A 115,343-nucleotide genomic window follows, 5' to 3' on the forward strand; every position below is an offset into this window, starting at 1 on the left:
CCGCCTCAGCCAGGCGAACCACCGTGTCGCTGGAAAGCGCTTCCTGATGACGCAGGTGATACCAATCGTGGCTGCCAGGCGAACGTTCAAGATAAGGCAGGTCAGTTTTGTTGCGATCGCCAACATAAAACAGATAGCCGAGTACCGTGACGGCATCGCGCTGCTTGCCCGGCCCGAGCAGTTCACAAACCGGTACATTCAGCGTTTTGCCGAGCAAATCGAGCAATGCCGCTTCCAGCGCGGCGACCGCGTTGACGCGCAGCTCAAAGGTCCATGCTCCTTTGCCGAACGTGTCGAAATCAGCCGACTGGTTGCCTTTGTGCACCCGCTGAACCACTTTGTTCAGCCGGGCGACCTCCTGGCCTGTGACTTGCGGAATGGCGTCTACCAGCGTCTGGTAGATAACCTCTCCGCCGGGGGCTTCTCCCACGCCAGTATTACCGGCGCTGTCAGTGAGCACCACGATATTACGGGTAAACCAGGCATTATGAGCGCCGCCAATATTGAGCAGCATGCTGTCCTGCCCCGCCACCGGGATAACCTTCATCTCCGTTACGACAGGGCTTGATTGTGTAGTCATTATACGTGTCCTCCGACAGGTTTAAGCTCAATACGCTTGATATCCCCAACCAGCACCAGGTAGCTCAATACCGCCACCAGAGCATGCACACCGACGTAAATCAGCGCACCGCTGAAAGAACCGGTCGTTCCTACGATGTAGCCGATGGCAATGGGGGTCACAATTCCGGAAATGTTGCCGAACATGTTGAACAGACCGCCGCTCAGGCCACTGATCTCTTTCGGCGCGGTATCCGCCATCACCGCCCAACCCAGCGCACCAATCCCTTTGCCGAAGAACGCCATCGCCATAAAGCCGATAATCATCCACTCCGCGCTCACATAGTTACAGAACACCATAGTCATCGAGAGCAGCATACCCAGCACGATAGGTGTTTTGCGGGCAATATTGAGCGAACCGGTACGGCGCATCAGCCAGTCGGAAATCACGCCTCCCAACACTCCGCCCACGAAGCCGCAGATGGCCGGGATCGAGGCAACAAAGCCCGCTTTCAGAATCGACATTCCGCGCGCCTGCACCAGATAAACCGGGAACCAGGTGATGAAGAAGTAAGTTAACGCGTTGATACAGTACTGACCCAGATAGATGCCGATCATCATGCGTGACCCAACGAGCTGTTTGATCTGCGCCCATTTCTGGCTGAACGGCACTTTCTCTTTGGCAATCTTCTGATCCATGTTGATCAGCGCCCCGCCTTCCGCAATGTACTCCAGCTCTTTCTTGTTCACGCCCGGATGTTGGTTCGGTTCATGGATCACTTTCAGCCAGATGAAGCTAATGACGATCCCAAGCCCGCCCATAAAGAAGAAGACGTGCGACCAGCCCACTTCGTGGGTCAGCCAGCCCATGATCGGGGCGAAGATAACGGTGGCGAAATATTGCGCCGAGTTAAAAATTGCCACCGCGGTTCCCCTCTCCTGCGCCGGGAACCAGGCCGCCACAATACGGCTGTTACCAGGGAAGGAAGGCGCTTCCGCCAGGCCTACCAGGAAACGCAGGGTGAACAGCGCAACGATAATGCCAAAGCCGTTAAAGATATCGACGAAGCCCTGCAGCAGGGTAAACATCGACCAGATAAAGATGGACCAGAAGTAGACGCGTTTAGAACCGAAACGGTCAAGCAACCAGCCGCCTGGGATTTGGCCGATCACGTAGGCCCATGAAAATGCGGAGAAAACGTAACCCATGCCAACCGGGTCGAGTCCAATGTCTTTCGCCATTTCAGACCCGGCAATCGACAACGTAGCGCGGTCACCATAGTTAAAGGATGTGACGATAAACAGCATCACCACTATCCAGTAGCGAGCATTGGTGCGCTTTTCAGCGCTGCTCGCCGCGTGGCTTAATGTACTCATTGTTGCACTCCTGAATCTTGGCTCTCGCCAGGTTCATTCTGTACAGCACCTGTAGGGTAATCAGAATGAGAGGTTAGTGTTGGGCAGTTTTGGTACGGCGACATGCCGTTTTATAGTGACGCACTGCCTTTTGGTAACTGACGGGAAAAGTATATGAAGGAGTGATGCGTTCCCTCACCGTGCAGGAACACAACATTAAAGGGTGTGTGGAACGTGGATTGGGGCATAAGCCCAAAGCAGTGGAAGATGGTTCACGGAATTAAGGTTTTGGTGCGGCTTCGTTGCCGGGTGGCGGCTTCCCCTGACCCGGCCTACGACTCGTACAGTGCGGGTTATTTCAGTAGCGTCGCCCAGTGCTCAACCCACGGGTTCGATTCACTTTCTGGTTCCGGGTGTTCACCGGCATCAATCAGCAGCATTTCGCCTACGCGCTGCGCGCTTTGCTCCTGTAAAAGCGCATCGAACTGCTTACCACCGCCGCAGAAATTGGCATACGAACTGTCACCTAACGCAATGATGCCGTAGTGAACGTCAGGCTGGTAACCAAGCTGATCTTTAATCCCCTGGAAAAGCGGCACGATGCTGTCCGGCAGATCGCCCTGCCCGGTGGTGGAGGTGACGACCAGGATGTATTTATCTTTATACTTTTCCCAGTCCGCCAGTTCCGGGTCTTCATAGACGGTGGCTTTATGGCCCTGGTTCGCGAGGATCGCCTCGGCCTCTTCCGCCACCAGTAATGAGTTGCCGTACATTGTGCCGACAAAAATGCCTACTTCAGCCATGCTTTGCTCCCTTAATTATTGCGCTTGCTGTTCATCCTGAACGTTGCCTGATACAAACTCAACCCTTTCATTTTCGGGGAGTTGCCCCAGCCAGCCAAACTGTGACAACGCCTGCATCCACACGTCGTCCAGTCCTGCGCGGATCGTCAGCGGTTCGCCAGTAAACGGGTGCGTCAGGCTCAACTCGCTCGCGTGCAACATCAGGCGATTACAGCCAAAGTGTTCCGCTGCGCTGCGATTCTGGCGCAAATCGCCGTGCTTACTGTCTCCGATGATCGGATGGCGCAGGTGCTTCAGGTGACGGCGAAGCTGATGTTTACGCCCGGTTTGGGGCAAAAGCTCAACCAGGCTGTAGCGGGTAGTAGGAAATTTACTGATTGCCACCGGCAACTCTGTGGTCGCCATACCGCGATAGTCGGTCACCGCAGGCTGCGGGCCTTTGTCGTCGCGGGCAAATTTATCAGCGATTTTATCCAGCTCTTCCACCAGCGGGTAATCAAGCCGGGCGGACTCCGTCAGCCATCCGCGTACAATCGCGTGGTAGCGTTTCTGGATAAGATGCTGTTCAAACTGCTGTGCCAGCAGACGGCCAGCTTCGCTGGAAAGCCCCATCAGCAATACGCCGGAGGTCGGTCTGTCGAGACGATGCGCGGTAAAAACATGCTGACCAATCTGATCGCGCACGGTTTGCATCACCACCACTTTTTCGTCGCGATCGAGCCAGCTGCGATGCACCAGCCAGCCCGACGGTTTATTGACCGCCACCAGCCACTCATCCTGATAAAGGATCTCAAGCGTCATGCATTATCACCAGAAAACAGCGCATCCAGCCTTTCTAACTCAGCCAGCATGACATCGCGCGCAGGGTGCGTCGCATCAAGCGCCATTTCATAATAAGGCGACACGGCAAACGCCTGCGGCAACGGGTGGCCCCCCTCAAGCAGGGCGTGCATACGGGGAATTAAAACCCACTGGAGCCATTCAAAGGGTGCCAGCGTATCCAGGCAGAAAGGTTGTGTACTGGCGAACGCCTCTGGCTGTGGCGCAGTGTCCTGCCACAGCTGATGCTGGCGCAAAAGAGTTTCGATGGTGTGCAACTGAGCACGAACGCTATCGTGATGCGTCATAGTGACCTCAACTGAAAAACTGAACGGCGCGCAGCATAGCATTGCGTGATGCAGAAATAAAAAAAGGGAGCACTGTAAAAACAGTGCTCCCGGTTCGTTCCGCAGCATTCCAGCTACAATTCGTGCTCCCTGCTCATCCATGACAACTTTTCCTGATGCCCGAAGGCCTGGTCATCCTTAGACCGCTGCATCCTGCTCACATCATCCTGATGTGTTTGTTTCATCCTGAAACATCCCGGTCATCCTGACCCGCCGACCATCCTGACCGGCTCACGTTCTCCTTCCTGGAGGTGTCCCTTACGCGTCCTGCGTTATCCACTTCGCTTCATCCTGAAGCCTTCCTGTCGCGCCATCCTGACGTGTCCTTTGCGAGAAACGTCATCATCCTGATGTTCGTCTCTCGTGTCGGCATCCTGTCGACAGAGATAGAATCCGCTATTCCGCTTCGTCTTACAACCCATCCTGTGAGCGTTGTAAGCCACGGGAAAGATGCGTCGCCAGTTAAGAAAAGGATTAACAAACTGAAAAACATGAGGAAATTATTATAAGACAAATAAGACATTGCTTAATGCGACGGCGATCTCTCACAAACCTTGTAAGAGATCTCTCACACGTGCAATAGCATGATGGATTACAGAAGTGGCTCAAGTCGGGTAAGGAAATCCGCAAGTGAAGGGGCCAGTACGTCGCGATTGCGGGTGCCGATAGTCTCTTTAATGACTTCGCCAGACAGGTTGCAGACTGAGATGACGTCCAGTTCACTGTCGAGTGTCGCAATAAAGAGCGTCGGAGAAAGTTTAAGGCGTTTCTGCGTGACCAGGTGACCTATCAGGTTCTCCTGAACGCGTTGCAGATCGTCTTCACTCCAGGTCTGCAGTAATGTCAACGCCACGCCATTAAAATGCGCGGCCATATCCCCTGCGAATTGCGTGGTGTAAAACGCGTGAAGCGCAGGTTGTACCACAAGGTCCATTGCGCGTTCAACCGCATTTACATTTTGCTCGCCAGTGTTGGGTTTAGGTTGCCAGATAACGCTCTCGTTCAGCGAAGAGATGATGCAGGGCGAAGGTACGCCATACAGTTCGGCACTTTGCGGCCAGGTGCCGTGCTTTTCCTGCCATGCGTCGCAATAACGGGTCGTGAACGTAGTCAGGGCATTTGCTGTTTCGATATCCACCGGTTTCTCTCTTCTGGTAAGACAGGATAAACTCAGCCTGTAAGTTTACCTGCAAAGTGGCTATGAAACATGTCCTACGAAAATCATCAGGCGTTAACGGGCTTAACGCTGGGGAAATCGACCGATTACCGCGACACCTACGACGCAAGCCTGCTTCAGGGTGTGCCGCGTAGCCTGAACCGCGATCCGCTTGGCCTGCATGCCGATTCACTGCCGTTTGTTGGCGGAGATATCTGGACGCTGTACGAACTCTCCTGGCTGAACGCGCGCGGCCTGCCGCAGGTGGCGGTGGGCCACGTTGAGCTGGATTACGCCAGCGTTAACCTGGTGGAGTCCAAGAGTTTCAAACTGTATCTCAACAGCTTTAACCAGACGAAATTCAACAGCTGGGATGATGTCCAGCATACGCTGGAGCAGGATTTACGCGCCTGTGCGCAGGGTAACGTCACCGTTTCACTGTATCGTCTGCATGAACTTGAAGGGCAACCTATCGCCCACTTCAACGGCACCTGCATAGACGATCAGGATATTGAGGTGGATAACTACGCTTTCAGCACCGATTACCTCGAAAACGCGGCAGGTGAAAAAGTGGTCGAAGAGACGCTGGTAAGCCATCTGCTGAAGTCCAACTGCCTGATCACCCATCAGCCAGACTGGGGCTCCGTGCAGATCCAGTACCGCGGTCCGAAGATTGACCGGGAAAAACTGCTGCGCTATCTGGTGTCGTTCCGTCATCACAACGAATTCCACGAACAGTGCGTGGAGCGCATCTTCAATGATATCCAGCGCTTCTGTCAGCCGGAAAAGCTGAGCGTGTACGCCCGCTATACCCGTCGTGGAGGCCTGGATATCAATCCGTGGCGCACCAACACCGATTTTGTCCCTGCAACGGGCCGGCTGGTGCGTCAGTAATATAAATATTTTCACAATATGCGGGCGGTATTCCGCCCGAGGTGTTGTGAAACGTCATAAGCCAGGGCTATTGTAATCAACAGGGAAAGACGATAATCGTCCCGTAAGGAGCTCACTTGATTACACATATTAGCCCGCTTGGCTCAATGGATATGTTGTCGCAGCTGGAAGTGGACATGCTTAAACGCACGGCCAGTAGCGACCTCTATCAACTGTTTCGTAACTGTTCACTTGCCGTACTGAACTCCGGAAGTCTGACAGATAACAGCAAAGAGCTGCTGTCCCGCTTTGAAAGTTTTGATATCAACGTGCTGCGCCGGGAGCGTGGTGTAAAACTCGAAGTCATCAACCCGCCGGAAGAGGCTTTTGTCGACGGGCGAATTATCCGTTCGCTGCAGGCCAACCTGTTTGCGGTGTTGCGTGACATTCTGTTCGTTAACGGACAGATCCATAACGCTGGCCGTTTCCAGCATCTTGACCTCGAAAGCTCCGTTCATATCACCAACCTGGTGTTCTCCATTCTGCGTAACGCCCGCGCCCTGCATGTTGGCGAGGCACCGAATATGGTCGTCTGCTGGGGTGGTCACTCGATTAACGAAACCGAATATCTCTACGCACGCCGTGTGGGAACGCAGCTCGGCCTGCGTGAGCTGAACATTTGCACCGGTTGTGGGCCCGGCGCGATGGAAGCGCCAATGAAAGGCGCGGCGGTGGGACACGCTCAGCAGCGTTACAAAGAGGGGCGCTTTATCGGCATGACCGAGCCGTCCATTATCGCCGCTGAGCCGCCTAACCCGCTGGTTAACGAACTGATTATTATGCCGGATATCGAAAAACGCCTTGAGGCGTTTGTCCGTATCGCCCACGGCATCATCATCTTCCCTGGCGGTGTCGGTACGGCGGAAGAGTTGCTCTATCTGCTCGGCATTCTGATGAATCCGGCCAACAAAGATCAGGTTCTGCCGCTCATCCTGACCGGGCCAAAAGAGAGCGCTGACTACTTCCGCGTGCTGGACGAATTTATCGTGCATACGCTGGGTGAAGCCGCGCGTCGTCACTACCGCATTATCATTGATGACGCGGCAGAAGTGGCACGTCAGATGAAGAAAGCGATGCCGCTGGTGAAAGAGAACCGTCGTGATACCGGCGATGCCTACAGCTTTAACTGGTCAATCCGCATTGCACCGGATCTGCAGATCCCGTTCGAGCCATCGCACGAAAACATGGCCAACCTGAAACTCTATCCGGACCAGCCGGTTGAAGTGCTGGCAGCCGACCTGCGACGCGCCTTCTCCGGTATCGTAGCGGGTAACGTAAAAGAGGTGGGTATCAGGGCTATTGAGGAGTTTGGTCCGTACAAAATTCACGGTGACCGCGACATGATGCGCCGGATGGATGACATGCTGCAGGGCTTTGTTGCCCAGCACCGTATGAAACTGCCGGGTTCAGCTTACATTCCTTGCTACGAAATCTGCACATAACCGTCTTAAAGCAGACCTCCAGGCCGGGTAGGGATTCATCGTGACCCGGCTTTTTTATTACCGATACAATTCATAACCTTCCCTTATATCATTTATACACATATCCCAAACGCAATCGATTACTTTGTTTTTTGAGCCGCAAATTATCAGCCTTAATCCAAATTAATCGTCAGAAAATACCAAAAACTCCATTTTTTACAGAGAAAGACGCCTATCTACTGGCCTGGTCTTTCAGGCCATATGTTGTTAATGGTAGCCTTCGCGCCCGTAAATTCTCTTTGATGTTTTTTTAACAGATAAATGGTCTAAAGATATCCATATCAAAAGTGGATTATTGCATTTGGGATCGGGATCACTGATAGATTCATCACCAGAATGTATCTTTCCGCCCGCCAATAGTTACGGGCAAAAATTATTAAAAAACCGTCACTGAACGAATTTCATATTACCGTCAGGCACTTTTTCATCGGATTTGACTAAAAACCTGACAATTTGCTTCCTCCAGGAGATACAGATGGAAACCACTCAAACCAGCACCGTTGCTTCGATTGAATCCCGAAGCGGTTGGCGCAAAACGGATACCATGTGGATGCTTGGCCTTTACGGCACAGCAATCGGCGCTGGTGTACTGTTCCTTCCTATTAACGCAGGTGTCGGCGGTCTGATCCCGCTGATCATCATGGCCATCATCGCGTTCCCGATGACCTTCTTCGCACACCGCGGCCTGACCCGCTTCGTGCTGTCCGGTAAAAATCCAGGCGAAGATATCACTGAAGTGGTTGAAGAACACTTTGGCGTAGGCGCAGGTAAGCTGATTACCCTGCTCTACTTCTTCGCGATTTACCCCATCCTGCTGGTGTACAGCGTGGCTATCACCAACACCGTTGAAAGTTTCATGATGCACCAGTTGCAGATGACGCCGCCTCCGCGTGCCATTCTGTCGCTGATCCTGATTGTGGGCATGATGACGATTGTGCGCTTCGGTGAGCAGATGATCGTTAAAGCAATGAGCGTACTGGTGTTCCCGTTTGTTGCCGCTCTGATGGTGCTGGCGCTGTACCTGATCCCACAGTGGAACGGTGCCGCGCTGGAAACCCTGTCCCTGAGCAGCGCATCCGCAACCGGTAACGGCCTGATGCTGACCCTGTGGCTGGCAATTCCTGTGATGGTGTTCTCCTTCAACCACTCACCAATCATCTCCTCCTTCGCAGTTGCGAAGCGTGAAGAGTACGGCAATGGTGCAGAGAAGAAGTGCTCCAGCATCCTGGCACGTGCACACATCATGATGGTACTGACCGTGATGTTCTTCGTGTTCAGCTGCGTGCTGAGCCTCTCCCCGGCGGATCTGGCTGCAGCGAAAGAACAGAACATCTCTATTCTCTCTTACCTGGCGAACCACTTTAACGCGCCGCTGATTGCGTGGATGGCACCTATCATCGCGATTATCGCTATCACCAAATCCTTCCTGGGCCACTATCTGGGCGCACGTGAAGGCTTCAACGGTATGGTGATTAAATCTCTGCGCGGTAAAGGCAAGAGCATTGAAATCAACAAACTGAACAAAATCACTGCACTGTTCATGCTGGTCACCACCTGGGCGGTCGCGACCCTGAACCCAAGCATCTTGGGTATGATTGAAACCCTGGGCGGCCCGGTTATCGCAATGATTCTGTTCCTGATGCCAATGTACGCGATTCAGAAAGTGCCTGCGATGCGTAAATACAGCGGCCATATCAGCAACGTATTCGTTGTAGTTATGGGTCTGATTGCCATCTCTGCCATTTTCTACTCGCTGTTCAGCTAATACCTCCTGCGCCGTTTTCGGACGGCGCACTCCTCCCCTCTGACTGATAGCAATGGACGCATCATGATTAGCGTATTCGATATCTTCAAAATCGGTATTGGTCCTTCCAGCTCTCACACCGTCGGACCAATGAAAGCCGGTAAACAATTCACGGATGACTTGATTGCACGCGGCATTTTGCACGACATCACCCGCGTGGTTGTCGATGTATACGGTTCCCTTTCCCTGACTGGTAAAGGCCACCATACCGATATCGCCATTATCATGGGCCTGGCAGGAAACCTGCCGGACACCGTTGATATTGATGCGATCCCTGGTTTCATCCAGGACGTGAATACCCACGGTCGTTTGCTGCTGGCAAACGGCGAGCACGAAGTTGAATTTCCGGTTGATCACTGCATGAATTTCCATGCCGACAACCTGTCGCTGCACGAAAACGGCATGCGTATTACCGCGCTGGCTGGCGACAAAGCGGTTTATAGCCAGACGTATTACTCCATCGGCGGCGGTTTTATCGTCGACGAAGACCATTTTGGTCAGACCAACAATTCTGCAGTTGAAGTGCCTTATCCGTACAAAAACGCGGCGGATTTGCAGCGTCACTGCCAGGAGACGGGGCTTTCCCTCTCCGGCCTGATGATGAAAAACGAGCTGGCCCTGCACAGCAAAGAAGAGCTTGAGCAGCACTTTGCTAACGTCTGGGATGTGATGCGCGGCGGTATTGAACGCGGGATCACCACCGAAGGCGTTCTGCCGGGCAAGCTGCGCGTACCGCGTCGTGCGGCAGCGCTACGCCGTATGCTGGTCAGCACTGACAAAACCACGACTGACCCGATGGCGGTCGTGGACTGGATCAACATGTTTGCACTGGCAGTAAACGAAGAGAATGCTGCGGGCGGCCGCGTGGTGACTGCGCCGACCAACGGTGCCTGCGGTATCGTGCCCGCCGTGCTGGCGTACTACGACAAGTTTATCCGCGAAGTAAATGCGAACTCACTGGCGCGCTACCTGCTGGTCGCCAGCGCGATTGGTTCGCTGTACAAAATGAATGCCTCCATTTCGGGCGCGGAAGTGGGTTGCCAGGGTGAAGTCGGCGTGGCCTGCTCCATGGCTGCGGCGGGTCTGGCAGAGCTGTTGGGCGCAAGCCCAGCTCAGGTGTGCATTGCGGCGGAAATCGGCATGGAACACAACCTGGGATTGACCTGCGACCCGGTCGCCGGACAGGTGCAGGTGCCATGCATCGAGCGTAACGCTATCGCCTCCGTCAAAGCGGTGAACGCGGCGCGTATGGCGCTGCGTCGCACCAGCGAACCACGCGTCTGTCTCGATAAGGTTATCGAAACCATGTACGAAACCGGCAAAGATATGAACGCCAAATACCGCGAAACCTCTCGCGGCGGCCTGGCGATGAAGATCGTTACCTGCGATTAAGCCTCTCAGGAAGCCTCGTTTTGCGAGGCTTCTTCCTGTTTTCCCCACCACGCATAGTTTCATACTTCTGACAGTGTTACCCTTCACCCATTAAACAGAAGGGAGATTATCTGTGGCTGTTCATTTGCTAATCGTCGACGCGCTCAACCTGATCCGCCGTATCCATGCGGTACAGGGCACGCCCTGTAAGGACACATGTCTGCACGCGCTTGAGCAGCTTATCCGCCATAGCGAGCCCACGCATGCCGTTGCTGTGTTTGACGACGAAGCACGAAATACGGGCTGGCGGCACCAGCGCCTGCCCGACTACAAAGCCGGACGCGCGCCAATGCCCGACGACCTTCATGCCGAAATGCCCGCTATCCGCGCAGCCTTTGAACAGCGCGGTGTCCCCTGCTGGGGCGCACAGGGTAATGAAGCAGACGATCTGGCGGCAACACTGGCCGTAAAGGTGGCGGGGGCGGGGCATCAGGCCACTATCGTTTCAACCGACAAAGGCTACTGCCAGCTTCTCTCTCCAACGATCCGCATTCGCGACTACTTTCAAAAGCGCTGGCTGGATGCGCCGTTTATTGCCAGTGAGTTTGGCGTCTCGCCGAAGCAGCTCCCCGACTACTGGGGGCTGGCAGGAGTCAGTAGCTCTAAAGTGCCTGGCGTCGCCGGTATTGGGCCAAAAAGTGCCGCACAATTGCTGACCGATTTTGACGATCTTGAAGGGATCTACGCCCGGCTGGATGAAGTACCGGAAAAATGGCGCAAGAAGCTGGAGGCACATAAAGAGATGGCATTTATTTGCCGGGAAATCGCAACGCTACAGACGGATTTACAGCTGGACGGGAATTTGCAGCAGTTAAGGTTGGTCTTGTAGGCCCGGTAAGCGCAGCGCCACCGGGCAAAACAAAGCTCGGACTATCGCTCGTCGCGACGTCCGCCCACAGCCGCCCACCAGCGACGAATGTGCACCGTCACCTCTTCGCGGTCGTGATACAACTGGCGCGCCTGGATCTCCACGTTAATGCCGTGCTCATCCATCTGCTCCTGAATGTACGCCAGATTCTGTGACACTTCCTCGTAGCGCTTTTTCATTGGCAGTTTGAGATTGAAGATCGTCTCACGGCACCAGCCATTGACCAGCCAGGAGGCCATAAGCGCGGCCACTTTTGCGGGTTTCTCAACCATATCGCACACCATCCAGGAGATGTTGTTGCGGTTAGGTCGATAGCGGAAACCATCTTCACGTAGCCAGGTGACTTGTCCGGTATCCATCAGGCTTTGCGCCATCGGGCCGTTATCCACTGAAGCAACCCACATGTTGCGTTTCACCAGCTGATAGGTCCAGCCGCCAGGACACGCCCCGAGATCAACTGCGTACATGCCGTTTGCCAGACGCTCGTCCCACTCATCCGCCGGGATAAAGACGTGGAACGCCTCTTCCAGCTTCAGCGTTGAACGGCTCGGTGCATCCGCCGGGAATCGCAGACGCGGGATGCCCATAAAGAACGGAGAGTTGTTAGTGGTGTAGGAGTAACCGGCGTAGCAGCAGCCTGGTGCAATGAAGAAGATGTGCACCACCGGGCGTTTCGGCGTTTCATAGTTCGTCAGCACGCCCGCATCACGCAACGCAGCGCGTAGCGGTACGGTGAACTTACGGCAGAACTTCATCAGCTCTTTGCTTTCGTTGGTATCAGCCACCTCGACGCGCAGATCGCCGCCCTTCTCCACCACACCCTGCAGCATACCTACAATCGGCGTAATCCGGTCTTCCGGCGGAAGATCCTTCAGCAGTTCACCCGCAACAAACATCTGACGGGCGAAAATCAGTGAACTGAACGGCAGTTCACGCGCCAGCTTGTCGGCATCATCAGCCTGATAACATTCGAACACCACATAGCCCGCGTTTTCTTTAACGCGCGCAAAACCGAACACTTCGCGCTTCGCCGCTTTATCGGTAATTTCCGCGGCGCACTCTTTCTCAAACCCTGGGCGACAATATAAAACAACCTTATTCATGAACAACGCCCTTGCGTTTCAGACGGATAGCTCCGATAAACATTAATACCCATCCTGCCAGGAAGCTGACGCCGCCGACAGGTGTAACAAACGCCCACAGGCGTAAATGCGAGAGTGCGAGACAATACAGACTACCGCTAAACAGTACCGTGCCCAGTGCCAGAAACACGCTGCTCCAGTAAAACCAGATGCTGATACGGCGCTGCATCGCCACCGCCAGCCCAAAGATGGCCAGGGTATGGAACGCCTGATATTCGAGGCCGGTCTGGAGCCAGCCCATTTCTACCACCCCTAAAGACTTACTTAACACATGCGCGCCAAAGGCACCCAGTGCGACAAAAATAAAGCCACTCACCGCGGCAAAAATCAGCATGAATCGGCTGGTCATGTTTCGGTCCTAAAGTGATGCGTGCTCAGCACACAAAAGTTATTGTTCATACCTGAAGCGGAATTTTTCTTGCTCATTTGCCGCTTTGGACAGTATCCACTGTCGGAAGGCGGCTATTTTACCCAGTTCTGCCTGACTGTCATGACAAACCAGATAAAACGCATTCTTGCTGACCAGAACATCATTAAACGGGCAAACCAGACGGCCAGCCTCAATTTCGGACTGCGCCATCACGTTGTTCGCCAACGCAACGCCCTGCCCGTGAATAGCAGCCTGTAACACCATTGCACTGTGGCTAAAAATGGGGCCCTGCTGCACATTTATATGACTAAGACCTAATTGGCGGGTATAAGTTTGCCAGTCACGGCGAGAAGCATCATGTAAAAGCGTATGTTGTGCCAAATCAGCGGGCGTCTTTAGCGCCTTGTCGCCCGTCAGCAATAAAGGTGAGCAGACCGGCAACAAATATTCTGCGTATAATTTCTCGACACGCAAGCCCGGCCAGTTACCGCGACCATAAAAAATGGCGACGTCCACATCATCCGCCAGTTTATCTTCCTGGCGATCCACCGCCTGGATGCGGACATCAATTCCCGGATAAGCTGAGTTAAAGCTGGAGAGTCTTGGCACCAGCCACTGAATGGCAAAACTGGGTAATAAACTGACCGTCAGCGCGCCTTTAGCACTGCGCGCCTGCAGCTTACGCGTCGCTTCCGTGAGCTGGGAAAAAATCTCTTTAATATCCTGAAAATAGCTCTGACCTTCTTCGGTCAGGAGCAAGGAGCGGTTGCGGCGGCGAAACAGCTTAAGCCCCAGGAAATCCTCCAGTGACTTGATTTGATGACTTACTGCGGCCTGTGTCACAAAAAGCTCATCTGCTGCGCGGGTGAAACTCAGGTGACGTGCTGCGGCATCAAAAACACGTAATGCATTAAGAGGTGGCAATCGCTTCGACATGGTTATCTGGCTTAGATGTTAACGAGATTTAACATATAGGAAACAACGTTTAACCTATTAGTTTTTTTTATCTGAGCCATTATAATTTGTCCGTTGAGGAACTACCAGCAAATACCTATAGTGGCGGCACTTCCTGAGCCGGAACGAAAAGTTTTTTTGGAATGCGTGTTCTGAAGAACTTTTGGCTTACGGTTGTGATGTTGTGTTGTTGTGTTTGCAATTGGTCTGCGATTCAGACCACGGTAGCAACGCTACCAATTTTTCACTTCCTGTACATTTACCCTGTCTGTCCATAGTGATTAATGTAGCACCGCCAATTTGCGGTGCTTTTTTTTGCCTGTCTGACTGTTAATGCTCGATTTCTTTCATCTCTTTCACGTCCGTGCGGTTGATCTGCTGCTTGTTCCCGTTAGCATCTTTGTATGAAATCATCCCGGTATCGTTATCGGTTGTCGGTTTCCCTTCCGAAACGATAGAACGACCATCGTTGGTGTGCATCACATAGTTGTTACCAGAACAGGCGCTCAGGGCAAAGGTAAACGCACAGGCAGAAATGATTGCAGCTGTCTTATTCATGATTATTCTCCTTTAGCAATTAATGCTATTCAAACCTCGATTTATAACAGGCTAAAACATCCACCTAACACTATTTAGCATAACCTGCTTTTTCGAGGTCGCCAGGATATGCAGACGAATCTGATAGATATCAACTTCCTTGCCCTGCCGCTGAAATTGCGCGACGATCTCTCTATCGACATGAGGAATTCCATGAACGCTTTCAGTCCTGCGCAGTTTCGCGCACAGTTTCCGGCGCTGGCTGATGCCGGTATATACCTTGACAGCGCCGCTACGGCATTAAAACCACAAGCGGTTATCGAGGCAACGCAACAGTTTTACAGCCTGAGTGCAGGCAATGTGCATCGCAGCCAGTTTGCCGAGGCGCAACGCCTGACCGCACGCTACGAAGCCGCACGCGATCAGGTTGCACGCCTGATCAATGCCAAAAGCGGGAAAAATATCGTCTGGACGCGGGGCACCACCGAGGCTATCAATATGGTGGCTCAGTGCTATGCACGACCGCTCTTGCAGCCGGGTGATGAAATCATCGTGAGTGAGGCCGAACACCACGCTAACCTGGTACCCTGGCTGATGGTTGCCGGGCAAACGGAGGCTCGCATCATCAAACTGCCGCTGGCGGCAGACTGCCTGCCAGACGTGGCGCGATTACCTGAACTGATTACGCCCCGCAGCCGTATTCTGGCGCTGGGGCAGATGTCCAACGTGACCGGAGGCTGCCCGGATCTGGCCCGCGCCATTGATATCGCCCATGCCAGCGGCATGGTGGTGATGGTCGACGGTGCGCAGGGAGTCGTGCATTTCCCGGCAGATGTGCAGAAGCTGGATATCGATTTCTACGCTTTCTCAGGGCACAAACTGTACGGGCCAACCGGCATCGGGGCGCTGTACGGTAAGCCGGAACTGCTGGCAAAAATGACGCCATGGCTGGGTGGCGGCAAAATGATCACCGAAGTGACCTTCGACGGTTTCAAAACCCAGGACGTGCCCTACCGTCTGGAAGCGGGCACGCCGAACGTGGCGGGCGTAATCGGCCTTAGCGCTGCGCTGGAGTGGCTGGCTGAGACAGACATTGTTCAGGCCGAAAGCTGGAGCCGGGGTCTGGCAACGCTGGCAGAGGAAGAACTCAGAAAACGCCCTGGTTTTCGTTCATTCCGGGTGCAGGATTCCAGCCTGTTAGCCTTTGATTTTGCAGGCGTTCATCATAGCGATATGGTGACACTCCTCGCCGAATACGGTATCGCCCTGCGTGCCGGACAACACTGTGCCCAGCCGTTGCTGGCAGCCCTGGGCGTAAGCGGTACGCTGCGTGCTTCATTTGCGCCGTACAATACGAAAAGCGACGTTGACGCGCTGGTTGCCGCTGTTGACCGCGCCCTTGAATTACTGGTGGATTAATGACGAGTTCAGCGTTAGCCGGACACCCGTTCGGCACCGTTATTACGGAAGAGACGTTAAAACAGACCTTCGGCCCTTTGAGTCAATGGGAAGATAAATACCGTCAGCTGATTTTACTCGGCAAACAATTGCCTGCCCTGTCAGACGATCTTAAAGCTCAGGCAAAAGAGATCGCGGGCTGCGAGAATCGCGTCTGGCTTGGGTTTAGCGTCTCCGGTGAGAAGCTGCATTTCTTTGGCGACAGCGAAGGGCGGATTGTGCGTGGCCTGCTGGCGGTGCTGTTAACCGCCGTGGAGGGTAAAAGCGCCGCAGAACTGTTGGCACACTCGCCGCTGGCGCTGTTTGATGAGCTTGGACTCCGCGCACAGCTGAGCACCTCGCGCGGTCAGGGATTGATCGCGCTCAACGAGGCCGTGCTGGACGCGGCGCGTCAGGCTCAGGCCTGACGTTCCGCCTTCGCCATCATCTTCTTCAGGGCGTGAGACACCGCCACAAAACCGAAGGACGCGGTCACCATAGTGGCCGCTCCGAAACCGGAGGCGCAATCCATTCTTTTTGGCCCTTCCGCCGTGCTTTTCATTGCACACACCGAACCGTCTGCCTGCGGGTAGACCAGCGCTTCAGTAGAGAATACGCAGTCCACGCCCAGCTTGCCTTTACTGTTTTTCACCACGTTGAAGTCATTTTTTAGCCGTTCGCGCAGCTTGGCCGCCAGCGGGTCCTGAATGGTTTTCGCCAGATCGGCCACCTGGATCTGCGTCGGATCGATTTGCCCGCCCGCTCCACCAGTGGTGACCAGTGGAACCTTATAACGGCGACAATATGCGATTAACGCCGCTTTTGGACGCACGCTGTCAATGGCGTCAATCACATAGCTGTAGCCTTTGCTCATGTACTCTGCAACGTTATCTGCCGTTACAAAGTCATCAATCACCGTGACGCGGCACTCCGGGTTTATCAGGCGAATACGCTCCGCCATCACCTCGGATTTCGCCAGCCCGACGCTATCCCGCAGGGCGTGAATTTGACGGTTGGTGTTGGTCACGCAGACGTCATCCATATCAATCAGCGTGATCGCGCCAATCCCGGTTCTCGCCAGCGCTTCCGCCGCCCAGGAGCCAACGCCGCCGATGCCCACAACGCAGACATGCGCATCCGCAAACAGCTGCAGGGCTTTTTCACCATATAAACGTGCCGTGCCGCCAAAACGCTGACGCCAGGCATCGCTGATTACTACAGACATAGAACCTCAGATGTAAAAAGGGTGAGGTTAATCCTCACCCCTGCTCAGTTATCTTTATACTGCTCAGAATACCACAATCAACCGCTGAATACGTTTCCGGCACCAGGGGCGGCTTTCAGCACCCAGACGCGTCCGTAGTGGTTATACCAGCCCGCACGGTGGCCCGCATCCGGGCCGATGCCCTGATAAATATCGAAGTGCTGGCCTTTAATCGCGCCACCCACATCCAGCGCAACCATCAGACGCAGCTCATACTGGCCGTTGAATTTGCCGTTGTTGTCCAGCAGAGGAACTTCCGCCAGCAGCGTGGTGCCCGCCGGAATAATAGAGCGATCCGACGCGACAGACGCGCGGCCAATCAGCGGCACCGCACTCGCCCCTTTCACCGGCGCAAAGTTTTGCGGTTTAAAGAAGACGAACGACGGGTTCTGCTCCAGCAGCTCACGCACTTCGGCTTCGCTGTGCTTTTCGCCCCACTCGCGGATCGCCTGCATCGACATATCTTCTTTCTTCACTTCACCACGGTCGATCAGCACTTTCCCGATACTGCGGTAGGCATGGCCGTTTTTACCGGAGTAGCTGAAGAAGTTAAGCGGAGAACCATCACCAAAATCAATATAACCGCTGCCCTGAACGTCCATGATGAAGTTATCCATCAAAGAGTTACTGTAGGCCAGGACATAGTTTTCGCTAAGCGCACCGGCGTAGATCTCGGCACGAGACGGCAAACGGCCACGTTTTGGCGGCATACGATAGATGGGATACTGAAACTCCCCCTGACGCGTGTGGCGCGCCTGAATAACCGGCGTGTAATAGCCGGTGAACTGGACGTTACCGTAGTTATCCGCCCCTTCCATCTGCCAGGCGTCGATACCAAACTGGCGCATATTGCGCGTATCACCGCCCGCGCGCAGCCAGTCCTGTACCGCACTATAAATGTTGCTCTGTGAGCCATAGAGGCGCGGCGACGCATTGCGGATCTGGTAGACCTGTTCGGAAAAATCTCCGGCGTTAATCGGTGCGCCGACGGCATCGGGCTGGTTAACTAAAGAGAAAGGCTGGGATAATTTCCCGTCTTTATACTGTTGACCACGATCGGTCGGTTTAGAAGAGCAGGCCGCAAGAATGGCTACCATTGCGCCCGTCATCAGATACTTCGCCCAACGTCCTTTCATTATGTCTCGTCTTTTAGTTGCCCATTTCCGCGTGATGAAGATAACAAACCGCCCGTTTTAATGAAATGCAATCACATGCCCTTTGGCAAATTTTGCGCAAAAAATAGTCCAAACGTCGCAATGTCGTTCAATTTACATACAAAATAATGAATTATGTGAAAAAGGGGTTGCATCACAAACCTATCCGAGTATAGTGCGCTTCCACGGACGCGGGGTGGAGCAGCCTGGTAGCTCGTCGGGCTCATAACCCGAAGGTCGTCGGTTCAAATCCGGCCCCCGCAACCAATACAATGTGATGAAGTACAAGCAGTACGGTGACGCGGGGTGGAGCAGCCTGGTAGCTCGTCGGGCTCATAACCCGAAGGTCGTCGGTTCAAATCCGGCCCCCGCAACCAACACAATGTGATGAAGTAAAAGCAGTACGGTGACGCGGGGTGGAGCAGCCTGGTAGCTCGTCGGGCTCATAACCCGAAGGTCGTCGGTTCAAATCCGGCCCCCGCAACCAATACTTCTTAAACAATAAACACCCTTAAGGGTGTTTTTTTGTATCTGCGGTTTGTGAATTTGCCGGGCGTTTACCCGGCTTAAGAAACTACCCGCGTCGCGCCAGCGTCGCCCCGTCCGAGAAATACGCCCGTATCCCTGCCAGAATCGACTCGGCCACTTCCTGCTGGAATTTCGCTGTCTTGAGCTTACGCTCCTCTTCCACATTACTGATAAACGCGGTTTCGACCAGAATCGACGGGATATCCGGCGCTTTCAGTACCGCGAAGCCGGCCTGTTCTACGCTGTTTTTATGCAACTTGTTGATATTGCCCAGCTTACCGAGCACCGCTTTACCAAACTTCAGGCTATCGGTGATGGTCAGTGATTGCACCATATCAAACATGGTGTGGTCGACATAACGATCGCCGCTTTTACTCACGCCACCGATCAAGTCAGAGGCGTTCTGCGTGTCCGCCAGATATCTCGCTGCGGTACTGGTCGCCCCTTTCGTTGACAGCGCAAACACCGACGAGCCGCTCGGCTGACGGCTGGTAAACGCATCCGCATGAATCGAGACGAACAGGTCTGCGCGTTGCTTTTGTGCTTTCGCCACGCGGACTTTCAGCGGAATAAAGACATCTTCGTTGCGCGTCATGTAGGCACGCATATTGCCTTCTTTGTCGATTAAAGCCTTCAGGCGGCGCGCAATTTGCAGCACCACATCTTTTTCCCGCGTGTGATATTTGCCGACAGCACCGGAGTCCTCCCCGCCGTGACCAGGATCGAGCATGATCACAATCGGTCGATCGCGCCCGGCTTTTCCCGGCTGTGGACCGCTTTGCGCCGGGGGAACCTGACGCTGGAGATCGCCTTTGTTGTAGTCTTCCAGCAACGCCAGCAGCGGGTCCTGAATGTCCGTCGCATTGGCCGGATAGAGATCCATCACCAGGCGTTCTTTAAAGGCCGCAACAGGCGCAAGCGCAAACAGTTGCGGTTTAACGTTCTGTTTCAGCTCAAATACCATGCGCACGGTTTGAGGATCAAACTGCCCGACACGCGCCGACTTAATAAATGGATCGTCGCCACGGATCTGCGCCGCCATTCCTTTCAGCACGGAGTTCAGGTTTACGCCTTCGAGATCCACCACGACACGCTCAGGGTTGCTGAGGGCAAATTGCTTATATTTCAGCACGCGATTGGATTCTACCGTCACGCGCGTATAGGTCGACGACGGCCAGACGCGCACCGCCACGACCTGGCTTGTGGCGGCAAGACCCACCTGACTGACGCTAAGCAACCACATCGCCCCGGCCCCTTTTAACAAGCGGCGGCGGCTTATTGCTGAATTGGCTCCCGACATGCTTCTCCCGAGCAAGAAATCTCATTAATAAACAAAACGTCCAAATTGACCGAAAACTTTAACGAATGACGCATAAACTGTCATCTATAAAAGGGTAAACATTCCTATGCTAACGCACGGATTACTTATTCATTTCTGTGGGTCGCAGAAAATTTAGGCTTGCGCGCACGGCCACAATCGAATAAAAATACATAAATTACGAATAAACATTCATTAAGGGTTGTGCCATGGTGAAGGAACGTAGAACCGAACTGGTCCAGGGATTCCGCCATTCTGTTCCCTATATCAACGCCCATCGGGGAAAAACGTTTGTCATCATGCTTGGCGGCGAAGCCATTGAGCATGAAAACTTTTCCAGCATCGTCAATGATATTGGCCTGTTGCACAGCCTCGGTATCCGGCTGGTTGTGGTGTATGGCGCACGTCCGCAGATTGACGCCAACCTGGCGGCACACCACCATGAGCCGATTTACCACAAGCACACCCGCGTAACCGATGCCAAAACGCTGGAACTGGTTAAGCAGGCTGCGGGGCTGCTGCAGCTGGATATCACTGCGCGCCTCTCGATGAGCCTGAACAATACGCCGCTGCAGGGCGCGCATATCAACGTGGTGAGCGGCAACTTCATCATCGCTCAGCCTCTTGGCGTGGACGACGGTGTGGATTATTGCCACAGCGGTCGCATTCGCCGCATCGATGAAGACGCCATTCATCGCCAGCTGGACAGCGGTGCCATCGTGCTGATGGGGCCCGTGGCGGTCTCCGTGACGGGTGAAAGTTTTAACCTGACGTCTGAAGAGATCGCCACCCAGTTGGCCATCAAACTGAAGGCGGAAAAAATGATTGGGTTTTGCTCCTCGCAGGGCGTCGTAAACGATGAAGGGGTGATTGTGCCGGAGCTTTTCCCTAACGAAGCCCAGGCCCGCGTGGAAGCGCTGGAAGCCGAGGGGGATTATCACTCCGGCACCGTGCGTTTTTTGCGTGGCGCAGTAAAAGCCTGCCGTAGCGGTGTGCGGCGTAGCCACCTGATTAGCTATCAGGAAGATGGAGCCCTGCTGCAAGAACTGTTCTCCCGTGATGGTATCGGGACGCAGATCGTGATGGAGAGTGCCGAGCAGATCCGTCGCGCTACCATCAATGATATCGGCGGTATCCTGGAGCTGATCCGCCCGCTGGAGCAACAGGGGATTCTGGTTCGTCGCTCCCGCGAACAACTGGAGATGGAGATCGACAAATTTACCATTATCCAGCGCGATAACCTGACCATTGCCTGCGCTGCGCTCTACCCGTTCCCGGAAGAGAAGATCGGCGAAATGGCCTGCGTGGCGGTGCATCCGGACTATCGCAGCTCATCGCGGGGCGAAATGTTGCTGGAGCGGGTGGCGGCCCAGGCGCGCCAGATTGGACTCAGTAAGCTGTTTGTCCTGACGACACGCAGCATTCACTGGTTCCAGGAGCGCGGCTTTACGCCGGTAGATATTGATTCCCTGCCGGAAAGTAAGAAAGAGATGTACAACTACCAGCGCCGGTCAAAGGTACTGATGGCCGACCTGGGGTAATATAACGCCCTCTCCGTCCGGCGAGGGCTTTGATTACACAGACTCGAATATCGCGCTTAAACCGCTCCGGCGTTCTGTGCGGGTGGCTATCGCCTGTACCAGCACGCGGTCATCGGCATAAAGAGACAAACGCTGACGCGCGCGGGTAATGGCGGTGTAAATCAATTCGCGTGTAACCACCGGCGACAGCTGCGTTGGCAGGATCAGCGCCGCATGGTTGAACTCAGACCCCTGCGATTTATGAACCGTCATCGCCCACGCGGTTTCATGTTCAGGCAGGCGGCTGGGCTGCACCGACTTCACGCTACCGTCCGGCATCTGGAACCAGACGCGCAGCCCTTGTCCGCGGTCGAGCGCAATGCCGATATCACCGTTAAACAGGCCCAGCGCACTATCATTACGGGAGATCATCACTGGCCGCCCCTCATACCAGCGCGAGTGCGGCAAGCGGGTAATTTTGCGCTTCTGCGCCAGCAGTTGTTCCAGCCTCTCGTTAAGCCCCGTTACGCCGAATGGCCCTTCTCTCAAGGCGCACAGCAACTGGAATTCAGTAAACGCGGCGATGACCTCTTCTGGCGTGCTTTTCTGCTGTACGCAGGCCAGGAAATGCTGGTAGCCCTGCCGGGCATCCTCAAGCATGGCCTGATACTCTTCCCCACTCTGCAGGGATTTTTTCTCGATATCCGTAAACGTACCGTCAAAGACAGCGCGCGTGGTATGCCGATCGCCCCGATTTACCGCCGCCGCCAGTTGACCAATGCCGGAATCACTCCCGAAGCGGTAACTTTTTTGCAGCAGACACAAGCTATCGCGCAGCGCGCTTGCCAGCGGGGAGCTATCCCCTTCAAGCGTGCAGCCGGTCAGACGCGCCAGTTCCTGAGCGCGCGAAGCCGTATAGCCAAAGCTGGCATAGGTGCAAATATCACCCAGTACCGCTCCGGCTTCAACGGAGGCGAGCTGATCGCGATCGCCCAGGAAAATAACGCGCGCATGAGGAGGCAGGGCATCAATCAACCGTGACATCATGGTCAGGTCAATCATAGAGGCTTCATCCACCACCAGCACATCCAGATGCAGCGGGTTTCCGGCATGGTAGCGCAGCCGCTGGCTTCCCGGCTGTGCACCGAGCAAGCGGTGTAATGTACTGGCCTCGTCAGGAAACAGTGCAAGCTGATCCTCAGTGAGCGGCAATTTTTGCAGTGCGCCACCTAACGATTCTGTCAGTCGCGCCGCAGCCTTGCCCGTAGGTGCAGCCAGGCGAATACGACACTTTTGCTCACCCGCAAGCTGGATCAGCGCAGCAAGCAGCTTCGCCACGGTGGTTGTTTTTCCGGTTCCCGGCCCTCCGGAAATCACCGAAATCCGCCGCGTTAAGGCGACGGCTGCCGCCACCTTCTGCCAGTCGGTAGCCTCGTCAGAAGTAAACAAGGCATCCAGCGTTTGCCGGAGTTGCGCTTCATCGCAGGGAAGAGGCGCATTTGACTCGCAGAAGAAACGAGCGACAGTCAGCTCGTTGCGCCACAGGCGATTAAGGTATAAACGATCGCCGATAAATATTATGGGTGTTTGTCTCTCTCCGCCGCTCACGGCAGCTGAATTCAAAAGTACGTCCTGCCAGTCCACCCGTTCACCAAGCAAGGAAAAACAGGATTGCAGCCCCGGAGGCGTTTTCTCATCAACCGCCAGGCGCGAAAGCGGCAGGCAGACATGCCCCTCGCCCGCGTCTTTACTGAGGATGGCAGCCGCGAGCATGACGGCGGGATGCTCACCTGCGACCATCATGGCGAACTGCACATCCAGTTGACGCAGCAAGCGTTGTTCTACCGCTTCCAGCAATAATTCCTGCATCGTCATGCGACTTCCTCCGTACCTGCCGCAAACAGGTAATCCATCTTTTCAATCAATGCCGCGTCCGGGCGCGTATTAAAAATGCCCGACCGCGCGTCCGTCGCGTCCACGCCGCGCAGGAACAGGTAGATAACGCCGCCAAAGTGGTCGTCGTAACGGTAATCCGCAATGCGATGGCGCAGGTAGCGATGGAGCGCCAGCGTATACAACTGGTACTGCAGATCGTAGCGATGCATTTGCATGGCCGAAGCCATCGCCTGCTGCGTATACGCTTCGCTGTTTTCGCCAAGCCAGTTCGATTTGTAATCCAGCAGGTAGTAACGCCCTTCATGGCGGAACACCAGGTCGATAAACCCTTTCAACATCCCCTGAACCTGACGGAAGTTCAGTGGCGGAGAGCCAGCGGATAACGGATCGTACTCGCGTATCAGCGCATCCAGCGCATCCGCCTTGAGCGGGCTGGCGATAGGGAGGTAAAACTCCATCTCCACCTGTTTATCTCTGGCAGTCAACTGGCTGAGGGAGAGGCCCTGCTCCGTGAGCGGCACCTGCAAAATGGTATTTACCCAGTCAGTCAGTACCGATTGCCATTGCGCGTCATAGCCTCCGCTTTGCAGCATCTTCAGCACCCACTCCGCCGATACGGGCTGGGTGAAATCCAGCTCCTCAAACAGGCTATGCAAAAATGTCCCCGGTGACGCGCCACGAGGGAACTGGTGAGGCGTTAAGGTTGGCTCGACATTAACCTCCCCCACGCCTGCGGCATCCACGTCCAGTTTTGGCATCAGATCCTGCGCGATACTCTGGCCGTGTTGCTGTAAGCCTGAATAGCTGGTGACACGCCAGTCATCGACAAGGGTTCGCACAATCTTACGGGTATGCAGTTCCGGTTCACGCTGTTCAGGCATCTGCCAGCGGCTGTTATCGGGTGACGTGGGGATTTGCAGCGCAATATGCTCACAGCACAGGGATTCAAGACACAGTCGCAGCCCTGCGGCATCTTTTGGCTCACCAAGCTGGATAAGCCGCCCCAGAGCGCTTAAATGAAAATCGGTCTCGCCGGACTTTTCACCACGGCGGCGGAAAAGCGGTGCGACGCCCAGGCTGCAGTGCCAGACAGACCGGGTCAGCGCTACATACAGCAGACGTAAATCCTCCGCCAGACGTTCTGCTTCCGCCAGTTCAACGCTGGTTTCAGCCTTGCTAAGATCGAGGACCGCTTCGAAAGATTCGCGATCGTGATAAAACGCCTGATCCTGAACGCGGTAATTAGCGATAAACGGCAGCCAGACCAGCGGATATTCCAGCCCTTTCGATTTATGGATGGTGACGATTTGCACCAGATGTTTATCGCTTTCCAGGCGCATTTGTTGGCTGGACGCGTTGCTGTTTGGGTCAGCAATTTGCTGCGCCAGCCAGCGTACCAGAGCATGTTCACTCTCCAGTTGGGTGCCAGCTTCCTGCAACAGCTCGCTGATATGCAAAATATCAGTAAGGCGGCGTTCACCGCCAGATGTCGCAAGCAGGTTCTCCGCAATATGACGCTGAGCCATCAATTCGCGTAGCATCGCCATCACACCGCGTTTTTGCCAGCGCTCCCGGTAATGGACAAACTCTTCCACCACCGCATCCCAGGCGGTTTCGTCGTTATTCAGAGTATCAATATCGCGCGCGTTCAACCCCAGCATGGAACTTGCCAGTGCGCTGCGAAGCGTATTTTCACGCTCTGGCGACAGTACGGCCTGGAGCAGCCACAGCATCTCCTGAGCTTCCAGGGTTTCGAATACGCTGTCACGGTTCGAGAGATAGACTGAAGGAATATTCAGCAACGTCAGTGCATCGCGGATCAGCGATGCCTCCTGACGGCTGCGTACCAGCACCGTGATATCCGACGCCTTAACGGGACTCGCATGCTCCCCTCTCCACAAACGCGCCTCACCGCGAGCACCTGCGCTTAACCAGTCACGAATTTGTGCAGCACAATGCTGCGCCATCGCATTTTGATAATCCGCCACGCCACAGCCTTCGCCGTCCAGCAACCAGAAATTCATGGCTGGCTGCATCGCCCCCTTGTATTCAAAGCGCAGGGTAGAATTTTTCGGTGCTGATTTCACCGGCAGGAAAGGAATTTCCCTGAACATGAACGCCGTATCCATCCGGCTGAACAGCGTATTAACGCTTTCAACCATACCGGGGGAAGAGCGCCAGTTAGTCTCCAGGGTATAGTGCGCAGAAACCTCGCTACGGGCTTTCATGTAGGTGAAAATATCTGCGCCGCGGAAAGCGTAAATGGCCTGCTTAGGGTCACCAATCAGTAACAGCGCGGTCTCCGGCTGCTGTCGCCAGATACGGCGAAAAATGCGGTACTGCTGAGGGTCGGTATCCTGAAATTCGTCAATCATCGCCACCGGGAAACGGGTTCGAATGGCGGCAGCAAGGGCTTCACCATTTTCACTGCACAGCGCGGCGTCCAGGCGGCTTAGCATATCGTCAAACCCAAGCTCGCCCCGGCGACGCTTTTCACGCGCCACGGCTTCACGAATCTCCGCCATGGCTCGGGTGATCATCAGGTCATTGAGCGTTAATGGCTCCGCAAGGAGTGTCTCAATGGCAACAAACAGGGGATGCTCCGGGACGATGCCATCGGCTTTGGTCCGCTCAATCAGAAAGCGTTGGGAGAATTTTTCCAGCGCATCCGGGAGCTGATAACCACGCGTCTCTTCCTGCGCCCAGGCACTGATCTTTTCGATCCATTTCCCCTGGTTGCCACGGTTAAACTTGCGTCTGTCGATCCCGGAATTTTCTATGATCGCGTCAATCTCGCTGACTGACTCATTCCATTTTTGCTTTATGGTCGCGATTTGCGCGACGATCTTTTCATGGCGAGAGGCCAGCGTTTCATCGGCTGGCGGCGGGGACTTTATTACCGGTGCTTCGCCCTGCAGATAGCGATCGATAGCGCGCAGAAGCTCTTCCGGCCCTTTCCACAACGCATGTACAGCTTCAGCGATATCACGCTGCAAAGGATAACAGTGACGACGCCAGAAATCCGCGCAGGCCTGATAGCGAAGCTCAGACTCATCTTCAATAAGCTGCTGTTCAAACAGCATGCCGGATTCAAACGCATTCAGGCTCAGCATACGCTGACAAAAACCATGAATGGTGAAGACTGACGCCTCGTCCATCTGCCTTTCTGCTAACAACAGCCACCGGGCTGCCTGTTGCTTATCGGCAATCTCTTCCAGAAGGCTTGCGTAGAGAGGATTATCCGTGCTCTGGCGCAGACAGGCGATGCGCAGCTCATGGATATTGGCACGGATACGGCCGCGTAGCTCGGCGGTGGCAGCTTCCGTGAAGGTAACCACCAGCAGCTCCTCCACGCTTAGCGGGCGTGGAAAAGCCGCGTTACCACCCAGCCCCAGCAGCAGGCGCAGATAGAGCGCGGCAATGGTGTAGGTTTTTCCCGTTCCCGCTGAGGCTTCAATCAATCGTTCACCTTGTAGCGGTAAACGTAAGGGATCAAGGGACTCAGCGGTATCGGTCATTCTTTCTTACTCCAGGGCATAGATTGCTGCAGTGCGCTGACGCTCTTCCAGACGGTCCAGCCTTTCGGGTTAACGTACTCTGCTTTCCCATTCTGGCTGCCGGAAACCTGAGACAAAATGGCCATTCCCTGCGGTTTTACCACCGCCTGATGGAAGAAGTCGGCCACCTTCTGAGGCGTCAGCTGTTTTATCTCGGCCACTACTTTATCACGCGAATCAAACTTCATATTACCGCGATCAAAATCTTTGCTCAGTTGCGAGGCTTCTTCACCCAGAGTCTGCGGCGGCTGCATGATCTGGGCGATAACCGCCTGCTGAATTTGGGCAAACTCGTCCGGCTTCATGGCTCGCAGTTTTGCTTCCGCCTGCGGGAAGAAAGCCTGATAACGCTGCCAGAGATACGCTGGCTGCTTGTCGCTGCTCTGCAACAGGAAACCGAGCCCCCACTGACGACCCACGTTCATCGAAAACGCAAAGACCGCGTAGCCAAGCTGCTCTTCAGTACGAAGCTGGTTATAGAACCACGGCTGAATAATTTGTCCGAGCACCGCACTCTGCGCGGAGCTGGAAAATTCGTCATAACCTGTTGGGACAAATACGGCAGCCAGCGCGGAGTCGGTACTGCTCCCCGCTTTTTCGAAAATCACATTCTGCTTTTTCTCAACCAGCACATCCTGGTTACGGCACCATTCGTCACCTTTTGAGCCCAGTTGCGTTCGCACATTTTGTGCCAGGGTTTTAGCCTGATCCTCGCTCATATTTCCGACAATAAGGAATTCCGGACGAGTATTGGTTTTGAGCTTTTCGCGGTAAGCCAGTACATCTTCCAGTGAGATGGATGGCAGCAGTGCGCGGCGATCTTCACGCTGGAAGTACGGAATTTGCGACAGCATCTGCGCAGGCATGATCGCCTGATCGTAGGCTTTGCCTTTCTCCGCAGAATCCATCATCTGCGCGTACCAGGATTTGGCCTGCTCAAGCTGCTCGTCCGTTGGGGTATAGCTGAAATAGCCTTCCAGCAGCGCCTGGAACAGCTGTGGCAAACGCTGGGTATAGCCGTTTGCATTCACCATCAGACCATTATTGGCATTGGTCGAGAAGCTAATCCCGCCCACTGCCGCCTGGTTACTGAGCTGATCCAGCGCAATACCGGCCAGATAATCATTAAGCGCAAACATCACCTGATTTTTAGCGCTGTCCATCGCTTTTGGATTACGCAAAACCACGCTGACATCGGCTTTTGGCTCGCTTGTAAAATAACGGCCTGGGGTGTAAACCACGCGCAGCGTTGGCTCATCAACAATCAGCGCCGGGTGCGGGTAATCCTTCGTGGTTTTAATCAGTGAGAAATCATCCGGGATGTACGGGTTCAGTTCCGGCATCTGCAGCGCAATCTCTCCGGCCTTTTTCTGCCAGCCTGCAAAGGTTTGTTCGCTGATTTTATCGACCTGGTAAGGTGCATCGACAAAATAGGCAGTTTTGTTATGCGGCTCGTTCGGGCTGATGTACCAGATACGGGCGTTTTGCGGCGTCATCATCGCCAGACGGGCTTTTACTGCCTCCGCATCATACTGGTCAGCAATATTGACGGCGTCCAGCGTGTGCGCCACCGGCACGCGGATCATAGTATCCGCCAGCCATTCAACGTAATCCATATCGCGCGTAATTGACGGGTAACGGAAATCGAGATCCAGCACATGCGCCAGTTCGTCAAAATAGCGTTTATCGATGCCTTTTTCGCGTAGCAGAGAAAGGTAGCTGAAAATAGCGGCAACCACGTCGTCACGGTTCGCGAGACCTTTATCAGTCAGGGTCGCAGAAATCGCCAGCACACCGCTGTTACCGTTCACAACAGGATCGGAATCAGCACGAATACCTTCCACCAGCCCCTGCTTTTGCAGCCAGTCAGAGAGCGTGCCTGGGCTACGGTTGCCAATCAGATAGGTCACCAGCTCGTCCGTTTTACTGCGGAACTGCGCCGTGTTGTTATCAATACGAAACTCGACGCGTAACACTTTGCGCGGCAGTGCCGGCACGTAGTGGATCACGATCCCTTTTTGTGCGTCAGTCACCACCGGGACGTTAATTTTCGGCAGGCCGATATTTTTATTCGGCACCCGGCCAAATGTCTGCGCAGCCATATCTGCCAGTTCTGGCAATGGTTTATTGCTGTAGATGACCGCTTTCATCAGGTTGGCGGAGTAGTATTTATCACGAAACGCATGCAGGGCATCCAGCACCGGGCTGTTCGGCTTGTCGCTCAGCGTCTCGAAATTTCCCCCGGAGAAACGCGAACCAGGATGCGCGGGGTTGATGGTTTCAGCACTGACCTGCGCCATGCGCATACCGTCTCGGGTACGCGCCATGGTCAATTCGGCATTCACGGCATTACGCTCGCGATCGGCGTATTTTTTATCCAGAAGCGGCGCGGCAATAGCATCCGCCAGACGGTCTACCGCCCCTTGCAACGCATCATTTTCCACTTCGAGGTAAAACGCTGTGCGATACGGCGCGGTGCTGGCGTTGTGGCTGCCGCCGTGCATTTTCAGGAATTCAGACAGGCTATCCGGCTGCGGATACTTTTTCGACCCCATCAGCGTCATGTGTTCAAGATAGTGCGCCAGCCCTGGATGGGCGTCAGGATCTTCCAGCGACCCCACCGGCACAACCAGCGCAGAGAGAGATTTCACCGCTTGCGGATCGGAAACCAGCAGCACGGTCATTCCGTTATCAAGGCGAATAGCCTGATACTGGCGGGTATCTTTTTCGCTCTTACGGATAGTTTCCTGAACAGGTTGCCAACCGGAATTTGCCTGAGTGACGGGAGCCCAAAGGGCGATAAACAAAACAAACGCTTTGAACAAGGTGCTGCCTGGCATTACGACCTCTTTATCACGGCTACATCATTAACAAAGTGCGTGCTGGACGTGCCAGCATCTCTTTCTTTTGGTACATCAGTCCGTGATAAGGGATGCATCATAAATGAACGCCCAAATCTGTGCAATTTTTATACAGCACTCAGGACTGATTAAATTTGAACAACGGTAACAGGTAGCGTTGCGCCTCTTCCGTAATAGCGTCGAAGTATTCTGGTTCGAGCGTTCGCCATAAACGTTGATACCAGACATCTTCGCCCTCACCGCGCACCATCATGTTTCCTTCGTAAGCCTGCATAAACTTAGTGCGGGCTTTTTGCAGCGAGGCGTCATCCGTTAACATGGCATCATTCTGCGCGTCGTAACAGGCTTTTATCCACGCGCCACCACTTTCTGGCAGCAACAACAGCGGTTTATTCATGCCCTGCCGGTAGCCTTCAATGTACAGCGACAAATACGCCAACGCCTGATCGGTAGCCACTGGCGGGAAGCGCCATTCACCGTCTTTACGCACAAACAACCGGCTTTCACCTTCATTACCGCAAGCACTGTAGACAAGATGTTCGAGCCAGAGTTGCAAGCCTTGTGAAACACTGAGCATCGATGGACGCCAGCGCAGCAACCCATCAGGCTGAACCTGGGTCAGCCAGCCTGTCAGATGGACACCGTTGCAGTTAAGATCGATTTCGATGCTTTCCCCAGGGTGTCGGCACGCTATAACGCGATCGGCAAGCGCCTTCATCTCCTGACACTGGGCATCCCACACAATTTCCCCAAATGCACCATAAGGTAACTGGCCCGCAGCACGGTAGCGGCGAAAGAGTTTGTCGGCGTCTTCCTGTTCAACCAGTGCATTCAGAAGCTGGAGATTAAGTTTATAGCGTTCCAGCCCATCAAGAATAAACGGTTCGGCATCAGGAATTTCGCTCTCTTCCGCGCGGAAGTTAACCTGTAATCGTTGCTGGAAGAATGCTCTCACCGGATGCGCCCAGAAGCGCTGAAGCTGCTCGAAGGTCAGAGATGGAAGAGGGCGAGCGTCAAGCTCCTGAATGAAGTCGGAATGCGCCGTTCCCTCTTTCTTCGCGGCGGGGAGCCATTCGTGGGCGTAACTTTGGTGCTCATTCGCAATGAAGTTAACAGGGTCAAACGGCATACGACTATGACAACAGGTAATATGTGCCTTAACTCGCTGTTCGCTTTCATCACAGTTTCGCGCTTCATCGCCAGGCAGATAGTGGCTCTGCCCGATATAGTCCACCAGTTCCTGCACCAGCACAGAAGGGAAACGCTCGCTGTTATCCTGAATCGATCGCCCGATATAGCTAATGTACAGCTGACTTTGCGCTGAAATGAGCGCCTCCAGGAAGAGGTAGCGGTCATCATCACGACGGCTACGATCCCCCCGCTTTGGCTGAGCACTCATCAGGTCAAAGCCCAGCGGCGGTAGCGCCCGTGGATAGACACCGTCGTTCATACCGAGCAGGCAAACCACTTTGAACGGGATCGAACGCATCGGCATCAGGGTGCAGATATTAATTGGACCAGCAAGGAAACGCTGACTGATACGCTCCTGATCGAGCCTTTGCGTCAGCTCATCACGCAGCAGCGAAAGCGGAACCGCCTCTGCGTAGTGCGAACTGACGCCCTCTTCGACAATGGCCTGCCACTGTTTTTCAATAAGCGCCATTGCCGCTTCCGTTTCGCTGTCCGGCAGGAAGAAATCGTTGAGCATTTCGCGACAAACCGGCAACCACTCTTCAAGCGGACGTGGCTGCATCAGTTGGCGTCTCCAGCGGTTAAGCTGCATCAGCAGTGAGGCTAAATGGCCGACCAGTTCAGCAATTAGCCCGCTGGATTCATCATAAGGCAGCACCTCATTCCACTCGCCCTGGTTACTTTCCATCGCGTAGCCCAGCAGCATACGTGTCAGGCCAAACTGCCATGTGTGCTGGCCCGTCGCCGGAAGTTCAAACTCCTGAACGTTATCGTCATCAATGCCCCAGCGCACGCCGGATTCATTAACCCACTGACGAAGGTAGCGCAGTCCCTCTTCGTTGATATCGAAACGTGCGGCAAGGACAGGCACATCCAGCAATGCCAGTACATCCTCAGAGATAAACCGGCTGTCGGGCAACGAAAGCAGGCTGAGAAATGCCTGCAGCGCCGGGTGAGACTGACGCGCCCGACGGTCAGAAATAGCGTACGGCAGATACCGCTCGCCCATTGCGCTCCCAAAAACGGCCTGAATAAACGGGCTGTAGCTGTCGATATCCGCCACCATCACCACAATATCGCGCGGCGTCAGGGTTGGATCGTCCTGAAGCATTGCCAGCAATCGATCATGGAGGATCTCCACTTCCCGCTGCGGGCTATGGCAAACGTGGACAGTGATGCTGCGGTCGTCAGGTGCCAGTTTTCGCTTCTTATCGCTGCGGGCAAACTCGTCGGCAGTGATCCCGGCAATAGCGCAGTTTTCAAGATTCAGAATATCCAGCTGAATATTATGCAGCAGGCTGTCCGGCGTAATATCTGCAAACGCATCCACATCACCTTCCCCTGATGATGTGATATCAGAGAGCATATGAATATAGTCGCGCCCAAGTTTGCCCCAGGAGGCGAGCAGTGGATTTGGCAGATCCTGAATGCCATCCTCATCAAAAAGCTGCGCGGCCGTTGCGCTGTCTTTAAACAGAGGTACGGTGCGTTCTTCAAAAAGACGTCGCCTCTGCCGGGTTACCAGCCGTGAAAGCCAGCGAGCATCCTGAATATCGCCCCAATAGTGCCGACATGGATTGGTGAACAGAATATGGATATCTATATGTTTACCCAACGCTTTTAGTGCATTGAGATAGACCGGCGGTAACGCCGAAATCCCGCAGATAAACACTCTGGACGGCAGCCGGGCGGGACGTTCGGCGGCATTTTCCAGCATCGAGATAAAGCGTTGATAGAGATTGGCACGGTGCCACTTCGGCTGACCAAGTTCCTCCGTATGTTCGACCAGCGCTTTCCACAGTGGGGCCTGCCAGGTTTGCGCCTCCGGTAATCCTTCAACCCGCTCGCCAGCTTCCCAGCGTGTCAGCCATTCTGGGCGATAAACCAGATACTGGTCGTAGAGATCGGCAGTGCGCGATGCCAGCTGGAACAGTTTGCGCTTATCGGTATCGTCATGGAGGTAGTGACGTAACATGGCGAAGTCATCGTGCGCCAGCATGTCCGGTAGCAGCGCCATCAGCTTCCAGCTCATGCTCTGTTTATTAAAGGCGCTCTGCTCAGGAATATCCGGCAATACCCGCACAAACATCTCCCAGATAAAACTCGCCGGGAGCGGGAAGTCGATGTTCGCTGCAATCCCAAACTTCTGCGAAAGGGACATTTGCAGCCACTGCGCCATACCGGTGCTCTGTACTAGCACCATTTCCGGCTCAAAAGGATCGTCAAGCCGTTCTTGCTCAACGATAAATTCCATCAGCGCTTCCAGCACATCCAGACGATTTGAGTGGTAGACCCTTAACATAGACACTCCCGACTACTGGCTAACCGGGCAATGCAGCTGTGACATCTCGCCGCGCCGCCCCAGAGGAGAAATAATGGTAACCGTGATGCTGACACATCCGGACTGCGTTGTCTGCCCCCGACTGACTCGCCAGCCTGCTGGTTGCGCAATTGTTGAGAGCTGAGACAAATTCCAGGCATGGTGCCAAAGCTGGCGATACTGATTCAGCAGTGCAAACCGGGAGGCCAGTGCGCGGTGATAGCCGGATAATGCCGTCACAACCACAACAAGAAGCATCATCGCCAGCAGCACTTCAACCATGCTAAATCCTTTTTGTCTGTTCAGGGCAACTGGCATAGTGAATTTTCCTTAAGCGGGCAGAAATCGCTCCAGCCATGGGCTGAGAAGCGTATATGGCCGTCGCTAACTTCTCCTGCGCGCCACAATAATTGATCGTGCCCCCCGGCTATCAGCAAAACGCGCGACTCATTCAGCAACCGCAAACAGACTCGCCACGCAGTCGTCTTTTTGCACTGAACCGCTGGCTGTAGCGACCAGTGTTGAACGCGTCCCCACTCCAGCGCGGACTGGATGGCGGCTTGCTGTCGAATGGAAAGGCTTTCACCGCCCACCAGCGTACTGAAGGTTTCAAGCTGCTGGTTAAGGCCGGTGAGGATCAACGTGCCGAGCACCAACAAAAGCAAGACTAACGCCAGCGACGACATTCCTTTCTGACGGTTCACAGATTAAATCCCCTGACCGAGTAGTCAGCCCAAAAGGGTGCGGTTAATTGTCCTTTGCGAAGGGCTGCTATCTTAATATTCAACTCTGGCGCGAAACCTGTGTGCTCGGTTTTACGTACCACAAACTGCTGGATCACAAGCCTGTCCGGGTCGGTGAGTTTTTCCCACCCTTTGCCTTCGCAGGATGTCGCTCCCCGCAGCGCCTCCAGCGCCCCGGACTCCAGGCGAAATCCCGTGCTGTCGTTTTCGGACGCAGAGACGTCCCAGTAGCCGTTACTGTTAGCATCCCACTGCACTATCACGCACTCTCCTTTCCTGCCAATGACCAGCCCCTGCCCCTGGCAATCGCCTGCGCAGTATCCCGCTCGCTGGAGCTGCTTACCGATTGCAAACAGGCTCTGCCAGACCTCCTCTTCAAGCTCCTGTTGGCCGGATTGCAGCAAAACAGCCTGCTGTAAACCCGGTAAAAACCGCGATGTGCTTAACAACAAAATACTGCTTATCGCCATAGCGATAAGCACCTCAGTGAGTGAAAAACCTCGCTGGTTCAACGACATGAATTTTCTCCTGTGCTATTGCACACCCTGATACGGCCGCCGCTGGAGACAATAACGAACCACTTCCCCGCCCGACTTTGCAGGCCGATCCTTCCAGCCCATGCCGTATCCCTTAAGCCGTAGAAGCCCAGTGAAGGCGTTATCTCGCTCAGTGTGACCTCCGGCCAGAGCATCCTGAGGACGAAGGGGCTCCTGTTTTCACAGGCCATGGCTGGCGTGCTCGACAGGCAACTCTGCTGCCCATCTTGTTGTAGCGTGATTAGGTGATCCCGGTTATACCGGTTCGCGTCGTTACGCAAAAACACCAGGTAATCACGCACCTGCATAGCGGTTTGCCACAACCTCTGTTGTCGTTGCCAGCTGTCCCAGCCATATAGCCCTGTGGCACTGAGGATCACGACCAGCGCAATGGCGACAAGCGTTTCGATAAGCGTAAAACCGTTCTTTTTGTTCATGGCAGGAGTGTGGCGAAGTGCGGGAAAAGCAGCGAGCGTTAAAACTGGACTTTACGAGCCGCTATCCAGAGAAAATCGCCTGTTGCATGACGTTGCATAATCCCTGGATAGAGGCTCGAAAAACAGAACGAGGGCGAAAAAAAACCGGCGCTAAAGAGCACCGGTTGTGACAGGATGTGCCGTATCAGATCGCGACAGGCGCTTTGATGCCCGGATGCGGGTCGTAACCTTCAATCTCGAAATCTTCAAAGCGGTAATCGAAGATGGATTCCGGTTTACGTTTAATCACCAGTTTCGGTAATGCACGCGGTTCACGGGTCAACTGAAGATGAGTCTGTTCCATATGGTTGCTGTAAAGGTGGGTATCACCGCCAGTCCAGACAAAATCACCCACGTCAAGATCACACTGCTGCGCCATCATATGCACCAGCAGTGCGTAGCTCGCAATGTTAAACGGCAGGCCGAGGAACACATCGCAGGAGCGCTGATACAGCTGGCAAGAGAGCTTTCCGTCCGCCACGTAGAACTGGAAAAACGCATGGCACGGTGCCAGCGCCATTTTGTCCAGCTCACCCACGTTCCAGGCGGAAACGATAATCCGGCGCGAGTCCGGGTCGTTTTTCAGCTGGTTAAGCACAGTGGTGATCTGATCAATATGACGACCGTCTGGCGTTGGCCATGCGCGCCACTGTTTGCCATATACCGGGCCGAGGTTGCCGTTTTCATCTGCCCATTCGTCCCAGATAGAGACGTTGTTTTCATGCAGATACGCAACGTTGGTATCGCCTTGCAGGAACCAGAGCAGTTCATGAATGATCGAGCGCAGATGGCAGCGCTTTGTCGTCACCAGAGGAAAGCCTTCTTGCAGATTGAAGCGCATCTGGTGGCCAAAAATGGAGAGCGTCCCGGTGCCGGTGCGGTCGTTTTTCGGCGTGCCCTCATCGAGCACTTTTTTCATCAATTCAAGATACTGTTTCATGATTCCTCAGGAAAGTTGTTGCTGTGGACGACGACGATACGCCCAAATCATCATAATGGCACCCGCGACAATCATCGGAATGGAGAGGATCTGCCCCATACTGATGTACTGCACCCACTCGCCGGTAAACTGTGCATCCGGCTGGCGGAAGAACTCGACGATGATACGGAACGCGCCGTAGCCGATCAGGAACAGGCCAGAAACAGCCCCCATCGGGCGCGGTTTACGGATAAACAGATTCAGGATGATAAACAGTACCACGCCTTCCAGCGCCAGCTCATAAAGCTGAGACATGTGACGCGGCAGAACGCCGTAAGTGTCGAAAAGGGATTGCCATTCCGGGTGTGACGGCAGCAGCGCGATATCTTCTGCACGAGAGCCAGGGAATAGCATGGTAAAGGAAACGCTCGGATCGACACGTCCCCACAACTCACCGTTAATGAAGTTGCCCAGTCGACCCGCGCCCAGCCCGAACGGGATCAGCGGTGCAATAAAATCAGCCACCTGGAAGAAGTTACGTTTGGTGCGTTTGGCAAAGATCACCATCACCAGGATCACGCCAATCAGCCCGCCGTGGAAGGACATACCGCCGTCCCAGACGCGGAACAGATAGAGTGGATCGCTCAGGAATACCGGGAAGTTGTAGAACAGCACGTAACCGATACGGCCGCCCAGGAACACGCCGAGGAAGCCCGCATACAGCAGGTTTTCCACTTCGTTCTTCGTCCAGCCACTGCCGGGACGGCTGGCGCGACGGCCTGCAAGCCACATGGCAAAAACGAAGCCCACCAGGTACATTAACCCGTACCAGTGAAGCGCTACAGGTCCAACTGAGAAAATAACCGGATCGAATTCCGGAAAATGCAGATAACCACTGTTCATCTGTCACCACAAGATGTTGTTATTCCGCTGAAAGTGGACAGCGGTAGAATTGCGTTCCCGCCGTTGGCAGGTGCTCCAAAGTTGCGAATCATAGCATAAGGCAGGCGCAGGGGATGCGCCTGAGATGTAAAAGATGTGTATAGAATCGGGAGCAGAATAACTAGCGGCCACCGCGGATCAGGCCACCCATACCGCGCCGCTCCATAAACGCAGCGACCTGATGCCGCACTTCGGTTGCCAGCTGTGCGTCCAGGCTGCGTGCAGCCAGTTCCTGAGCGTCTTCAATTTCAATATGACGTAACAGGTATTTCACACGAGCAACAGAACGACCGTTCATTGACAGGTGACGGAACCCCAGGCCAATCAGAATAGCAACACACATTGAATCCCCGGCCATTTCACCACACAGACGCAAATCAAGGCCGTGCTGTTCAGCTTCACGGGCGATCATCGCCAGTGCGCGGAGCATGGCCGGATGCAGGCTGTCGTAAATACTGGCTACACGCGTGTTATTACGATCGACAGCCAGAATATATTGCGTCAAATCGTTGGTACCAACAGAGATAAAATCGACGCGGTTTGCCAGTTGCGGCAGCATAAAGACCATTGACGGCACTTCGAGCATCACGCCGATACGTGGTTTTGGGATCGCATAGCCGATCATCTCCTCGACTTCGCGACCCGCACGCTCGATCAGGCGTCGTGCTTCGTCGATCTCGTCAATGCTGGTGACCATCGGCAGTAAAATGCTGAGGTTGCCGGTCGCCGCATTGGCGCGCAGCATAGCGCGCACCTGGATCAGGAAGATCTCAGGCTGATCGAGCGTAATGCGTATCCCCCGCCAGCCGAGACACGGGTTCTCTTCGCTGATCGGCATGTACGGCAGTTGTTTATCCGCCCCGACGTCCAGTGTACGCAGGGTGACAGGTTTGTCGTTAAACATCTGCAACATACCCTGATACTGCGCGACCTGCTCCTCTTCAGACGGGAAGCCGCTTTGCAGCATGAACGGAATTTCGGTGCGGTAAAGACCGATGCCGTCGATTCGACTGCCGAGCTTCTCTTCGTGTTCGGGGCTTAAACCGGCATTGAGCATCACCTTGATCCGCTCGCCGCTTTTCAGCTGTGCGGGCAGGTTAACGTCATCTTCCGCCAGCTTGCTTAATTCATTCTCTTCGCTGATAAGGCGCTGGTATTCCTGCAGCAGTACCGGCTCAGGATCGACCAGAAGCTCACCGCGATACCCGTCCACGACCAGAGTACGCCGGTGCAGAACCGAAGGCTGAATATCCGCGCCCATAACGGTCGGGATACCGAGTGCGCGTACCATAATGGCCGCATGGGAGTTAGCGGCACCGTCTCGCACCACCACGCCCGCAAGCCTGTCCTGAGGCAGTTCAGCAAGCGTTGTAGCAGAAAGCTCATCGGCAACCAGCACAAACCGTTTAGGCCAGGCATTTGCCCCCTGAATGGTATCGTCGAGATGGAACAGCAACCGCTGCCCCAGGGTGCGGAGATCGCCCGCACGCTCTTTCAGATAGCCGTCGGTCAGCGCCGCAAACTGCTCAGCAAATTTCTCGATGACTTTTTTAACGGCCCATTCCGCGACCGAGCCTTTATCCACCTCAGCAAACAGTTCCCGACGCAGGCGTGCGTCGGAAAGCAGGTGCGAGTAAAGGTCAAAAATGGCCGCCGTCTCTTTTTGCGCACCTGCCGCAAAGCGTTTGCTGTAACGGCGAAACTCGTTCGCCGCCTCTTCCAGCGCGGCGGTCAGGCGTTCACGCTCAAGTGCTGCATCAAGCGTGGAAGCCTCGTAAACCTGCTCCATCAACGGCAGCGTGGCGTCCATCCAGCCTTCAGCAATCGCCACGCCCGGCGAGGCCGGAAGTGCACGAATACGCGTATGGCGATACTGGCCAAAGAGCGCAGCCAGCTGAGACTGGGATAGGATCGCCGCCATCTGGGTTGCCAGCGTCACGAGGAAGGACTCTTCGCTTTCGTCGTACTGACGTAGTTCACGTTGCTGAACAACAAGCACGCCAAGTAGCTGGCGACGCTGAATTATGGGCACGCCCAGGAAAGCACGGAAGCGCTCTTCTTTTACGGAAGGGATATATTTAAAGCTGGGGTGTTTTTGCGCATCAGCGAGGTTGATGGGTTCCGCCAAGCGCCCGACCAGGCCCACAATGCCTTCATCAAACGCGAGCGTAACGGTACGCCCCCGTGGTTTTTTCAAACCACGGGTCGCCATCAGGTAATAGCAGCGCCGATCGTGGTCGGCCAGATATACCGAACAAACTTCGGTTTCCATCGCAAGACAGATGTCGGTCACCAGAATGTTCAGCGCCTCGTTCAGGCGAGGCGCACTGGCGACCTTCTCGACTATTTCTCGCAAGCGGGTGAGCATGATTTGCGTAGCTTAACCTCTTTTACGTCGCCAGGCAGGTGCGCTCTGCGGCTTAGGAGGGGCCTCCTGAAGCTGCATAACAACACTTGCAAACTCTTTCATCACCCTACGGTAAACATCGCGCTTAAATGACACGACCTGACGAACAGGATACCAGTAGCTTACCCAGCGCCAGCCATCAAACTCCGGCGTACTGCTGGTTTGCATATTGATATCTGAATCGTTGCCCACCAACTGCAGCAGAAACCATTTTTGTTTCTGGCCGATACAAACCGGCTTTGTGTCCCAACGCACCAAACGTTTCGGTAACTTGTAACGCAACCAGTTGCGGGTCGAAGCCAGGATGCGAACATCTTTTCGGCTTAAACCGACCTCTTCAAACAGCTCCCGGTACATCGCTTGTTCTGGGGACTCCCCTGGATTGATCCCGCCTTGCGGGAACTGCCAGGAGTGCTGACCATATCGTCGGGCCCACATCACCTGGCCCTGACGATTACAAATTACTATCCCGACGTTCGGGCGGTAGCCATCGTCATCAATCACCGGACTACCCCAAACTAAACCTTATATATGAATGATTGTTTCACACTACAGGGAGGCGGTAAACCACTCTCTTACGGGCCTGTAACCTAATAACATTTGAATAACTCACAAATAAAGGGCGAGTTATAAACAGATGAGGCACCGCAAAGGCAATTTTATTCACCTTTTCTGTGGATATAGTTGTGAAGAAGTACGGAATTACCGATGAACAACCTGAAAACCATGCAATATCACCACTGTGACATCAAAAAATAATTTTATTATTTTCATCCAGTTAATGACGTTTTGATTGTGCAAATGGTGAATAACGTGATGATCGTCACATCAGCGATCCTCGTGCTGATGAAAGATCGAACAGTGTCGGTTTTATCCACAGATTGTGCCAATAAGTTAGGCACAATCTGTGTGAAAATTCGATTTTCGTCGCACGTCAAGGCTGTAAATTGAAACAGTAGTGAGGGTTATTCCCAGTTATCCCACTTTTCTGTGGATAACATGGTGTAAGATCCTGTTTATTGTCAGTGACCAGATTTGAACAACCTGCTTTTTGCGCACAGACCCTTTTCCCAGAAAAGATAAAAAAACATATAAATCATAGAGATGTGATATTTACGCAGAAAAAGTTAAACTCTGTCCACAGAGGGTAAATTATCAGTTCATTTTTTAATCAAAGGGTTAACTTCATGCTTTCGCTTGCGCCGCTCCTTTCTCCCCCTGCCAGTGAGGCTCAACTATTGCACCAGGCACAGCGTCTGGCCGGTTTTTCGCTGGGGGAACTGGCTTCGATGGCAGGTTTACCCATTCCAGAGGATCTCAAGCGCGATAAAGGCTGGATCGGTATGCTGCTGGAGCTTTGGCTGGGAGCGAGCGCAGGCAGTAAGCCGGAACAAGATTTCGCTGCACTGGGCGTTGAACTGAAAACGATCCCGGTAGACAGCCAGGGCAGGCCGCTGGAAACCACCTTTGTCTGCGTTGCGCCGTTAACGGGCAATAGCGGTGTGACCTGGGAAACCAGCCATGTTCGCCATAAGCTGAAACGGGTGCTATGGGTGCCCGTTGAAGGTGACAGACAAATCCCGCTGGCAGAGCGTCGCGTCGGCGCGCCTTTGCTCTGGAGCCCTGATGAAGAGGAAGAGAGGCAGCTTTGCCAGGACTGGGAAGAGCTGATGGATATGATTGTGCTGGGGCAGGTGGAGCGCATCACCGCCCGTCACGGCGAAGTGTTACAGCTGCGTCCGAAAGCCGCCAACAGCAAGGCGTTAACAGAAGCCGTCGGGGCGCGCGGCGAACCGATCCTGACGTTGCCACGCGGCTTCTACCTTAAAAAAAATTTCACCGGCGCACTGCTGGCACGCCATTTTTTACTAAAAACGTAGTTTTTTAACGGAAATTGAGCGCTATCAATCATATTTACGTTGTTTTTAAGATTTTACTACTTTTACCTGTCGTAATATCGGGTTATTACTACACTATGATTTGATACGAGCCAGTGAGGATGATAACGATGAAAAAATGGGCAGTGATAATCTCGGCGGTAGGTTTAGCGTTTGCGGTATCGGGTTGTAGCAGTGATTACGTTATGGCAACAAAAGACGGACGTATGATTTTGACCGATGGCAAACCTGAAGTCGACGACGACACCGGCCTGGTGAGCTACCGCGATCAGGAAGGTAATAAGATGCAGATCAATCGCGACGAAGTATCCCAGATCATCGAGCGATAAACGGATTAAGGTCAGTGGCTTGCTGGCCTCCTTGAATTTTTTCTTCCCCTTTTGCTTCCCCTCTGCCATGTTTATATTCCTTTGTCGGGAAGTTCCTGACGCGGTCTGTCTTTTAATGAAGGAAGCCGGCTATGCATTATCACCGTATCCCCCACAGCGCTCTGGAGATAAGCCAACTGGGGTTGGGCACGATGACATTTGGTGAACAAAACAGCGAAGCCGATGCCCATGCACAACTCGACTATGCCGTCAGCCAGGGGATTAACCTGATTGATGTTGCAGAGATGTACCCTGTGCCACCACGCCCGGAAACGCAAGGGCTAACCGAAACCTACGTCGGTAACTGGCTGGCAAAACGCGGCAATCGCGAAAAGCTGATTGTTGCCTCCAAAGTCAGCGGACCCTCCCGCAATAACGATGCCGGGATACGTCCGAACCAGATCCTCGATCGCAAGAATATCCACGCCGCGCTGGATGCCAGCCTTAAGCGGCTGCAAACCGACTATCTCGACCTTTACCAGGTGCACTGGCCGCAACGTCCCACTAACTGCTTTGGTAAGCTCGGCTACAGCTGGAACGAGAGCGCACCGGCCGTTACGCTGCTTGAAACGCTGGAAGCCCTGACTGAATGCCAGCGCGCGGGCAAGATCCGCTACATTGGTGTCTCAAACGAAACGGCGTTTGGTGTAATGCGTTACCTGCACCTGGCGGATAAACATGATTTGCCACGCATCGTTACCATCCAGAATCCCTATAGCCTGCTGAACCGCAGTTACGAAGTGGGCCTGGCAGAAGTCACGCAGTATGAAGAGGTGGAGTTGCTCGCCTACTCATGTCTGGGCTTTGGTACGCTGACCGGCAAATACCTGAACGGTGCGAAGCCTGCCGGAGCGCGTAATACCCTTTTCAGCCGTTTTACCCGTTACAGCGGCGAGCAGACGCAGAAAGCCGTTGCGGCCTATGTTGATATCGCGAAACGTCACGGCCTTGATCCCGCCCAGATGGCGCTGGCCTTCGTGCGTCGTCAACCGTTTGTCGCCAGCACCCTGCTGGGCGCGACGACAATGGAACAGTTGAAAACCAACATTGAAAGTTTCCATCTGAACCTGAGTGAAGAGGTATTAGCGGAGATTGAAGCGGTGCATCAGTTTTATACCTATCCGGCACCGTAAGTGGACGCTTTTGCCGGGTGGCGGATTCGCCTGACCCGGCCTACGTTTCGTGATGTTGGCGGATTTTGTAGGCCCGGTAAGGCAACGCCGCCACCGGGCACTGATATCAACGACGACGCTGCCAGATCCACAACCCGGCAATCGCCAGCGCGAACAGCGCGCCAAACCCGACGCCAATCCCCACCACTGGCGCACCCGCTTTTACTGCCAGCGAATAAAGCCCCAGCATTAACAGCATCGCCATGTTTTCACCAAGGTTTTGCACTGCAATAGCATTACCCGCCCCGACGGTCTGCTTGCCACGTTCCTGCAGTAGCGCATTCAGTGGCACGACAAAGAAACCACCCAGAATACCAATCAGGATCAGAAGCACATACGCTGGCAGCAACGCATGCTGGAGCGAGAAGAACAACACGCCGACGCCGATTAAAATCCCCGCAGGCATACAGCGTGCGACGGTCTCAAGCGTTACCAGTTTTGCCGCTGCCCCGGCACCGACGACAATCCCGACAGCGACCATCGCGTTCAGATAAGTTGGCGTGGCGTTGTCAGCAATACCCAGCGCGACTGGCACCCACAGCACCAGCAGGAAGCGGAGCGTCACGCCCGCGCCCCAGAACATGCTGGTGCCCATCAGCGAGAATCGCGTTTCACCGTTACGCCACAGTACGCGGCAGGCGTTAAAGAAACTGCCCGTCATCGGGGTAAAACGCCAGGATTGCCCCGGACGCGCCACCGGCAACGTCGGGATAAACAGGTTTGCGATAACCGCGCCGCCATACACCGCCGCACATACGCCAAGCGCGGCGAGCACATGCCAGTCCGCCAGCACCCCCCCCGCCACGGACCCCACCAGGATCGCCGCAATGGTGGAGGACTCCATCAGGCCATTGGCTTTCACCAGCTTGTCACCGGTCGTCAGTTCGCCCAGGATGCCATACTTCGCCGGAGAGTAGGCCGCCGCGCCTATCCCCACCAGCGTATAGCCGATAAACGGGTTGATACCCAAACAGATACTCGCCGCCCCCAACAGCTTAAGGCCGTTGGCAAACATCATTACCCGGCCTTTCGGGAAACTGTCCGCCACCTGCCCCACGAACGGCGCAAAGATAATGTAAGCACCCACAAACACCATCTGGAGGATCGGTTGGCTCCAGTCGGGATAAAATTCAGCTTTCAGCAGTGCCAGAGTGGCAAACAGCAGGGCGTTGTCGCCGAACGCAGAGAGAAACTGCGCGGCGATCACCGCCATCATGCCCTTCGACCAGAGTGAGGTGTTAGTGTGTACTGACTCACGCATTGTGCTGTTCCGCCTCTTCGACCATACCTTTCAGGGTCACGAAATCGGGTTTACCACTCCCCAACACCGGAAGCTGTTTGAGGTAGCGAATATCACGCGGCACCGCCAGTTCAGGAATGCCGTGTTCGCGGGCATACTTAAGCAGCTGCTCACGCTTAAGCTCGCTGTCGGTGGTAAAGAGCACCAGCGCTTCACCTTTGCTGGCATCGTTCTTCACCACCGTTGCATGCATCTTGTCGGCTGATACCGCCGTCGCCAGCAGTTCCACCATTTCGAGAGAGACCATTTCACCCGCAATTTTAGCAAAGCGTTTTGCACGTCCCTGAATCTGCACAAAACCCTGCTCATCGAAGCGAACGATATCGCCTGTGTCGTACCAGCCTGTCTCAACCTCGCCGTTGACGTTTTCCGCCGTCGGCGCTTCAAGCACGCCTGGGTTTTCCACGCGCAGGTAGCCATTCATCACATTCGGCCCTTTCAGCTGCAGACGCCCCCCCTCTTCAATCCCCGGTACCGCCAGCAGACGTGCATCCATCCCCGGCAGTATCCGCCCAACCGTACCCGGTTTCGCCGCCATCGGCACGTTGATAGAGACCACTGGCGCGCACTCTGTCACGCCATAGCCTTCCAGAATGCGCAGGCCAAACTTGTCCTGCCAGATCTGGCGCGTGCTGTCCTGCAGTTTTTCCGCACCCGCAACCACATAACGCACGCGGAAGAAATCATACGGATTGGCAAAGCGGGCGTAATTGCCGAGAAACGTTGAGGTACCGAACAGCACGGTGCAGTTACGGTCATACACCAGCTCCGGCACAACGCGGTAGTGCAGCGGGCTTGGATAGAGGAACACTTCAGCCCCGGTCAGCAGCGGCGTAAAGAGGCCGACGGTCAGGCCAAAGGAGTGAAACAGCGGCAGCGCCGACATAAAGCGGTCGTTTGCCGTAAAATCAGCGATGGTTTTGATCTGCTCGACGTTCGCCAGAATGCTTTTATGACTGTGCACAACGCCTTTCGGATTTCCTTCGGAACCCGAAGTAAAGAGGATAATCGCGTCATCTTCCGGCCGCTGTTTAACCTGCGCCAGGCGCGGCACAAGCAGGTGAGCAAATATCCACAGCTTATCACTCGTCGTCACGTCCGCTTTCAGATCTTCGAGGAAGACCCAGCGAACCTGAGTAAGTTGCTCCGGCAGATGCCACAGCTTGCCCTTGTCGAGAAACTGACGGGAAGTAAAGATAGTATTGATTTGCGCCGCGGTGATGGCGCTGGTCAGCCCTTTCACGCCCGCGGTGTAGTTCATCATCGCGGGAATACGGCCACGAGAAACGGCCCCGAAGATCACCGCTGCGCTGATCCCCGCGTTAGGCAGCATCAGGCCAATCTTTTCGCCCTGTTTGCTGTATTTCTCAAGAATACGCCCCACAAACAAGGTCTTGGTCAGCAGCTTACGGTACGTATCCGGCGTGAAGTTAATGTCCTCAATGCAGTTTTTCTTCGCGCCATAACGGTACTGTGCCGCCAGCAAAGATTCATACAGCGTTTCACGGGGACGAATTGCCATGCGCGCTTCCATCATTTTCTGATGCAGCATTTCACCGGCGATTTTACGGCGATCGCGCGCCCGCGGAGCCTCTGGCATCGGCAGTGATGTCGGCGGCAGAATATGCAGGGTGATTTTCGGGAACAGGCGTTGCTTCACCAGCCCTTTCAGGCGGCTGAAATGGGTAAGCTCCGCCCCTTCAATGCGCAGCGGCACAACGGTGGCTTTTGACTTCGCCGCAACAAAACCTGCGCCGTCATAAATTTTCATCAGCGAACCCGTTACCGAGATACGCCCTTCCGGGAAAATAACCACCGGACGCCCCTGCTCAACCAGGCGCACCAGATGCTTAATCATCATCGGTTTGGTCGGGTCGAGCGGCACAAAATCAATCAGCGGTGACAGCCAGCGCATGTACCATTTTTGGCTAATGGAGCTGTAAACCGCAAACACCGGACGCACAGGTAAAAACAGCGCCAGCAAAATGCCGTCAATAAAAGAAACGTGGTTTGGTGTGATAAGAACGCGTTCGCCGTGAAGCGCCTGGGTATCACCAGTTACGCGAATGCGAAAAAGAACACGAAACAGAGTACGGAAGAACCCAAATAGCATCTCAACTCCCTTTGCCAGCCGGTATGAAGGGTTATTAAATGGTGGCAGATTACACGAGAAGTGGTAAGGGAGCGACAGCAAAAATAGAGGCAAAAAAAAACCTGCGCATCCGCGCAGGTTGGTGCAAGAGATGAGTACGAAATCGTACTAAGAATTCTCACCAATCAATACCTCTGGGATCTTGATTGTGGCTGCTCGCCCTACGCTTCGCCAGCGAGAAAACGCAAGGGAATGAGCCTAAGTGCAACCAGGTGTGAATATTCTCAGTTGCTGTTACAGGTTGAACTTACAGGCAAAAAAAACCTGCGTAAAAACGCAGGTTGGTGTAAATCGTGTTAATCAACCGGAGTTGATTCCACCTATCAATACCTCTGGGATCTCGACTCTACCAATCCCCCGCTCTTCTTTGCTATCGGACAATCGCAACAGCCTGAGGCAAAGTGTAACTAAAGGTTCGAATTGACATTATTTTGACATGACTGGCCGTGTAACGATTACACCACGGCGGTTGGGTCTGCATCACGTTTGTCGATTGCGGAACCGCGCTCCCCTTGAATGCGCGCCACTTTTCCGCAACACTAGTTGGTGTGTAAACGCTTACCCCTAATAAGAAGGTATTTAATGGCGACAATTAAGGATGTGGCTCGTCTGGCCGGAGTTTCCGTCGCGACCGTCTCACGCGTGATCAACGACTCCCCAAAAGCCAGTGACGCATCACGCCAGGCAGTGCAGAACGCCATGGAAACCCTGAACTACCATCCCAACGCCAACGCGCGCGCGCTTGCGCAGCAGTCAACGGAAACCATCGGGCTGGTAGTGGGCGACGTGTCTGATCCCTTTTTCGGTGCCATGGTCAAAGCGGTGGAGCAGGTCTCCTATCAGACAGGCAATTTTTTGCTGATCGGGAATGGCTATCACAACGAACAAAAAGAACGCCAGGCCATCGAACAGCTAATCCGCCACCGCTGTGCGGCGCTGGTGGTGCATGCAAAAATGATCCCCGATGCCGAGCTGATTCACCTGATGAAGCAGATGCCCGGTATGGTGATCATCAACCGTATTATTCCCGGATTCGAAAAACGCTGTGTGGCCCTTGATGATCGCTACGGAGCCTGGCTTGCAACGCGCCACCTGATCCAACAAGGCCATACCCGCATTGGTTATCTCTGTTCCAATCACCCCATTTCCGATGCGGAAGATCGCCTGCAGGGCTATTACGACGCGCTGCGCGAAAATGGTTTGCCGTGCAATGACCGGCTGGTGGCCTATGGTGAACCGGACGAAAGCGGCGGTGAGCAGGCGATGACGGAGCTGTTAGGACGCGGGCGGAATTTCACCGCAATTGCCAGCTATAACGACTCTATGGCCGCAGGTGCAATGGGTGTGTTAAATGACAACGGTATTGAAGTTCCGGCAGAAATTTCCCTGATTGGCTTTGATGACGTGCTGGTTTCCCGCTACGTGCGCCCACGCCTGACCACCGTGCGCTACCCGATTATCACCATGGCAACGCAGGCGGCAGAGCTGGCGCTGGCGCTGGCCGAACAGCGTCAGCCGCCAGACATTACGCATCTGTTCAGCCCGACGCTCGTTCGCCGTCACTCCGTTGTATCGCCTGCCGAGGCGCAAAGCGAATAGCGATAAAGATGTACCGTTTTGTCCGGGTATTCCAGCGCATCGCCAATGTACTGCCAGCCGTAGCGTTCGTAAAAGTCACGGCAGGCAGACCACAGATGCAGTTCGCTATACCCGGCCTGTGCGGCATACGCGATGACATGCTGCTGAAGTTGCCCCGCCAGCCCCTGGCCACGCGCCGCTTCATCAACGTACAGCGCCGCCAGCCACGGACAGAGATCCTGACGGGTGATCAAATCGCAGCGCCACAGTCCCACGGTTCCCCGCAACTGCTCGCCTTCAACGGCAATAAACGTCAGCGGCAACGCGCCCGGCAGCTGGCTGTGCTCAACGATGCTGTGGAAAAACTCACGCGGAAGCCCCTCACCAAAGGCCTGCCAGATCCAGTCCGTAACCTGCTCCGCATACTGAGGCGCAGCATGGAGAGGAACAATATTCACACCAGCTTCCCCTGAAAAATCGGCACGGATTCAAAAAGATAGCCATCAAAATCAGGCGCATCTTCGTCAGACAACTCCAGCAGGCTCTTTTTCACGTTTTCCAGATGCTGGAACATCGCCTGCCAGGCTCCCGTCACATCGCGTCGACGTAGCGCGGCAAGGATCGTTTGCCTGTCGCCCAGCCATTTGAGGCGGTACGCGCGGCTGGCAATGTGGACATTAAACTGCTGCCACAGCGGGCTGCTGTCCATGTGGTGCCAGACGCTCTCAACGGTCGCCAGCAGCATCTGGTTCTGCGTCGCGCCCGCCAGCACCAGATGGAACATCTTATTATTGTCCTGACTGCGATCGTCGGCAGCAATCGCCCGCTGCTCCTGCTCGATAATCCGGCGCAGGTTGTCGATATCGGCACGCGTCGCCATTTTCGCGGCGAACGCGGCAATATTGCTTTCAAGCAGCTGGCGCGCCTGTAAAATCTCAAACGGCCCTACGTCACTGTTGAGAAAGCGCTCTTCTTCGTTTTCGTGTTCTTCAGGGATGCGCATCACGTAAACACCCGAGCCCTGACGGATATCCACCGTGCCCTGCAGCTCAAGCATCAACAGCGCCTCTCGCACGATAGTGCGGCTTACGCCATAGGTTTCGGCAATGTTGCGCTCCGGCGGCAGGCGCGACCCAACGGGATAATGCCCCTGGATAATTTGCGCCCGTAAATCCTCGCCAATTTCCTGGTACTGTTTTTTTTCCGGCAGGATGACAGCCTTATCCACGTTACCACCTGTGTTTTTCAGTGAATGCGCAGGCCGGGCGTCCTCCCGGCCAGTTTGTGTACTATTTTATCAGAACGCTTACTTCCATTCATCGTCAACGGTGAGCGTCAGCACGCGCGCATCGCGCAGTTGCCGGAACCAGGCGGCCGATTTCTTTGCGCGTCGGGCACGGTTATCGCCCAGATCGATCTCAATCAGCCCGTAGCGGTTTTTAAAGGCATTCATCGGTGACACATTATCAGTGAACGCCCAGAGCATATAGCCGTGACAGTTTGCCCCCTCCTCCCGCGCCAGCAGCGTGTAGTAAAGGTGCTCGCTGATAAAGTCGATGCGGTACGTGTCGTCGATAATGCCATCACGGTTGCGGAACTGTGCTTCGTTTTCCACCCCCATCCCGCTCTCCGCCACGAACCAGTCGATGTTGCGGTAATCCTTTTTAATCCGCATCGCCATGTCGTAGATAATGCGCGGATAAATCTCCCAGCCGCGAGAGGTGTTCATTCGCCGCCCCGGTAGCTCAAACGTTTCGTAATAGTATGCCGGGTGGAACGGTGTCTCCGGGTGCCAGGCGCGGGAAGGTGCTTTCACCCGGTGCGGGTAATAGAGGTTGATCCCCAGCTCGTCGACGGTGTTACCGGCAATCAGCGCCAGCTCCTCTGCCGTGTAGTCCCACTGAACGTGGTGCTGCGCAAGCAGGGCAAAGAGTTCCTGTGGATAGTGACCATGTACCAGCGGGTCGAGAAAGACGCGATTGTAGAAGAGATCGTAGATCTCCGCCGCCCGCACATCATGCGGCGCACGTGAGCGCGGATAAGTCACTTCAGGGTTCAGAATGCAGCCCACCGAGCCACGATAACCTTTCTCACGAAACAGCTTCACCACTTTTGCCGTCGCCAGCACTTTATGGTGATTCCACTGCATCCACGTACTGGTGTTCTGCTCGTAAGGCCAGCGCAGTGCATCAAGGTAAACGCGGGTCTGCACCACGATCGGCTCATTGAACGTAAACCAGCGGGCGACTCTGGTGTGGTAGCGTTCGAACACTTTTTCCGCATAGCGAACGAACAGCTCAACCACATGCTTCGACGCCCAGCCGCCGTAGGTTTCCAGCAGCACGCCCGGTAATTCGTAATGTTCCAGGCAGATCATCGGTTCGATGCCCTGACGATGCATCTCATCGAACAGCGCGTCATAGTATGCGGCGTATTCTTCATCCACCGTCACGTTTTCATAATCGGTCAAAAAACGCGACCAGTTGATCGAGGTACGGTAATGCGTCAGCCCGGCCTGCTTCATCAGGGCGACATCTTCCCGGAAGCGGTTGATAAAATCGGTCGCCACCGCCGGACCGTAGCCGTTGTGCCAGACGTGGCGGTCGTTCTTGTACCAGAGATCGATCCACGAATCCTGCCCCGCCTTCTTGCCGCTCCAGCCTTCCGTTTGCCAGGCTGACGCCGCCGCGCCCAGAATGAAATCCTGCGGTATTGTTATCTGTTTTGTGCTCATCACATCCTCACGCATTGTCGGTGGCTTGTTGCAGCGCAGCCTGCTCTGCGCGACGCGATGCGATCTTCACAAACGGCAGATAGATAATGACCGCCGTCACAATGCAGATCAGTTGGGTGATCACCGCCCCCATCGAGCCTGCAGTGGAGAGCCAGGCATTAACCAGCGGCGGCGTGGTCCACGGCACCATCACCACCGCTTTACCGGCAAAACCGGTTACGGTAGCAAAATAGCCAATAGAGCCGGTCACCAGCGGCGTGATGATAAACGGAATGGCGAGGATCGGATTGAGCATGATTGGCATGCCGAAGATCACCGGCTCGTTGATATTAAAAATGCCCGGTCCGATGGAAAGTTTGGCGATCTCTTTCATCTCTTTGCGTTTGGTGGCAATCATGACGGCGATCAGCAGGCCAATAGTCAGGCCGGAACCGCCAATACTCATGTACACGTCCCAGAACGGCATGGTGATGATGTTCGGCACCTCTTTGCCCTGCTCAAAGGCGCTCATATTGACGGTGATCGCCCCCAGCAGCAACGGCTCGCGGATCGGCTTGATCATCTGATTACCGTGAATGCCAATCACCCAGAACAGCTGGGCGACAAACATCAGCAGCAGAATACCCGGCAGGCTTTGCACCACACGCTCCAGCGGCTGTTGCACCACCTGGTAAACCGCGTCGTACAGATACATGCCGGTCATTTGATGGAAAACGAAGCCAAAGGTGGCAATGGCGGTGGTGGTAATAATCGCCGGAATAAGAGCGGAAAATGACGCGGCCACGTTAGGCGGCACGGTGTCCGGCATTCTGATTTTCAGCCCGTTGCGGTTTTCCAGCCAGCAGTAAATCTCCACGGATAAAATGGCGATAAACATACCGAGGAACAGGCTTCGGGTATCTGAGAACTGGCGCAGGAGCACGTCTTTCACCACGTGCATCTCGCCGTCCACCAGCATCTCTACGGTGGTCGGCGTCACGCAGATAAAACAGATCACCGCCAGCAGGCCAGGGAACAGCGACTTGATGCCGTTAATCCGCCCCAGCTCAATGCCGATTAAAAACACCGCGCCGATGTTGAGGAAGTTAAGCGTGGCGTAGTTCAGCGCGCTGGTGATCGGCTTTAGCGCCGCCAGGAATGACAGCGACTGAAAGCTCGCCAGGCCATTTTTAGGGTCCAGCACCATGTTGGAGATCAGCACGGAGAATGCGCCAACGATGATGACCGGCATTAAGGTAATAAAAGCAGACTTAATCGCCATGATATAGCGATAGCTGTTGAATTTGGTGGCAAAACTGCCCAGAGCGTCGATCAGTTTTTCCTGTAATGCCATAGGGTAATACCTCAGTAAAAGGGCTTTTATTGAATAAGGTGTACAGCCGGATACTATTGGCATACCAAAAATAGCTTCCGGGCAAATATTGTTCTGTGATTAAGCTCTCAATGCCGCCAGAGGTATTCCAGATTACGATTTACAATCAATTTGGCATACCACTTGCCGACATTTATTCCGGCCTGACGGATCGTTACCGAAAAGCGTGATCGTGATGGGGATTTTGCCCTGCCCGCGTCGCTTATGCGCCGGATGGTCTGTGTTAAACTGCAGACCATTATGTGGAAGCAGGAATTTCTAATGGCAACAATGCTGGATGTCTCATTACGTGCGGGTGTGTCGAAGGCCACCGTCTCGCGCGTGCTGAACGGCACAGGTCAGGTTAAAGAGAGTACGCGTCAGCAGGTGTTCACTGCGATGGAAGAGCTGGGCTACCGCCCGAACTTTCTCGCGCGTTCCCTTGCCAACCAGACCAGCAACAGCATTGGTCTGGTGGTCTCTACTTTCGACGGTTTTTACTTCGGTCGCCTGTTGCAACAGGCCTCACGCCAGACGGAAACCCACGGAAAGCAGCTGATCGTCACCGACGGCCACGACGCGCCCGAGCAGGAAGAACAGGCGGTGCAGATGCTAGCCGATCGCAAATGTGACGCCATTGTGCTCTACACGCGCTACATGAGCGAAAAGACGATCATGAAGTTGATCAACAGCGTGCAAACGCCGCTGGTAATCATCAACCGTGAAGTCAGCCAGGCGGCGGATCGCTGCGTCTTTTTCGAACAGCAGGATGCCGCTTTCAAAGCGGTGGATTACCTGATAAGCCAGGGCCATCGGGAGATCGCCTGTATGACGGTGCCTATCCATACGCCAACCGGTAAAGCGCGCCTGATGGGCTACCGTAAAGCGCTGGAAAAGCATGGCATTCGCCTGGACGAACGGCGAATTAAATACGGTGATGCCGGGATGACGCGGGGATATGAACTGTGCAGGGAGCTGATTGCCGAAAAAGTTCCGTTTACCGCCCTGTTTGCCTGTAACGATGATATGGCGCTCGGCGCGTCCAAAGCATTACACCAGGCCGGGCTTAAGATCCCGCAGGATATTTCGCTGTTTGGATTTGACGATGCACCCAGCGCAAAATGGCTGGAGCCTGCGCTGTCTTCGGTGTATCTGCCGATCGACAACATGATCGTCACGGCGATCGACCAGGCGATCCGGCTGGCTAAAAACCAGCCTGTCGAAGCGATCCCGCCGTTTACCGGCACGCTGGTGTTACGCGATTCGGTGACAACGGGACCGTATTTTAATCAGAAGAGTTCCAGCGCAAGCAGTTCCTGAATGGTCTGGCGTCGGCGGATCAGTCGCGCCACGCCGCGATCAAACAGCACCTCCGGCAGCAGCGGGCGGCTATTGTAGTTAGACGACATAGACGCCCCGTATGCGCCGGTATCGTGCAATACCAGATAGTCTCCCGGCTGCACTTCAGGCAGCGCGCGGGTCTCCACTTTGCCGCCTTCCTGCTGGGTAAACACATCGCCAGATTCACACAGCGGGCCTGCGACGACCGTCTCAACGCGGGGAGCCTGGGTTAAATCACGACCATCGGCAGCGAGCGCCGTGATGTGGTGATAGCTGCCGTACATGGACGGACGCATCAGGTCGTTGAAGCCTGCATCAATCAGCACGAAGTGACGGCTGCCCATCTCTTTCACGCTACGCACCTGCGCCACCAGCACGCCGGACTCCGCCACCAGGAAACGTCCCGGTTCGATTTCCAGTTTCACCGGGTGGCCCAGATGCGCGGCGATTTTATCGCGTGCAGCGTTCCACAGGCCGTAATAGTGAGCGGTATCGATCGCCTCTTCCCCTTCGCGGTAAGGAATGGACAGACCACCACCGGCAGAGATCGCCTCCAGATCCTGGCCGAAGTCGACGACCTGGCGCACCATCGCGCCGCACACCTGCTCAAGATGACCGTAGTCCACACCGGAGCCGATATGCATATGAATGCCCACCAGCGTGAGGTTATAGCGCTGCAACACCTCCAGCGCCGCAGGCAGATCGGCATACCAGATACCGTGCTTGCTGTTCTCACCGCCGGTATTGGTTTTTTGGCTATGACCGTGACCAAAGCCAGGGTTTACGCGCAGCCAGACGCGATGACCGGGGGAGACCCGTCCAAGCTGTTCCAGCATATCCACAGAACCCGCATTTACCGGGATCTGCAGTTCATGTACGCGCGCAAGCGTGGCATCGTCAATCAGGTCAGCGGTAAAGACAATCGCATCGCTGTCGGTTTTCGGGTCGAACCCGGCCACCAGCGCACGCTCGATTTCGCCCAGCGATACGGAGTCAACTTTCACCCCCTGCTCGCGCATCAGGCGCAGGATGTGAACGTTGGAGCAGGCCTTCTGCGCAAAACGCACCACGTCAAACTGATGTAAGGCGGCAATCTTCTCGCGGACGATCTCCGCGTCATACACCCACACCGGGCAGCCAAATTCTGCAGGCAGGCGCAGCAGGTTATCGGCGTTCAAATCGGTATCAGTCTGGTTGAGCGGGCGTGGCATGGTCTTCTCCGGGCGGTCACATTTTTTTATGATTACGCCACAGCGCGAAGAGAATAAAAAATATCGTTTTATCGTGAGTCTATGCAAAAATGATATGGATTACGTTCAGACATCAGGTGTTCTATGCCCGCCGTTAACCTTCGCCATATCGAGATTTTTCATGCCGTGATGACCACCGGTAATCTCACCGAAGCCGCGCAAATGCTGCACACCTCGCAGCCAACGGTCAGCCGCGAACTGGCGCGTTTTGAGAAGGTGCTGGGGCTGAAGCTGTTTGAGCGCACGCGCGGCAGACTCCATCCCACGGTTCAGGGCTTACGGTTGTTCGAGGAAGTTCAGCGCTCGTGGTACGGGCTGGACAGGATTGTTAGCGCAGCAGAAAGCCTGCGCGAGTTTCGTCAGGGCGAGCTGTCCATCGTCTGCCTGCCGGTATTTTCCCAGTCGTTCCTGCCGATGCTGCTGCAGCCTTTTCTCGCCCGTTACCCTGAGGTCAGTCTCACTATTGTGCCGCAGGAGTCGCCGCTGCTCGAAGAGTGGCTCTCGGCACAGCGTCACGATCTGGGGCTGACGGAAACCCTTGCCACGCCAGCAGGAACAGAACGCACGGAGTTGCTCTCTTTAGATGAAGTGTGCGTGTTACCCGCCGGGCATCCGCTTGCCAGTAAAGAGGTGCTCACGCCTGCGGATTTCCACGGTGAAAACTACATTAGCCTGTCGCAAACCGACAGCTACCGACAATTGCTGGATGCATTATTTGCCGAGCATCAGGTGAAGCGGCGGATGGTGGTCGAAACGCACAGCGCCGCGTCGATTTGCGCCATGGTGCGAGCGGGGGTTGGCGTCTCGGTGGTTAACCCGCTCACGGCGCTGGACTACGCCGGGAGCGAGATTGTCATCCGCCCGTTTAGTGTATCGGTTCCGTTCACCGTAAGCCTGATTCGCCCGGTACACCGTCCGGCATCCGCACTGGTGGAGGCTTTTACCGGGCATCTGATTGAGCACGCACGTCAGGTGGCGCTTCGCTTACCTGACCGACAAAACCCATTATGACAGCATAAACTCGACGGCATCGGCAGCGTGAATGGCGGCGGTATCAAATACCGGGATCGGGCTTTGCTCGACCGGTACAAGCAGGCCGATTTCCGTGCAGCCGAAGATCACCCCTTCCGCCCCCTGCTGCGCCAGTTTCTCAATCACGCTGACATAATACGTGCGGGAGGGTTCGCTGAAGGTGCCCAGGCAGAGTTCGTCGAAGATAATCTGATTAATGCGCGCCCGATCGGCGTCATCCGGGACGATGCTTTCAATCCCAAACTCACTGTGCAAACGGCCGCGATAAAAATCCTGCTCCATGGTGTAGCGTGTGCCTAACAGCGCCACACGCGACATACCGGATGCGGTAATAGCACGTCCGGTCGCATCGGCGATATGCAGGAACGGCAGCGAACAGCGATCTTCAATATGTGATGCCACCTTATGCATGGTGTTGGTGCAGAGTAAAATGCCCTGCGCCCCCGCCTGCTGCAGCCCAAGCGCGGCGTCAGCCAGTATTTCTCCCGCCTTGTCCCAGTCGCCGCTCGACTGGCAGGCTTCGATTTCATGGAAATCCACACTGTGCAGCAGCAGGCTCGCCGAATGCAGACCACCCAGACGCTGCTTCACCCCTTCATTAATCAGGCGGTAGTAAGGGATCGTTGATTCCCAGCTCATGCCACCTAACAGACCGATCGTTTTCATTATCTCTCCTTTGCGTTTCTTCCAGTGAAGCAAACTTGTGATCGCCTTTCCAGTTCTTTGGCGAATCGTTTCCTTTTAACCGCGAGTGAGATAAATTAAATGAAACAATGTTTCATAACATAATAAGGCGGAGAGATGTTTATTTTCCATAAAGAGACGACGCTTGAAGATCTGGGCAATGGCGTTACGCGTCGCATTCTGGCGCATGACGGTAAAATGATGGCGGTAGAGGTCAATTTTGAGCAAGGTGCCATTGGCCCGATGCACAACCATCCGCATGAGCAATTAACCTACGTGCTCTCAGGCGAATTCGAATTCACGATTGGTGAAGAAAAGCATGTCGTGACGGCGGGCGATACGCTTTATAAAGAACCGCACATTATGCACGGCTGCGTTTGCCTGAAGCCCGGCACCCTGCTGGATACCTTCACCCCGGTGCGCGAAGATTTTCTTAAATAAAAAAGGGCGCTGCAGAGCGCCCCTTTTTTATCTGGTTAATTTATTCTGTTACCGGCTCAGGCAGTGGGTTGCGGGCAAGCATCGCTTCGCGTAACAGTACGCTGCCGCAGGCAATAAGCCCTCCCAGGAGGCTGGCCAGAATAACGATAAGCGCTTTACCTGGACCGTCTTTTTTCACCGGCATTGACGGCGTGAGCTGGTATTTAAACGGCTCAAGCTCCACATCTTTAAAGGAGAGTTTTTGCAACTGAGCCAGGTAGTATTCACGGTTCTGGAAGTCTGCGTTCAGCTCGGCCACATCCTTCATGCTTTTTTCAATTTGCAGTTTCTGCGCGATACCATCGGCACCCAGCGCGACGGAGTAATCCGGATCATCTTTTACTGCCTGTCCATTGCTGTAGACCGGCTTTTTAATGCCCGCCGCATTTGCCACTTCCAGCGAGTAATTGAGGCGCTGCAGGTTCGTTTTATGAATATTCGTCAGGCGCACACGATCGAGATCCAGTTGCTCTTTTACCACTTTCGCCTTTAGCGTCACCTGATTACGGATATTCTGCATGACTTCCTGCTCAACGATGCGGGAGATATAGGTGATATAGCCATCCAGCACCGTCTGGGCATCTTCTGCTGTCGGGGCGGTGAAACTCAATGTCCAGGAGACATATGGCACTTTGTACGCCTCTTTCACCTGAGTGTTATCTATCGCTTTCATTCTCTCCGCGATGTTAACCACCGCGCGGTGCAGCTCCATCGGGTCCACATTTGCGCTTTCCAGTTGAGACATCACGTAAGGCGAGCTTTTCATATACTCTTCGAGCAACGATTGCGACTGAAACTTTTTGATAAACAGGTTAAACACGTCCGGGCGGGTAATTTTAACATCCACATCCAGCACCTCCAGTGAAACCAACATCTGGCGCAGGGGATTCCATTGCGTCTGTTCCGCCGGGGTAATCACCGCTTTACTGGTCCACTTCTGTGGCAGCAGGAAGGCTATCGCCAGACCGGCTAACGCAAAGGCCAGCATCGTCACCACGATGCGTTTTTTGGCGGCGTACAACACCATCAGCAGTCCTGAAAGGTCAATCTCGTTGTGCGCATGTACCGGGGAGGCATGGCGGGAGAAATCCACATCCGTATTTTTTTTGAAATCCATGACTGACATAACAATTCTTCTGTTGTGATAGCGCAGTTAAAACTGCTCTGAGATCCCTGAAAGCCGATAATACAAGAAAGTAAGATTTATCTGAAATCCGTTTAACAAAACACGAGACCTGGCTATCAAAATTAGTAGGGAGACTCAGCGTATTAACACTGTTATTCATCCTCAGCCTGCCCCTTCCCACTTCCTTTTTTTCGTACCGGATTGTGCATATCAACGTTAAAAATGCCACCCCACTCACTTTATTGAAACAGCGTTTCGACCGTGATCACATTTCCATCATTAAGCGAATGACGCGGAAATAAATAGCAATAAAATAAAATAAAACGATGTTTTAGTATTCAAAAACGGCGGTTCGCATGTTTTGAAACTCAACGAGTATGAAACAAGGATAAATCAAAAAAAGCGTGAAAAAACAAAGTTAAATGGAGCAGAACTCGCAAACATCATCCTGAACACTCCCCCTCATGCGAGCATGAGGCGTTGTAACAAAAGCAGATTCCGTTTTAAACCATTGATTGCCAGGTAGGTATGTATGAATGAAAACAAACTGCTGGGGCTCGCGTGGATATCACCTTACATAATTGGGTTGATACTCTTTACGGCTTTCCCCTTTGTCTCATCGTTCTTCCTCAGTTTTACGGAGTACGATTTGATGAGCCCGCCGGTGTTTAACGGCGTTGAGAACTATCGCTACATGTTTACCGAAGACACCCTCTTCTGGAAATCAATGGGTGTGACGTTTGCCTATGTATTTTTGACCATTCCTTTAAAGCTCGCCTTTGCATTGGGCATTGCGTTTGTTCTGAACTTTAAATTACGCGGCATCGGCTTCTTCCGTACTGCCTACTATATTCCGTCGATCCTCGGCAGCTCCGTCGCCATTGCCGTTCTGTGGCGCGCGCTGTTTGCTATCGATGGCCTGCTGAACAGCTTTATCGGCGTGTTTGGTTTCGATCCGGTGAACTGGCTCGGTGAGCCTTCTCTGGCGCTGATGTCCGTCACGTTGCTGCGCGTCTGGCAGTTTGGTTCCGCGATGGTCATCTTCCTCGCGGCACTGCAAAACGTGCCGCAGTCGCAGTATGAAGCGGCGATGATTGACGGAGCCTCTAAGTGGCAGATGTTCATGAAAGTGACCGTTCCACTGATTACACCGGTGATCTTCTTCAACTTCATTATGCAGACCACGCAGGCGTTCCAGGAATTTACCGGGCCGTATGTGATTACCGGAGGGGGACCAACCTACTCGACCTACCTGTTCTCGCTCTACATCTACGACACGGCGTTCAAATATTTCGATATGGGCTACGGCGCGGCGCTGGCCTGGGTTCTGTTCCTGGTCGTGGCCGTCTTTGCCGGTATCGCCTTTAAGTCGTCGAAATACTGGGTGTTCTATTCCGCCGATAAAGGAGGCAAAAATGGCTGATATCCAACAACTCTCCACGGCGAGAAGCATTGCGGAACGCGAAGTGGCCCGCACGCTGCGCAGAGAAAAAATTAACGCCAGCATTCGCTATGTGATCCTGCTGATTGTCGGCCTGCTGATGCTCTACCCGCTGGTGTGGATGTTCTCGGCGTCGTTCAAACCGAACCACGAGATCTTCACCACCCTGAGCCTGTGGCCTGCCCACGCCACCTGGGACGGCTTTGTGAATGGCTGGAAAACCGGCACCGAGTACAACTTCGGCCATTACATGCTGAACACCTTTAAGTATGTGATCCCGAAAGTGATCCTGACCATTATCTCCTCCACCATCGTGGCCTATGGCTTTGCCCGCTTCGAGATCCCGTGGAAGAAATTCTGGTTCGCCACGCTCATCACCACCATGCTGCTGCCAAGCACTGTGCTGCTGATCCCGCAGTACCTGATGTTCCGTGAAATGGGCATGCTGAACAGCTACATGCCGCTGTACCTGCCGCTGGCCTTCGCCACACAGGGGTTCTTCGTCTTTATGCTGATCCAGTTCCTGCGCGGCGTGCCGCGTGACATGGAAGAGGCCGCGCAAATTGACGGCTGCAACTCTATCCAGGTGCTGTGGTACGTGGTGGTGCCGATCCTGAAACCGGCCATTATCTCCGTCGCCCTGTTCCAGTTCATGTGGTCAATGAACGATTTCATCGGGCCGCTGATTTACGTCTACAGCGTGGATAAATACCCGATTGCACTGGCTCTGAAAATGTCCATCGACGTCACCGAAGGTGCGCCGTGGAACGAAATTCTGGCAATGGCGAGCATCTCCATTCTGCCATCCATCATTGTCTTCTTCCTGGCACAGCGCTACTTCGTACAGGGCGTTACCAGCAGCGGAATTAAAGGTTAAGAGGGAAATATCATGGCTGAAGTTATCTTCAACAAACTGGAAAAGGTCTACTCCAACGGCTTCAAAGCGGTACATGCTATCGACCTTAAAATCGCTGAGGGGGAATTTATGGTGATTGTCGGGCCGTCCGGCTGCGCCAAATCCACCACCCTGCGTATGCTGGCCGGGCTGGAAACCATCAGCGGCGGTGAAGTCCGTATCGGCGACAAGATCGTGAATAACCTCGCGCCGAAAGAGCGCGGGATTGCGATGGTGTTCCAGAACTATGCGCTCTACCCACACATGACCGTGCGCGAGAACCTGGCTTTCGGCCTGAAGCTGAGCAAGCTGCCGAAAGATCAGATTGAATCGCAGGTGAACGAAGCGGCCAAAATCCTCGAACTGGAAGAGCTGCTCGACCGCCTGCCTCGCCAGCTCTCCGGCGGCCAGGCCCAGCGTGTGGCTGTAGGCCGTGCAATTGTGAAAAAGCCAGACGTGTTCCTGTTCGATGAACCGTTGTCAAACCTCGACGCCAAGCTGCGCGCCTCGATGCGTATTCGTATTTCTGACCTGCACAAACAGCTGAAGAAATCGGGTAAACCGGCGACCACCGTCTACGTCACCCACGACCAGACAGAAGCGATGACCATGGGCGACCGCATCTGCGTGATGAAGCTCGGTCACATCATGCAGGTGGACACGCCCGATAACCTCTACCACAAGCCGAAAAACATGTTCGTGGCGGGCTTTATCGGCGCGCCGGAAATGAACATTCGTAAAAGCCTTCTGGTGGAAAAAGAGGGGCAACTGCACATCGCTATCGGCCATGAAACCATGCCGTTAAATGCGGAAAAGCAGGAGAAAGTCTCTGCTTATGCAGGCCAGGAGATCTTCTACGGCGTGCGCCCGGAATTCGTTGCTCTCTCCGATGAACCGTTCGCAGAGGGCAGTTGCAGCGGCGAAATGGTGCGCGTGGAGAACATGGGCCACGAATTCTTTGTGTATCTGAAAGTTGCGGATTATGAACTGACCGCCCGAATTCCTTCCGATGAAGCTAAGCCGATGATTGATAAAGGTCTTCATCGTAAGGTGTATTTCAAGTTCGATATGAATAAATGTCATATTTTTGACGCAAAAACTGAACAGAACCTCTCTCTCTGATGGAGTAATAAAAATGAAAAAAGTGCTTTTAAGCGCAGCAATCTCCGCTACCCTGGGCCTGACTGCTTTGCCATCGATGGCGCAAAATGTTGATTTACGTATGTCCTGGTGGGGCGGTAATGGCCGCCACCAGGTCACGTTGAAAGCCCTGGAGGAGTTCCATAAACAGAACCCGGACATCAACGTAAAAGCGGAGTACACCGGCTGGGACGGTCACCTCTCCCGTCTGACCACCCAGATTGCGGGCGGCACCGAGCCGGACGTGATGCAGACCAACTGGAACTGGCTGCCGATCTTCTCTAAAAACGGCGACGGCTTCTACGATCTGAACAAAATGAAGGACGTGATCGACTTAACGCAATTCGATCCAAAAGAGCTGCAGTCCACCACCGTCAACGGCAAGCTGAACGGCATTCCGATCTCCGTGACGGCGCGCGTCTTCTATTTCAATGACGAAACCTGGAAAAAAGCGGGCGTTGAATACCCGAAAACCTGGGACGAACTGATGGCGGCCGGTAAAGCGTTCGAGAGCAAGCTCGGCAAACAGTATTACCCGGTGGTACTGGAGCACCAGGACACGCTGGCGCTGCTGAACTCTTACATGATTCAGAAATACAACATCCCTGCCGTGGACGAGAAAACCAAAAAATTCTCTTACAGCAAAGAACAGTGGGTTGAATTCTTCCAGACCTATAAAAAGCTGGTGGACAGCCACGTGATGCCGGACACCAAATACTATGCGTCGTTTGGTAAGAGCAACATGTACGAGATGAAGCCGTGGATACAGGGCGAATGGGGCGGCACTTACATGTGGAACTCCACTATCAACAAATATTCCGACAACCTGAAGCCACCGGCAAAACTGGAGTTGGGCAACTACCCGATGCTGCCAGGTGCGACCGACGCGGGTCTGTTCTTTAAACCAGCACAAATGTTGTCGATTGGTAAATCCACGAAAAACCCGGAAGCGGCGGCGAAGCTGATTAACTTCCTGCTGAACAGCAAAGAGGGTGTCGATACGCTGGGTCTGGAGCGCGGCGTACCGCTGAGCAAAGCAGCGGTGCAGTTCCTGACAGAAGATGGCACCATCAAAGAGAGCGATCCTTCTGTCGCAGGTCTGCGTCTGGCCCAGTCTCTGCCCGCGAAACTCTCTGTGTCACCTTATTTTGACGATCCGCAAATTGTGGCGCAGTTCGGCACATCTCTGCAGTACATCGACTACGGACAGAAAACCGTGGAAGAGACTGCCACTGACTTCCAGCGTCAGGCTGAACGCATTCTGAAACGCGCCATGCGTTAATCCATTGTCACTGTGAATACCCTGCCGTCCACGCGGCGGGGTATTTTTTTATCTCAAGGAGAGAACAATGAAAGGCAAAATCATCCCGTTACGTTTCTGCACGCGTCAGGACAGTGAAACCGGGCACGAGGTGATACGGATGACGCCCCCGCATATTATTTGCCACCGTAATTACTTCTACCAAAAATGCTTTACCCGCGATGGCAATAAACTGATTTTTGGCGGCGCGTTCGAAGGACACTGGAACTACTATCTGCTGGATATTACGCAGCAGCAGGCGACTCAGTTGACGGAAGGCGCTGGTGATAACACGTTCGGTGGCTTTTTATCGGACGATGATAAATCGCTGTGGTATGTCAAAAATAACCGTGAACTACGGTGCGTCGATCTCTCTTCTTTTGCAGAGCGCATCGTCTATAAGGTGGATGACGAATGGGTGGCCTACGGCACCTGGGTCGCGAATTCAGACTGCACAAAACTGGTCGGCATTGAAATCAACAAGCGCGACTGGCAGCCACTGACCGACTGGGGCAAGTTCCGCGCGTTTTACTTCACTAACCCGGAATGCCGGTTGATTAATATTGATTTACGCACCGGCGAGCGTCGGGTGATGTTGCAGGAAAACCGCTGGCTTGGGCATCCGATCTATCGCCCGTTTGATGACAACACCGTGGCGTTTTGCCACGAAGGCCCGCGCGATGCCATCGACGCCCGTATGTGGCTTATCAACGAAGACGGCAGCAACGTGCGCAAAGTTCGCCAGCATGCCACGGGTGAAAGTTTTACCCATGAGTTTTGGGTGCCGGACGGCTCGGCGCTGTACTACGTTGAACATAAAGAGAACGATTCTAATCGCTATTTGTGCAGCGCTCATCCGCAAACGCTGGAAAACCGCCAGCTAATGGCGATTCCGCCCTGCTCGCACCTGATGAGTAACCATGATGGTTCGCTGATTGTCGGCGACGGTGCGCCGCATAATACGGGGGATATCAGCCTGAACGACCCGTTTATCTGGGTATTTGATATTCATGCCGGAACGCAGAAAGCCATTTGCCAGCACAACACCAGCTGGAAAGTGCTGGATGGCGACCGCCAGGTCACGCATCCGCATCCGTCATTTTCGCCGGATAATAAGTGGGTGCTGTATACGTCGGATGAGGAAGGGATGCCCGCGCTTTACCTGGCGCGGGTGTAAAAAAGCCGGGTGGCGGCTCCGCCTTACCCGGCCTGTTCAAACTTGTCGGCCCGGTAAGCGTAGCGCCGCCGGGCAATAACATTACACGCCGATGTCGCGTAACTTCTCCCCTGCCATCAGCTTGCGTTCAATGTGTTCCAGCGTCACGCCTTTGGTTTCAGGAATAAGCCAGAACGTTATCCCGATAAACGCCACGTTCAGCACCGTATAGAGCCAGAAGGTGCCCGCTGCGCCAATCGCATCCAGCAACGTCAGGAAGGTCGCGCCGATGATCATGTTCGACACCCAGTTAGTGGTGGTGGAACAGGTGATGCCGAAGTCGCGGCATTTCAGCGGCTGGATTTCGGAGCACAAGATCCACACCACCGGTGCGGCGCTCATCGCATAACCGGCGATACACATCATCGTCATACCGACTGAGAGCCACGAAAGCCCGCTGGAGGCCGTGCCGTTGTCAAACTGCATCAGGCAGTAGCCGAGGATCAGCGTGCCGAGCGCCATGACGCTAAAGCCAATCTTCAGCGCTGGTTTACGCCCGGCTTTATCCACGGTGAACACTGCAATAAAAGTGGCGAACATAAAGGTCAGCCCCACCACCAGCGTGGCGATCATCTGCTGCTCGGTGGTGGTAAACCCGGCCATTTTGAAGATGCGCGGTGCGTAGTACATGATGATGTTCATCCCGGTAAACTGCTGCATCGCCTGCAGCAACATCCCGAGAAACACCGCGCGGCGCACGTTGCGGTTCACTTTGAACAGCGACCAGCCGCCCTGCTTCAGCTTCAGGCTTTCACGGATTTCATTCAGCTCTTCACGCGCTTTTTCCGAGGTATCACGCAGCATACGCAGTACCTCTTCGGCCTCTACATGGCGGCCTTTTTGTGCCAGCCAGCGCGGACTGTTTGGCAGGAAGATGACTAAAATAATCAGCAACACTGCAGGCAGCGCCAGCACGCCGAGCATCGCACGCCAGTTACCGCTATAGCTGAAATACGTATCGGACAAAAATGCCAGCACAATGCCGAGCGTGACCATCAGCTGATACATACTGATCATCTTGCCGCGCACGTTCTCGCTCGCCATTTCGGAGAGATAAAGCGGCGCGGTGTAAGAGGCAATCCCCACCGCCACCCCCAGCAGCACGCGGGAGAGCAGCAGCACTTCGACGTTAGTGGCAAACGCGGAGCCCATAGAGCCTGCAACGAACAGAATCGCCCCGACCATCAGGCTGTATTTTCGCCCAAGCCGGAACGACAGCCAGCCGTTAAACAGTGCGCCGATGGCCGCGCCGAGCATCATGCTGCTCACCACCCACTCCTGCAGGCGGTTGCTCAGCGTGAAGTGATCGGTAATGAAGGGTAACGCTCCGGCAATCACGCCGATATCCAGTCCGAACAACAGGCCCGCCACGGCCGCCGCGATGGAGACAAACTGGTTCATGCGTCGGGTATCCCGCAGTGCAGCGGGCATAAGGGTAGAATCATTTACAGATGTCATAGTTTCCTGCCTGAACAGCGAAATTCGTTAACTGAAATTACGAGATAGCGAGAAAAAGTGTCAGGCCGGAAAGGGTGAAGATATGGATTATTTCGCTACGACATAGTGAACTGTGATGGACATTACAATTTAAACTTCTGGCGAATTATCACCGTATTTTGTTAACCAGCTAATTTTTAAGAAATTAAAGTGTGATGCGCATCATTCATGATTTTTTAGTATGGATTTTTCATCTTTGAGGATATGGATAATGACAATTTTTGAGCAAAAAAAACCTCCGCCCGAGGGCAGAGGTTGTTTCGCAAAGCCGGATTAACGCGCCAGCCAGCCACCGTCAACCGCCACGGTGTAGCCGTTGATATAGTCAGATGCCGGGGAGGCCAGGAACACCACCGGCCCCATCAGGTCGCTCGGCAGACCCCAGCGGCCCGCCGGAATACGGTCGAGGATTTCCGCGCTGCGCTGTTCGTCCGCACGTAACTGCTGGGTGTTATTGGTTGCCATGTAGCCGGGAGCGATCGCGTTGACGTTGATGTTGTGCTTCGCCCACTCGTTCGCCAGCAGACGCGTCACACCCATTACGGCGCTTTTTGACGCGGTGTAAGACGGCACGCGGATGCCGCCCTGGAAGGAGAGCATGGAGGCGATGTTGATGATCTTGCCGCCTTTACCCTGGGCGATAAAGTGTTTCGCTGCCGCCTGAGACATGAAGAACACGCTCTTAATGTTCAGGTTCATTACGTCGTCCCAGTCACGCTCGCTGAAGTTGATCGCGTCTTCACGACGGATCAGACCGGCGTTGTTCACCAGAATGTCGATATGACCAAATTCTGCCACCGCGCGATCCAGCAGCTCAGGAATAGCGTCGATTTTACGCAGATCGGCAGTCAGGCTCAGGAAGCGGCGGCCCAGCGCGGTGACGCGTTCAATCGTTTCTGTAGGCTCAACAATGTTGATACCGACGATATCGCAGCCCGCTTCCGCCAGACCTAACGCCATGCCCTGGCCCAGCCCGGTGTCACAACCGGAAACGACCGCCACTTTACCCTGCAGAGAAAATGCATCCAGAATCATGTTTGTTCCTTACTCTTTCAGCGCCTGTCACGAACAGGCAGGTTTATGCTTAACTACCCGCGACTAGCGCAGATCTTTTACAGCAACGTGGTCCATGTCATCAAAGACCTGGTTTTCACCGACCATACCCCAGATAAAGGTATACGCGCGGGTGCCCACGCCAGAGTGAATGGACCAGCTCGGAGAGATTACGGCCTGCTCGTTATGCATCACGATATGACGCGTTTCCTGCGGTTGCCCCATCATGTGGAACACGCACGCGTCTTCTTCCATGTTGAAGTAGAAATAGACCTCCATGCGGCGTTCGTGAGTGTGGCACGGCATGGTGTTCCACAGGTTGCCCGGCTCAAGCTCGGTCAGCCCCATGCTGAGCTGGCAGGTTTCCAGCACATCCGGCACGAAGTATTTGTTAATGGTGCGACGGTTGCTGGTGAGGTTATCGCCAAGCGTCACGGGCGCTACGTCCGCAGGAGTGACTTTTTTGGTTGGCCAGGTGGTATGTGCTGGCGCGCAGTTGTAGTAAAACTTCGCAGGCTTGCTGCTGTCGACGCTGGCAAAGATCACTTCTTTTGCACCTTTGCCGACGTACAGCGCGTCGCGGTGGCCGATCTCATAACACTGCCCGTCTACGGTAATGGTGCCCGGCCCACCGATATTAATCACGCCCAGCTCGCGACGCTCCAGAAAATAACTCACGCCCAGTTGTTTACCCACTTCACTGCCAACGGAAACCGTGTTCGCCACCGGCATAATCCCGCCCACAATGATGCGGTCAATATGGCTGTAGACCATGGTGTACTGGTCGGCTTCAAAAACCTTCTCAATTAAAAACTCATTGCGCAGCCCCTGAGTATCCAGCGTTTTCGCATGCGCACTGTGGATGCTTTGTCTGACGTCCACGTTAACCTCCAGATTGATCGTGCCCGAAGGCAAAGATAATTAACGAAACAATGTTCCGTTTTCATGATAGGCACATAGTATCCGCACAGATTTGGGTTTTCAATTACATTTAAAACAACGTTTCACTTTTTCTGCAAATTTATGCCGAAAATGATGTTTTGATCACGATTGTTGGGGAATTGACAGAGACAAGAGCGAAGCACTCATGGATATTAATCATAATAAACAATCAATTACAAAACCTTTGAAATACGACGGTGTAAAAAACATTCGGTGTTAAAAATCAAAGATGGGATCGCCAGGCTGAATTAATCTTGCGAATTGCGCCACCAGTCACACATATTGAAACGATGTTTTGATAATTTGACACTCAGTTTTTAAACTTATCATTCATCGTAATAAAGGAGCGCATTATGGCTAAAGGTATGCGGGTCAAGCTGAACTATGAAGTCAGCCACGATCCGGATACAGGCGTGGAAGTCACCCGCCTGACCCCACCCGAAGTAACCTGTCATCGCAACTACTTTTACCAGAAGTGCTTCTTTAATGATGGCAGCCATTTGCTGTTTGCCGGGGAGTTCGACGGCCACTGGAACTACTACCTGCTGGATCTGAAAAAAGCCGAGGCGGTGCAGCTGACAGAAGGTGCGGGTGATAACACCTTTGGCGGGTTCCTCTCGCCGGATGACAAATCGTTCTACTATGTGAAGAACGATCGCACGCTGCTGGAAGTGAATTTGCAGACGCTGACAGAACGCGAAGTGTATCGCGTCGCGGACGAGTGGGTCGGTTACGGCACATGGGTAGCCAACAGTGACTGCACCAAACTGGTCGGCATCGAGATTGCCAAAAGCGACTGGACGCCGCTCAACGACTGGAAAATCTTCCACGACTTTTTCCACAAAGGGCCACACTGCCGCCTGCTGCGCGTGGATCTGAAAACCGGCGAAAGCACGACCATCCACGAAGAGAAGAGCTGGCTCGGCCATCCTATTTACCGCCCGTTCGATGACCATACCGTGGCCTTCTGCCATGAAGGGCCGCACGATCTGGTAGATGCCCGTATGTGGCTGGTCAATGAGGACGGCAGTAACGTGCGCAAAGTGAAAGCACATGCGGAAGGTGAAAGCTGTACTCATGAATTCTGGGTACCAAACGGCTCTGCGCTGGTGTATGTCTCCTACCTGAAAGGTCAGCAGGGGCGCACCATTTACAGCTACAACCCGGATACCGGCGTTAACGAGGCAGTGATGCCAATGCCAGCCTGCTCGCATCTGATGAGCAATTTTGACGGTACGCTGCTGGTGGGTGACGGTTCAGGCACACCGGTGGACGTGAAGGACACCAGCGGTTACACCATTGACAACGATCCTTATCTCTATGCCTTTGACGTGGCGAAAAAAGCATACTTCCGTATTGCCCGTCACGACACCTCCTGGGCGACGGTGGCCAACAGCCGCCAGGTCACCCACCCGCATCCATCCTTTACACCGGATGACCGTGCGGTGCTGTACAGTTCCGATAAAGACGGCAAACCGGCTCTCTATATCGCGAAACTCCCCGAGCAACCTGAAATGTTGCATGCATGATTTGAGTTAATGTTTCTGTAACTGGCCTTGCCCTCCGTTTCGGGGGGCTTTTTTTTGCTCAATGCGCGCTTTTTGCCCGGTGGCGCTGCGCTTACCGGGCCTACAAAATCCGCTTTATCCTGCACATCGCCACCCGGCGTTTTCTGGGCGCAAAAAAAACCGGCTCAAACGAGCCGGTTTTTTCCCGGAGGTACTGTTTATTATTTTAGAAAGAGTACGCCACGCCTAAACGGAAACGGGTCTGACGTTCGTCGGTCTCTTTCACGCCCACGTTACCCACTTCAACATACGGTGCCCAGTTTTTATCCCATTTGTAGGCCAGCTTGGCGTTATATTCGTTAGAGTAATCTTTATTATTGTTACGGATCATCCCTTCAGAGCTTTTCGCATAAACATAATTCAGCTCGGTACGCCAGTCTCCCAGTACCCAACCGATCCACGCATCGCCACGGTTAACTTTATCATCGTCTTTATTCGCGCTTGACGGATAACGGGTATATTCATAACGGTAGCGCGCCGCCACGTAGAAACCATTATCGAAGCTATATTGCAAATGCAGATTCGGCTTATAAATGGTACGACTGTCATTACTCTCAATCGTGAACGCTGGCGTCAGCGCGATATTGTCTGTCGCTTTCCAGCGCCAGCTAATCTGGTCTTCATGACCGTTGCCGACGACATCCGCAAAAGGCTGGTCAGCCTTGTCACCACCTGATTTCCATTTCGCTTCTACAGAAAAACCTAAGCCGTTCGCAAAGCGATGCGAAACCGAAACACGATCGGCATTCGAACCACTGTCGATATATTCATGACGCAGATCGACGGTAACGGCCTGAGCCGCAAAAGATGCACCAATAAGAGAAGCAAGGACCAGAGATTTCTTAAACATGAAAAAACCCTCAATTAAAATAACGTTTCGTTTTTATGGAACTGCAGTTTATTTTTTAAATAACGTTATTTTAGTGACCAGGATCGAAATTATTTGTTTCATTTTTTTTGGCAAAGATGGACGTGACACCCATCAACAAAACGCGGGTATTAGCCTTAAATTTCAGGAGAGAGATCACACTAAAACGTTAGCGAGGAGAATAATTAGGAGTGCAAGCACCGGAGAGAACTTAAGAAAGAGCTGATAAGAGTAAAAATATAATTCTGACTGTCAAAAAAAACCTCCCGAAAGGAGGTTTTAATGTAGGCCGGGCACGGATAACTACCGCTCAATGGCCAATGCAACCCCTTGCCCACCGCCGATACAGAGCGTTGCCAGCCCTTTGCGGGCGTCACGCTTCATCATTTCGTGAACCAGCGATACCAGGATGCGGCAACCGGAAGCGCCGATAGGATGGCCGAGCGCGATGGCTCCGCCGTTGACGTTGACCCGCAACGGGTCCCACTCCAGCATTTTACCGACCGAGATTGCCTGCGCAGCAAAGGCCTCGTTGACTTCAATCAGATCCACATCGCTGAGCTGCCAGCCCGCACGCTCAAGACAGCGCCGGGTCGCATACACAGGGGCAATCCCCATCAGCGCAGGGTCAACGCCCACGCTGGCGAAGGCTTTGATTCGCGCCAGCACCGGGAGATCAAGCTCCAGCGCTTTGCTTTCACTCATCATCATAACAGCGGCGGCACCGTCATTTATGGAAGAGGCGTTCCCCGCCGTCACCGAGCCGAGAGTTTCAAACTCAGGGTTGAGTTTTGCCAGCCCTTCAGCGCTGGCATCGGTACGCGGTTGTTCATCGGTATCGACCGTCACGGCTTCGCCGTTCTGGCGCAGAGTGCTGACCGGAACGATCTCAGCCCGGAAGCGCCCGGAATCAATCGCGGCGCGGGCTTTTTGTTGCGAGCTAAGCGCATACGCATCCTGCAGCTCACGGCTAATCCCATACTCGCGCGCCAGGTTTTCCGCCGTCACGCCCATATGGTAGTCATTGAAGGCATCCCACAGTCCGTCATGAACCAGGCTGTCGAGCAGTTGGCTATTACCCAGCTGCGCGCCGGTGCGGCTGTCGGTCAGTACGTGCGGAGCGCGGCTCATGTTCTCCTGCCCACCGGCAATTACCACGTCTGCTTCGCCACACTGAATAGCCTGCGTCGCAAGATGCAGTGCTTTTAAACCGGAACCACAGACGTCGTTGATGGTTATTGCAGACACGGTGTTCGGCAGGCCGCCTTTCAGCGCCGCCTGCCGCGCAGGGTTCTGCCCCGCGCCAGCGGTCAGCACCTGGCCCAGGATCACCTCGTCAATTTCGTGTGCGGCGATCCCACTGCGTTCCACCAGTGCCTTGACCACCACGCTGCCGAGATCAACAGCAGAATGGCGCGCAAGCGCTCCCTGAAAACAGCCGATAGCCGTACGTAACGCACCCACTATAACGACATCTTTCATCACGACCTCTGTGCAAAATGACAGGACGATAGTAGAGGATTGTTATCAAAAATTATCGCAATTGTTTAAAATTAGTGAGTTTAATCACAAGGATTAGCGTGCTTCCTGCAAATACTGCCGCAGCCAGCTACCGGCGACGCCGGGCGGGGTTCGTTTGTTCCAGAGCAGATCGATAGCGATCGTGCGTGGCCAGCCGGGAACATTCAGTTGCACGAGCGATTTCGCCGCAGCAAATTCATCCACCAGCGCACAGGGTAACGCACACCAGCCAAAGCCCTGCACCGCCATACTCAAGAGTAACAGGTAATTCGGTGCCGACCAGACCGGCCCGCGCGCCAGCGTCGGCTCGCGTTCGAGATAGGTATTCAGCCGTAGCTCACGCCAGCCGTGCAGCTCATCAGCCTGAGTCTCAGGCTGCCCGGCAAGGGGATGCGTTGTCGAAACATAAATCGCCATTCGGGTTTGCATCGGAAGCCGGGTGACGCCAATACCGGTCGGGTAGCTGTCGCGCGCTTCCGTCAGACCAATCTGTGCCCGCTCCTTTTGCAGCAGATCGATAACGTCCTCATCCTCACCGATCAGGCACTCAAATTCCGTGTGCGGAAAGCGGTGATCGAACTGACTCAGCAAATCTTCCAGCACGTCCGGGTTGAGCGTATCGGAGAGCACAAACGTCAGGCGCGCCTCTGTTTGCGCGGTTAACGACACTGCCAGCTCATCCAGACGCGCACTGGCCGCCAGGATCGATTGTACATAGCCAAGCACCTGCTCCCCCTGGGCGGTTAACACCGGCTGGCGCGCCGAGCGATCAAAAAGCTCAAACCCTAAATCAGCTTCAAGGTTCGCAATGGAGGTACTGATGGTGGACTGGCTTTTACGCAAACGACGGGCAGCGCCGGAAAACGATCCCGCCGCAACCGTTTCAACGAACGCCGTCAGGGCTTCGGGTGAATAACGCATGAAGTATCTACTTTTACGATGGATACTATCTTTTATATATCATCTTTAACGATAAGAATAGGCCGCATCAACGCCCCTACCGGCGAATCATGAGATCACTATGCAACATCAGGATACACTCCAACGAAAACTGCCGGAGCGGATCTTCCACGCCGTCTGCTTCGAAGGGATCGCCACGGCTATTCTCGCTCCCACCGCCGCATGGTTAATGCAGCGCTCAGTGGTTGAAATGGGCGGGCTTACCATCATCCTGGCGACGACCGCGATGCTCTGGAACATTATTTATAACTTCGGCTTCGACCGTTTCTGGCCCGTACAGCGCGTTAAACGCACGGCCAAAGTACGTGCGCTGCATGCGCTGGGATTTGAGTGCGGGTTTATTGTGATCGGCGTGTCTATTGTCGCCGCCGTTCTGGGCGTAACACTTTTGCAGGCCTTCACGCTTGAAATCGGGTTCTTCCTGTTCTTCCTGCCGTACACCATGTTTTATAACTGGGCGTATGACACCCTGCGTGAGAAATTCATCAAACGCCGCCAGCAGCGTCGCGCCCTGGCAAGCTAACGTCCCACTGGCCGGACACCCGCTCCGGCCAGCCCCTCCGAAGCAACTGCGACCTCGCCACAGAATTATGGTAAATTGCACTCCTTTTTGTTGGTTTTATAGTTGATACGTTGCTCTAATGTCGAAAATTTGGTCAAAAGAAGAGACTCTCTGGAGTTTCGCCCTCTATGGCACAGCCGTAGGCGCAGGAACGCTCTTTCTGCCCATTCAGCTCGGCTCCGCAGGCGCGATTGTCCTGCTCATTACCGCCCTTGTGGCCTATCCCTTAACCTACTGGCCGCACAAAGCGCTGGCACAGTTTATCCTCTCATCGAAAACAAACGGGAATGAAGGGATCACCGGAGCCGTCACGCATTACTACGGCAAGAAGATCGGCAATCTCATCACAACTCTCTATTTCGTTGCCTTCTTTGTGGTGGTGCTGATTTATGCGGTAGCGATCACCAACTCGTTAACGGAACAACTGGCGAAGCATATGACGGTGGATACTGCCCTGCGAATGCTGGTGAGTTTTGGTGTCGTGCTGGTCCTGAATGCCATCTTCCTGATGGGACGACACATCACCATCAGGGTGATGGGCTTTCTGGTGTTCCCGCTGATCGCCTACTTCCTGTTTGTCTCGCTGTATCTGACCGGAAGCTGGCAGCCGTCGCTGCTTACCAGCCAGATGGCGTTCGATAACCATACGCTGCACCAGGTGTGGATTTCGATCCCGGTGATGGTTTTCGCGTTTAGCCATACCCCGATTATCTCGACCTTCGCCGTTGACCGTCGGGAGAAGTACGGTGACGAGGCCATGGGTAAATGCAAAAAAATCATGAAGGTGGCCTATCTGATCATCTGCCTGAGCGTGCTGTTCTTTGTGTTCAGTTGCCTGCTTTCTATTCCACGGTCATATATCGTGGCGGCGAAGGAGGAAGGGGTGACGATCTTGTCGGCGCTGTCGATGATGCCCTCTTCTCCGGCGTGGCTCGGCATCTCCGGGATTATTGTGGCAATCGTTGCAATGTCGAAATCGTTCCTTGGTACTTATTTTGGCGTGATTGAAGGGGCGACCGAGATTGTGAAATCGTCACTGAATCAGGTCGGCATGAAGAAAAGCCGCGCTTTTAACCGCGCGATTTCGATTCTGGGCGTGTCGTTGATTACCTTTGCGGTGTGCTGCATTAACCCGAATGCCATCTCGATGATTTACGCCATCAGCGGCCCGCTTATCGCCCTGATCCTGTTCATTATGCCAACGCTTTCAACGTACCTGATCCCGTCGCTGAAACAGTACCGCTCCACCGGCAACCTGCTGACATTTATCGTCGGCGTGCTGTGTGTGTCGGTAATGTTTGTGGGTTAATCCGTCTATGCCCGGCGCGATGCCGGGCACACGGTTCAGGCACGAATATCGTCATACTCCCGCGTGTTGTCGAACTCGTGCTTAGCAAACGGGCACAGCGGGATAATTTTACGCTTCTCACCGCGCATCTTCTCCACCACCTTTGCCACCAGTTGCTTACCTACCCCCTGCCCTTTAAGGCTTGGGTCCACATCGGTATGCTCAATAATGCTCAGATGCTCTCCGGTCGGGACAAAAACAATCTCAGCTACCTGATTACCGTCTGCATCGTTAACATAAAATTTGTTATGGCCTTCCAGAATCTCCATGGTTCCTCGCTTATTTCTGGCGATACTTCAACGCACCGCTTGGGCAGGTATCAATCACACGTATGACAGTTTCAACGTCAACTTCATCCGGCATGATCCACGGTTTACGTTTCAGATTGAAGAGCTGCGCGCTGCCGCGCACGCAATTACCTGAATGTTTGCAGATGCTGGTGTTGAAGTAGACATCAATGTTTTCCCCGGTGTAGGCCCGGTAACCCGCGTCCAGTAGCTCTTTATCCACGACATTACCTCGTTTTTATTTTTCCGTTGCGAATGAAGCATAGTCCCCCAGCCCCCCGCTGGCTATGCTTCATTCGTTCTAAAAACGGTTGCGCACTGCCTCGCCTCACCAGGCATTGTCCGCTCCGTTAACGGCGTCAACGAATCACGATCTGCAATATAACCATGACGATCAGCTAAGAATAATCCTAATATTTATTTTCTCACTGCGACGGAATATATTTTCCCGCTTGTAAACTCGTGTAATTATTACCGCCGCGCTGACAAATAAGAATATTAGCCAGGCGTTAAAGGTATGATTTATTAAATTCTAAGCCTAACCAATGGATTTCCCTTACCTTTCCATACACCGTCCTCAAGTGAAAACGAAGCGGCATATTTTGCAATATTTCAAAATATTACAGTTACGAGCCAAACGACAAATTTGACTCTTTGGATATAACGACTAATGTTAATTCCTGAACGACAACTGATACGAATGACAACTCGTATCTCCTGACATAAACGCAACATGAGGGTTGATATATGGCAGAGCATCGTGGTGGTTCCGGTAATTTCGCTGAAGACCGTGAAAAAGCATCTGACGCTGGACGTAAAGGTGGCCAGCATAGCGGCGGTAATTTTAAAAACGATCCGCAACGCGCCTCTGAAGCAGGCAAAAAAGGGGGACAAAATAGTCATGGCGGAGGCCGTAAATCTGACAACTCCTGAGTATATTTAAGTCCCTTATAAATAATCAGAGAGAATGCTGCGGGCCGGGTGGCTCGCAGTATACGAACTTATTTAATCGGAGCACTGGTATGAATATGAAAAGCATCGAAGATGTCTTTATCCACCTGTTATCAGATACCTATAGCGCCGAAAAGCAGCTAGCCCGCGCGCTCGGTAAGCTCTCTCGTGCCGCATCCAGCGAGCAGCTAAGCACAGCCTTTACTGCGCACCAGGAAGAGACGCAGGGTCAGATTGAGCGAATCGATCAGATCATTGAGCAGGAATCGGGTATTAAACTTAAACGCATGAAATGCGTTGCAATGGAAGGTTTAATAGAAGAAGCGAATGAAGTCATTGAGAGCACAGAGAAAAATGAAGTGCGTGATGCCGCATTAATTGCCGCCGCACAAAAAGTCGAACACTATGAAATTGCAAGTTACGGTACTCTGGCGACTTTAGCTGAGCAATTAGGCTATAAAAAAGCAGTAAAACTTCTTGCCGAAACACTGGAAGAAGAAAAAGCAACCGATCTTAAACTCACCGACCTGGCTGTAGGAAATATTAACCAAAAAGCGCAAAAATAACGCTATTCTACAGGTTAAATAAAAATGAGCATCAGTCCCAGGACAATTAAACGGTGCCATTTAACGGCAGCCATAATATGGTTCATTCTTGCAATACCTTCCGTTATATGGTGGAAGAATAGCGTGCTTTGGGTCATTATCATCAGTATATATGCCAATATTGTCGGCCACTTATCCGGCTATAGCGCCGCACGTGCCGACCAGGCTGCTGAAAGTGAAACCAAATAACCGGCCAAATGTAGAGGTAAATAAAATGAATCACGTTGAACACTACCATGACTGGCTACGCGATGCCCATGCGATGGAAAAGCAGGCAGAATCAATGCTGGAATCCATGGCCAGCCGTATTGAAAATTACCCTGATTTACGTACCCGAATTGAACAACATATTAATGAGACAAAACGCCAAATCACATTGCTGGAAGAAATTCTCGATCGCAATGATATTTCACGTTCGGTTTTAAAAGACTCCATGAGCAAGATGGCCGCATTGGGTCAGTCCATTGGCGGTATGTTCCCGTCAGATGAAATCGTCAAAGGCTCGATCAGCGGGTATGTTTTCGAACAGTTCGAAATTGCCTGTTATACCTCGCTGCTGGCAGCTGCAAAAAAAGCGGGTGACACGGCCTCGATCCCGGCCATTGAAACTATTCTGGCGGAAGAGCGCGAAATGGCCGACTGGCTGATTCGCCATATTCCGCAAACCACAGAAGAATTCCTGCTGCGCTCTGACGCATCCGGCGTCGAAGCGAAAAAATAGCGCTCTTCGGGGGGGCGGGCTATGTTCGAACTCGATGCGTTTCATCTGGCCAGGATTCAGTTCGCCTTTACCGTCTCCTTTCACATCCTTTTTCCGGCGATCACCATTGGGCTGGCCAGCTATCTGGTGGTGCTGGAGGGGATGTGGCTGCGCACCAAAAATGACGTCTGGCGCTCGTTGTACCATTTCTGGCTAAAGATCTTCGCCGTCAATTTTGGCATGGGCGTGGTTTCAGGGCTGGTAATGGCATACCAGTTCGGCACTAACTGGAGCGGGTTCTCTCAGTTTGCGGGAAGTATTACCGGCCCGCTACTCACCTATGAAGTGCTCACCGCCTTCTTCCTCGAAGCGGGTTTCCTGGGCGTGATGCTGTTCGGCTGGAACAAGGTTGGCCCTGGACTCCATTTCTTCTCCACCTGCATGGTCGCCCTCGGCACGCTGATGTCGACCTTCTGGATACTGGCCTCTAACAGCTGGATGCATACGCCTCAGGGCTTTAGTATTCAGAACGGCCAGGTGATCCCGGAGGACTGGCTGGCCGTTATCTTTAATCCCTCCTTCCCTTACCGCCTGATTCACATGTCTATTGCCGCGTTCCTCAGCAGCGCGCTGTTTGTGGGGGCGTCGGGTGCGTGGCATCTGCTGCGCGGCAACGATACGCCGGCGGTGCGGAAAATGTTCTCGATGGCGATGTGGATGGCGCTGCTGGTTGCCCCCATCCAGGCCGTCGTGGGCGATATGCACGGTCTGAATACGCTTGAGCATCAGCCCGCTAAAATTGCCGCAATCGAAGGCCACTGGGAGAATCCGCCTGGCGAGGCCACGCCACTGCTGCTGTTTGGCGTGCCGGATATGGAAGAAGAGCGCACGAAATATGGGCTGGCGATCCCCGCGCTCGGCAGCCTGATCCTGACGCATAGCCTTGATAAACAGGTTCCCGCCCTGAAAGATTTTCCAAAAGAGGATCGCCCGAATTCGTTAATCGTCTTCTGGTCGTTCCGGATTATGGTCGGGATGGGGCTTTTAATGATTGCCCTCGGCGCGCTGAGCGTCTGGCTACGCTATCGCCACCGGCTCTATCACTCGCGGCCGTTTCACTGGTTTGCTCTCTGCATGGGCCCCGCCGGACTGCTTGCGTTACTTGCAGGCTGGGTCACCACCGAAGTAGGCCGTCAGCCGTGGGTGGTCTATGGTTATCTGCGTACCATTGATGCGGTGTCACTGCACAGCACGCTGCAGATGAGCATTAGCCTGCTGGCCTTCATCGTAGTCTACTGCTCGGTGTTTGGCGTGGGCTACGTTTACCTTGTCCGGCTGATCAAGAAAGGGCCGCAGCCTGTCGGCACGCTGACGTCGAATACATCGGGCACGCCTGCTCGTCCGCTGTCTGCCGCAGAGTCGGTTCCGGAACAGGAGAGAACCTGATGGGCGTTGATATCTCGGTTATCTGGTTTGCCATCATCGTCTTCGCCACGCTGATGTATATCATCATGGATGGCTTTGACTTAGGTATTGGGATGTTGTTCAGCTTCGTGGGCGACGCAAAGGAACGGGACGTCATGGTCAACAGCGTCGCTCCGGTCTGGGACGGGAATGAAACCTGGCTGGTGCTCGGCGGCGCAGGGCTATTCGGCGCGTTTCCGCTGGCCTATGCGGTGATTATCGACGCGCTGACCATTCCCCTCACCGCCATGCTGATTGGCCTTATCTTTCGCGGCGTAGCCTTTGAGTTCCGCTTTAAGGCCACGCCTTCACACCGTAAATTCTGGGATTACTCTTTTGCCGGCGGATCGCTGCTCGCCACCTTCAGCCAGGGGATTGTCGTCGGTGCGATGATCAACGGTTTTAAGGTTGAGGGGCGGCGCTTCGTAGGGTCAGCACTCGACTGGCTCACGCCGTTTAACCTGTTTTGTGGATTAGGGCTGGTTGTCGCCTACACCCTGCTGGCGACCACGTGGCTGATCATGAAAAGTGAAGGCGCACTGCAAAACCGCATGCGCGACCTGACCCGACACGTACTGCTCGCACTGATGGCGGTGATTGCCGTGGTAAGCATCTGGACGCCGCTCGGCTGGCAGTACGTGGCCGAGCGCTGGTTTACGTTGCCCAACTTCTTCTGGTTCCTGCCGGTTCCGTTGCTGGTCGGCGTGTTCAGTCTGTGGATCTGGCGGCTAACCCGTAATCCGGACAGCCATGCCCGCCCGTTCCTGCTGACGCTTGGGCTGATATTTCTCGGCTTTAGCGGGCTGGGGATTAGCCTGTGGCCTCACATTATTCCCCCGCATATCACCCTGTGGGACGCTGCGGCCCCTCCTGCCAGTCAGCTGTTTATGCTGGTCGGTACACTGCTCATTATTCCGGTGATTCTGGTCTACACCGCATGGAGCTACTACGTCTTCCGGGGCAAGGTTTCCGGAACGGAAGGTTATCACTGAGGTACGCTATGGCAGGCTGGCATACTCGAGCCATTATTTATCAGATTGATACTGCACTGTTTTACGATCTTAACGGCGATGGCTGTGGAGATATCGCCGGAATAGGGGCGAAGTTACGCTACATTCGCCGGATGGGGGCAACGGTTATCTGGATCACCCCTTTTTACCTTACGCCCTTTCTGGACGAGGGGTATGACGTAAGCGACCATCTTCAGGTCGATCCCCGTTTCGGTAAACTGGCGGACATTATCGCGTTTATCGAGCTGGCCCGCGAGCTGGGGATGCAGGTCATCATTGAGCTGCTGATCCAGCATACCTCTGACGCGCATCCCTGGTTTCAGAAAGCGCGTCGCAACCCGCACTCACCGTTTCGTGACTATTACCTGTGGTCTGATAATGACGACGACGACACGCCGCCCATGTTCCCCGGCGTGGAAAAGAGTATCTGGTCATGGGATGACGAAGCTGGCCAATACTACCGGCATATGTTTTATCACCATGAGCCGGACCTGAATCTGGCCTCGCCTGCCGTCCTCAAAGAGATCGAGAACATCATCATCTTCTGGCTCAAACTCGGCGTGTCGGGCTTTCGTCTGGATGCAGCGACACATCTGACAAAACAAGCCGGACGCGGTGATGAAAAAAAGGGGCTATGGATTCTGGAGCATATGCGCAACCTCGTTGAACAACACAATCCGGATGCGATCCTGCTCGGCGAAGTCGATGTTGAGGTTGAGGCGTATAAAGACTACTTCGGTAATAACGACCGCCTGAATCTGGTGCTGAACTTCTGGCTCAATAAATTCTTCTACGTCAGCCTTGCAGAGAAAAGCGCGCGGCCGCTGCGTAATGCGGTTAAAAAGATGATTGTGCCGCCTGACGCCTGCTGTTTCGCCAACTGGCTGCGCAATCATGACGAGCTGGACCTGGAAGGGATCGGTAAAAAAGCAATGCAGACCGTTCTCGACGCCTTTGCGCCGGAAGAAGAGATGTACGTTTACCAGCGAGGTATCCGCCGCCGTCTGGCTCCCATGCTGAACGGCAATCAAAAGCGGCTGGCGTTCTGCCACGCAGTTTTGTTTTCGCTACCTGGCGTACCCGTGATGCGCTACGGGGATGAGATTGGGATGGGTGACGACCTGGCGCTTGAGGAGCGTTATGCCGTCCGCACGCCGATGCAGTGGGCAGGATCGCAAGGCGGTGGCTTCTCCGACGCCGATCCAGAGACCTTTATCGCGCCCATCATCGACCACGGCCCGTTTCGTTATCAGAAAATCAACGTGGCGGATTCGCTATTGCACCGCAACTCGCTGCTGCACAGAATCATTGATATCGCCAATACGCGCTCGGAGTTTCCGGAGATCGGCATTGCGCCGTTTCGTATCATTAATATCAATCAGGATGCGGTTCTGGGGATCTGTTACGAGACCGACGAGCGCAGCATCCTGACCTTCGTGAACTTCAGCGACAAGCCCGTACAGTTCACCGCCAGAGGCATCCGGAACACGACATGGACCGCCTGTCTGGCCGACAAACGCTACGATGACGCGCTGATCTGCGGCAAAACCGTGCAGCTCAGCATTGGCGGCTACGGTTACCGCTGGTTCTGGACCAACCGCACCGCGCTGCGCTGATTATTTTTTCCGGGTCGCCAGCAGACGAACCATGATCAGACTCGCCACCGCGAGGGAGCCGAGCAGCACTTTCCCCGGCGCACCAGACGTGATGGCTGTGGCGCGATCTTTCGCTTCAGCGGAAAAATGCCCATGGATTTTGTGCAGATCGTTAACCGGCTGATCCAGATAATCCCGACGATTTTCTGCCTTCAGGTTATCGGTCATCTGCCCTTCCCAGGCTTTTTTAACCATCAGGCGATCGAGAAAACCGGGAAAGAGAAATTGCCCGACAATCGACTGAATAGTGCTGCTTCCCACCCACAGTTCACGTACCGGCTTTTGCGCGACCTTAAAAATCGCGCTGGCGGCCACTTCAGGCTGAAAGACCGGCGGTACGGGGCGCATGGTCCAGGCAAATTTATTTCTGGCCCACTCGAACTGCGGCGTGTTGAGACCTGGCATCTGCACCATCGACAACGTGACCCGACTGTTTTCATGCATCAGCTCGGTACGCACGGCATCGGTGAAGCCCCGAATTGCCGCTTTTGCGCCACAGTAGGCCGACTGCAACGGAATGGAACGGTAGGCCAGCGCCGAGCCGACCTGAATAATCGTGCCGCGATCGCGGGGGATCATTAACTCCAGCGCGGCGCGGGTGCCGTTGACATAGCCCAGGTAAGTCACCTCGGTGACACGACGAAATTCATCGGGCGTCAGGGTGCGAAACGGCGCTAACACGGCCCCCATGGCGTTGTTGACCCACACATCAATGGCCCCGAGACGATACTCGATTTCATTAGCAGCATCGACGACCGCCTTGCTGTCGGCCACGTCGGCCTGGACGGCATACGCATTCACCCCAAACCGGCGTAGCTCCTCCTGCGTAGAGTGCAGGCTTTCCTCATCGCGGGCAATAATGCCCACATCATAGCCCGCTTTCGCAAAGTGCAGCGCCGTGGCTTTCCCCACGCCCGCCGTACCGCCGGTAATGACAATCACAGCCATAGAACCTCCGCCGTTGTTTTATCCGTTTTTCCCGTCTGATAGCTTCACAATCAATTCCGATAGCGAATAGCGGACCGCTTTTTCCACCACATCCTGACATTCACCTGAGAACAGCACGGTGCTCGTTTCAGTATGTCCGCGTAAATTCCAGGCGAAGCAGACTGTGCCCGCTGCGGTGCCATCGTCGCCCCCTTCTGGCCCGGCATAGCCACTGATAGCGATACTGATATCCGCCTCGGCAATGTCGAGAATTTTGGCGGCCATCTCGGTAACGGTTTGTTCACTGACGGCAGTAAAGCGCGCGATGGTCTCCGGGCGTACACCCAGAATTCTTTCCTTTGCAGCATCACTGAAAACCACCATGCCGACATCGTAAAATTCTGCCGTGTTCTCTTCGGCACAGAGCGCGACGGCCAGATTTCCGCCGGTACAGGATTCTGCCGTGGTTAAGCGAAGCCCTAAGTCCGTGAGCTTGCTCGCTACCTTTTTGGTCAGTTCACTGACCGTGGTATTTTTATCGTGGTAAAGATTGCTCATACCTGCACCTCTTAATTTTCAAAAGGAATAATTGAGATATGGCCATTACGCTCCAGAATGGCATATTTAATTTCACTTAATTCTGTAATGCCATGATTCTGGCGTGCGGACACTAAAATATCGTCACAGGAAACATCGACTTTTTTAAGTTTATCGCGTATCGGAACACCGTTATCCACAAGAATTACCGGCGTGCCGTCGAGAATATTCTCCACCGGAGAAAAATATTTCTTCATCAGGCCAAATATAATATCCACCACCACCAGCGTGGTGATCGTTATCATCGCCCCCGTGATGGAAAAATCATCCCCCAGCAACGCCTGCTGTGTCGCCTCACTGATAATTAAAAGGAGTATCAGGTCAAAACTGGTCATCTGTAGCAAAGCACGACGCCCGGCCACTTTAAATACCACCATCAAAAACAGGTAAATTGCCAGGGCACGAAAGACCATATCCATATCAGCCTCCTAAGGGTAAATAAACTGCCAGAAATGAATATCCGGCTCGTTATTTACGCGAATGACATTGGCCCATTTTCCGGCTTTAGAGGGCGTGATGAATAACAGGACGGAGAATGTATCTTCAGTTTTCAGGTGGTTGTAAACAAAGAAGAGGGTATTACCGCGACTGTACATGCTGTCCGGCTGCGGCCAGACGCTGCCTGGCTCGTAAGCCTCACGGCTCTCCGTGGTCATACTGATGATATATTTTCCCTCACTTTTAACCGGGAAGGTAAGCTGCATTCTGGACTCCGTTTGTCGGCGGCCAAAGCGCTCATAGCTGATTGTCAGCGATTTCGCTGAATTTATTTTTTCCCTGTCACTCACTACCCCACTCGAAAACAGCCCCGCAACGGCGGCGACAATAATGCCCAACAACACAATAAAACCCACCTGGCGAAATGCAAACTCAAACGTCAGTAAGCGATAACTCTCATTTATCCCAGGCACCTTTTCATTTTTACGATTCATGGCAACCTTTACCGTTTCGCCTATTTACCGAAATTAATGATTTTTAAAGCGAATGTTTTTAAGACTTATCACATTTGCCACATAAAGGAATAGCAACAATACTTAATAAGTCAAGACAACATAAATGAAGGATATCAGATGAAATTATCAGTAATTTCCGCTTTTTTGATATTTTTAATACCTGCAGCCTGGGCGGATAATAACGGCGGGTTACAAAAAGGCGAAGCACCACCGCCTCCTCATGCGCTGGATGATGGCTATCGAGGAACAGACGATGCGCGCATCATGACCATTAATCAGGCGAAAGGAATGCATGATGGTGCGACGATATCGCTTCGAGGAAACCTTATTGACGGCAACGGCGATAAGTTCGTATTTCAGGATAAAACCGGAAAAATTGACGTTATTATCCCACAAGCGGTATTTGACGGCAGAACGGTAAAACCTGACCAGATGATCAGTATTAACGGTTCGCTTGATAAGAAATCATCGCCTCCGGTTGTTCGCGTCGATCATCTGCAAAAATAACGTTAGCGAAGCGTTAACGCTGCAACTATCCATCAAATCTCACCCCTTGGCTTAAAAGGAGTCAGCTATGAGTGATACAACACAACGTACGAACGCTTTCCCGACGCCCCCTTTCCCTGAGCAGCCACAAACGCCTCCGGGCCTGGCCTCCGAAATGCAACCCGTCCCCGATCACGGCGAAAAGAGTTATAAAGGAAATGGCCGCCTTGCCGGGAAAAAAGCGTTGATTACAGGTGGCGATTCGGGGATTGGCCGCGCGGTGGCTATCGCTTATGCCCGTGAAGGCGCAGACGTCGCCATCAATTACCTGCCGGAAGAAGAAAAAGATGCGAGTGAAGTTATTGCGCTGATCAAAGCGGAAGGACGTAACGCGGTCGCGCTGCCTGGTGACGTCCGCGATGAGACGTTTTGCCAGAATCTGGTGGAAGATGCCGTCACAAAACTCGGCGGGCTGGATATTCTGGTGAATAACGCAGGCCGTCAGCAGTACCGTGAGTCGCTGGAAGAGTTAACCACGGAAGACTTTGACGCAACGTTTAAAACCAACGTCTACGCCCCTTTCTGGATCACTAAAGCGGCCTTGCGTCACCTGAAAGCGCCCGCTTCAATTATCAATACTTCGTCCGTCCAGGCGGTAAAACCGAGCGCAATTCTTCTCGACTACGCGCAGACAAAAGCCTGTCTAGCGGTATTTACGAAAGCCTTAGCCAAACAGCTGGGTCCGAAAGGGATACGTGTGAATGCCGTTGCACCGGGGCCATACTGGACCGTTCTGCAATCCAGCGGCGGGCAGCCGATGGAAAAAGTGAAACATTTTGGCGAAGATTCACCGTTGGGGCGTCCGGGCCAGCCTGTAGAGATCGCGCCGCTGTATGTCACACTCGCGTCTGATGAGTGCTCATTTACGTCCGGGCAGGTCTGGTGTTCAGATGGGGGAGATGGTGTGATGTAAGGAAATGCTGGAGCGGGCGAAGGGAATCGAACCCTCGTATAGAGCTTGGGAAGCTCTCGTTCTACCATTGAACTACGCCCGCTTTGAGGTGCGTAAGGCATTATAGACCTTACGCCTCCTCATACAAGCCTCTGCACAACTAAATGGCGATTAAATAATCACTTAGCACTTCGGTTTGCTGCCCTGGGCCGGTAGATAGCGCTGCGGGTCAATAGCTGTCGCCTTATAACGTATCTGGAAATGCAGCTTCACTGTGTCCGTCCCCGTGCTGCCCATAGTCGCAATTTTTTGCCCCGCCTTCACGTTCTGTCCGTTGTTAACCAGCATTGTGTCGTTGTGCGCGTAAGCCGTAATGTAGTCTTCACCATGTTTAATCATGATCAGATTACCGTACCCGCGTAGCTGATTGCCGACGTAGACCACTTTCCCGGCCCCGGATGCATAGACTGGCGTACCGCGTGCGGCTGCGATATCAATCCCTTTATTGCCACCTTCAGACAGAGAATACGGCACCACCACTTTACCACTTGCAGGCCAAATCCAGCAGCGCTGTCCCACAGGGGGCCATGACGATTGCGGAACTGTGTAAGATGGCGTCACTTTCGCAGTTTTACCTTTTGAGGAAGATTTTTTGCCAGAGGACGAACTGCCCTTAACTTTCAGCTTCTGCCCTACCTCAATCGTATAGGGAGGCGAAATGTTATTCAGGCGTGCCAGATCCTTCACGCTGGTCCCCGTCGCGCGTGAAATGCGGTACAGCGTGTCCCCGCGCTTAACGGTATAGACCGCGCCGGAATAGCTGCCCATATCCGAAGATTTACTGCCAGAACACCCCGCTAACAGTAACGCCAGCGTCAGGCAGAAAACGGCAGTGATAGGGTTTCTCGTCAGGCTTCCTGCAAACAAAACAGATCCTCGGTCAGCATGAATGGCGCACTATGATAGCAGCCCATACTGATATGGGTCATGCCCTTTTCCGCTCTGCGAGCCAAACCGTACACATAAGAATGCAGTATAATCATCCTGCTGATGGTGCTAAACCACTCGGCATTTTGGCACTGGAGCATCAATGAGTATTCAAGAACACGTTATTTTGGTAAACGACCAGGGAAAGGTGATTGGCACTCAGGAGAAGTATGCCGCCCATACATCTAACACTCCGCTACACCTTGCCTTCTCGTCCTGGCTTTTTAACGCCAGTGGCGAATGCCTGATCACCCGACGTGCTTTAAGCAAAAAAGCGTGGCCCGGCGTCTGGACTAACTCCGTCTGCGGGCACCCGCAATCAGGCGAAGAGACTGAACAGGCGATTATCCGCCGCTGCCGCTTTGAAATCGGCGCAGAAATTACGGACCTCACGCCCATCGCCCCTGAATTTCGCTACCGTAAGACTGACCCGTCAGGGATCGTTGAAAACGAGATTTGCCCGGTCTTTGCCGCTCGCGTCAGCAATACCATTACACTCAATGACGATGAAGTGATGGAGTATCAGTGGGTGGAGCTGGAAGCTCTTTTCTGCGCGCTGGACGCAACGCCGTGGGCCTTTAGCCCGTGGATGGCCATGGAAGCAACCCTCGCCCGCGAGGCACTCCGCGCTTTTGCGGCGCAATAAAAAAGCCCCTTTCGGGGCTTTTTTTACGTCTTTTCGACTTATTTCACCGGGCGCATCGCCGGGAACAGGATCACGTCGCGGATGGTGTGGCTGTTGGTGAACAGCATCACCATACGGTCAATACCAATACCCAGACCTGCAGTTGGCGGCAGGCCGTGCTCCAGTGCGGTCACGTAGTCTTCATCGAAGAACATCGCTTCGTCGTCGCCTGCGGCTTTCGCATCAACCTGATCCTGGAAGCGCTGCGCCTGATCTTCCGCATCGTTCAGCTCGCTAAAGCCGTTGCCGATTTCACGGCCACCAATGAAGAATTCGAAGCGGTCAGTGATTTCCGGATTCACATCGTTACGACGCGCCAGCGGAGAAACTTCAGCCGGGTATTCAGTGATGAAGGTTGGCTGAATCAGGTGCGCTTCTGCCACTTCTTCGAAGATCTCGGTCACGATACGGCCCAGACCCCAGCTCTTCTCAACTTTAATACCGATGCTTTCGGCGATCGCTTTCGCAGAGTCGAAGTTATCCAGGTCAGCCATCTCGGTTTCCGGACGGTATTTCTTGATCGCTTCACGCATGGTCAGCTTGACGAACGGCTTGCCGAAGTCGAAGACTTCTTCACCGTATGGCACTTCGGTGGTGCCCAGAATGTCCTGCGCCAGGGTACGGAACAGGGATTCGGTCAGCTCGATCAGATCTTTGTAATCCGCATACGCCATATAGAGTTCCATCATGGTGAACTCTGGGTTATGACGAACGGAGATACCTTCGTTACGGAAGTTACGGTTGATTTCGAACACGCGGTCGAAACCACCGACCACCAGACGCTTCAGGTACAGTTCCGGCGCGATACGCAGGTACATGTCGAGGTCCAGGGCGTTATGATGGGTGATGAACGGACGCGCAGACGCGCCGCCAGGGATCACCTGCATCATTGGTGTTTCCACTTCCATAAAGTCGCGGTTAACCATGAACTGGCGGATACCGGCCATGATCTGAGAGCGAATTTTGAAGGTCTTACGGGATTCATCGTTAGAGATGAGATCCAGATAACGCTGACGGTAGCGCGCTTCCTGATCCTGCAGGCCGTGGAACTTGTCCGGCAGCGGGCGCAGGGCTTTGGTCAGCAGACGCAGCTCGGTGCAGTGGATAGAGAGTTCACCGGTTTTGGTTTTGAACAGCTTGCCTTTCGCGCCCAGGATATCGCCCAGATCCCACTTTTTGAACTGCTCGTTGTAGATGCCTTCCGGCAGGTCGTCACGGGAGACGTACAGCTGAATGCGGCCGCCAACGTCCTGCAGCGTCACGAAGGACGCTTTACCCATAATACGACGGGTCATCATACGGCCAGCCACGGACACTTCAATGTTCAGCGCTTCCAGCTCTTCGTTCTCTTTACCGTCGAAGTCTGCGTGCAGTTGGTCTGAGGTGTGGTCACGACGAAAATCGTTCGGGAACGGCACGCCCTGCTCGCGCAGCGCTGCCAGCTTCTCGCGGCGGGTTTTCAGTTCATTATTAAGATCGACTACCGCGTCAGCGCCCTGTGCTTGTTGTTCAGACATGTTGGTTCCTCATAACCCTGCTTTCAAACTTGCTTCGATAAATTGATCCAGGCTGCCATCCAGCACCGCCTGCGTGTTACGGGTTTCTACACCGGTACGCAGGTCTTTGATGCGGGAGTCATCAAGGACATAAGAACGGATCTGGCTGCCCCAGCCGATGTCGGATTTGTTGTCTTCCATCGCCTGTTTCTCAGCATTTTTCTTCTGCATTTCCAGCTCATAAAGTTTCGCTTTCATCTGCTTCATGGCCTGGTCTTTGTTCTTATGCTGGGAACGGTCGTTCTGGCATTGCGTCACCAGCCCGGTCGGAATGTGGGTAATACGCACCGCAGATTCCGTTCGGTTAACGTGCTGACCACCCGCACCGGATGCGCGGTAAACGTCAATACGCAGGTCCGCCGGGTTGATTTCGATATCAATATCTTCGTCAACTTCCGGGTAGACAAACGCAGAGCTGAAGGAGGTATGACGACGGCCACCGGAGTCGAACGGGCTCTTACGCACCAGGCGATGAACGCCGGTTTCAGTGCGCAACCAGCCGTAAGCGTAATCGCCAATAATCTTGATGGTGACGGATTTAATACCTGCCACTTCACCTTCAGACTCTTCAATAATTTCGGTTTTGAAGCCACGCGCTTCTGCCCAACGCAGATACATGCGCATCAGCATGCTGGCCCAGTCCTGCGCTTCAGTACCGCCGGAACCTGCCTGAATGTCGAGATAGCAGTCGGCGCTATCGTATTCACCGGAGAACATGCGGCGGAATTCGAGCTGTGCCAGCTTCTCTTCCAGAACGTCGAGTTCTGCTACGGCTTCGTTAAAGGTTTCTTCGTCATCGGCTTCAACGGCCAGCTCCAGCAGACCGGAAACATCTTCCAGGCCCTGAGCCATTTGATCCAGCGTATCGACGATAGCTTCGAGGGAGGAACGCTCTTTACCCAGCGCCTGTGCGCGTTCAGGTTCGTTCCAGACGTCCGGCTGTTCCAGCTCGGCGTTTACTTCTTCCAGACGCTCTTTCTTTGCATCATAGTCAAAGATACCCCCTAAGAACGTCAGAGCGCTCCGTGAGGTCCTGAATGCGGTTTTTTACCGGATTAATTTCAAACATGGTCTGTTTTCTTTTTTCGACTAGTCAAAATGCGGTGATAAGAGCGGGATTGTACCGAATCCACGCCCTTTTTTATAGAGATTACTGACGCTAAATTGGCCAGATATTGTCGATGATAATCTGAAGGGAGCGGTTACCGCGAAACTCGTTAATATCGAGCTTATAAGCAAGTTCAACTTCGCGCACGCCGTTATCCGGCCAGACGGACGTGTCGACGTTGAATGCAATACCATCCAGCAACGGACCACCGCCAACCGGCTCCACCATCACTTTCAGGTGACGCTCGCCAACAATGCGCTGTTGCAGCAGACGAAAACGTCCATCGAACAGCGGTTCCGGGAACATCTGCCCCCAGGGACCGGCATCGCGCAGCATTTGCGCCACGTCCATCGTCATCTCTGCCGCTGACAGTGCACCGTCGGACACCACTTCACCCTGTAGCAACGCGGGATCAATCCAGTCAGTGACCAGCTCGCCGAAGAGGCGCTGGAACTCATCGAACTTCGCCTCTTCCAGCGACAAACCTGCCGCCATCGCATGGCCGCCAAACTTAATCATCAGGCCCGGATAGAGCGTATCCAGACGCTCCAGCGCATCGCGCATGTGCAGCCCCTGAATCGAACGTCCAGAACCTTTCAGCGTGCCGTCGCCAGCGGGTGCAAACGCAATCACCGGCCGATGGAAACGCTCTTTAATGCGCGAAGCCAGAATGCCGACCACGCCCTGGTGCCACTCAGGATGGTACATCGCCAGTCCGCCCGGCAGCGTATCACCACTGCGCTCCAGCTTTTCACAGAGGGTCAGCGCTTCGGCCTGCATTCCCTGCTCAATCTCTTTGCGGGTCTGGTTCAGGGCGTCCAGCTCATTTGCCAGCACACGCGCTTCGCCGATGTTGTCACACAGCAGCAGCGCCACGCCGACGGACATATCGTCCAGCCTTCCCGCCGCGTTCAAACGTGGGCCGAGAGCAAAACCCAAATCGCTTGCCGCCAGCTTAAGCGGGTCGCGGTTGGAAATCTCCAGCAGCGCCTTAATCCCCGGACGGCACTTGCCCGCCCGAATGCGGCTTAAACCCTGCCAGGTCAAAATACGGTTGTTGGTATCCAGCGGCACCACGTCTGCCACGGTGCCCAGCGCCACCAGATCGAGGTATTCCGCCAGGTTTGGCACGGCAATACCGCGCGACTCAAACCAGCCTTTATCCCGCAGCAGCGTGCGCAGTGCCAGCATCAGATAAAACGCCACGCCCACGCCCGCCAGTGATTTCGACGGAAAATCGCAGTCGCGCAGGTTCGGGTTGATGATCGCTTCGGCGGCTGGCAGGGTGTCACCCGGCAGGTGGTGATCGGTCACCAGCACCGGAATACCCAACTGGTGCGCACGCTCAACGCCGGAGTGAGAAGAAATGCCGTTGTCTACGGTCATGATCATCTGCGCACCGCGCGCATGCGCCTGATCAACCACTTCCGGGCTGAGGCCATAGCCATCTTCAAACCGGTTCGGCACCAGGTAGGTGACGTTATCGCAGCCCAGCGCGCGAAGGCTGAGCACGCTCAGGGCGGTACTGGTTGCACCGTCGGCATCGAAATCGCCCACTACCACAATCCGCGTCCCTTCCCGGAACGCGTCGTAGAGCATTTCAGTGGCTTTCTCAACACCGCTCAGTTGCTGCCAGGGCAGCATACCTTTAACGCTACGCTCCAGATCGCCCGCGGTACGCACACCACGGCTGGCATAGAGCCGCCGCAACAACGGCGGAAGATCGGCGGGTAAATCAGCGCCTTCAACCGCGTCGCGGCGGCGCAATTTTATCGGGGCTTTCACGCGGATTATTTACCACCAGTCTGTTTCTGGTGCGCGTCGAGGAACGCTTTCATCTCTTGTGGCCCCTGATAACCCGGCACGACATAGCCATTGTTCAGTACGATAGCTGGCGTACCGGTCACGCCAAACTGCACACCCAGCGCGTAGTGGTTCGCGATATCGATGTCGCAGGATGCGGGCTTAACGCCTTTACCGCTCATCGCATCATCAAAGGCTTTGTTGCGATCTTTTGCACACCAGATGGCCTTCATGTCTTGTTCAGGCTGGCTCTGCACACCTGCGCGTGGGAAGGCAAGGTAACGCACGGTGATACCGAGCGCGTTATAGTCTTTCATCTCTTCATGCAGCTTGTGACAGTAGCCACAGGTGATGTCGGTAAAGACGGTAATCACGTGTTTTTCCTGCGCGGCTTTATAGACAATCATCTCTTTTTCCAGCGCGTTCAGGTTTTTCATCAGCAGCTGGTTGGTCACGTTAACCGGCTGCGCGCCGCTCACGTCATACATCGGCCCCTGAATGATGTGCTTCCCGTCTTCGGTCACGTACAGCACGCCGCTGTTGGTTAAGACGGTTTTCATGCCTGCAACCGGCGCAGGCTGAATGTCGCTGCTGGTCACGCCGAGTTTCGTCAGCGACTGTTTGATGGCTGCATCATCCGCATGGGCAAAACCGGTAAAGGAAGCTGCCAGCAGGGTGAACAGCGCGAAAGACTTTTTCATATTTGATCCTGTTACAATTCGTCGGCACTCACGCGCGTGGGTGGTGCTGTTGGTGTAGCTGCCGCAGGCGTTCCGTCGCGACATGGGTGTAAATTTGCGTCGTTGAAAGATCGCTGTGTCCCAGCAGCATCTGCACCACGCGTAAATCAGCACCGTGGTTTAGCAGATGCGTCGCGAAGGCATGACGCAAAACGTGCGGTGACAGCTTTTCACTGTCGATGCCTGCCAGTGTGGCGTAATGCTTAATGCGATGCCAGAACGTTTGTCGGGTCATCTGCTTCGCGCGCTGGCTGGGGAACAAGACATCAATAGACACGCCGTTCAGGAGCCACGGTCGCCCGTGCTCCAGATATGTCTCCAGCCAGTACACTGCCTCTTCGCCCAGCGGCACCAGCCGTTCCTTGTTTCCTTTACCTATCACGCGCACCACGCCCTGACGCAGGCTGATGTCGCTCATCGTCAGGCCAACCAGTTCCGAAACGCGCAAGCCGGTAGCATACAATAGTTCAAGCATGGCTTTATCGCGTAACTCCAGCGGCAGGTCAACTGCTGGTGACTGTAATAATCTCTCAACTTGTGCTTCGCTGAGATCTTTCGGCAGCCGCTGAGGCAGTTTAGGTGATGCCAGGAGTGCGCTGGGGTCATCGGCGCGGATCTTTTCACGGTAAAGATGCTGGAACAGGCGGCGCATCGCACTCAGCAGGCGCGCGGAGCTGGTGGCTTTATAGCCCCCTTCCATACGTTCGGCCAGCAACCCTTGCAGGTCATCGCTTTGTGCGTTCTCAAGCGTAAGATCTCTGTGCGCCAGCCACTCCACCAGCATGGTGAGGTCGCGGCGATAGGCACTGAGCGTATTCCCGGCCAGATTTTTCTCCAGCCACAGCGCGTCGAGAAACTGTTCAATGAGTGCGAGATCCTTTTCCACAGCAGCCCCTTTGATTTTACAATCCGGCCATTATGCCTGATTGCCACCGGTTTCTGGTACACTACGCGCAATGTCATAGCAAGAATTGAGATAGTTACGCGATGAATATTGGTCTGTTTTATGGTTCCAGCACCTGCTACACCGAAATGGCGGCAGAAAAAATTCGCGACATCATTGGCCCGGAACTGGTAACGCTGCATAACCTGAAAGATGACGCACCCACGCTGATGGAGCAGTACGACGTATTGATCCTCGGCATCCCAACCTGGGACTTCGGTGAAATTCAGGAAGACTGGGAAGCCATCTGGGATCAGCTTGATGCGATCAACCTCGATGGCAAAATCATTGCGATGTACGGCATGGGCGATCAGTTGGGTTACGGCGAGTGGTTCCTCGACGCACTTGGCATGTTGCACGATAAACTGGCACCAAAAGGCGCGACGTTTATCGGCTACTGGCCAACGGAAGGCTACGAGTTCACCAGCAAAAAACCGATTATTGCCGACGGGCAGCTGTTTGTCGGGCTGGCACTGGATGAAACCAATCAGTACGATCTCAGCGACGAGCGCCTGCAAAACTGGTGCGAGCAGATCCTGGGTGAGATGGCCGAGAAGTTCAGCTAACGCGCATTTACTCCTGCGTCGGTTGTTGCAGTATCATCCGGCGCAAATCTCGCCACTCTGCAGCATCCATACTGTCTGCCGCCAGCCACAAATGCTGGCGTCGCCCCCCGTCAACCTGACGTAGCCGAAGCATCATGCCGACACTAAGCATCCACGGCGTGCCAATAATATCCCACTCTTTCCCCTGCCAGCGCAGGCGAGAGTCCATCAGCAGCTTGATTTCGCCCTGACGGGCATTGATCCGGCGCTGACTGCGCACGCTGTCAAAAACCACAAATGACAACAGCAATAACCACAAAGGCGTATAGCTAAGCGGCCACGGCATCAGTAAAACAAATGCCGCGACCAGGCCGTGGAGCAATAAAGACATCCACTGCGAGCGCCACGAGACGCGAAGATCAGATTGCCACAGGACCACGTTCCCGATTCCGTGTTTGAATTAATTGCACCATCCGTTGCAACTCGGTGTCGGCGGGTTTGCCGTGATTCATCAGCCAGTTGAATAAATCCGGATCGTCAGACTCAAGCAGGCGAACAAACAGACGCTTATCGTCATCGCTTAAGCTGTCATACTCATATTCGAAGAACGGCATGATGGAGATATCAAGTTCACGCATGCCGCGACGGCATGCCCAGTGAATACGGGCCTTGTTGTTAATATCCATGTTCTGTTTCCTGCATTACGTTTGGCACAGTCGGCATCCCGTTCATATTCTTTATCTCTCTACGGGAACACTCGCTAGTGTAACGTGTTTTTGACCGTTTCTTTACTGGAATATTATTAACCGGAAGCATAGTTCCAAAATTTCCCACACAAATAAAGCGGATTACTCTGTTTTGCGTAGCGCTACGCAGATTATTGCGATGGCACGAATGGCCTGCTGAAAGCGCTTGCAATGAATACAGTCTCTTTTACCATTAGGCATTATCAAAGCGTTAAGCAATTCAGGACATCACTATGGCTTTTACTCCATTTTCTCCTCGCCAGCCCGCCGCCTCTGCGCGTCTGCCGCTGACGCTTATTACTCTTGATGACTGGGCACTGGCAACACTTACCGGTGCCGACGCCGAAAAATACCTGCAGGGCCAGGTGACGGCCGATGTCAGTCAGATGACTGAACATCAGCATCTGCTGGCTGCGCACTGCGATCCCAAAGGTAAGATGTGGAGCAACCTGCGTCTGTTCCGTCGTCAGGACGGCTTTGCCTTTATTGAACGCCGCAGCCTGCGTGACGCCCAGCTCGCCGAACTGAAAAAGTACGCGGTCTTCTCCAAAGTCACCATTGCCCCGGATGACGAACATGTTCTGCTGGGCGTGGCGGGCTTCCAGGCACGTGCGGCGCTGAAAAACCTCTTTGCTGAACTGCCGGATGCGGAAAAACAGCTGGTCAGCGAGGGCGAGACCTCTATCCTGTGGTTTGAACACCCTGCGGAGCGTTTCCTGCTGGTGACTGACGAGGCAACAGCTGAGCGCGTGACCGAAGCCCTGCGCGGTGAAGCACAGTTCAATAACAGCCAGCAGTGGCTGGCACTGAATATTGAAGCCGGATTGCCCGTGATTGACGCGGCAAACAGCGCACAGTTTATTCCGCAGGCGACTAACCTGCAGGCGCTGGGCGGCATCAGTTTCAGGAAAGGGTGCTACACCGGTCAGGAGATGGTGGCGCGTGCGAAATTCCGTGGGGCGAACAAACGTGCCTTATGGACGCTGGCAGGTCACGCCAGCCGCGTACCGGAAGCGGGTGAAGATTTAGAACTGAAAATGGGTGATAACTGGCGTCGGACCGGCACCGTGCTCGCCGCCGTCCAGTTGGATGATGGCCGCCTGCTGGTGCAGGTTGTCATGAATAATGATATGGAGCCCGACAGCGTGTTCCGCGTGCGTGACGATGCGAAAACGTTGAGCATTGAGCCGCTGCCGTATTCACTGGAAGATTGATGCTGTATCGCCCGGTGGCGCTGCGCTTACCGGGCCTACGGTTTTGATATTCACCCTCTCCCTGTGGGAGAGGGTCGGGGTAAGGGCATCAGACCGCACCTTACAAAAAACTACACCTGCCCCACATACAAATAAATTGCCAGGAAGTGGCATACGCTGCCCCCCAGTACAAAGCCGTGCCAGATAGCATGGTTGTAAGGGATACGCTTGCAGACGTAGAAAATCACGCCCAGCGAGTAGATCACGCCCCCCACCGCCAGCAGCGTCACACCGCCAATCGCCAGCTTCGTCGCCAGTTGATAAACCACAATTAACGACAGCCAGCCCATCGTCAGATAGGTCACCAGCGACAATACCTTAAACCGGTGCGCTATGGTCAGCTTAAACAGAACCCCCAGTAGCGCCAGGCCCCAGATAACCATCATCAGGCCACGCGACAGCGGCGAGTTTAACCCCACCAGCAAAAACGGCGTGTAGGTGCCTGCAATAAGAAGATAGATTGCGCAGTGGTCAAATTTCTTAAGCCAGATCTTTGCCCGCTGATGCGGAATGGCATGATACAGCGTGGAGGCCAGAAACAGCAGGATCATACTCCCGCCATACAGGCTGTAGCTGGCGATCGCCATCGCGCTGGCGTTGGTATCTACTGCCTGCACCAGCAGTAACACTAAACCGACAATCCCAAACACCAGGCCAATGCCGTGGCTAATACTGTTGGCTATTTCCTCAGCCAGTGAATATCCCTGTGCGATTAATGGTTTACTCACCATACAAAACTCCGGGAAAACAAAGATGATTATTCATCGCCAGACTATGCTAACTGAGAATGATTCCAGTGAACACCTGTTAGCTAAAATAAATCAACATTCAGGATTTATCCTTAAAAATCATATCTATAAATTTAAAAACCAACTAACAGATGTTCATAATTAAATAAACACCTGTTGAATCAAAGACATAAAATTGCCTTCATACACCAGGCTGCATGGTATGATTCTGAAATGTTGCCCGAAAGAGAGTTTAGCCACTGTGAGCATGTTCTCCCACTCCGCCGTTGCCAGTCTCAATAATCTGGAGATGATGGTCTATAACACTGTCATTAAAAACCGTGACAAAGTGATGTACATGACCATCCGCGAGCTGGCGGATGCGGCTGGTGTCTCGACGACCACGATCCTGCGCTTCTGCCGCAAGCTCAACTGCGAAGGCTACTCTGAATTCCGCGTGCGCTTTAAACTCTATTTAGAGCAGAATGAACCCCAGCAGGCGAATTTTGGTGCCAGCGAAATTATCAGCTTCTTTAAAAGTGTAAACAATGAAGAGTTCGATGCATTATTAGATGACGCGGTAGATATTATTTTATCTTCTGAACGCATTATATTTGTCGGCGCGGGCACGTCGGGCTCGCTGGCAAAATACGGTGCTCGCTTCTTTTCTAATATCGGGAAATTCAGTAACCATATCGACGATCCTTATTTCCCGGTCACCAATGATATGGCTAAAAATGCGCTGGCCATTGTGCTTTCCGTCTCAGGTGAAACCGAGGAGATCCTGCGCTTTGCCAGCCAGTTCAGCCTGCACCACTGTAAGGTACTCTCCATCACCAGCCACGAACACTCTCGCCTGGCGAAACTGGCGGATTTTAATCTCTCCTGGCATGTGCCACAAACGCGAATTGGTGGCGTCTACGATATTACCACCCAAATTCCCGTTATCTATATTCTGGAATCACTTGGCCGTAAACTGGCGAAGAAGTTAACAGAATAAAACACCCTGTTTTTCCGTGGTAACAAATTACATTTTATGTGAATTGTTATATCGTGACATTTAATTTCGCTTTGCTAGACTCGAAAGCAATAAGTCATGAATTGAGAAAGCAGCGATGAAAAAATTGACCTTACCAAAAGATTTTTTATGGGGCGGCGCGGTGGCGGCTCACCAGGTTGAAGGCGGCTGGAACAAAGGCGGCAAAGGGCCCAGTATTTGTGACGTGCTGACCGGCGGTGCCCACGGCGTACCGCGTGAGATCACGCAGGACGTGGTGCCGGGGAAATACTATCCGAACCATGAAGCCATCGACTTCCACGGCCACTATAAAGAAGACATTAAGCTGTTTGCTGAGATGGGCTTTAAATGCTTCCGCACCTCCATCGCCTGGACGCGCATCTTCCCGAAAGGTGATGAAACTCAGCCAAATGAAGAGGGGCTGAAGTTCTACGACGACATGTTCGATGAGCTGCTGAAGTACAACATCGAGCCGGTGATCACCCTCTCCCACTTCGAAATGCCGCTGCACCTGGTGCAGGAATACGGCGGCTGGACCAACCGTAAGGTGGTCGATTTCTTTGTACGCTTCGCTGAAGTTGTGTTTGAGCGCTACAAACATAAGGTCAAATACTGGATGACCTTCAACGAAATCAACAACCAGCGTAACTGGCGTGCACCCTTGTTCGGCTACTGTTGCTCCGGCGTGGTCTATACCGAGCATGAAAACCCGGAAGAGACGATGTATCAGGTGCTGCACCATCAGTTCGTGGCCAGCGCCCTGGCGGTAAAAGCCGCACGCCGCATCAATCCAGAGATGAAAGTCGGCTGCATGCTGGCGATGGTGGCGCTCTATCCATTCTCGTGTAAACCAGAGGATGTGATGTTCGCCCAGGAATCCATGCGCGAGCGCTATGTCTTTACCGACGTGCAGCTGCGCGGTTACTACCCGTCCTACGTGCTGAACGAGTGGGAGCGCCGCGGCTTCTCCATCAAAATGGAAGCGGGCGACGAGCAGATCCTGCGCGAAGGCACCTGTGATTACTTAGGCTTCAGCTACTACATGACCAACGCGGTCAAAGCCGAAGGTGGCACCGGTGACGCCATTTCCGGCTTCGAAGGCAGTGTGCCGAACCCGCACGTGAAGGCGTCTGACTGGGGCTGGCAGATTGACCCGGTGGGCCTGCGCTATTCCCTGTGCGAACTGTACGAGCGCTACCAGAAGCCGCTGTTTATCGTGGAAAATGGTTTCGGTGCCTACGACAAAGTGGAAGCAGACGGCAGCATTAACGATGACTACCGCATCGACTACCTGCGTGCCCACGTGGAAGAGATGATAAAAGCGGTCACCTATGACGGCGTTGACCTGATGGGCTACACCCCGTGGGGCTGCATCGACTGCGTCTCCTTCACCACCGGTCAGTACAGCAAGCGCTATGGCTTTATCTACGTGAACAAGCACGACGACGGCACCGGCGATATGTCCCGTTCGCGTAAAAAGAGCTTTAACTGGTACAAGACCGTTATCGCCAGCAACGGCGAAACCCTGTGATACCAGGCCCTCTCCGAAAAGGAGAGGGCAAACGCCTTTCTTTCCAGACACTTCTTTACAGCTTTCGCGTTGCCAAAAAGCCTGTGCTCTATAAGATAAGCCTCGTGAATATTTGAGGCGAAGATGATCAAACGACAACGTAACACTATCCTGCTGGTAGCCCTGGCCTGTCTGGTGGTGCTGATATGCACCGCCCAGCGAATGGCCGGGATGCATGCGCTTGTCATGAACGTCACCGCCACAAGCCAGTCCGTTCAGCAAGGGCAGGAGAGCACCGACGCGCCGGTGACGCCGTGTGAACTCAGCGCCAAATCGCTGATGGCGGTTCCACCGGTGCTGTTTGAAAGTGCCCTCTTCGCCGTCACGCTACTGCTGGCGCTGCTGGCAGCCAATCCGCCACGCCGCGAGCGGCTGTGGCCTCCCCGCGTTATCTCCCCGCCCCGATTACGGGTGCATCTGCGATTATGTGTTTTCCGTGAGTGAGCATTCGCCTGTTATTTCAGGTTAATTCATCATTTACGGAGAAAATTTATGTTTACTGTATTCAGGCGACTGCTGGTCTGCCTGCTTTGGCTATGGCTGCCCCTCAGCCAGGCCGCCGACAGCGGCTGGCTGCGCGCTGCCGATAATCAGCACGCCAGCGTCAGGCTGCGTGCGCAAACCGAAAGCAACGGCGAAACCCGCCTGCTGCTGGATGTCGCCCTGCAAAAAGGGTGGAAAACCTACTGGCGCTCGCCCGGCGAAGGCGGGATTGCGCCAGCGATTCGCTGGCAGCAACCGATTGATGCGACCTGGCGCTGGCCGACGCCCGAGCGTTTTGACGTCGCGGGTATCACCACGCAGGGTTACCACGGCGATGTCAGCTTTCCCCTCACCCTGCGCGGCGAAGTACCAAAAAACCTGAGCGGCGTCCTGACACTGTCTACCTGCAGCAACGTCTGTATTCTGACCGACTACCCGTTCTCGTTGGATCTGACCTCCGGGACGGGCGGCGATTTTGATTACGATTACCGTCGGGCATTGGGGATGCTGCCACTCAGCAGCGGATTGACGTCAGCGCTCAGTGCCAGCTACGCCACCGGAAAGCTGACCGTGACGGCACAACGTGATGCCGGCTGGCAGCAGCCCTCATTGTTTATCGACAGCATGGAGGACGTTGATTTCGGTAAGCCGTCCTTCACCGTGCGCAATGGCTCGCTTATCGCCACGGTGCCGGTAACGGACAGCTGGGGCGACGCTGCGCCAGACCTCAGCGGAAAAAATGTGTCGCTGGTTCTCGCTGATAGCGGTCAGGCGCAGGAGTCCAGCCTGATGATCGAGCAAAGCAGCTCCGCGCCTGACTTCTCGTTAGGCTGGGTACTGCTGATGGCGCTGGCTGGCGGTTTGAACCTCAACGTGATGCCCTGCGTGCTGCCCGTATTAGCCATGAAGCTCGGCACGCTGATGCAAACCGAACACAAGGCACGTGGTCAGGTACGCAGGCAGTTTCTTGCGTCGGTTGCCGGGATCGTGATCTCGTTCCTCGCGCTGGCGCTGATGATGACGGTTTTACGTTTAGGTAATCAGGCGCTCGGCTGGGGAACCCAGTTCCAGAATCCGTGGTTTATCGCAGCAATGACACTGGTGATGGTGCTGTTCAGCGCCAGCCTGCTGGGGCTATTTGAGATCCGTCTCCCCTCCTCTGCCAGCACGTTCCTCGCTACGCGCGGCGGCAACGGGCTTGCGGGCCATTTCTGGCAGGGTGCGTTTGCCACCCTGCTGGCGACGCCCTGTACCGCCCCGTTCCTCGGGACCGCCGTGTCGGTAGCACTGGTGGCACCGCTTCCGCTCCTGTGGGGAATATTCTTTGCGATGGGTATTGGCATGAGCCTGCCCTGGCTGCTGGTTGCCGCCTGGCCGGGGCTGGCGCAGCGGCTGCCGCGTCCAGGCCGCTGGATGAACGTTGTGCGGGTCGCGCTGGGGCTGATGATGCTCGGTTCCTCGCTGTGGTTGTTGAGCCTGCTGGCGGTGCACATCGGCAGGCTGCCCGTCATCACACTCGGCGTGATGCTGATCCTCGGCCTGCTGTTGGTCACCGCCTGGCGCTACCGCTGGCAAACGGCACTGCGCGCCGGGGCGCTCGCCATTGTGGTTGCCGGGGCTGTCGCGTTTATCGCCGGCCCAGGCGGCGAGAATTCCCGTCGCGATCGGGTGAACTGGCAACCGCTGAGTGAAGAGGCTATCACCCGCGCGCTGGCAGAGAACAAGCGGGTCTTCGTCGATGTCACCGCCGACTGGTGTGTGACCTGTAAAGCCAATAAATACAACGTACTGCTGCGCGACGACGTACAGGAGGCGCTTTCTGCACCGGATATCGTCGCCCTGCGCGGAGACTGGAGTCGCCCCTCCGTCACCATTAACCAGTTCTTAACGACACGCGGCAGCGCCGCCGTACCGTTTAATCAGATTTACGGACCGGGACTACCGCAGGGCCACGTGCTGCCTGCGTTATTAAGCCGCGACGCGGTGTTAACCTCCCTGTCCGATGCGAAAGGAAAATAACATGAGAGCGTTTGTTGCCTTACTTCTGCTGTCTTTATCAACGTTCAGCTTCGCCGCACCGTCAGATGACGCGTCCAATGACCAACTGGCAAAACTGCTGTTTAACGACCCGAATAGCCCGCGAACCGGCGCGAAAGCGCCGAAGCTGACCATTGTGTCCTTCACCGATTACAACTGCCCGTATTGCAAGCAGTTCGACCCCATGCTGGAGAAAATCGTGCATGACAACCCGGACGTACAGCTCATCGTTAAGCTGCTGCCTTTCAAGGGGCAAAGCTCGGTGAATGCCGCTAAAGCGGCGCTGTCGGTATGGCAGCAGCAGCCTGATAAATTCTGGGCGCTGCACCAGCGGCTGATGATGAAAAAGGGGTATCACGACGATGCCAGCATTGCAGCTGCGCAGGCGAAAACCGGTACGGACAGTATTAAAACGGATGATAAAACGATGGACAGTTTGAAGATGAACTTAATCCTGTCTCAGGTGCTGAATATTCAGGGCACCCCGGCGACTATTATCGGCGATCGGATGGTGGCGGGTGCCATTCCTTACGACGACCTGGAGGGGCTGGTCAAAGAACAGCTGGCGAAAGCCCGTGGTGAGTAAACTCTTGCGCCTGCTGCGCGAACTGGCCGTGTGGCTGATAATTGGCCTTGCCGTGAGCCTGGCTGTGGACTTTTTCCGCCAGCCCGCGCTGCCACAGAACTTTTCCTCAACGGCATTGCAGACTCTCGATGGCCAGCCCGTCAATCTCTCCACCATGAGCGAGGAACGGCCGCTGCTGGTTTACGTCTGGGCAACCTGGTGTGGCGTGTGCCGCTACACCACACCATCCGTCGTAGCGCTTGTCGCAGAGGGCGGCAACGTGATGTCGGTTGCGCTACGCTCTGGCGATAACGCCATGCTGGAAAAGTGGCTGGCGAAGAAGAAGATAGCCCTGCCAACGGTCAACGACGCCAGCGGGGAACTGGCGCGCCAGTGGGACGTGCAGGCCACGCCCACGCTGGTGGTGATCTCTCACGGAGAGGTGAAGTCGATCACCACCGGCTTGACCAGCAGTTGGGGCATGCGCCTGCGGTTGTGGCTGGCCTCCTAGCCGTTACTTTCCGCCCGCTAGCTCAAGGAAGCTGCCGGTCACATAGGAGGCTTTGTCGCTCAGCAGCCAGGCAATGGCCTGAGCGACTTCCTCCGGCTGACCACCACGCTGCATCGGTAGCATAGATTTGACCCGATCCACACGCCCCGGTTCACCGCCGGAGGCGTGAATATCGGTGTATATCAGCCCCGGACGGACGCCGTTGACGCGAATCCCCTGCGCCGCCACCTCCAGCGATAACCCGGTTGTCAGGGAATCAACTGCCCCTTTGGATGCCGCGTAATCCACATACTCACCCGGCGCACCCAGGCGTGACGCAGCGGATGAGACATTCACAATTGCCCCTCCCTTACCGCCATGCTTATGCGACATGCGTTTCACCGCTTCACGACAGCAGAGGAAATAACCCGTCACGTTGGTGGCCAGCACGCGGTTGATACGCTCAGCCGACAGGTTTTCAATAGTGGATTGTTCAAACAGAATCCCGGCGTTATTCACCAGCGCGGTAAGCGGCTCGCCTTCCCGATCGATGCTGGCAAACATTGCCAGCACTTGTGCTTCATCCCTGACATCCGCACGCAAGGCAAAGGCTTTACCGCCCGCCTCGACGATGCGGTTGATAACGTCCGTCGCGGCTTTGATGTTGTGGTGATAGTTCACCGCCACGGTATAACCTTCGTTTGCCAGCTGTAACGCGGTGGCTTTACCTATTCCGCGGCTGGCACCGGTGACCAGTGCAATTGCCATTCTCTTCTCCCAATAAAAAAGCCGGGTGGCGGCTTCGCCTTACCCGGCCTACATTACTACGCTAATCCGATTACTGGTATTCGCTCATCGGCACACAGGAGCAGAACAGATTACGGTCACCATAAACGTCATCAAGGCGCTTCACGGTCGGCCAGTATTTGTTTGCCACACCAGCCGGGAAGACCGCCAGTTCACGGGAGTAACCATGAGTCCACTCGGCCACCAGCTCGTGCTGCGTGTGCGGCGCGTTGACCAGCGGGTTATCTTCCAGCGTCCACTCGCCGTCCTGCACGCGGTCGATCTCCATGCGGATCGCCAGCATCGCGTCGATAAAGCGGTCCAGCTCGGCTTTGCTTTCAGACTCCGTTGGCTCCACCATAAGCGTACCCGCCACCGGGAACGACATCGTCGGCGCGTGGAAGCCGTAGTCGATCAGACGCTTGGCGATATCCAGCTCGCTGATGCCGCTCTGCTCTTTCAGAGGGCGAATATCCAGAATGCACTCGTGCGCCACGCGTCCATCGCGGCCGGTATAGAGCACCGGGAAAGCAGACTTCAGGCGAGTCGCAATGTAGTTGGCATTCAGGATCGCCACCTGGCTTGCCTGCTTCAGCCCTTCCGCGCCCATCATGCGGATATACATCCAGCTGATGGGCAGAATAGAAGCGCTGCCAAACGGTGCAGCGGAAACCGCGCCCTGACGGGTCAGCATGCCTTCAATCTGCACCACGCTGTGGCCCGGAACAAACGGTGCCAGGTGCGCTTTCACGCCGATCGGCCCCATACCCGGACCGCCACCGCCGTGCGGAATGCAGAAGGTTTTATGCAGGTTCAGGTGCGAAACGTCCGCGCCGATAAAGCCCGGAGAGGTAATGCCCACCTGAGCGTTCATGTTCGCGCCGTCGAGGTAAACCTGACCGCCAAACTGATGCACCACTTCGCACACTTCACGGATCGTCTCTTCGTACACGCCGTGGGTGGACGGGTAGGTCACCATGATGCAGGAGAGTTTGTCGCCTGCCTGCTCTGCTTTCGCACGCAGGTCGGCCAGATCGATGTTGCCGTTCTTATCACAGGCCACCACCACCACGTCCATGCCCGCCATCTGGGCAGAGGCCGGGTTGGTACCATGCGCGGAGGCTGGGATCAGGCAGATATCACGGTGGCCTTCGTTGCGGCTTTCGTGATAATGGCGGATCGCCAGCAGACCCGCATATTCCCCCTGTGCGCCGGAGTTCGGCTGCATACAGAGCGCATCGTAACCGGTCAGCTTCACCAGCCAGTCGGAGAGCTGGTTGATCATCAGGTGATAACCTTCCGCCTGCTCTGCCGGGCAGAACGGGTGCAGTTCAGAGAATTCAGGCCAGGTGATCGGGATCATCTCTGCCGCCGCGTTCAGCTTCATGGTGCAGGAACCCAGCGGGATCATCGCCTGGTTCAGCGCCAGATCTTTGCGCTCCAGAGAGTGCATATAACGCATCATCTCGGTTTCGCTGTGGTAGCGGTTGAAGACCGGGTGCGAAAGGATCGCATCGTCGCGCAGCATGCTTTCCTGAATGGAGCGGCTGTCGTGCGCCACCTCTTTATCCAGTGCATCAATGTCCAGACCGTGCGCGTCGCCCAGCACTACGTTAAACAGGTTAACGATATCGTCGCGCGTGGTGGATTCATCAAGGGTGATACCCACGGCGTTGTGGATATCGCTGCGCAGGTTAATTTGCGCCGCATCCGCACGTGCCAGCACCGCCGCTTTGTCTGCCACGTCAACGCACAGGGTGTCGAAATAGTAGGTGTGGCGCAGCTTAAGACCTTTCTGCTGCAGACCGCAGGCCAGAATATCCGCCAGACGGTGAATACGGCTGGCGATGCGTTTCAGACCCGCCGGACCGTGGAAGACGGCATACAGGCTGGCGATGTTGGCCAGCAGTACCTGAGAGGTACAGATGTTGGAGTTCGCTTTCTCGCGGCGGATATGCTGCTCGCGGGTCTGCATCGCCATGCGCAGCGCGGTGTTACCGGCAGCATCTTTTGAGACGCCGATAATGCGGCCAGGCATGGAGCGTTTAAATTCATCTTTCGCGCCGAAGAAGGCCGCGTGTGGGCCGCCGTAGCCCATCGGTACGCCGAAGCGTTGCGCAGAGCCGAAGACGATATCCGCGCCCTGTTTGCCCGGTGCCGTCAGCAGCACCAGCGCCATAAAATCGGCAGCGACGCTAACGATCACTTTGCGGGTTTTCAGTTCGGCAATCAGTGCGCTGTAGTCGTGTACTTCGCCGGTCGTCCCCACCTGCTGTAACAGCACGCCGAAGACGTCCTGGTGATCCAGCACTTTGTCTGCATCATCAACAATCACGTCAAAGCCGAAGGTTTCCGCGCGAGTGCGCACCACGTCCAGCGTTTGCGGATGCACATCCGCCGCCACGAAGAAGCGGTTGGCATTTTTCAGCTTGCTCACGCGTTTCGCCATCGCCATCGCTTCGGCAGCAGCAGTGGCTTCATCCAACAGAGAGGCGGAGGCGATATCCATGCCGGTCAGATCCAGCGTCACCTGCTGGAAGTTCAGCAGCGCTTCCAGACGACCCTGGGAAACTTCCGGCTGATAAGGCGTATAAGCGGTATACCAGCCCGGATTTTCCAGCATGTTGCGCAGGATAACCGGCGGTAACTGCACGTTGGTGTAGCCCATGCCAATGTAAGACTTATAGCGCTTGTTGAGGCTGGCAATCGCTTTCAGTTCCGCCAGCGCGGCGAATTCCGTGGTGGCTTCCCCTACCTGCGGCGGCGTGGCAAGCTGGATATCTTTTGGCACGATCTGGGCGATCAGTGCGCTTAATGAATCCGCGCCAACTGTCTTCAGCATCTCCTGCTGTTGCTGAGCATCCGGCCCAATGTGACGTTCAATGAAAGCGCCACGGTTTTCAAGCTGGCTTAAAGTCTGTGTCATGAGCGATGGTTCCTGAAACGTGCAGTGAATCGTAGTTATCTGTAACGCTGTTGCCCGGTGGCGCTAACGCTTACCGGGCCTACGTTGACCTGTAGGCCGGATAAGCGCAGCGCCATCCGGCACAACATTATTCGTCTTCCAGTAATGCTTCGTACGCGGTCGCATCCAGCAGCGCCGCAACCTGCGATTCGTCGCTGGCTTTGATCCTGAAAATCCAGCCGCCTTCATACGGCTCGCTGTTGACCAGCTCCGGAGAGTCGCTCAGTGCGTCGTTCACAGCAATAATCTCACCGCTAACTGGCGCGTAGATGTCAGACGCAGCTTTTACAGACTCCGCCACGGCACAGTCGTCGCCTGCGCTTACCGTCGTGCCCACTTCAGGCAGATCAACAAACACCATGTCGCCCAGCAGCTCCTGCGCGTGCTCGGTGATCCCTACGGTGTAAGTGCCGTCCGCCTCTTTGCGCAGCCACTCGTGTTCTTTGCTGTATTTCAGTTCTGCTGGCACATTGCTCATTGAAGTTCTCCTGATAAAAATAGTTAGGCGACCGGCTTACCGGCGCGAACAAAAATCGGTTTGGTCACGTTGACCGGCATTTCGCGGTTGCGGATTTGCACCACCGCCGTTTCACCAATGCCCGCCGGCACGCGTGCCAGGGCAATACTGTAGCCGAGCGTTGGAGAGAAGGTGCCGCTGGTGATCACGCCTTCGCGGTGATTACCGTCTGCATCGGTGAAACGCACCGGCAGCTCGCCACGCAGTACACCTTTTTCCTTCATCACCAGGCCCACCAGCTGTTCAGTGCCCTTTTCACGCTGCATCTCCAGCGCTTCACGGCCAATAAAGTCGCGGTCTGCTGGTTCCCACGCGATAGTCCAGCCCATGTTGGCCGCCAGCGGAGAGACGCCTTCGTCCATCTCCTGACCGTAGAGGTTCATACCGGCTTCCAGACGCAGCGTATCGCGCGCGCCCAGCCCGGCAGGTTTCACACCCGCTTCCACCAGCGCACGCCAGAAATCAGCCGCTTTCTCGTTCGGCATGGCAATTTCGTAGCCCGCTTCACCGGTATAGCCCGTGGTAGCGATAAACAGATCCCCCGCCTGCACGCCGAAGAACGGCTTCATGCCTTCGGTGGCTTTACGCTGCTCTTCGCTGAACAAAGAAGCAGCTTTCGCCTGCGCATTCGGCCCCTGCACGGCAATCAGCGACAGATCATCACGGACGGTGATGTCGATGGCGTAAGGTTCGGCGTGTTGGGAAATCCAGGAGAGGTCTTTTTCGCGGGTGGCGGAGTTTACAACGAGGCGGAAGAAGTCTTCAGTGAAGTAATAAACGATAAGGTCATCAATCACGCCGCCGGAGGCGTTTAGCATGCCGGTATAAAGCGCTTTACCCGGCGTTTTCAGCTTAGCAACGTCGTTTGCCAGCAGATAACGCAAAAACTCCCGGACGCGGCTACCGTGCAGGTCGACAATGGTCATGTGTGACACGTCGAACATACCGGCATCGGTGCGCACCGCATGGTGCTCGTCAATCTGTGAACCGTAGTGCAGCGGCATCATCCAGCCGTGGAAGTCCACCATGCGGGCACCGCATAACACGTGTTGTTCGTACAAAGGAGTCTGTTGAGCCATCTTTTCCTCGTTGAAAAATTCACCGTGAAACCGGGTGTCGGCCTCGTGACCAGGTGCCGACGCAAACGTTCTCTTTTACCTGAACTTACCACCGAAACCGGTGATTAACCATAAGGTAAAACAGGTCATCACATTAGCTTATGACCAAAAAACGCTAAAAAGCCTACAGAGTTATTCACTGGAAAAATGCGATTAAACCCGCGCAAAATTAACAATGATCTAACAGAATTTAGCAGATGGTGATATTTCATGCGGAAATTCGGGGCGATTTTTCGTCACACCAAAAACGTGAGATTAGATTATCTAATGCGAAAAATGACGTGAAATTAGATTATTTCAAACGAGGGGATTCTCCCGGCGCTGAGGCCGGGAAATTATAGTGTGACGGGGGTCAATATTATTGAAGCCAGTCCGGCAGATCGTTCAGCCCCATCGCCTGGCGAAGGAGCTGAGGTTTTACACCTGGAAGAGTATCAGCCAGTTTGAGACCGATGTCGCGCAGCAGTTTTTTCGCCGGATTCGCCCCGGCAAACAGCTCGCGGAAGCCCTGCATACCCGCCAGCATCATCGCTGCGCTGTGTTTACGGCTGCGTTCGTAACGACGCAGGTAGAGGTGCTGACCAATGTCTTTACCTTCGCGATGCAGACGACGCAGTTCGTCTACCAGCTCCGCCGCGTCCATAAAGCCCAGGTTGACGCCCTGCCCGGCCAGCGGATGAATGGTATGCGCCGCATCCCCCACCAGCGCCAGACGGTGCGCCGCGAACTGGCGCGCGTAGCGGCCGGTCAACGGGAACACCTGACGCTCGCTTTCAAGCTGGCACAGCCCCAGACGGTTATCAAAGGCCACGCACAGCGCCTGATTAAAGGCTTCCGGCGTGGCATCCTGCATCTGCTGCGCTTTCTCTGGCACCAGAGACCAGACGATAGAGCACAGATGCGGATCGCTCAACGGCAGGAACGCCAGAATGCCGTCATTGTGGAAAATCTGGCGCGCAACGCCGCCGTGCGGCTCTTCGGTGCGGATCGTTGCCACCAACGCGTGATGGCGGTAATCCCAGTATGTTAGCGGAATATCGGCTTTATTACGCAGCCAGGAGTTAGCGCCGTCGGCCCCCACCACCAGACGCGCGGTCAGCATGTCGCCGCTTTCCAGGGTGATAAACGCCTCGTTTTCGCCCCACGCCACCTGCTGAAGTTTCGCGGGTGCGATCAGCGAGACGTCACTGCACTGCTGCGCTTTGCGCCACAGCGCGTGGTGGATCACCGCATTTTCGATGATGTGTCCCAGATGGCTATAGCCCATGCTTTCATCGTCAAAGGCGATGTGACCAAAGCTGTCTTTGTCCCACACTTCCATCCCGTGATAGCAGCTGGCACGCTGCGCCACGATATCTGACCAGACACCAAGGTGCGTCAGCAACTTTTCGCTGGCCGCGTTAATCGCCGAGACGCGGAGTTCCGGCGGGGCATCCTGCGCCACAGGCTGAGGCAGCTTTTGTTCCAGCACGGCCACACGCAAGCCGCTGCCCTGTAATCCGCAGGCCAGCGCCAGCCCTACCATTCCGCCGCCAACAATGGCGACATCAACATTTTGCACGGTGATAACTCCTTAACGCGCGACCCAACCAAGCGTCCGCTGCGCCAGCACGTCACGTGCCGGAATGAACAGTTCCATCGCCATCAGCCCGAGGTTGCGACCCGCAACCAGCGGTGCCCAGCGATTGGCAAACAGGTGTACTAAACCATCAGTGACGCCGATTGTCGCCTCTTTATCGGCCTGGCGTCGCGTCTGGTAATGGCTCAGCACCGAATACGCACCACAATCCTTTTGTTCGCTCCACGCCTGCGAAAGCGTTTCTGCCAGGCTCATGACATCACGCAACCCCAGGTTGAAGCCCTGACCGGCGATGGGGTGCAGCGTCTGCGCGGCATTTCCCACCAGCGCCACACGATGAGAGAGGGATCGGGATGCAGTGGTTAACGATAGCGGATAAGCCGAACGTTTGCCCGCACAGGTGATACGCCCTAACCGCCAGCCAAAGGCTTTTTGCAGCTCGGTACAAAAACGTTCGTCGGACCAGGACAGAACGTCATCCATCTGATCTTGCGGATGACACCACACCAGCGAGCAGCGGCCTTGCGACATCGGCAACATTGCCAGCGGGCCAAACTGCGTGAAGCGTTCAAATGCCCTGCCGTTGTGCGCTGCGGAAGTAGACACGTTGGCAATAACGGCAACCTGGCCGTAAGGCTGCTGACGCCACTCCACGCCGCACTGGGTGCCGATTGCAGAGCGTGAACCATCCGCCGCGACCAGAAGCTGACCCTCAAGCGTGGTGCCGTTTTCCAGCGTCACGCTGACCGCCTCTTCACTGCGGCTAAAGCTGGCGACGCGTGCCGGGCAATGCAGCGTTACGCCCGGTGCATCCTGTAACAGACGGAACAGACGCAGGCCAACATCGTGAAGTTCAACAACCTGGCCCAGTGCTTCAATGCGGTAATCATGGGCGTCCAGCGTCACAAAACCAGCGTGACCGCGGTCGCTGACGTGCACGGTGTTAATCGCCGTCGCACAGTCCGCCATCGCCTGCCAGATGCCAATGTGGGAAAGCTGCTGGCAGGTTCCCTGTGCCAGGGCAATGGCGCGCGCATCAAAACCGGGATGATCCGACGCCTCTGGCGCAACAGCTTCCACCAGATGCACCGGAAGCTGGCCCTGCGTTAAATGCGAAATAGCCAGCGCCAGCGTGGCACCGGTCATACCGCCGCCAACGATAATCACGCTCATGCGCGTGCCGCTGCCATCAGCGCCTCGATGTCGTCGGCTTTTTTCACGACGGTCGCAGTCAGGTTCTCGTTGCCGGTTTCGGTGATAACAATGTCGTCTTCAATACGAATGCCGATCCCACGATACGCTTCCGGCACGTCGGCATCTGGCGCAATGTACAACCCCGGTTCAGCCGTCAACACCATGCCCGGCTCCAGCACGCGTGAACGTTCTGGGCCATATGCGCCGACATCATGCACATCCAGACCCAGCCAGTGGCTCAGGCCGTGCATAAAGTACGGGCGATGGGCATTTTCGGTAATCAGCATGTCCACGTCGCCTTTCAGGATGCCCAGTTTAACCAGACCGGTAATCATGATGCGCACCACTTCACCGGTTACCTCCTGAATGGACGTTCCCGGACGGAACAGCGTCAGCGCCGTTTCCAGAGATTCAAGCACGATGTCGTAAATCTCACGCTGAGCAGGTGAGAATTTACCGTTCACCGGGAAGGTACGGGTGATATCGCCCGCATAGCCCTGATATTCGCAACCCGCGTCAATCAGCACCAGATCGCCGTCGCGCAGCTCGCTTTCGTTTTCGGTGTAATGCAGGATGCAGCCGTTTTCCCCGCCCCCGACAATGGTGTTGTAGGACGGGAAACGCGCGCCGTGGCGGTTAAATTCGTGGTGGATTTCACCCTCAAGCTGATATTCAAACATCCCCGGACGACACTTCTCCATCGCACGGGTGTGCGCCAGGGCGCTGATTTCACCTGCGCGGCGCATCACGTCAAGCTCTTCTTCCGACTTGAACAGGCGCATCTCATGCACGACCGGACGCCAGTCCGTAAGCGTTGCAGGCGCGGAGAGATTTTGTCGCGAACCTTTACGCAGCTTATCCAGCGCGGTAAAGACAATCTCATCGGCGTAAGCATATTCGCCCTGCGCGTGGTAGAGCACGTCCAGGCCGTTCAGCAGTTGATAAAGTTGCTGGTTGATTTCGCTAAACGCCAGCGCACGATCCACACCGAGCTTTTCTGGCGCAGCATCTTGCCCAAGACGGCGGCCAAACCAGATTTCGGCAGTCAGGTCGCGCACGCGGTTGAAAATTACGCTGTGGTTATGGGTGTCATTGCTCTTGATCAGCACCAGTACCGCTTCCGGCTCGTTAAACCCGGTGAAGTACCAGAAATCGCTGCTCTGGCGATAGGGGTATTCACTGTCGGCGCTACGCGTCACTTCGGGCGCGGCAAAAATCAGCGCGGCGCTTCCTGGCTGCATGTGCGCCAGCAGCGCCTGACGACGGCGAGAATACTCAAGCTGTGAAATAACCATGACACCCTCCTGTGCGTTGTTTTTCTTAATGTAAGGTTGGCTTGCGCACTTCCGGCGCAGTTGGCTGCGAGCGCGTGAAGTTATCGTGGCACAGCAGTGCCGCTACGCGCACATACTCAATAATCTCTTCGAGAGACATTTCCAGCTCTTCCTGGTCTTCGTCTTCGTCGTAGCCCAGTTGCGCGATATTACGCAGATCGTCGATCGCTTCACCCGCTTCGCCGGTGACTTTATCGAGCTTAGGCTGGGACACGCCCAGGCCCAGCAGGTAATGATTTACCCACCCTGCGAGCGCATCGGCGCGATCGAAGACGCTGACGTCGTCGCCTTCAGGCAGATAAAGCTGAAAAAGGAAGCCATCATCTTCCAGTGAATCGCTGATTGCGGCGTGCATTTTACGCACTGCTTCCGCCAGTTCGTGACCAAACGCCAGCCCTTCGTTTGTGAGGTCGTGGAGCAGCGGCTGCCAGGAGCTGTCGCTGTTTCCGCCGCACAGCATGCCACTGATCAGACCGTGCATTTCGGCAGGGGTTAATCCGACTCCCTGCTGGTTCAGTAACTGGTTTAAATCGTTGTAACCAGGCATTTCGTTCTGTATAGACATACGCATTCGTCATCAAAGGGAGGATATTCATGATATGCTACCACTTTGGACCCTGGTGATACCAGAAAAGGGCTTGTATCTTCACATCAGGGTAGCTATAGTGTCGCCCCTTCGCAGCCCCTGGGGCAGTAAGCGAAGGCAGCGCAGTCAATCAGCAGGAAGGTGGCATGTCTGCACAACCCGTCGATCTCCAGATTTTTGGCCGTTCACTGCGAGTGAATTGTCCGCCTGAACAAAGGGATGCTTTGAATCAGGCTGCGGACGATTTGAATCAGCGGTTGCAAGATCTAAAAGAACGCACTAGAGTCACAAATACTGAGCAGCTGGTTTTCATCGCCGCGTTGAACATCAGCTATGAACTGACTCAGGAAAAAGCGAAAACTCGCGACTACGCGGCAAGCATGGAGCAGCGCATTAAAATGCTCCAGCAGACCATTGAACAGGCATTGCTTGATCAAGGTCGCAGTCCCGAAAGGCCGGGACCCAAGTTTGAATAACACTTCTCAGTTGACTATGGTAGAGTAACTGTGAAGACAAAATTTCTCTGAGATGTTCGCAAGCGGGCCAGTCCCCTGAGCCGATATTTCATACCACAAGAATGTGGCGCTCCATGGTTGGTGAGCATGCTCGGTCCGTCCGAGAAGCCTTAAAACTATGACGACACATTCACCTTGAACCAAGGGTTCAAGGGTTACAGCCTGCGGCGGCATCTCGGAGATTCCCTCTTTCTTCTCTACCGACTACCATGACTCAACTCCCTGAAGTTTTTGCATCTCGCCAGGAAATTCGTCAGTTAATCCGCATGCGTCGTCGCGCGCTCACTCCCGAACAGCAATTACACTTCGCCCAGCAGGCCGCTGCACGCATGATGGCGTACCCGCCTGTGGTGATGGCGCATACTGTCGCTCTGTTTCTGTCGTTTGATGGCGAGCTGGATACGCAACCGCTGATTGAGCAGCTCTGGCGCGCCGGGAAAAAGGTTTATCTGCCAGTGCTGCATCCGTTTAGCGAAGGAAACTTACTGTTTCTGCATTACCATCCGCATAGCGAACTGGTCGTGAATCGTCTGAAAATCACCGAACCGAAACTCGACGTGCGCGATGTGCTCCCGCTTGCTGAACTGGATGTGCTGATCACGCCGTTGGTAGCGTTTGATGAGCAAGGCCAGCGTTTAGGAATGGGGGGAGGTTTTTACGACAGGACGCTGCAAAACTGGCAGCAGTACGGGTTGCAGCCGGTGGGCTATGCGCATGATTGTCAGCGCGTGGAGGCATTGCCGGTGGAAAAATGGGATATTCCGCTGCCGGCGGTAGTGACGCCCGGTAAAACCTGGACCTGGTAGAATAAAGCCGGGTGGCGCTTACGCTTACCCGGCCTACAAAACCTCAACGTATGTCGGGTAAGGCGCAGCCGCCACCCGACACCACAAACCGCTCAAATCAGTAAAGCAGACGCGCGCGAATCGTCCCTGGAATGGCCTTCATGCTCAGCAGCGCTTTATCAGCAACATCGTCATCCGCTTCAATATCAATAACTACATAACCCATCTGAGAGTTCGTCTGCAGATACTGTGCCGCGATGTTAACGCCCTGCTCGGCAAAGATTTGGTTAATGGCAGTCAGCACGCCCGGACGGTTTTCATGGATGTGCAGCAGACGACGGCCGCCATGCAGCGGCAGGGAAACTTCCGGGAAGTTCACCGCAGAAAGCGTAGACCCATTGTCGGAGTATTTCGTCAGCTTGCCCGCCACTTCCAGGCCGATGTTCTCTTGCGCTTCCTGCGTCGAACCGCCGATGTGCGGCGTCAGGATCACGTTATCGAACTCGCACAGCGGAGAGTTAAACGGATCGCTGTTGGTAGCCGGTTCCGTCGGGAAGACGTCAATGGCCGCGCCTGCCAGATGCTTGCGCTTCAGGGCATCGCACAGCGCTGGGATATCAACAACCGTGCCGCGTGCCGCGTTGATCAGCAGTGAACCCGGCTTCATCAGCGCCAGCTCTTCCGCACCCATCATGTTTTTGGTGGAGGCATTTTCCGGCACATGCAGGCTCACCACATCGCTCATGTTCAGCAGATCGGACAAATGCTGAACCTGCGTGGCATTACCCAGCGGCAGTTTACTTTCAATGTCATAGAAGTAGACATGCATCCCCAGGGACTCAGCCAGAATACCCAGCTGCGTACCGATATGACCGTAACCGATAATCCCCAGTTTTTTGCCACGCGCTTCAAAGGAGCCGGACGCCAGCTTGTTCCACACGCCGCGGTGCGCTTTGGCATTCGCTTCTGGAATGCCGCGCAGCAACAGGAGTAGTTCGCCAATCACTAACTCCGCCACGGAACGGGTGTTGGAGAATGGGGCGTTAAAGACGGGAATACCGCGTTTCGCGGCTGCATTCAGATCGACCTGGTTAGTACCGATGCAGAAACAGCCAATCGCCACCAGTTTTTCCGCAGCAGCAATAACATCTTCAGTCAGGTGAGTACGGGATCGCAGGCCAATGAAGTGGGCATCACGAATAGACGCTTTCAGCTCTTCAGTATCGAGCGCGCCTTTGTGAAATTCGATGTTGGTGTAACCTGCCGCACGAAGGCTATCGAGTGCTTTCTGATGCACACCTTCAACCAGCAGGAATTTAATCTTGTCTTTCTCCAGTGATACCTTTGCCATTTACCCGACCCTGTTTTTGTCTGAACTGATGTTGTGCTGGATTTAAATCCGCTGTAGCCAACATATCAAAAAAAACTATTGCAGCAATATGAACGTTTGCGTCGGCACTCTGAAGAAAAGTCATACAGGGCAAAATGGCAGAGGAAAATGCTATGGAAATTTACAAACATGGCAGGATCGGCAAAAGAGGCGTAAAAACGTGACACAAGTCACCGAATTTAGCTTTTCAAAAATTTTTTAGCGGGGGGAGGACTCCCCCCGTCAGATCATTTCACGATGGTTTTCACGCCGTCAGCCGTGCCGATCAGCGCCACATCCGCGCCACGGTTGGCAAATAACCCTACGGTCACTACGCCCGGAATGC

Annotated in this window: 108 protein-coding genes, 4 tRNA genes, 1 other RNA gene and 1 pseudogene (2 of these 114 running past the window's edge); 48 read left to right on the forward strand and 66 right to left on the reverse strand. The window is 54.5% G+C overall.

What is annotated here, in order from left to right; genetic code table 11:
* From EoCCA6_RS07010 to syd, 6 genes are all read right to left on the reverse strand, one after another.
* A protein-coding gene (locus EoCCA6_RS07010; protein ID WP_152082063.1) for an enolase C-terminal domain-like protein crosses the window boundary here: on the reverse strand, window positions 1-580 show its start. 761 nt of this gene lie to the left of the window's left edge; the window shows 580 of its 1,341 coding nt (coding positions 1-580); it begins with the start codon at window positions 578-580; the stop codon falls past the left edge of the window.
* Window positions 580-1,935: an MFS transporter gene (locus EoCCA6_RS07015; RefSeq protein WP_152082064.1), complete on the reverse strand. Its 1,356-nt coding sequence runs from the start codon at window positions 1,933-1,935 to the stop codon at window positions 580-582. Before EoCCA6_RS07015 ends, EoCCA6_RS07010 begins: the two co-directional genes overlap by 1 nt.
* Window positions 1,936-2,267: 332 nt before the next feature.
* Window positions 2,268-2,717: a flavodoxin gene (locus tag EoCCA6_RS07025; RefSeq protein WP_152082065.1), complete on the reverse strand. Its 450-nt coding sequence runs from the start codon at window positions 2,715-2,717 to the stop codon at window positions 2,268-2,270.
* A gap of 15 nt (window positions 2,718-2,732) precedes the next feature.
* Window positions 2,733-3,518: a tRNA pseudouridine(65) synthase TruC gene (gene truC / locus EoCCA6_RS07030; RefSeq protein ID WP_152082066.1), complete on the reverse strand. Its 786-nt coding sequence runs from the start codon at window positions 3,516-3,518 to the stop codon at window positions 2,733-2,735.
* Complete coding sequence (locus EoCCA6_RS07035) at window positions 3,515-3,844, reverse strand: YqcC family protein (protein ID WP_152082067.1); 330 nt, start codon at window positions 3,842-3,844, stop codon at window positions 3,515-3,517. The genes truC and EoCCA6_RS07035 overlap by 4 nt, the downstream gene beginning before the upstream one ends.
* 631 nt (window positions 3,845-4,475) lie before the next feature.
* Entirely contained in the window at window positions 4,476-5,021 is a 546-nt protein-coding gene (gene syd, locus EoCCA6_RS07040; RefSeq protein WP_152082068.1) for a SecY-interacting protein, read from the reverse strand.
* 69 nt (window positions 5,022-5,090) lie between these two features.
* On the opposite strand from syd, the gene queF reads away from it, so the two are divergent.
* From queF to xni, 5 genes are all read left to right on the forward strand, one after another.
* Window positions 5,091-5,933: an NADPH-dependent 7-cyano-7-deazaguanine reductase QueF gene (gene queF, locus EoCCA6_RS07045; RefSeq protein ID WP_152082069.1), complete on the forward strand. Its 843-nt coding sequence runs from the start codon at window positions 5,091-5,093 to the stop codon at window positions 5,931-5,933.
* Between the two features lie 116 nt (window positions 5,934-6,049).
* Window positions 6,050-7,414: a nucleotide 5'-monophosphate nucleosidase PpnN gene (ppnN, locus tag EoCCA6_RS07050; RefSeq protein ID WP_152082070.1), complete on the forward strand. Its 1,365-nt coding sequence runs from the start codon at window positions 6,050-6,052 to the stop codon at window positions 7,412-7,414.
* A 514-nt stretch (window positions 7,415-7,928) separates the two neighbouring features.
* Window positions 7,929-9,218: an HAAAP family serine/threonine permease gene (locus tag EoCCA6_RS07055; protein WP_152082071.1), complete on the forward strand. Its 1,290-nt coding sequence runs from the start codon at window positions 7,929-7,931 to the stop codon at window positions 9,216-9,218.
* A gap of 63 nt (window positions 9,219-9,281) precedes the next feature.
* Window positions 9,282-10,649, forward strand: a complete 1,368-nt coding sequence (gene sdaB / locus EoCCA6_RS07060) for an L-serine ammonia-lyase II (protein WP_152082072.1) — start codon at window positions 9,282-9,284, stop codon at window positions 10,647-10,649.
* Between the two features lie 112 nt (window positions 10,650-10,761).
* Window positions 10,762-11,517 carry a flap endonuclease Xni gene (gene xni, locus EoCCA6_RS07065; RefSeq protein ID WP_152082073.1) on the forward strand — a complete coding sequence of 252 codons (756 nt, stop codon included), beginning with the start codon at window positions 10,762-10,764 and terminating at the stop codon, window positions 11,515-11,517.
* A gap of 41 nt (window positions 11,518-11,558) precedes the next feature.
* Here the strand turns inward: xni and rlmM are convergent, their stop codons facing one another.
* From rlmM to EoCCA6_RS07085, 4 genes are all read right to left on the reverse strand, one after another.
* The gene (gene rlmM, locus EoCCA6_RS07070; protein ID WP_152082074.1) at window positions 11,559-12,659 is read right to left on the reverse strand and encodes a 23S rRNA (cytidine(2498)-2'-O)-methyltransferase RlmM; all 1,101 of its coding nucleotides are present in this window, start codon (window positions 12,657-12,659) and stop codon (window positions 11,559-11,561) included.
* Window positions 12,652-13,047 carry a DUF423 domain-containing protein gene (locus tag EoCCA6_RS07075; RefSeq protein WP_152082075.1) on the reverse strand — a complete coding sequence of 132 codons (396 nt, stop codon included), beginning with the start codon at window positions 13,045-13,047 and terminating at the stop codon, window positions 12,652-12,654. Before EoCCA6_RS07075 ends, rlmM begins: the two co-directional genes overlap by 8 nt.
* A 39-nt stretch (window positions 13,048-13,086) precedes the next feature.
* The gene (gene gcvA, locus EoCCA6_RS07080) at window positions 13,087-14,004 is read right to left on the reverse strand and encodes a glycine cleavage system transcriptional regulator GcvA (RefSeq protein WP_152082076.1); all 918 of its coding nucleotides are present in this window, start codon (window positions 14,002-14,004) and stop codon (window positions 13,087-13,089) included.
* Window positions 14,005-14,352: 348 nt separating this feature from the next.
* Window positions 14,353-14,580, reverse strand: a complete 228-nt coding sequence (locus EoCCA6_RS07085; protein ID WP_008499648.1) for a YgdI/YgdR family lipoprotein — start codon at window positions 14,578-14,580, stop codon at window positions 14,353-14,355.
* Window positions 14,581-14,772: 192 nt separating this feature from the next.
* Here EoCCA6_RS07085 and csdA point away from each other — a divergent pair, with 192 nt between their 5' ends.
* A complete protein-coding gene (csdA, locus tag EoCCA6_RS07090; RefSeq protein WP_152084414.1) occupies window positions 14,773-15,978 on the forward strand; it encodes a cysteine desulfurase CsdA in 1,206 nt (401 codons plus the stop codon).
* Window positions 15,978-16,424 (forward strand): cysteine desulfurase sulfur acceptor subunit CsdE, encoded by a 447-nt coding sequence (gene csdE, locus EoCCA6_RS07095; RefSeq protein WP_152082077.1) that lies wholly within the window; start codon window positions 15,978-15,980, stop codon window positions 16,422-16,424. The genes csdA and csdE overlap by 1 nt, the downstream gene beginning before the upstream one ends.
* On the opposite strand, the gene tcdA is transcribed toward csdE, so the two are convergent.
* Together tcdA and mltA are read right to left on the reverse strand one after the other, a co-directional pair.
* Complete coding sequence (gene tcdA / locus EoCCA6_RS07100; RefSeq protein ID WP_152082078.1) at window positions 16,415-17,221, reverse strand: tRNA cyclic N6-threonylcarbamoyladenosine(37) synthase TcdA; 807 nt, start codon at window positions 17,219-17,221, stop codon at window positions 16,415-16,417. The two genes, csdE and tcdA, sit on opposite strands and share 10 nt — an antisense overlap.
* 77 nt (window positions 17,222-17,298) lie before the next feature.
* Complete coding sequence (gene mltA, locus EoCCA6_RS07105; protein ID WP_152082079.1) at window positions 17,299-18,396, reverse strand: murein transglycosylase A; 1,098 nt, start codon at window positions 18,394-18,396, stop codon at window positions 17,299-17,301.
* Window positions 18,397-18,604: 208 nt separating this feature from the next.
* Between mltA and EoCCA6_RS07110 the strand changes: the two genes are divergently transcribed.
* From EoCCA6_RS07110 to EoCCA6_RS07120, 3 genes are all read left to right on the forward strand, one after another.
* A tRNA-Met gene (locus EoCCA6_RS07110) sits at window positions 18,605-18,681 on the forward strand.
* A gap of 33 nt (window positions 18,682-18,714) precedes the next feature.
* Window positions 18,715-18,791 (forward strand) — tRNA-Met (locus EoCCA6_RS07115).
* A gap of 33 nt (window positions 18,792-18,824) precedes the next feature.
* Window positions 18,825-18,901 (forward strand) — tRNA-Met (locus EoCCA6_RS07120).
* A gap of 87 nt (window positions 18,902-18,988) precedes the next feature.
* Here the strand turns inward: EoCCA6_RS07120 and amiC are convergent.
* The gene (gene amiC / locus EoCCA6_RS07125) at window positions 18,989-20,242 is read right to left on the reverse strand and encodes an N-acetylmuramoyl-L-alanine amidase AmiC (protein ID WP_152082080.1); all 1,254 of its coding nucleotides are present in this window, start codon (window positions 20,240-20,242) and stop codon (window positions 18,989-18,991) included.
* 227 nt (window positions 20,243-20,469) lie between these two features.
* On the opposite strand from amiC, the gene argA reads away from it, so the two are divergent.
* Window positions 20,470-21,801 (forward strand): amino-acid N-acetyltransferase, encoded by a 1,332-nt coding sequence (argA, locus tag EoCCA6_RS07130; protein WP_152082081.1) that lies wholly within the window; start codon window positions 20,470-20,472, stop codon window positions 21,799-21,801.
* 33 nt (window positions 21,802-21,834) lie between these two features.
* On the opposite strand, the gene recD is transcribed toward argA, so the two are convergent.
* The 12 genes from recD to rppH form a co-directional block, all read right to left on the reverse strand.
* The gene (gene recD / locus EoCCA6_RS07135; protein ID WP_152082082.1) at window positions 21,835-23,655 is read right to left on the reverse strand and encodes an exodeoxyribonuclease V subunit alpha; all 1,821 of its coding nucleotides are present in this window, start codon (window positions 23,653-23,655) and stop codon (window positions 21,835-21,837) included.
* The gene (gene recB / locus EoCCA6_RS07140) at window positions 23,652-27,194 is read right to left on the reverse strand and encodes an exodeoxyribonuclease V subunit beta (protein ID WP_152082083.1); all 3,543 of its coding nucleotides are present in this window, start codon (window positions 27,192-27,194) and stop codon (window positions 23,652-23,654) included. Before recB ends, recD begins: the two co-directional genes overlap by 4 nt.
* Window positions 27,191-30,073, reverse strand: coding sequence for a pitrilysin (gene ptrA, locus EoCCA6_RS07145; protein WP_152082084.1), 2,883 nt, complete (start codon window positions 30,071-30,073; stop codon window positions 27,191-27,193). Before ptrA ends, recB begins: the two co-directional genes overlap by 4 nt.
* Window positions 30,074-30,212: 139 nt before the next feature.
* Window positions 30,213-33,587 (reverse strand): exodeoxyribonuclease V subunit gamma, encoded by a 3,375-nt coding sequence (recC, locus tag EoCCA6_RS07150; protein ID WP_152082085.1) that lies wholly within the window; start codon window positions 33,585-33,587, stop codon window positions 30,213-30,215.
* 12 nt (window positions 33,588-33,599) lie between these two features.
* Window positions 33,600-33,923 carry a prepilin-type N-terminal cleavage/methylation domain-containing protein gene (locus EoCCA6_RS07155; RefSeq protein WP_152082086.1) on the reverse strand — a complete coding sequence of 108 codons (324 nt, stop codon included), beginning with the start codon at window positions 33,921-33,923 and terminating at the stop codon, window positions 33,600-33,602.
* Complete coding sequence (locus tag EoCCA6_RS07160; protein ID WP_152082087.1) at window positions 33,908-34,309, reverse strand: DUF2509 family protein; 402 nt, start codon at window positions 34,307-34,309, stop codon at window positions 33,908-33,910. Before EoCCA6_RS07160 ends, EoCCA6_RS07155 begins: the two co-directional genes overlap by 16 nt.
* A complete protein-coding gene (locus EoCCA6_RS07165; RefSeq protein WP_152082088.1) occupies window positions 34,306-34,866 on the reverse strand; it encodes a prepilin peptidase-dependent protein in 561 nt (186 codons plus the stop codon). Before EoCCA6_RS07165 ends, EoCCA6_RS07160 begins: the two co-directional genes overlap by 4 nt.
* On the reverse strand, window positions 34,857-35,321 hold the full coding sequence (locus EoCCA6_RS07170) for a prepilin peptidase-dependent protein (protein ID WP_152082089.1): 465 nt from the start codon (window positions 35,319-35,321) through the stop codon (window positions 34,857-34,859). Before EoCCA6_RS07170 ends, EoCCA6_RS07165 begins: the two co-directional genes overlap by 10 nt.
* 184 nt (window positions 35,322-35,505) lie before the next feature.
* A complete protein-coding gene (gene thyA, locus EoCCA6_RS07175; protein WP_152082090.1) occupies window positions 35,506-36,300 on the reverse strand; it encodes a thymidylate synthase in 795 nt (264 codons plus the stop codon).
* Between the two features lie 6 nt (window positions 36,301-36,306).
* Window positions 36,307-37,182, reverse strand: coding sequence for a prolipoprotein diacylglyceryl transferase (gene lgt / locus EoCCA6_RS07180; RefSeq protein WP_152082091.1), 876 nt, complete (start codon window positions 37,180-37,182; stop codon window positions 36,307-36,309).
* 160 nt (window positions 37,183-37,342) lie between these two features.
* Window positions 37,343-39,589 (reverse strand): phosphoenolpyruvate--protein phosphotransferase, encoded by a 2,247-nt coding sequence (gene ptsP / locus EoCCA6_RS07185; protein WP_152082092.1) that lies wholly within the window; start codon window positions 39,587-39,589, stop codon window positions 37,343-37,345.
* Window positions 39,590-39,601: 12 nt separating this feature from the next.
* Window positions 39,602-40,132: an RNA pyrophosphohydrolase gene (gene rppH, locus EoCCA6_RS07190; protein WP_125914896.1), complete on the reverse strand. Its 531-nt coding sequence runs from the start codon at window positions 40,130-40,132 to the stop codon at window positions 39,602-39,604.
* Between the two features lie 454 nt (window positions 40,133-40,586).
* Between rppH and EoCCA6_RS21655 the strand changes: the two are divergent.
* The 4 genes and pseudogenes from EoCCA6_RS21655 to EoCCA6_RS07205 all read left to right on the forward strand — a co-directional run.
* Window positions 40,587-40,661: pseudogene (locus EoCCA6_RS21655) on the forward strand (hypothetical protein); the annotation flags it as partial.
* Between the two features lie 154 nt (window positions 40,662-40,815).
* A complete protein-coding gene (mutH, locus tag EoCCA6_RS07195) occupies window positions 40,816-41,508 on the forward strand; it encodes a DNA mismatch repair endonuclease MutH (RefSeq protein WP_152082093.1) in 693 nt (230 codons plus the stop codon).
* A gap of 128 nt (window positions 41,509-41,636) precedes the next feature.
* Window positions 41,637-41,855, forward strand: coding sequence for a YgdI/YgdR family lipoprotein (locus tag EoCCA6_RS07200; RefSeq protein ID WP_152082094.1), 219 nt, complete (start codon window positions 41,637-41,639; stop codon window positions 41,853-41,855).
* A 131-nt stretch (window positions 41,856-41,986) separates the two neighbouring features.
* Entirely contained in the window at window positions 41,987-43,027 is a 1,041-nt protein-coding gene (locus EoCCA6_RS07205; RefSeq protein ID WP_152082095.1) for an NADP(H)-dependent aldo-keto reductase, read from the forward strand.
* Window positions 43,028-43,133: 106 nt separating this feature from the next.
* Here the strand turns inward: EoCCA6_RS07205 and lplT are convergent, their stop codons facing one another.
* Both lplT and aas read right to left on the reverse strand, forming a co-directional pair.
* Window positions 43,134-44,327: a lysophospholipid transporter LplT gene (gene lplT / locus EoCCA6_RS07210; protein WP_152082096.1), complete on the reverse strand. Its 1,194-nt coding sequence runs from the start codon at window positions 44,325-44,327 to the stop codon at window positions 43,134-43,136.
* Complete coding sequence (gene aas, locus EoCCA6_RS07215; protein WP_152082097.1) at window positions 44,320-46,479, reverse strand: bifunctional acyl-ACP--phospholipid O-acyltransferase/long-chain-fatty-acid--ACP ligase; 2,160 nt, start codon at window positions 46,477-46,479, stop codon at window positions 44,320-44,322. Before aas ends, lplT begins: the two co-directional genes overlap by 8 nt.
* 621 nt (window positions 46,480-47,100) lie before the next feature.
* Here aas and galR point away from each other — a divergent pair.
* Window positions 47,101-48,117 (forward strand): HTH-type transcriptional regulator GalR, encoded by a 1,017-nt coding sequence (gene galR, locus EoCCA6_RS07220; protein ID WP_152082098.1) that lies wholly within the window; start codon window positions 47,101-47,103, stop codon window positions 48,115-48,117.
* Here galR and EoCCA6_RS07225 read toward each other — a convergent pair.
* The 4 genes from EoCCA6_RS07225 to EoCCA6_RS07240 form a co-directional block, all read right to left on the reverse strand.
* Window positions 48,078-48,554 (reverse strand): GNAT family N-acetyltransferase, encoded by a 477-nt coding sequence (locus EoCCA6_RS07225; RefSeq protein ID WP_152082099.1) that lies wholly within the window; start codon window positions 48,552-48,554, stop codon window positions 48,078-48,080. The two genes, galR and EoCCA6_RS07225, sit on opposite strands and share 40 nt — an antisense overlap.
* Window positions 48,551-49,324 (reverse strand): GntR family transcriptional regulator, encoded by a 774-nt coding sequence (locus EoCCA6_RS07230; protein ID WP_152082100.1) that lies wholly within the window; start codon window positions 49,322-49,324, stop codon window positions 48,551-48,553. Before EoCCA6_RS07230 ends, EoCCA6_RS07225 begins: the two co-directional genes overlap by 4 nt.
* Before the next feature lie 78 nt (window positions 49,325-49,402).
* Complete coding sequence (locus EoCCA6_RS07235; protein ID WP_152082101.1) at window positions 49,403-50,830, reverse strand: glycoside hydrolase family 1 protein; 1,428 nt, start codon at window positions 50,828-50,830, stop codon at window positions 49,403-49,405.
* A 7-nt stretch (window positions 50,831-50,837) separates the two neighbouring features.
* Complete coding sequence (locus EoCCA6_RS07240; protein ID WP_152082102.1) at window positions 50,838-52,163, reverse strand: PTS sugar transporter subunit IIC; 1,326 nt, start codon at window positions 52,161-52,163, stop codon at window positions 50,838-50,840.
* A 300-nt stretch (window positions 52,164-52,463) separates the two neighbouring features.
* On the opposite strand from EoCCA6_RS07240, the gene EoCCA6_RS07245 reads away from it, so the two are divergent.
* The gene (locus EoCCA6_RS07245) at window positions 52,464-53,501 is read left to right on the forward strand and encodes a LacI family DNA-binding transcriptional regulator (RefSeq protein ID WP_152082103.1); all 1,038 of its coding nucleotides are present in this window, start codon (window positions 52,464-52,466) and stop codon (window positions 53,499-53,501) included.
* Here EoCCA6_RS07245 and lysA read toward each other — a convergent pair.
* A complete protein-coding gene (gene lysA / locus EoCCA6_RS07250) occupies window positions 53,471-54,733 on the reverse strand; it encodes a diaminopimelate decarboxylase (protein WP_152082104.1) in 1,263 nt (420 codons plus the stop codon). The two genes, EoCCA6_RS07245 and lysA, sit on opposite strands and share 31 nt — an antisense overlap.
* A 123-nt stretch (window positions 54,734-54,856) precedes the next feature.
* On the opposite strand from lysA, the gene EoCCA6_RS07255 reads away from it, so the two are divergent.
* Window positions 54,857-55,783: a LysR family transcriptional regulator gene (locus tag EoCCA6_RS07255; protein ID WP_152082105.1), complete on the forward strand. Its 927-nt coding sequence runs from the start codon at window positions 54,857-54,859 to the stop codon at window positions 55,781-55,783.
* Here the strand turns inward: EoCCA6_RS07255 and EoCCA6_RS07260 are convergent.
* Window positions 55,778-56,470 carry an aspartate/glutamate racemase gene (locus EoCCA6_RS07260; protein WP_152082106.1) on the reverse strand — a complete coding sequence of 231 codons (693 nt, stop codon included), beginning with the start codon at window positions 56,468-56,470 and terminating at the stop codon, window positions 55,778-55,780. The two genes, EoCCA6_RS07255 and EoCCA6_RS07260, sit on opposite strands and share 6 nt — an antisense overlap.
* A 135-nt stretch (window positions 56,471-56,605) precedes the next feature.
* Here EoCCA6_RS07260 and EoCCA6_RS07265 point away from each other — a divergent pair, with 135 nt between their 5' ends.
* Entirely contained in the window at window positions 56,606-56,929 is a 324-nt protein-coding gene (locus EoCCA6_RS07265; RefSeq protein ID WP_152082107.1) for a cupin domain-containing protein, read from the forward strand.
* Between the two features lie 40 nt (window positions 56,930-56,969).
* On the opposite strand, the gene wzz(fepE) is transcribed toward EoCCA6_RS07265, so the two are convergent.
* Window positions 56,970-58,094 (reverse strand): LPS O-antigen length regulator Wzz(fepE), encoded by a 1,125-nt coding sequence (gene wzz(fepE) / locus EoCCA6_RS07270; RefSeq protein ID WP_152082108.1) that lies wholly within the window; start codon window positions 58,092-58,094, stop codon window positions 56,970-56,972.
* 532 nt (window positions 58,095-58,626) lie between these two features.
* On the opposite strand from wzz(fepE), the gene EoCCA6_RS07275 reads away from it, so the two are divergent.
* The 5 genes from EoCCA6_RS07275 (at window position 58,627) to EoCCA6_RS07295 (ending at window position 64,047) form a co-directional block, all read left to right on the forward strand.
* Window positions 58,627-59,517, forward strand: coding sequence for a carbohydrate ABC transporter permease (locus EoCCA6_RS07275; protein ID WP_152082109.1), 891 nt, complete (start codon window positions 58,627-58,629; stop codon window positions 59,515-59,517).
* Entirely contained in the window at window positions 59,510-60,412 is a 903-nt protein-coding gene (locus EoCCA6_RS07280; protein ID WP_152082110.1) for a carbohydrate ABC transporter permease, read from the forward strand. The genes EoCCA6_RS07275 and EoCCA6_RS07280 overlap by 8 nt, the downstream gene beginning before the upstream one ends.
* A 12-nt stretch (window positions 60,413-60,424) precedes the next feature.
* Entirely contained in the window at window positions 60,425-61,552 is a 1,128-nt protein-coding gene (locus tag EoCCA6_RS07285) for an ABC transporter ATP-binding protein (protein WP_152082111.1), read from the forward strand.
* Between the two features lie 13 nt (window positions 61,553-61,565).
* A complete protein-coding gene (locus EoCCA6_RS07290; protein ID WP_152082112.1) occupies window positions 61,566-62,852 on the forward strand; it encodes an ABC transporter substrate-binding protein in 1,287 nt (428 codons plus the stop codon).
* Window positions 62,853-62,919: 67 nt separating this feature from the next.
* Entirely contained in the window at window positions 62,920-64,047 is a 1,128-nt protein-coding gene (locus EoCCA6_RS07295; RefSeq protein ID WP_152082113.1) for an oligogalacturonate lyase family protein, read from the forward strand.
* A gap of 81 nt (window positions 64,048-64,128) precedes the next feature.
* Here EoCCA6_RS07295 and araE read toward each other — a convergent pair whose 3' ends face one another.
* The 3 genes from araE to kduI all read right to left on the reverse strand — a co-directional run bounded on the left by araE (window position 64,129) and on the right by kduI (window position 67,518).
* Complete coding sequence (araE, locus tag EoCCA6_RS07300) at window positions 64,129-65,544, reverse strand: arabinose-proton symporter AraE (RefSeq protein ID WP_152082114.1); 1,416 nt, start codon at window positions 65,542-65,544, stop codon at window positions 64,129-64,131.
* A 312-nt stretch (window positions 65,545-65,856) separates the two neighbouring features.
* The gene (gene kduD / locus EoCCA6_RS07305; RefSeq protein ID WP_152082115.1) at window positions 65,857-66,618 is read right to left on the reverse strand and encodes a 2-dehydro-3-deoxy-D-gluconate 5-dehydrogenase KduD; all 762 of its coding nucleotides are present in this window, start codon (window positions 66,616-66,618) and stop codon (window positions 65,857-65,859) included.
* 63 nt (window positions 66,619-66,681) lie between these two features.
* On the reverse strand, window positions 66,682-67,518 hold the full coding sequence (kduI, locus tag EoCCA6_RS07310; RefSeq protein WP_152082116.1) for a 5-dehydro-4-deoxy-D-glucuronate isomerase: 837 nt from the start codon (window positions 67,516-67,518) through the stop codon (window positions 66,682-66,684).
* A 413-nt stretch (window positions 67,519-67,931) separates the two neighbouring features.
* Between kduI and EoCCA6_RS07315 the strand changes: the two genes are divergently transcribed.
* Window positions 67,932-69,107: an oligogalacturonate lyase family protein gene (locus EoCCA6_RS07315; protein WP_152082117.1), complete on the forward strand. Its 1,176-nt coding sequence runs from the start codon at window positions 67,932-67,934 to the stop codon at window positions 69,105-69,107.
* Window positions 69,108-69,312: 205 nt separating this feature from the next.
* Here the strand turns inward: EoCCA6_RS07315 and EoCCA6_RS07320 are convergent, their stop codons facing one another.
* From EoCCA6_RS07320 to EoCCA6_RS07335, 3 genes are all read right to left on the reverse strand, one after another.
* Complete coding sequence (locus EoCCA6_RS07320; protein WP_152082118.1) at window positions 69,313-69,996, reverse strand: oligogalacturonate-specific porin KdgM family protein; 684 nt, start codon at window positions 69,994-69,996, stop codon at window positions 69,313-69,315.
* A gap of 321 nt (window positions 69,997-70,317) precedes the next feature.
* Window positions 70,318-71,496 (reverse strand): acetyl-CoA C-acetyltransferase, encoded by a 1,179-nt coding sequence (locus tag EoCCA6_RS07330; RefSeq protein WP_152082120.1) that lies wholly within the window; start codon window positions 71,494-71,496, stop codon window positions 70,318-70,320.
* Between the two features lie 93 nt (window positions 71,497-71,589).
* Window positions 71,590-72,456, reverse strand: a complete 867-nt coding sequence (locus EoCCA6_RS07335; RefSeq protein ID WP_152082121.1) for a LysR family transcriptional regulator — start codon at window positions 72,454-72,456, stop codon at window positions 71,590-71,592.
* Window positions 72,457-72,556: 100 nt separating this feature from the next.
* Between EoCCA6_RS07335 and EoCCA6_RS07340 the strand changes: the two genes are divergently transcribed.
* On the forward strand, window positions 72,557-73,018 hold the full coding sequence (locus EoCCA6_RS07340) for a multidrug/biocide efflux PACE transporter (protein WP_152082122.1): 462 nt from the start codon (window positions 72,557-72,559) through the stop codon (window positions 73,016-73,018).
* Window positions 73,019-73,136: 118 nt separating this feature from the next.
* Window positions 73,137-74,366, forward strand: coding sequence for an amino acid permease (locus tag EoCCA6_RS07345; protein WP_152082123.1), 1,230 nt, complete (start codon window positions 73,137-73,139; stop codon window positions 74,364-74,366).
* Between the two features lie 35 nt (window positions 74,367-74,401).
* Here EoCCA6_RS07345 and EoCCA6_RS07350 read toward each other — a convergent pair whose 3' ends face one another.
* Window positions 74,402-74,674, reverse strand: coding sequence for a GNAT family N-acetyltransferase (locus tag EoCCA6_RS07350; RefSeq protein ID WP_152082124.1), 273 nt, complete (start codon window positions 74,672-74,674; stop codon window positions 74,402-74,404).
* Window positions 74,675-74,684: 10 nt separating this feature from the next.
* Window positions 74,685-74,915 (reverse strand): 4Fe-4S mono-cluster protein YjdI, encoded by a 231-nt coding sequence (gene yjdI, locus EoCCA6_RS07355; protein WP_152082125.1) that lies wholly within the window; start codon window positions 74,913-74,915, stop codon window positions 74,685-74,687.
* Window positions 74,916-75,439: 524 nt separating this feature from the next.
* Here yjdI and EoCCA6_RS07360 point away from each other — a divergent pair.
* From EoCCA6_RS07360 to EoCCA6_RS07390, 7 genes are all read left to right on the forward strand, one after another.
* Window positions 75,440-75,625, forward strand: coding sequence for a con-10 family general stress protein (locus tag EoCCA6_RS07360; RefSeq protein WP_152082126.1), 186 nt, complete (start codon window positions 75,440-75,442; stop codon window positions 75,623-75,625).
* 89 nt (window positions 75,626-75,714) lie between these two features.
* Window positions 75,715-76,209 (forward strand): YciE/YciF ferroxidase family protein, encoded by a 495-nt coding sequence (locus EoCCA6_RS07365; RefSeq protein ID WP_152082127.1) that lies wholly within the window; start codon window positions 75,715-75,717, stop codon window positions 76,207-76,209.
* Window positions 76,210-76,233: 24 nt separating this feature from the next.
* Window positions 76,234-76,437: a hypothetical protein gene (locus EoCCA6_RS07370; RefSeq protein WP_013096662.1), complete on the forward strand. Its 204-nt coding sequence runs from the start codon at window positions 76,234-76,236 to the stop codon at window positions 76,435-76,437.
* Between the two features lie 25 nt (window positions 76,438-76,462).
* Window positions 76,463-76,969, forward strand: coding sequence for a ferritin-like domain-containing protein (locus EoCCA6_RS07375; protein WP_152082128.1), 507 nt, complete (start codon window positions 76,463-76,465; stop codon window positions 76,967-76,969).
* 21 nt (window positions 76,970-76,990) lie between these two features.
* The gene (locus EoCCA6_RS07380) at window positions 76,991-78,394 is read left to right on the forward strand and encodes a cytochrome ubiquinol oxidase subunit I (protein WP_152082129.1); all 1,404 of its coding nucleotides are present in this window, start codon (window positions 76,991-76,993) and stop codon (window positions 78,392-78,394) included.
* A complete protein-coding gene (cydB, locus tag EoCCA6_RS07385; RefSeq protein WP_152082130.1) occupies window positions 78,394-79,404 on the forward strand; it encodes a cytochrome d ubiquinol oxidase subunit II in 1,011 nt (336 codons plus the stop codon). The genes EoCCA6_RS07380 and cydB overlap by 1 nt, the downstream gene beginning before the upstream one ends.
* 8 nt (window positions 79,405-79,412) lie before the next feature.
* Entirely contained in the window at window positions 79,413-81,038 is a 1,626-nt protein-coding gene (locus EoCCA6_RS07390; RefSeq protein WP_152082131.1) for an alpha-amylase family protein, read from the forward strand.
* Here EoCCA6_RS07390 and EoCCA6_RS07395 read toward each other — a convergent pair whose 3' ends face one another.
* From EoCCA6_RS07395 to EoCCA6_RS07410, 4 genes are read right to left on the reverse strand one after another with little or no spacing between them, the layout of a single operon-like run.
* Window positions 81,039-82,025, reverse strand: a complete 987-nt coding sequence (locus EoCCA6_RS07395) for an SDR family oxidoreductase (RefSeq protein ID WP_152082132.1) — start codon at window positions 82,023-82,025, stop codon at window positions 81,039-81,041. It abuts the gene before it with no gap.
* 18 nt (window positions 82,026-82,043) lie between these two features.
* A complete protein-coding gene (locus EoCCA6_RS07400; protein ID WP_152082133.1) occupies window positions 82,044-82,562 on the reverse strand; it encodes a 2-oxo-tetronate isomerase in 519 nt (172 codons plus the stop codon).
* 11 nt (window positions 82,563-82,573) lie between these two features.
* Complete coding sequence (locus tag EoCCA6_RS07405) at window positions 82,574-83,020, reverse strand: DUF421 domain-containing protein (protein ID WP_152082134.1); 447 nt, start codon at window positions 83,018-83,020, stop codon at window positions 82,574-82,576.
* A 9-nt stretch (window positions 83,021-83,029) separates the two neighbouring features.
* Entirely contained in the window at window positions 83,030-83,533 is a 504-nt protein-coding gene (locus EoCCA6_RS07410; RefSeq protein WP_152082135.1) for a hypothetical protein, read from the reverse strand.
* A 138-nt stretch (window positions 83,534-83,671) separates the two neighbouring features.
* On the opposite strand from EoCCA6_RS07410, the gene EoCCA6_RS07415 reads away from it, so the two are divergent.
* Window positions 83,672-84,061: a YdeI family stress tolerance OB fold protein gene (locus EoCCA6_RS07415; RefSeq protein WP_152082136.1), complete on the forward strand. Its 390-nt coding sequence runs from the start codon at window positions 83,672-83,674 to the stop codon at window positions 84,059-84,061.
* Between the two features lie 67 nt (window positions 84,062-84,128).
* Window positions 84,129-85,013: an SDR family oxidoreductase gene (locus EoCCA6_RS07420; RefSeq protein WP_152082137.1), complete on the forward strand. Its 885-nt coding sequence runs from the start codon at window positions 84,129-84,131 to the stop codon at window positions 85,011-85,013.
* 8 nt (window positions 85,014-85,021) lie between these two features.
* Here the strand turns inward: EoCCA6_RS07420 and EoCCA6_RS07425 are convergent.
* Together EoCCA6_RS07425 and actS are read right to left on the reverse strand one after the other, a co-directional pair.
* Window positions 85,022-85,095: transfer RNA gene (locus tag EoCCA6_RS07425), tRNA-Gly, on the reverse strand.
* Between the two features lie 80 nt (window positions 85,096-85,175).
* Window positions 85,176-85,919, reverse strand: coding sequence for an amidase activator ActS (gene actS, locus EoCCA6_RS07430; protein ID WP_152082138.1), 744 nt, complete (start codon window positions 85,917-85,919; stop codon window positions 85,176-85,178).
* Window positions 85,920-86,082: 163 nt separating this feature from the next.
* Between actS and idi the strand changes: the two genes are divergently transcribed.
* Window positions 86,083-86,625 (forward strand): isopentenyl-diphosphate Delta-isomerase, encoded by a 543-nt coding sequence (gene idi, locus EoCCA6_RS07435; protein WP_152082139.1) that lies wholly within the window; start codon window positions 86,083-86,085, stop codon window positions 86,623-86,625.
* Window positions 86,626-86,663: 38 nt separating this feature from the next.
* Here the strand turns inward: idi and lysS are convergent, their stop codons facing one another.
* The 5 genes from lysS to xerD all read right to left on the reverse strand — a co-directional run bounded on the left by lysS (window position 86,664) and on the right by xerD (window position 92,757).
* On the reverse strand, window positions 86,664-88,181 hold the full coding sequence (gene lysS / locus EoCCA6_RS07440; RefSeq protein ID WP_010435299.1) for a lysine--tRNA ligase: 1,518 nt from the start codon (window positions 88,179-88,181) through the stop codon (window positions 86,664-86,666).
* Between the two features lie 9 nt (window positions 88,182-88,190).
* A protein-coding gene (prfB, locus tag EoCCA6_RS07445) for a peptide chain release factor 2 (RefSeq protein WP_095908218.1) occupies window positions 88,191-89,289 on the reverse strand; the annotation gives its coding sequence in 2 pieces (ribosomal slippage) (window positions 88,191-89,213 and window positions 89,215-89,289; 1,098 coding nt in all).
* A gap of 90 nt (window positions 89,290-89,379) precedes the next feature.
* Entirely contained in the window at window positions 89,380-91,113 is a 1,734-nt protein-coding gene (recJ, locus tag EoCCA6_RS07450) for a single-stranded-DNA-specific exonuclease RecJ (RefSeq protein ID WP_152082140.1), read from the reverse strand.
* Window positions 91,114-91,118: 5 nt separating this feature from the next.
* Complete coding sequence (gene dsbC / locus EoCCA6_RS07455; RefSeq protein WP_152082141.1) at window positions 91,119-91,832, reverse strand: bifunctional protein-disulfide isomerase/oxidoreductase DsbC; 714 nt, start codon at window positions 91,830-91,832, stop codon at window positions 91,119-91,121.
* 28 nt (window positions 91,833-91,860) lie between these two features.
* Window positions 91,861-92,757: a site-specific tyrosine recombinase XerD gene (xerD, locus tag EoCCA6_RS07460; protein ID WP_152082142.1), complete on the reverse strand. Its 897-nt coding sequence runs from the start codon at window positions 92,755-92,757 to the stop codon at window positions 91,861-91,863.
* 101 nt (window positions 92,758-92,858) lie between these two features.
* Here xerD and fldB point away from each other — a divergent pair, with 101 nt between their 5' ends.
* Window positions 92,859-93,380, forward strand: coding sequence for a flavodoxin FldB (gene fldB, locus EoCCA6_RS07465; RefSeq protein ID WP_152082143.1), 522 nt, complete (start codon window positions 92,859-92,861; stop codon window positions 93,378-93,380).
* Between the two features lie 7 nt (window positions 93,381-93,387).
* On the opposite strand, the gene EoCCA6_RS07470 is transcribed toward fldB, so the two are convergent.
* Both EoCCA6_RS07470 and sdhE read right to left on the reverse strand, forming a co-directional pair.
* Complete coding sequence (locus EoCCA6_RS07470) at window positions 93,388-93,798, reverse strand: protein YgfX (protein WP_152082144.1); 411 nt, start codon at window positions 93,796-93,798, stop codon at window positions 93,388-93,390.
* A complete protein-coding gene (gene sdhE, locus EoCCA6_RS07475; RefSeq protein ID WP_010435322.1) occupies window positions 93,779-94,045 on the reverse strand; it encodes an FAD assembly factor SdhE in 267 nt (88 codons plus the stop codon). Before sdhE ends, EoCCA6_RS07470 begins: the two co-directional genes overlap by 20 nt.
* A gap of 293 nt (window positions 94,046-94,338) precedes the next feature.
* Here sdhE and ygfZ point away from each other — a divergent pair, with 293 nt between their 5' ends.
* Complete coding sequence (gene ygfZ, locus EoCCA6_RS07480; protein WP_152082145.1) at window positions 94,339-95,319, forward strand: tRNA-modifying protein YgfZ; 981 nt, start codon at window positions 94,339-94,341, stop codon at window positions 95,317-95,319.
* 110 nt (window positions 95,320-95,429) lie between these two features.
* Here the strand turns inward: ygfZ and trhA are convergent, their stop codons facing one another.
* Window positions 95,430-96,089 carry a PAQR family membrane homeostasis protein TrhA gene (gene trhA, locus EoCCA6_RS07485; RefSeq protein WP_152082146.1) on the reverse strand — a complete coding sequence of 220 codons (660 nt, stop codon included), beginning with the start codon at window positions 96,087-96,089 and terminating at the stop codon, window positions 95,430-95,432.
* 265 nt (window positions 96,090-96,354) lie between these two features.
* Between trhA and EoCCA6_RS07490 the strand changes: the two genes are divergently transcribed.
* The 6 genes from EoCCA6_RS07490 to EoCCA6_RS07520 all read left to right on the forward strand — a co-directional run bounded on the left by EoCCA6_RS07490 (window position 96,355) and on the right by EoCCA6_RS07520 (window position 102,270).
* Window positions 96,355-97,086: a MurR/RpiR family transcriptional regulator gene (locus EoCCA6_RS07490; protein ID WP_152084415.1), complete on the forward strand. Its 732-nt coding sequence runs from the start codon at window positions 96,355-96,357 to the stop codon at window positions 97,084-97,086.
* A gap of 115 nt (window positions 97,087-97,201) precedes the next feature.
* A complete protein-coding gene (bglA, locus tag EoCCA6_RS07495) occupies window positions 97,202-98,635 on the forward strand; it encodes a 6-phospho-beta-glucosidase BglA (RefSeq protein WP_152082147.1) in 1,434 nt (477 codons plus the stop codon).
* Between the two features lie 123 nt (window positions 98,636-98,758).
* Entirely contained in the window at window positions 98,759-99,118 is a 360-nt protein-coding gene (locus EoCCA6_RS07505; protein ID WP_152082149.1) for a copper resistance protein, read from the forward strand.
* 48 nt (window positions 99,119-99,166) lie between these two features.
* Window positions 99,167-101,176, forward strand: a complete 2,010-nt coding sequence (locus EoCCA6_RS07510) for a protein-disulfide reductase DsbD family protein (RefSeq protein WP_152082150.1) — start codon at window positions 99,167-99,169, stop codon at window positions 101,174-101,176.
* Between the two features lies 1 nt (window position 101,177).
* Window positions 101,178-101,780, forward strand: a complete 603-nt coding sequence (locus EoCCA6_RS07515; protein WP_152082151.1) for a DsbA family protein — start codon at window positions 101,178-101,180, stop codon at window positions 101,778-101,780.
* Complete coding sequence (locus EoCCA6_RS07520; RefSeq protein ID WP_152082152.1) at window positions 101,770-102,270, forward strand: protein disulfide oxidoreductase; 501 nt, start codon at window positions 101,770-101,772, stop codon at window positions 102,268-102,270. The genes EoCCA6_RS07515 and EoCCA6_RS07520 overlap by 11 nt, the downstream gene beginning before the upstream one ends.
* Window positions 102,271-102,273: 3 nt before the next feature.
* Here EoCCA6_RS07520 and EoCCA6_RS07525 read toward each other — a convergent pair whose 3' ends face one another.
* The 8 genes from EoCCA6_RS07525 to EoCCA6_RS07560 all read right to left on the reverse strand — a co-directional run bounded on the left by EoCCA6_RS07525 (window position 102,274) and on the right by EoCCA6_RS07560 (window position 112,307).
* Entirely contained in the window at window positions 102,274-103,017 is a 744-nt protein-coding gene (locus EoCCA6_RS07525) for an SDR family oxidoreductase (RefSeq protein ID WP_152082153.1), read from the reverse strand.
* A 70-nt stretch (window positions 103,018-103,087) separates the two neighbouring features.
* Complete coding sequence (gene gcvP, locus EoCCA6_RS07530) at window positions 103,088-105,961, reverse strand: aminomethyl-transferring glycine dehydrogenase (protein ID WP_152082154.1); 2,874 nt, start codon at window positions 105,959-105,961, stop codon at window positions 103,088-103,090.
* 127 nt (window positions 105,962-106,088) lie between these two features.
* Window positions 106,089-106,478, reverse strand: coding sequence for a glycine cleavage system protein GcvH (gene gcvH, locus EoCCA6_RS07535; RefSeq protein WP_152082155.1), 390 nt, complete (start codon window positions 106,476-106,478; stop codon window positions 106,089-106,091).
* Between the two features lie 23 nt (window positions 106,479-106,501).
* On the reverse strand, window positions 106,502-107,596 hold the full coding sequence (gene gcvT, locus EoCCA6_RS07540) for a glycine cleavage system aminomethyltransferase GcvT (protein WP_152082156.1): 1,095 nt from the start codon (window positions 107,594-107,596) through the stop codon (window positions 106,502-106,504).
* A gap of 397 nt (window positions 107,597-107,993) precedes the next feature.
* A complete protein-coding gene (gene ubiI / locus EoCCA6_RS07545; protein WP_152082157.1) occupies window positions 107,994-109,196 on the reverse strand; it encodes an FAD-dependent 2-octaprenylphenol hydroxylase in 1,203 nt (400 codons plus the stop codon).
* Window positions 109,197-109,208: 12 nt separating this feature from the next.
* Window positions 109,209-110,387, reverse strand: a complete 1,179-nt coding sequence (gene ubiH / locus EoCCA6_RS07550) for a 2-octaprenyl-6-methoxyphenyl hydroxylase (protein ID WP_152082158.1) — start codon at window positions 110,385-110,387, stop codon at window positions 109,209-109,211.
* Window positions 110,384-111,697 (reverse strand): Xaa-Pro aminopeptidase, encoded by a 1,314-nt coding sequence (pepP, locus tag EoCCA6_RS07555; RefSeq protein WP_152084416.1) that lies wholly within the window; start codon window positions 111,695-111,697, stop codon window positions 110,384-110,386. Before pepP ends, ubiH begins: the two co-directional genes overlap by 4 nt.
* Window positions 111,698-111,728: 31 nt before the next feature.
* A complete protein-coding gene (locus tag EoCCA6_RS07560) occupies window positions 111,729-112,307 on the reverse strand; it encodes a YecA/YgfB family protein (protein WP_152082159.1) in 579 nt (192 codons plus the stop codon).
* Window positions 112,308-112,474: 167 nt separating this feature from the next.
* Between EoCCA6_RS07560 and zapA the strand changes: the two genes are divergently transcribed.
* The 3 genes from zapA to EoCCA6_RS07575 all read left to right on the forward strand — a co-directional run bounded on the left by zapA (window position 112,475) and on the right by EoCCA6_RS07575 (window position 113,649).
* On the forward strand, window positions 112,475-112,804 hold the full coding sequence (gene zapA, locus EoCCA6_RS07565) for a cell division protein ZapA (protein ID WP_003860096.1): 330 nt from the start codon (window positions 112,475-112,477) through the stop codon (window positions 112,802-112,804).
* A 41-nt stretch (window positions 112,805-112,845) separates the two neighbouring features.
* Window positions 112,846-113,029: non-coding RNA, 6S RNA (gene ssrS / locus EoCCA6_RS07570), on the forward strand.
* Window positions 113,030-113,052: 23 nt separating this feature from the next.
* Window positions 113,053-113,649 carry a 5-formyltetrahydrofolate cyclo-ligase gene (locus EoCCA6_RS07575; protein WP_152082160.1) on the forward strand — a complete coding sequence of 199 codons (597 nt, stop codon included), beginning with the start codon at window positions 113,053-113,055 and terminating at the stop codon, window positions 113,647-113,649.
* A 97-nt stretch (window positions 113,650-113,746) separates the two neighbouring features.
* Here the strand turns inward: EoCCA6_RS07575 and serA are convergent, their stop codons facing one another.
* Together serA and rpiA are read right to left on the reverse strand one after the other, a co-directional pair.
* Entirely contained in the window at window positions 113,747-114,979 is a 1,233-nt protein-coding gene (gene serA / locus EoCCA6_RS07580; protein WP_152082161.1) for a phosphoglycerate dehydrogenase, read from the reverse strand.
* Window positions 114,980-115,245: 266 nt separating this feature from the next.
* A protein-coding gene (rpiA, locus tag EoCCA6_RS07585) for a ribose-5-phosphate isomerase RpiA (protein WP_047355196.1) crosses the window boundary here: on the reverse strand, window positions 115,246-115,343 show its end. Its footprint extends 562 nt past the window's final position; the window shows 98 of its 660 coding nt (coding positions 563-660); its start codon lies off the right edge, out of view; it ends in the stop codon at window positions 115,246-115,248.

The sequence above is a fragment of the Enterobacter oligotrophicus genome, assembly GCF_009176645.1.
Classification (GTDB): Bacteria; Pseudomonadota; Gammaproteobacteria; order Enterobacterales; family Enterobacteriaceae; genus Enterobacter; species Enterobacter oligotrophicus.

Coding starts and splice junctions, on each gene's coding strand:
- EoCCA6_RS07015 (WP_152082064.1), bottom strand. CDS start 1,935: ATGAGTACATTAAGCCACGCGGCGAGCAGCGCTGAAAAGCGCACCAAT.
- EoCCA6_RS07025 (WP_152082065.1), bottom strand. CDS start 2,717: ATGGCTGAAGTAGGCATTTTTGTCGGCACAATGTACGGCAACTCATTA.
- truC (WP_152082066.1), bottom strand. CDS start 3,518: ATGACGCTTGAGATCCTTTATCAGGATGAGTGGCTGGTGGCGGTCAAT.
- EoCCA6_RS07035 (WP_152082067.1), bottom strand. CDS start 3,844: ATGACGCATCACGATAGCGTTCGTGCTCAGTTGCACACCATCGAAACT.
- queF (WP_152082069.1), top strand. CDS start 5,091: ATGTCCTACGAAAATCATCAGGCGTTAACGGGCTTAACGCTGGGGAAA.
- EoCCA6_RS07055 (WP_152082071.1), top strand. CDS start 7,929: ATGGAAACCACTCAAACCAGCACCGTTGCTTCGATTGAATCCCGAAGC.
- sdaB (WP_152082072.1), top strand. CDS start 9,282: ATGATTAGCGTATTCGATATCTTCAAAATCGGTATTGGTCCTTCCAGC.
- rlmM (WP_152082074.1), bottom strand. CDS start 12,659: ATGAATAAGGTTGTTTTATATTGTCGCCCAGGGTTTGAGAAAGAGTGC.
- EoCCA6_RS07075 (WP_152082075.1), bottom strand. CDS start 13,047: ATGACCAGCCGATTCATGCTGATTTTTGCCGCGGTGAGTGGCTTTATT.
- gcvA (WP_152082076.1), bottom strand. CDS start 14,004: ATGTCGAAGCGATTGCCACCTCTTAATGCATTACGTGTTTTTGATGCC.
- EoCCA6_RS07085 (WP_008499648.1), bottom strand. CDS start 14,580: ATGAATAAGACAGCTGCAATCATTTCTGCCTGTGCGTTTACCTTTGCC.
- csdA (WP_152084414.1), top strand. CDS start 14,773: ATGAACGCTTTCAGTCCTGCGCAGTTTCGCGCACAGTTTCCGGCGCTG.
- csdE (WP_152082077.1), top strand. CDS start 15,978: ATGACGAGTTCAGCGTTAGCCGGACACCCGTTCGGCACCGTTATTACG.
- tcdA (WP_152082078.1), bottom strand. CDS start 17,221: ATGTCTGTAGTAATCAGCGATGCCTGGCGTCAGCGTTTTGGCGGCACG.
- mltA (WP_152082079.1), bottom strand. CDS start 18,396: ATGAAAGGACGTTGGGCGAAGTATCTGATGACGGGCGCAATGGTAGCC.
- amiC (WP_152082080.1), bottom strand. CDS start 20,242: ATGTCGGGAGCCAATTCAGCAATAAGCCGCCGCCGCTTGTTAAAAGGG.
- argA (WP_152082081.1), top strand. CDS start 20,470: ATGGTGAAGGAACGTAGAACCGAACTGGTCCAGGGATTCCGCCATTCT.
- recD (WP_152082082.1), bottom strand. CDS start 23,655: ATGACGATGCAGGAATTATTGCTGGAAGCGGTAGAACAACGCTTGCTG.
- recB (WP_152082083.1), bottom strand. CDS start 27,194: ATGACCGATACCGCTGAGTCCCTTGATCCCTTACGTTTACCGCTACAA.
- ptrA (WP_152082084.1), bottom strand. CDS start 30,073: ATGCCAGGCAGCACCTTGTTCAAAGCGTTTGTTTTGTTTATCGCCCTT.
- recC (WP_152082085.1), bottom strand. CDS start 33,587: ATGTTAAGGGTCTACCACTCAAATCGTCTGGATGTGCTGGAAGCGCTG.
- EoCCA6_RS07155 (WP_152082086.1), bottom strand. CDS start 33,923: ATGCCAGTTGCCCTGAACAGACAAAAAGGATTTAGCATGGTTGAAGTG.
- EoCCA6_RS07165 (WP_152082088.1), bottom strand. CDS start 34,866: ATGTCGTTGAACCAGCGAGGTTTTTCACTCACTGAGGTGCTTATCGCT.
- EoCCA6_RS07170 (WP_152082089.1), bottom strand. CDS start 35,321: ATGAACAAAAAGAACGGTTTTACGCTTATCGAAACGCTTGTCGCCATT.
- thyA (WP_152082090.1), bottom strand. CDS start 36,300: ATGAAACAGTATCTTGAATTGATGAAAAAAGTGCTCGATGAGGGCACG.
- lgt (WP_152082091.1), bottom strand. CDS start 37,182: ATGAACAGTGGTTATCTGCATTTTCCGGAATTCGATCCGGTTATTTTC.
- ptsP (WP_152082092.1), bottom strand. CDS start 39,589: ATGCTCACCCGCTTGCGAGAAATAGTCGAGAAGGTCGCCAGTGCGCCT.
- mutH (WP_152082093.1), top strand. CDS start 40,816: ATGCTTTCGCTTGCGCCGCTCCTTTCTCCCCCTGCCAGTGAGGCTCAA.
- EoCCA6_RS07200 (WP_152082094.1), top strand. CDS start 41,637: ATGAAAAAATGGGCAGTGATAATCTCGGCGGTAGGTTTAGCGTTTGCG.
- EoCCA6_RS07205 (WP_152082095.1), top strand. CDS start 41,987: ATGCATTATCACCGTATCCCCCACAGCGCTCTGGAGATAAGCCAACTG.
- lplT (WP_152082096.1), bottom strand. CDS start 44,327: ATGCGTGAGTCAGTACACACTAACACCTCACTCTGGTCGAAGGGCATG.
- aas (WP_152082097.1), bottom strand. CDS start 46,479: ATGCTATTTGGGTTCTTCCGTACTCTGTTTCGTGTTCTTTTTCGCATT.
- galR (WP_152082098.1), top strand. CDS start 47,101: ATGGCGACAATTAAGGATGTGGCTCGTCTGGCCGGAGTTTCCGTCGCG.
- EoCCA6_RS07235 (WP_152082101.1), bottom strand. CDS start 50,830: ATGAGCACAAAACAGATAACAATACCGCAGGATTTCATTCTGGGCGCG.
- EoCCA6_RS07240 (WP_152082102.1), bottom strand. CDS start 52,163: ATGGCATTACAGGAAAAACTGATCGACGCTCTGGGCAGTTTTGCCACC.
- EoCCA6_RS07245 (WP_152082103.1), top strand. CDS start 52,464: ATGGCAACAATGCTGGATGTCTCATTACGTGCGGGTGTGTCGAAGGCC.
- lysA (WP_152082104.1), bottom strand. CDS start 54,733: ATGCCACGCCCGCTCAACCAGACTGATACCGATTTGAACGCCGATAAC.
- EoCCA6_RS07255 (WP_152082105.1), top strand. CDS start 54,857: ATGCCCGCCGTTAACCTTCGCCATATCGAGATTTTTCATGCCGTGATG.
- EoCCA6_RS07260 (WP_152082106.1), bottom strand. CDS start 56,470: ATGAAAACGATCGGTCTGTTAGGTGGCATGAGCTGGGAATCAACGATC.
- EoCCA6_RS07265 (WP_152082107.1), top strand. CDS start 56,606: ATGTTTATTTTCCATAAAGAGACGACGCTTGAAGATCTGGGCAATGGC.
- EoCCA6_RS07275 (WP_152082109.1), top strand. CDS start 58,627: ATGAATGAAAACAAACTGCTGGGGCTCGCGTGGATATCACCTTACATA.
- EoCCA6_RS07280 (WP_152082110.1), top strand. CDS start 59,510: ATGGCTGATATCCAACAACTCTCCACGGCGAGAAGCATTGCGGAACGC.
- EoCCA6_RS07285 (WP_152082111.1), top strand. CDS start 60,425: ATGGCTGAAGTTATCTTCAACAAACTGGAAAAGGTCTACTCCAACGGC.
- EoCCA6_RS07290 (WP_152082112.1), top strand. CDS start 61,566: ATGAAAAAAGTGCTTTTAAGCGCAGCAATCTCCGCTACCCTGGGCCTG.
- EoCCA6_RS07295 (WP_152082113.1), top strand. CDS start 62,920: ATGAAAGGCAAAATCATCCCGTTACGTTTCTGCACGCGTCAGGACAGT.
- araE (WP_152082114.1), bottom strand. CDS start 65,544: ATGACATCTGTAAATGATTCTACCCTTATGCCCGCTGCACTGCGGGAT.
- kduD (WP_152082115.1), bottom strand. CDS start 66,618: ATGATTCTGGATGCATTTTCTCTGCAGGGTAAAGTGGCGGTCGTTTCC.
- EoCCA6_RS07315 (WP_152082117.1), top strand. CDS start 67,932: ATGGCTAAAGGTATGCGGGTCAAGCTGAACTATGAAGTCAGCCACGAT.
- EoCCA6_RS07320 (WP_152082118.1), bottom strand. CDS start 69,996: ATGTTTAAGAAATCTCTGGTCCTTGCTTCTCTTATTGGTGCATCTTTT.
- EoCCA6_RS07330 (WP_152082120.1), bottom strand. CDS start 71,496: ATGAAAGATGTCGTTATAGTGGGTGCGTTACGTACGGCTATCGGCTGT.
- EoCCA6_RS07335 (WP_152082121.1), bottom strand. CDS start 72,456: ATGCGTTATTCACCCGAAGCCCTGACGGCGTTCGTTGAAACGGTTGCG.
- EoCCA6_RS07340 (WP_152082122.1), top strand. CDS start 72,557: ATGCAACATCAGGATACACTCCAACGAAAACTGCCGGAGCGGATCTTC.
- EoCCA6_RS07345 (WP_152082123.1), top strand. CDS start 73,137: ATGTCGAAAATTTGGTCAAAAGAAGAGACTCTCTGGAGTTTCGCCCTC.
- EoCCA6_RS07350 (WP_152082124.1), bottom strand. CDS start 74,674: ATGGAGATTCTGGAAGGCCATAACAAATTTTATGTTAACGATGCAGAC.
- EoCCA6_RS07360 (WP_152082126.1), top strand. CDS start 75,440: ATGGCAGAGCATCGTGGTGGTTCCGGTAATTTCGCTGAAGACCGTGAA.
- EoCCA6_RS07365 (WP_152082127.1), top strand. CDS start 75,715: ATGAATATGAAAAGCATCGAAGATGTCTTTATCCACCTGTTATCAGAT.
- EoCCA6_RS07370 (WP_013096662.1), top strand. CDS start 76,234: ATGAGCATCAGTCCCAGGACAATTAAACGGTGCCATTTAACGGCAGCC.
- EoCCA6_RS07375 (WP_152082128.1), top strand. CDS start 76,463: ATGAATCACGTTGAACACTACCATGACTGGCTACGCGATGCCCATGCG.
- EoCCA6_RS07380 (WP_152082129.1), top strand. CDS start 76,991: ATGTTCGAACTCGATGCGTTTCATCTGGCCAGGATTCAGTTCGCCTTT.
- cydB (WP_152082130.1), top strand. CDS start 78,394: ATGGGCGTTGATATCTCGGTTATCTGGTTTGCCATCATCGTCTTCGCC.
- EoCCA6_RS07390 (WP_152082131.1), top strand. CDS start 79,413: ATGGCAGGCTGGCATACTCGAGCCATTATTTATCAGATTGATACTGCA.
- EoCCA6_RS07395 (WP_152082132.1), bottom strand. CDS start 82,025: ATGGCTGTGATTGTCATTACCGGCGGTACGGCGGGCGTGGGGAAAGCC.
- EoCCA6_RS07400 (WP_152082133.1), bottom strand. CDS start 82,562: ATGAGCAATCTTTACCACGATAAAAATACCACGGTCAGTGAACTGACC.
- EoCCA6_RS07405 (WP_152082134.1), bottom strand. CDS start 83,020: ATGGATATGGTCTTTCGTGCCCTGGCAATTTACCTGTTTTTGATGGTG.
- EoCCA6_RS07410 (WP_152082135.1), bottom strand. CDS start 83,533: ATGAATCGTAAAAATGAAAAGGTGCCTGGGATAAATGAGAGTTATCGC.
- EoCCA6_RS07415 (WP_152082136.1), top strand. CDS start 83,672: ATGAAATTATCAGTAATTTCCGCTTTTTTGATATTTTTAATACCTGCA.
- EoCCA6_RS07420 (WP_152082137.1), top strand. CDS start 84,129: ATGAGTGATACAACACAACGTACGAACGCTTTCCCGACGCCCCCTTTC.
- idi (WP_152082139.1), top strand. CDS start 86,083: ATGAGTATTCAAGAACACGTTATTTTGGTAAACGACCAGGGAAAGGTG.
- lysS (WP_010435299.1), bottom strand. CDS start 88,181: ATGTCTGAACAACAAGCACAGGGCGCTGACGCGGTAGTCGATCTTAAT.
- dsbC (WP_152082141.1), bottom strand. CDS start 91,832: ATGAAAAAGTCTTTCGCGCTGTTCACCCTGCTGGCAGCTTCCTTTACC.
- fldB (WP_152082143.1), top strand. CDS start 92,859: ATGAATATTGGTCTGTTTTATGGTTCCAGCACCTGCTACACCGAAATG.
- sdhE (WP_010435322.1), bottom strand. CDS start 94,045: ATGGATATTAACAACAAGGCCCGTATTCACTGGGCATGCCGTCGCGGC.
- ygfZ (WP_152082145.1), top strand. CDS start 94,339: ATGGCTTTTACTCCATTTTCTCCTCGCCAGCCCGCCGCCTCTGCGCGT.
- trhA (WP_152082146.1), bottom strand. CDS start 96,089: ATGGTGAGTAAACCATTAATCGCACAGGGATATTCACTGGCTGAGGAA.
- EoCCA6_RS07490 (WP_152084415.1), top strand. CDS start 96,355: ATGTTCTCCCACTCCGCCGTTGCCAGTCTCAATAATCTGGAGATGATG.
- bglA (WP_152082147.1), top strand. CDS start 97,202: ATGAAAAAATTGACCTTACCAAAAGATTTTTTATGGGGCGGCGCGGTG.
- EoCCA6_RS07505 (WP_152082149.1), top strand. CDS start 98,759: ATGATCAAACGACAACGTAACACTATCCTGCTGGTAGCCCTGGCCTGT.
- EoCCA6_RS07510 (WP_152082150.1), top strand. CDS start 99,167: ATGTTTACTGTATTCAGGCGACTGCTGGTCTGCCTGCTTTGGCTATGG.
- EoCCA6_RS07515 (WP_152082151.1), top strand. CDS start 101,178: ATGAGAGCGTTTGTTGCCTTACTTCTGCTGTCTTTATCAACGTTCAGC.
- EoCCA6_RS07525 (WP_152082153.1), bottom strand. CDS start 103,017: ATGGCAATTGCACTGGTCACCGGTGCCAGCCGCGGAATAGGTAAAGCC.
- gcvP (WP_152082154.1), bottom strand. CDS start 105,961: ATGACACAGACTTTAAGCCAGCTTGAAAACCGTGGCGCTTTCATTGAA.
- gcvH (WP_152082155.1), bottom strand. CDS start 106,478: ATGAGCAATGTGCCAGCAGAACTGAAATACAGCAAAGAACACGAGTGG.
- gcvT (WP_152082156.1), bottom strand. CDS start 107,596: ATGGCTCAACAGACTCCTTTGTACGAACAACACGTGTTATGCGGTGCC.
- ubiH (WP_152082158.1), bottom strand. CDS start 110,387: ATGAGCGTGATTATCGTTGGCGGCGGTATGACCGGTGCCACGCTGGCG.
- EoCCA6_RS07560 (WP_152082159.1), bottom strand. CDS start 112,307: ATGTCTATACAGAACGAAATGCCTGGTTACAACGATTTAAACCAGTTA.
- zapA (WP_003860096.1), top strand. CDS start 112,475: ATGTCTGCACAACCCGTCGATCTCCAGATTTTTGGCCGTTCACTGCGA.
- EoCCA6_RS07575 (WP_152082160.1), top strand. CDS start 113,053: ATGACTCAACTCCCTGAAGTTTTTGCATCTCGCCAGGAAATTCGTCAG.
- serA (WP_152082161.1), bottom strand. CDS start 114,979: ATGGCAAAGGTATCACTGGAGAAAGACAAGATTAAATTCCTGCTGGTT.